The 111,752-nt window shown below is 52.7% G+C and carries 78 protein-coding genes and 1 pseudogene; 18 read left to right on the top strand and 61 right to left on the bottom strand.

Annotated features, from left to right (window positions below; genetic code table 11):
- The first annotated feature begins 5 nt into the window (after window positions 1-5).
- On the top strand, window positions 6-95 hold the full coding sequence (locus tag ACYVHB_RS27660; protein ID WP_461055134.1) for a fasciclin domain-containing protein: 90 nt from the start codon (window positions 6-8) through the stop codon (window positions 93-95).
- A 329-nt stretch (window positions 96-424) separates the two neighbouring features.
- Here ACYVHB_RS27660 and ACYVHB_RS27655 read toward each other — a convergent pair whose 3' ends face one another.
- Window positions 425-1,012, bottom strand: a complete 588-nt coding sequence (locus ACYVHB_RS27655; protein WP_461055131.1) for a DUF4082 domain-containing protein — start codon at window positions 1,010-1,012, stop codon at window positions 425-427.
- Window positions 1,013-1,439: 427 nt separating this feature from the next.
- On the opposite strand from ACYVHB_RS27655, the gene ACYVHB_RS27650 reads away from it, so the two are divergent.
- Complete coding sequence (locus ACYVHB_RS27650) at window positions 1,440-1,667, top strand: DUF1801 domain-containing protein (protein ID WP_461055130.1); 228 nt, start codon at window positions 1,440-1,442, stop codon at window positions 1,665-1,667.
- Window positions 1,668-1,815: 148 nt separating this feature from the next.
- On the opposite strand, the gene ACYVHB_RS27645 is transcribed toward ACYVHB_RS27650, so the two are convergent.
- From ACYVHB_RS27645 to ACYVHB_RS27610, 8 genes are all read right to left on the bottom strand, one after another.
- The gene (locus tag ACYVHB_RS27645) at window positions 1,816-3,183 is read right to left on the bottom strand and encodes an IS110 family RNA-guided transposase (RefSeq protein ID WP_461055129.1); all 1,368 of its coding nucleotides are present in this window, start codon (window positions 3,181-3,183) and stop codon (window positions 1,816-1,818) included.
- Window positions 3,184-3,943: 760 nt separating this feature from the next.
- A complete protein-coding gene (locus ACYVHB_RS27640) occupies window positions 3,944-7,522 on the bottom strand; it encodes a VCBS repeat-containing protein (RefSeq protein ID WP_461055128.1) in 3,579 nt (1,192 codons plus the stop codon).
- An 87-nt stretch (window positions 7,523-7,609) separates the two neighbouring features.
- Complete coding sequence (locus ACYVHB_RS27635; RefSeq protein WP_461055127.1) at window positions 7,610-9,157, bottom strand: RagB/SusD family nutrient uptake outer membrane protein; 1,548 nt, start codon at window positions 9,155-9,157, stop codon at window positions 7,610-7,612.
- A 20-nt stretch (window positions 9,158-9,177) separates the two neighbouring features.
- The gene (locus tag ACYVHB_RS27630; RefSeq protein ID WP_461055126.1) at window positions 9,178-12,327 is read right to left on the bottom strand and encodes a SusC/RagA family TonB-linked outer membrane protein; all 3,150 of its coding nucleotides are present in this window, start codon (window positions 12,325-12,327) and stop codon (window positions 9,178-9,180) included.
- Window positions 12,328-12,609: 282 nt separating this feature from the next.
- Window positions 12,610-14,925, bottom strand: a complete 2,316-nt coding sequence (locus ACYVHB_RS27625; protein ID WP_461055125.1) for an alpha-L-rhamnosidase-related protein — start codon at window positions 14,923-14,925, stop codon at window positions 12,610-12,612.
- Window positions 14,922-15,767, bottom strand: coding sequence for an amidohydrolase family protein (locus ACYVHB_RS27620; protein ID WP_461055124.1), 846 nt, complete (start codon window positions 15,765-15,767; stop codon window positions 14,922-14,924). Before ACYVHB_RS27620 ends, ACYVHB_RS27625 begins: the two co-directional genes overlap by 4 nt.
- Window positions 15,754-17,475 (bottom strand): dihydroxy-acid dehydratase, encoded by a 1,722-nt coding sequence (ilvD, locus tag ACYVHB_RS27615; RefSeq protein ID WP_461055123.1) that lies wholly within the window; start codon window positions 17,473-17,475, stop codon window positions 15,754-15,756. The genes ACYVHB_RS27620 and ilvD overlap by 14 nt, the downstream gene beginning before the upstream one ends.
- 22 nt (window positions 17,476-17,497) lie before the next feature.
- Entirely contained in the window at window positions 17,498-18,562 is a 1,065-nt protein-coding gene (locus ACYVHB_RS27610) for a Gfo/Idh/MocA family protein (protein WP_461055122.1), read from the bottom strand.
- A gap of 123 nt (window positions 18,563-18,685) precedes the next feature.
- On the opposite strand from ACYVHB_RS27610, the gene ACYVHB_RS27605 reads away from it, so the two are divergent.
- Entirely contained in the window at window positions 18,686-19,555 is an 870-nt protein-coding gene (locus ACYVHB_RS27605; protein ID WP_461055121.1) for an AraC family transcriptional regulator, read from the top strand.
- 498 nt (window positions 19,556-20,053) lie between these two features.
- Here the strand turns inward: ACYVHB_RS27605 and ACYVHB_RS27600 are convergent, their stop codons facing one another.
- From ACYVHB_RS27600 to ACYVHB_RS27525, 16 genes and pseudogenes are all read right to left on the bottom strand, one after another.
- Complete coding sequence (locus ACYVHB_RS27600; protein WP_461055120.1) at window positions 20,054-22,630, bottom strand: glycoside hydrolase; 2,577 nt, start codon at window positions 22,628-22,630, stop codon at window positions 20,054-20,056.
- 87 nt (window positions 22,631-22,717) lie between these two features.
- Entirely contained in the window at window positions 22,718-23,662 is a 945-nt protein-coding gene (locus ACYVHB_RS27595; protein ID WP_461055119.1) for an SIS domain-containing protein, read from the bottom strand.
- Between the two features lie 66 nt (window positions 23,663-23,728).
- Window positions 23,729-24,649 (bottom strand): DMT family transporter, encoded by a 921-nt coding sequence (locus tag ACYVHB_RS27590; protein ID WP_461055118.1) that lies wholly within the window; start codon window positions 24,647-24,649, stop codon window positions 23,729-23,731.
- A gap of 101 nt (window positions 24,650-24,750) precedes the next feature.
- Complete coding sequence (locus ACYVHB_RS27585; RefSeq protein ID WP_461055117.1) at window positions 24,751-25,683, bottom strand: ROK family protein; 933 nt, start codon at window positions 25,681-25,683, stop codon at window positions 24,751-24,753.
- A 179-nt stretch (window positions 25,684-25,862) separates the two neighbouring features.
- Window positions 25,863-26,480, bottom strand: a complete 618-nt coding sequence (locus ACYVHB_RS27580; RefSeq protein WP_461055116.1) for a phosphotriesterase family protein — start codon at window positions 26,478-26,480, stop codon at window positions 25,863-25,865.
- A gap of 31 nt (window positions 26,481-26,511) precedes the next feature.
- Window positions 26,512-26,688: pseudogene (locus ACYVHB_RS27575) on the bottom strand (phosphotriesterase family protein); the annotation flags it as partial.
- 548 nt (window positions 26,689-27,236) lie between these two features.
- On the bottom strand, window positions 27,237-28,043 hold the full coding sequence (locus tag ACYVHB_RS27570) for a sugar phosphate isomerase/epimerase family protein (RefSeq protein ID WP_461055133.1): 807 nt from the start codon (window positions 28,041-28,043) through the stop codon (window positions 27,237-27,239).
- 128 nt (window positions 28,044-28,171) lie between these two features.
- The gene (locus ACYVHB_RS27565; protein ID WP_461055115.1) at window positions 28,172-29,509 is read right to left on the bottom strand and encodes a Gfo/Idh/MocA family protein; all 1,338 of its coding nucleotides are present in this window, start codon (window positions 29,507-29,509) and stop codon (window positions 28,172-28,174) included.
- Window positions 29,510-29,621: 112 nt separating this feature from the next.
- Window positions 29,622-29,999 (bottom strand): hypothetical protein, encoded by a 378-nt coding sequence (locus ACYVHB_RS27560; protein WP_461055114.1) that lies wholly within the window; start codon window positions 29,997-29,999, stop codon window positions 29,622-29,624.
- 127 nt (window positions 30,000-30,126) lie between these two features.
- Window positions 30,127-31,179, bottom strand: a complete 1,053-nt coding sequence (locus tag ACYVHB_RS27555; protein ID WP_461055113.1) for a phosphotriesterase family protein — start codon at window positions 31,177-31,179, stop codon at window positions 30,127-30,129.
- Window positions 31,180-31,313: 134 nt separating this feature from the next.
- On the bottom strand, window positions 31,314-32,768 hold the full coding sequence (locus tag ACYVHB_RS27550) for a RagB/SusD family nutrient uptake outer membrane protein (RefSeq protein ID WP_461055112.1): 1,455 nt from the start codon (window positions 32,766-32,768) through the stop codon (window positions 31,314-31,316).
- A 23-nt stretch (window positions 32,769-32,791) separates the two neighbouring features.
- A complete protein-coding gene (locus ACYVHB_RS27545; protein ID WP_461055111.1) occupies window positions 32,792-36,010 on the bottom strand; it encodes a SusC/RagA family TonB-linked outer membrane protein in 3,219 nt (1,072 codons plus the stop codon).
- Between the two features lie 248 nt (window positions 36,011-36,258).
- On the bottom strand, window positions 36,259-38,514 hold the full coding sequence (locus ACYVHB_RS27540) for an alpha-galactosidase (RefSeq protein ID WP_461055110.1): 2,256 nt from the start codon (window positions 38,512-38,514) through the stop codon (window positions 36,259-36,261).
- A gap of 140 nt (window positions 38,515-38,654) precedes the next feature.
- Entirely contained in the window at window positions 38,655-39,653 is a 999-nt protein-coding gene (locus tag ACYVHB_RS27535) for an aldose epimerase family protein (RefSeq protein WP_461055109.1), read from the bottom strand.
- Between the two features lie 39 nt (window positions 39,654-39,692).
- The gene (locus ACYVHB_RS27530; RefSeq protein ID WP_461055108.1) at window positions 39,693-43,061 is read right to left on the bottom strand and encodes a DUF5107 domain-containing protein; all 3,369 of its coding nucleotides are present in this window, start codon (window positions 43,059-43,061) and stop codon (window positions 39,693-39,695) included.
- An 18-nt stretch (window positions 43,062-43,079) separates the two neighbouring features.
- Window positions 43,080-44,456, bottom strand: a complete 1,377-nt coding sequence (locus tag ACYVHB_RS27525) for a sugar porter family MFS transporter (RefSeq protein WP_461055107.1) — start codon at window positions 44,454-44,456, stop codon at window positions 43,080-43,082.
- Between the two features lie 113 nt (window positions 44,457-44,569).
- Here ACYVHB_RS27525 and ACYVHB_RS27520 point away from each other — a divergent pair, with 113 nt between their 5' ends.
- The gene (locus tag ACYVHB_RS27520) at window positions 44,570-45,445 is read left to right on the top strand and encodes a helix-turn-helix domain-containing protein (RefSeq protein ID WP_461055106.1); all 876 of its coding nucleotides are present in this window, start codon (window positions 44,570-44,572) and stop codon (window positions 45,443-45,445) included.
- A gap of 126 nt (window positions 45,446-45,571) precedes the next feature.
- Here ACYVHB_RS27520 and ACYVHB_RS27515 read toward each other — a convergent pair whose 3' ends face one another.
- The 6 genes from ACYVHB_RS27515 to rbsK form a co-directional block, all read right to left on the bottom strand.
- Window positions 45,572-48,205, bottom strand: coding sequence for a glycoside hydrolase family 127 protein (locus tag ACYVHB_RS27515; RefSeq protein ID WP_461055105.1), 2,634 nt, complete (start codon window positions 48,203-48,205; stop codon window positions 45,572-45,574).
- A gap of 44 nt (window positions 48,206-48,249) precedes the next feature.
- Window positions 48,250-49,806, bottom strand: a complete 1,557-nt coding sequence (locus tag ACYVHB_RS27510; protein ID WP_461055104.1) for an ADP-ribosylglycohydrolase family protein — start codon at window positions 49,804-49,806, stop codon at window positions 48,250-48,252.
- Window positions 49,807-49,827: 21 nt separating this feature from the next.
- Window positions 49,828-51,408, bottom strand: a complete 1,581-nt coding sequence (locus ACYVHB_RS27505; RefSeq protein WP_461055103.1) for a RagB/SusD family nutrient uptake outer membrane protein — start codon at window positions 51,406-51,408, stop codon at window positions 49,828-49,830.
- 30 nt (window positions 51,409-51,438) lie between these two features.
- Window positions 51,439-54,531: a SusC/RagA family TonB-linked outer membrane protein gene (locus ACYVHB_RS27500; RefSeq protein WP_461055102.1), complete on the bottom strand. Its 3,093-nt coding sequence runs from the start codon at window positions 54,529-54,531 to the stop codon at window positions 51,439-51,441.
- Window positions 54,532-54,692: 161 nt separating this feature from the next.
- Window positions 54,693-55,688, bottom strand: coding sequence for a GRP family sugar transporter (locus ACYVHB_RS27495; RefSeq protein WP_461055101.1), 996 nt, complete (start codon window positions 55,686-55,688; stop codon window positions 54,693-54,695).
- 27 nt (window positions 55,689-55,715) lie between these two features.
- Window positions 55,716-56,666: a ribokinase gene (gene rbsK, locus ACYVHB_RS27490; protein WP_461055100.1), complete on the bottom strand. Its 951-nt coding sequence runs from the start codon at window positions 56,664-56,666 to the stop codon at window positions 55,716-55,718.
- A gap of 171 nt (window positions 56,667-56,837) precedes the next feature.
- On the opposite strand from rbsK, the gene ACYVHB_RS27485 reads away from it, so the two are divergent.
- A complete protein-coding gene (locus ACYVHB_RS27485; RefSeq protein WP_461055099.1) occupies window positions 56,838-58,295 on the top strand; it encodes a hypothetical protein in 1,458 nt (485 codons plus the stop codon).
- A gap of 238 nt (window positions 58,296-58,533) precedes the next feature.
- Here ACYVHB_RS27485 and ACYVHB_RS27480 read toward each other — a convergent pair whose 3' ends face one another.
- The 7 genes from ACYVHB_RS27480 to ACYVHB_RS27450 all read right to left on the bottom strand — a co-directional run bounded on the left by ACYVHB_RS27480 (window position 58,534) and on the right by ACYVHB_RS27450 (window position 74,171).
- Entirely contained in the window at window positions 58,534-60,366 is a 1,833-nt protein-coding gene (locus tag ACYVHB_RS27480; RefSeq protein ID WP_461055098.1) for an endo-1,4-beta-xylanase, read from the bottom strand.
- A gap of 34 nt (window positions 60,367-60,400) precedes the next feature.
- Complete coding sequence (locus ACYVHB_RS27475) at window positions 60,401-63,052, bottom strand: glycosyl hydrolase family 95 catalytic domain-containing protein (protein ID WP_461055097.1); 2,652 nt, start codon at window positions 63,050-63,052, stop codon at window positions 60,401-60,403.
- 161 nt (window positions 63,053-63,213) lie between these two features.
- Window positions 63,214-66,903 (bottom strand): cellulose binding domain-containing protein, encoded by a 3,690-nt coding sequence (locus ACYVHB_RS27470; RefSeq protein ID WP_461055096.1) that lies wholly within the window; start codon window positions 66,901-66,903, stop codon window positions 63,214-63,216.
- A gap of 259 nt (window positions 66,904-67,162) precedes the next feature.
- A complete protein-coding gene (locus ACYVHB_RS27465; protein WP_461055095.1) occupies window positions 67,163-68,635 on the bottom strand; it encodes a RagB/SusD family nutrient uptake outer membrane protein in 1,473 nt (490 codons plus the stop codon).
- A gap of 68 nt (window positions 68,636-68,703) precedes the next feature.
- On the bottom strand, window positions 68,704-72,099 hold the full coding sequence (locus ACYVHB_RS27460; RefSeq protein WP_461055094.1) for a SusC/RagA family TonB-linked outer membrane protein: 3,396 nt from the start codon (window positions 72,097-72,099) through the stop codon (window positions 68,704-68,706).
- Window positions 72,100-72,309: 210 nt separating this feature from the next.
- Window positions 72,310-73,440, bottom strand: a complete 1,131-nt coding sequence (locus ACYVHB_RS27455; RefSeq protein ID WP_461055093.1) for a FecR family protein — start codon at window positions 73,438-73,440, stop codon at window positions 72,310-72,312.
- A gap of 122 nt (window positions 73,441-73,562) precedes the next feature.
- Window positions 73,563-74,171 (bottom strand): RNA polymerase sigma factor, encoded by a 609-nt coding sequence (locus ACYVHB_RS27450; protein WP_461055092.1) that lies wholly within the window; start codon window positions 74,169-74,171, stop codon window positions 73,563-73,565.
- Window positions 74,172-74,797: 626 nt separating this feature from the next.
- Between ACYVHB_RS27450 and parS the strand changes: the two genes are divergently transcribed.
- Together parS and ACYVHB_RS27440 are read left to right on the top strand one after the other, a co-directional pair.
- Window positions 74,798-75,208 (top strand): type II RES/Xre toxin-antitoxin system antitoxin, encoded by a 411-nt coding sequence (gene parS / locus ACYVHB_RS27445; protein ID WP_461055091.1) that lies wholly within the window; start codon window positions 74,798-74,800, stop codon window positions 75,206-75,208.
- Between the two features lie 16 nt (window positions 75,209-75,224).
- A complete protein-coding gene (locus ACYVHB_RS27440; RefSeq protein ID WP_461055090.1) occupies window positions 75,225-75,635 on the top strand; it encodes an RES family NAD+ phosphorylase in 411 nt (136 codons plus the stop codon).
- Window positions 75,636-76,178: 543 nt separating this feature from the next.
- Here ACYVHB_RS27440 and ACYVHB_RS27435 read toward each other — a convergent pair.
- Entirely contained in the window at window positions 76,179-76,652 is a 474-nt protein-coding gene (locus tag ACYVHB_RS27435; protein WP_461055089.1) for a Fur family transcriptional regulator, read from the bottom strand.
- Window positions 76,653-76,845: 193 nt separating this feature from the next.
- Here ACYVHB_RS27435 and ACYVHB_RS27430 point away from each other — a divergent pair, with 193 nt between their 5' ends.
- Window positions 76,846-77,343: a hypothetical protein gene (locus ACYVHB_RS27430; protein ID WP_461055088.1), complete on the top strand. Its 498-nt coding sequence runs from the start codon at window positions 76,846-76,848 to the stop codon at window positions 77,341-77,343.
- Between the two features lie 87 nt (window positions 77,344-77,430).
- On the opposite strand, the gene ACYVHB_RS27425 is transcribed toward ACYVHB_RS27430, so the two are convergent.
- Genes ACYVHB_RS27425 through ACYVHB_RS27415 form a run of 3 tightly spaced genes read right to left on the bottom strand, consistent with a single transcriptional unit; the run spans window position 77,431 to window position 82,666 of the window.
- Window positions 77,431-78,867, bottom strand: coding sequence for a DUF3526 domain-containing protein (locus ACYVHB_RS27425; protein ID WP_461055087.1), 1,437 nt, complete (start codon window positions 78,865-78,867; stop codon window positions 77,431-77,433).
- Window positions 78,864-80,279 (bottom strand): ABC transporter permease, encoded by a 1,416-nt coding sequence (locus ACYVHB_RS27420; protein WP_461055086.1) that lies wholly within the window; start codon window positions 80,277-80,279, stop codon window positions 78,864-78,866. Before ACYVHB_RS27420 ends, ACYVHB_RS27425 begins: the two co-directional genes overlap by 4 nt.
- Window positions 80,280-80,308: 29 nt before the next feature.
- Window positions 80,309-82,666 carry a TonB-dependent siderophore receptor gene (locus tag ACYVHB_RS27415; protein ID WP_461055085.1) on the bottom strand — a complete coding sequence of 786 codons (2,358 nt, stop codon included), beginning with the start codon at window positions 82,664-82,666 and terminating at the stop codon, window positions 80,309-80,311.
- A gap of 139 nt (window positions 82,667-82,805) precedes the next feature.
- Here ACYVHB_RS27415 and ACYVHB_RS27410 point away from each other — a divergent pair, with 139 nt between their 5' ends.
- From ACYVHB_RS27410 to ACYVHB_RS27395, 4 genes are all read left to right on the top strand, one after another.
- Complete coding sequence (locus ACYVHB_RS27410) at window positions 82,806-83,438, top strand: porin family protein (protein WP_461055084.1); 633 nt, start codon at window positions 82,806-82,808, stop codon at window positions 83,436-83,438.
- A gap of 430 nt (window positions 83,439-83,868) precedes the next feature.
- A complete protein-coding gene (gene trxA, locus ACYVHB_RS27405; RefSeq protein ID WP_461055083.1) occupies window positions 83,869-84,198 on the top strand; it encodes a thioredoxin in 330 nt (109 codons plus the stop codon).
- A gap of 24 nt (window positions 84,199-84,222) precedes the next feature.
- The gene (locus tag ACYVHB_RS27400) at window positions 84,223-84,795 is read left to right on the top strand and encodes a TetR/AcrR family transcriptional regulator (RefSeq protein ID WP_461055082.1); all 573 of its coding nucleotides are present in this window, start codon (window positions 84,223-84,225) and stop codon (window positions 84,793-84,795) included.
- A 98-nt stretch (window positions 84,796-84,893) separates the two neighbouring features.
- Complete coding sequence (locus tag ACYVHB_RS27395) at window positions 84,894-85,799, top strand: NAD(P)/FAD-dependent oxidoreductase (RefSeq protein ID WP_461055081.1); 906 nt, start codon at window positions 84,894-84,896, stop codon at window positions 85,797-85,799.
- 132 nt (window positions 85,800-85,931) lie between these two features.
- Here the strand turns inward: ACYVHB_RS27395 and ACYVHB_RS27390 are convergent, their stop codons facing one another.
- From ACYVHB_RS27390 to ACYVHB_RS27330, 13 genes are all read right to left on the bottom strand, one after another.
- The gene (locus ACYVHB_RS27390) at window positions 85,932-88,280 is read right to left on the bottom strand and encodes a carbohydrate binding family 9 domain-containing protein (RefSeq protein WP_461055080.1); all 2,349 of its coding nucleotides are present in this window, start codon (window positions 88,278-88,280) and stop codon (window positions 85,932-85,934) included.
- Window positions 88,196-89,140 (bottom strand): alpha/beta hydrolase, encoded by a 945-nt coding sequence (locus tag ACYVHB_RS27385; RefSeq protein WP_461055079.1) that lies wholly within the window; start codon window positions 89,138-89,140, stop codon window positions 88,196-88,198. Before ACYVHB_RS27385 ends, ACYVHB_RS27390 begins: the two co-directional genes overlap by 85 nt.
- Window positions 89,140-90,549, bottom strand: a complete 1,410-nt coding sequence (locus ACYVHB_RS27380) for a DUF3526 domain-containing protein (RefSeq protein ID WP_461055078.1) — start codon at window positions 90,547-90,549, stop codon at window positions 89,140-89,142. Before ACYVHB_RS27380 ends, ACYVHB_RS27385 begins: the two co-directional genes overlap by 1 nt.
- Window positions 90,550-90,556: 7 nt before the next feature.
- Window positions 90,557-91,999, bottom strand: a complete 1,443-nt coding sequence (locus ACYVHB_RS27375; protein WP_461055077.1) for a DUF3526 domain-containing protein — start codon at window positions 91,997-91,999, stop codon at window positions 90,557-90,559.
- Between the two features lie 3 nt (window positions 92,000-92,002).
- Entirely contained in the window at window positions 92,003-92,713 is a 711-nt protein-coding gene (locus tag ACYVHB_RS27370; protein WP_461055076.1) for an ABC transporter ATP-binding protein, read from the bottom strand.
- 74 nt (window positions 92,714-92,787) lie between these two features.
- Complete coding sequence (locus ACYVHB_RS27365; RefSeq protein WP_461055075.1) at window positions 92,788-94,227, bottom strand: DUF3526 domain-containing protein; 1,440 nt, start codon at window positions 94,225-94,227, stop codon at window positions 92,788-92,790.
- A gap of 4 nt (window positions 94,228-94,231) precedes the next feature.
- Window positions 94,232-95,656 carry a DUF3526 domain-containing protein gene (locus ACYVHB_RS27360; protein ID WP_461055074.1) on the bottom strand — a complete coding sequence of 475 codons (1,425 nt, stop codon included), beginning with the start codon at window positions 95,654-95,656 and terminating at the stop codon, window positions 94,232-94,234.
- A gap of 5 nt (window positions 95,657-95,661) precedes the next feature.
- Window positions 95,662-96,840: a DUF4374 domain-containing protein gene (locus tag ACYVHB_RS27355; RefSeq protein WP_461055073.1), complete on the bottom strand. Its 1,179-nt coding sequence runs from the start codon at window positions 96,838-96,840 to the stop codon at window positions 95,662-95,664.
- A gap of 34 nt (window positions 96,841-96,874) precedes the next feature.
- The gene (locus ACYVHB_RS27350; protein WP_461055072.1) at window positions 96,875-99,259 is read right to left on the bottom strand and encodes a TonB-dependent receptor; all 2,385 of its coding nucleotides are present in this window, start codon (window positions 99,257-99,259) and stop codon (window positions 96,875-96,877) included.
- 105 nt (window positions 99,260-99,364) lie between these two features.
- A complete protein-coding gene (locus tag ACYVHB_RS27345) occupies window positions 99,365-99,868 on the bottom strand; it encodes a hypothetical protein (RefSeq protein ID WP_461055071.1) in 504 nt (167 codons plus the stop codon).
- 183 nt (window positions 99,869-100,051) lie between these two features.
- Window positions 100,052-100,993 carry an NAD(P)/FAD-dependent oxidoreductase gene (locus tag ACYVHB_RS27340; RefSeq protein ID WP_461055070.1) on the bottom strand — a complete coding sequence of 314 codons (942 nt, stop codon included), beginning with the start codon at window positions 100,991-100,993 and terminating at the stop codon, window positions 100,052-100,054.
- Window positions 100,994-101,016: 23 nt separating this feature from the next.
- Window positions 101,017-102,240, bottom strand: a complete 1,224-nt coding sequence (locus ACYVHB_RS27335) for a GTP-binding protein (protein WP_461055069.1) — start codon at window positions 102,238-102,240, stop codon at window positions 101,017-101,019.
- A gap of 11 nt (window positions 102,241-102,251) precedes the next feature.
- Window positions 102,252-102,629 (bottom strand): MerC domain-containing protein, encoded by a 378-nt coding sequence (locus ACYVHB_RS27330; RefSeq protein WP_461055068.1) that lies wholly within the window; start codon window positions 102,627-102,629, stop codon window positions 102,252-102,254.
- A gap of 173 nt (window positions 102,630-102,802) precedes the next feature.
- On the opposite strand from ACYVHB_RS27330, the gene ACYVHB_RS27325 reads away from it, so the two are divergent.
- Window positions 102,803-103,372: a hypothetical protein gene (locus ACYVHB_RS27325; RefSeq protein ID WP_461055067.1), complete on the top strand. Its 570-nt coding sequence runs from the start codon at window positions 102,803-102,805 to the stop codon at window positions 103,370-103,372.
- Window positions 103,373-103,920: 548 nt separating this feature from the next.
- Here ACYVHB_RS27325 and ACYVHB_RS27320 read toward each other — a convergent pair.
- Genes ACYVHB_RS27320 through ACYVHB_RS27310 form a run of 3 tightly spaced genes read right to left on the bottom strand, consistent with a single transcriptional unit; the run spans window position 103,921 to window position 106,029 of the window.
- A complete protein-coding gene (locus ACYVHB_RS27320) occupies window positions 103,921-104,049 on the bottom strand; it encodes a hypothetical protein (protein WP_461055066.1) in 129 nt (42 codons plus the stop codon).
- Between the two features lie 22 nt (window positions 104,050-104,071).
- Window positions 104,072-104,881: an alpha/beta fold hydrolase gene (locus ACYVHB_RS27315; RefSeq protein WP_461055065.1), complete on the bottom strand. Its 810-nt coding sequence runs from the start codon at window positions 104,879-104,881 to the stop codon at window positions 104,072-104,074.
- 14 nt (window positions 104,882-104,895) lie between these two features.
- Window positions 104,896-106,029 carry an epoxide hydrolase family protein gene (locus ACYVHB_RS27310; protein ID WP_461055132.1) on the bottom strand — a complete coding sequence of 378 codons (1,134 nt, stop codon included), beginning with the start codon at window positions 106,027-106,029 and terminating at the stop codon, window positions 104,896-104,898.
- A 236-nt stretch (window positions 106,030-106,265) separates the two neighbouring features.
- On the opposite strand from ACYVHB_RS27310, the gene ACYVHB_RS27305 reads away from it, so the two are divergent.
- On the top strand, window positions 106,266-106,577 hold the full coding sequence (locus ACYVHB_RS27305) for a hypothetical protein (RefSeq protein ID WP_461055064.1): 312 nt from the start codon (window positions 106,266-106,268) through the stop codon (window positions 106,575-106,577).
- Window positions 106,578-106,854: 277 nt separating this feature from the next.
- Here the strand turns inward: ACYVHB_RS27305 and ACYVHB_RS27300 are convergent, their stop codons facing one another.
- The 3 genes from ACYVHB_RS27300 to ACYVHB_RS27290 are packed head-to-tail and all read right to left on the bottom strand — an operon-like array spanning window position 106,855 to window position 108,880.
- The gene (locus ACYVHB_RS27300) at window positions 106,855-107,643 is read right to left on the bottom strand and encodes a ferritin-like domain-containing protein (protein WP_461055063.1); all 789 of its coding nucleotides are present in this window, start codon (window positions 107,641-107,643) and stop codon (window positions 106,855-106,857) included.
- A gap of 24 nt (window positions 107,644-107,667) precedes the next feature.
- Window positions 107,668-108,381: a ferritin-like domain-containing protein gene (locus tag ACYVHB_RS27295; RefSeq protein WP_461055062.1), complete on the bottom strand. Its 714-nt coding sequence runs from the start codon at window positions 108,379-108,381 to the stop codon at window positions 107,668-107,670.
- 55 nt (window positions 108,382-108,436) lie between these two features.
- A complete protein-coding gene (locus tag ACYVHB_RS27290; protein WP_461055061.1) occupies window positions 108,437-108,880 on the bottom strand; it encodes a Rieske (2Fe-2S) protein in 444 nt (147 codons plus the stop codon).
- Between the two features lie 167 nt (window positions 108,881-109,047).
- Here ACYVHB_RS27290 and ACYVHB_RS27285 point away from each other — a divergent pair, with 167 nt between their 5' ends.
- Genes ACYVHB_RS27285 through ACYVHB_RS27270 form a run of 4 tightly spaced genes read left to right on the top strand, consistent with a single transcriptional unit; the run spans window position 109,048 to window position 111,501 of the window.
- Entirely contained in the window at window positions 109,048-109,458 is a 411-nt protein-coding gene (locus ACYVHB_RS27285) for a hypothetical protein (RefSeq protein WP_461055060.1), read from the top strand.
- Between the two features lie 24 nt (window positions 109,459-109,482).
- Window positions 109,483-109,731, top strand: a complete 249-nt coding sequence (locus tag ACYVHB_RS27280) for a hypothetical protein (protein ID WP_461055059.1) — start codon at window positions 109,483-109,485, stop codon at window positions 109,729-109,731.
- On the top strand, window positions 109,728-110,579 hold the full coding sequence (locus tag ACYVHB_RS27275; protein ID WP_461055058.1) for an alpha/beta fold hydrolase: 852 nt from the start codon (window positions 109,728-109,730) through the stop codon (window positions 110,577-110,579). The genes ACYVHB_RS27280 and ACYVHB_RS27275 overlap by 4 nt, the downstream gene beginning before the upstream one ends.
- 34 nt (window positions 110,580-110,613) lie before the next feature.
- On the top strand, window positions 110,614-111,501 hold the full coding sequence (locus tag ACYVHB_RS27270) for an arginase family protein (protein ID WP_461055057.1): 888 nt from the start codon (window positions 110,614-110,616) through the stop codon (window positions 111,499-111,501).
- The last annotated feature ends 251 nt before the right edge of the window (window positions 111,502-111,752 follow it).

Below are 111,752 nucleotides of genomic sequence, written 5' to 3'. Positions count from 1 at the left end.
AAGTGATGGTCAACGGTGCCGAAGTGATTATTGCCGATGTGGATACTGACAATGGTGTTGTTCACGCCATCAACGCGGTACTGATGCCCGCTTAATTAGCCGGACGCATAAAAACAAGAAGGCTCAACTCTAGAGGGTTGAGCCTTCTTGTTTTTATGCTTTTTAGTAGATGGACAAAGAATTATTGGGTGCGTTTAAAAAAGGTTCCTTTTTGTAAACTACTGATAATCAACAATAATGGACGAATAATTTCCTTAGCGTAATTCTTCGTCCATTTACTAAAAGAAGCCCTCAACCAGCGCGACCAATAGCCCGAAAATAACCTTGGTCTGCATAGCAAAAAGACCGATAACCGGGTTTTGCGGCTGTCGGTCTTTGTTAAGTTAACACAAAAGGTAGGCAAAACTTTCCGATCGGCAGTGGCTCAGTCGGGGATAAATGTAAATTCGGGGAAGCCGGAAATTGAGCTGAACTGGCTCAGGGAGGAGGTTGGAAAGGCAACCATGCTGCCACTGCCGGAGCGGCTGGCATGCATCGTGATGGTGCCTTTTGTGGCGGGCAAAACATCGCCCCCGCTGGCTTTAAAAGCTTGGGTGAACGACCCCTGGCTACGCTGGCCCGATCGGTTGTTGATGCTGATTAAGTATTTCTTGTTGATCGTCAGCGGCACTACGTCTGTGTCGGTGAGCGTTAGTTGGTCAGGTACCTCTTGCTCCACCGTTTTTTGTCGTAATACCTGTCCGCTATCAAAGTCCCAGACCGTGACTACATAAATACCCGCGTCCGGCAGTTTGCTACCCACCTGGGTGAGTTTACCGGCGACGGAACTGCTAAATACCACACCCGACTCCCGGAAACCAGTACTCCGAATCCCCACTACAGTTAACGCCTGCGACTGCTCGCTCAGGAGGGTAGTTATCGGGTTCTCGGCCGGTTTGGCAGCTTCGTTCTTATCACAACTCGTCAGGCTTGCCGCAAGCAGCAGCAGTCCACACACCCTTAATTTTTTCATGGTGACATAAGTTTGTTAGTTTGCTAATCGGAACCAACGCAAACTGCCGGAACGGGCGCAGCGCGGTTTTGGTATCAAACTTAAAAGCCTGCCTGTGTCCAGCCCCACCTCGCTGAAGAAAAAGCAGAATTATTGATCCACCGGCTTACAACCCATTGCTAAATTCGTTAGACGCACCCCCCGAAATTTAAGGTGCGTTTAAAAAAGGTACCGCAACGGCGGACCGCAAAATCCACAGTCACGCTCCGGCCCGTCCAGGGAGCCCGTACCGGCCGTTGCGGTCACGACTCCAAAAATCGTGTCTGGCGAAACGGATCTGGCTGTTGCACAACTTTAAGTGAGTGAGTAAATTGGGAATGCGAATTCAAGTAGCCAACACTCATTCAAGAGCTACTGCCTGATCAAAAACTAAACGACAACCCAATAAATGCCTTTTGACCTCAATGTGACCAAATTTTTGGATGATTTGAATCATCCTTTACGGCCGGAAATCGAAGCCCTGCGGCTGGCTATCCTGCAGGTCAACGGTTCGTTACTAGAAACCATCCAATGGAATGCTCCCAATTATTCAGTAGGTACCGAAGACCGGATAACGATGCGAATCCATCCATCTAACCAAGTCCAACTCATTTTCCATCGCGGGGCCGCCGGTTAAAGAGCAGCCCAAAACCAAAGTATTAGAAGAAGATTCAGGGCTCCTGGATTGGAAGGCTAATGATCGAGCCATTACCACCTTTACAGACCTGGCTGCAATTGAAGCTAGTCAGCCGGCCTTAGTCAAGATTATTCTATACAACTAGTAGCTATCCCACTGACAAAGAGGCTTTTGCAAACAATCGGATCAACTCGTCCTGGCTTAAATCTAGGGCTGCTAAACGCCGTTGCACCTGGCGTAAGCCCGCTTCCCTTGTCTTTTGAACGGTGGCTTTAACTTGTGCCTTCTTATACGGTTCTTCTTTAGTCAGCATGTGCCAGATAATCATCGCCAGCTTGCGAGCCGTAGCCGTGATAGCTGCCACTCGCCCTTTCTTGTAGGCAATACGTTTGAAAAAGGGACTCAACTCATGATTGACTTGATTGCCAATTGAGTTGGCCGCCTGTCGTAAAGCGATCGCGATGGAGGATTTGCCCGTGGGCGTACGATGACTGATGATGCGCCCACCACTGATTTTATTGTTGGGTACCAGCCGTAGCCAACTGGCAAAGCTTTTAGCCGAGCCAAACTTATGAATATCCTTACCCAGGGTCGTCAACAGGCAAAGCACCGTACTGTGACTCACACCCGATATGGCAAACAGGTCCGTTTTAAAATAGTGATAGGCCAGTCCCGAGATGGCAAAGGATGGCGCATTCTTGCTGCTTTTCTTCTTACCTGTTTCGGGAGTTTTTGGGGGAGGTTGGAGGACCAAATCGGCCGGAATACTCCGTCGTAGCGCCTGTTCGATCACTTGATCGCAGTCAAGTAGAGCCTGCTGGTATTGGCGGTAAAAGTTCAGGTTCGCTTTTAGCTCGAAGAGGTATTCTTGCCGCCAATTCCCGTGGAGCGATTGAGCAATCTCCTCTTTAGATCGTTTAACTCGGATGTCTACTAAGGAGGCCAACTCATGGGGGTCGCGCTGACCGCCTAAAATGGCTTCGATGATGGCCAGGCCCGACTTACTGGTGATATCGCGGATGGCCACATCCAACCGCAGGTTCATCAACCGGAGTGCTTTCTGCATTTTATGGGTGTAAGTAGCTAACTGCTCAACCAGATGCTGGCGATGATAATAGTATGTGCGTAACTCCTGCAATGTATCACTCAACAAAAAACTGCCTGATAACAAGCCCAATGAGTGCAACTTCTGAATCCACAGACAATCAATAATGTCTGTTTTGCGGCCTTGCACATTTTTAGTCTGGCTGCCGCCGACCAGGAGTACAGCGAAGCCTGCTCTCTGTAAGGCATTGAAAAGCGTCTGCCAATAGGTGCCCGTGCTCTCCATGGCCACCGAAGTAATGTCATGCTTTCGCAGATAATCGATGAGCAATTGATGATCCTGAGTGTAGACGCCAAAGGAGCGTACGTTTTCTTTGTGTTGGTCGACGGCTACCCAATGCTCGCGAGAGCCAATATCAATGCCAGCAGCATGTGGATTGACAACGGGCAGGACTGCGGTTTGCTTTTCCATCTTGAAGACTGATTACAGGTAGGCAAAGACTTCAGGGAATGCAGAGGGGTCTAAGATTTTTCTATACGGGATTCTCGTGGGGAGATCACCAGTGAATTCAACAATTGCCTCGGAGAGGCATTCTACATTCCAGCCCAGATTTCAGGAAGGACTTACGAGTACCAGTTATATTGATGAGCTTATGGCTGAAGTTCTGACAAGATAGGAAAATAGCCCAAGCTGCCCGTTTCAAGTTGTCACGAGTATTCAATGGTGCTTGCACAATCGGATGATTTCAGGACGGGTCACGTTGGAAATCGTCCATGAAAACGTCCGATTCACGCCGGGGCCAGCCAGCATGTTAATGAGGAGTGAAACAGGCTTTTCATTCCCTGGCTTCGGCCCGCATCGGCCGGTATAGCCGCTGGCCGTTTAGCGGAGCGGGACCGATCCGGTTCCAACTAACCGTACCGAAATAATTACTTAATCGAAAAGCCGCGTCTGTTGAATCTGGACGCAGCTTTTACTCGCTGGCAGGTATACTGCCGTAATCGTCCCATTTTTGCATTATTCTCTGGAATCGTCAAGCGGGTAGGCGTTGGTTCGTCTACAAACAAAATCAATAGAAATGCCCTGCCCGACTTCATCACGTTTAGTTCAACGGACTGACCCGGATGCGACAGTTGAGCTATAGTTTCACCAAGTGTGCCTTACGAATGCCTCCTTTTCACTGGCTCGCGTTTAGGGGATCAGGACATACTCGCTCAAGTATATATTGTTCTTACTTTAGCAGTCGGCTGTTTCCTTTACCGTCGATCAAGACAATTAATTGGGCGTTGACCGGTATCTTAATGACTCGTGCCGACTGAGATAAGTAGCCCGAACCATAATAAAATTCATGGTAGCTACTTGTGCCATTCGTGTAATTAATTTTGGCCCTGACGTCGAGTGGACGGGCGTGAATGAGCCGGTAACTCGACCTGCGTTCGCCGGTCGGCTTTAATACAATCAGACTATCCGAGTTTACGGGAGCCAGTAGTAGGGTCTGCCCGGAAACAGAAGGCAGAATAGCCAGCCCTTTCGTGTCGCCTTTCAGAAAAAGGCCGCTTCTTTGAGGATTTACAGGGCTGAAGTGTCCCCGACCGTCGCCCAGTAGCAATAGTGCCAGGGATGCATCCTGCCAGCCGTAGACGACCTCATACGAATAAGAATTGCCCGTGATGACCAAATCAGTCTGGCCATCGTAGTTGAAATCTCCGGTTTGTATACCGCACACGGACGAAAACTGGGCTTCAATGGGTAAAGGACGGATGCTGAACTTGCCAGCTCCCTGGTTTTCAATGATACACGACTCGAAACGGTCAGCCGTTTGATGATTTGCCTTCGCCAGTAACGCCGGGTCGATCAGTTGAGCTAATTTGGCCTGGCTATAACTCGTATAGTCAGCAAATTTCTTCTTTAAAGAGGGAATTTTTTTAAACAGATCGTCGCGGCCACTGAAGGCAAATTGTTCGCGCTTAAAGTCAGCATTGCGAATGAAATGAGATAAAATTGGATCGTTATTCCCATTCCTATCAAAGTCATCCGTGTATAATTCGATAGGTTCCGAAGGCGTGGGCTTGTAGTCGATATTGGCCCCCATATTACCCACCACGTAATCCACATCACCATCGTTGTCAATATCGGCGGGTTGAATGCTGTTCCACCAACCCCGCGTATTTTTGAGAGTTGTCTGGTTCGTCACATTAACTAGTTTACCCCGTTGATTCTGATAAAAGGTGACCGGCATCCACTCACCTACTACAACCAGATCGGGCCATCCGTCGCTGTTGAAGTCGGTCCAAACGGCCGAAGTAACTATACCAACCTGCGAAAGTCCGGGGGCCCTTGTTTGTGTGGCATCGCGGAAAATACCTCCCTGATTCTGCAACAGGTGGCTGGCAGACGGTGTAGGGTATGAATCAGGTTGGCAGGTTCCGCCAACGAAGAGATCAATATCCCCATCGCGGTCATAGTCTGCACCCACCACGCAACTGCCATTATCGTGTTCCGGGGGTAATGCATTGAGCATCCGGGTAAACGTCCCGGTACCATCGTTGGCGTACAATCTGTCCTGTAGCAGCGCGTCCCCGGCCTTGAATTCGCCGCCCCCGCTCACGACATACAGGTCATTATCACCATCACCATCTGCGTCGAAAAGCAGACTGGCTATGTCTTCACTCGCAGCCTCGGCGTAATTAATTTTTTTTTGGGCAAACGTGCCATTGGCACGTTGCAGAAAGAGCGTTCTGGGCTGGCCCGCTGATCCGCCGACGTAAAAATCAAAACCGGGTTTATTGTCTACCTCACCAACGGCAATACCCGGTCCGGCTTTGTCATATTGCTTAATCAACAGTGGGTTATTGGAAAACCCATTGTGTTGGTTTTCTACGTGTTGGTAGTATATCGCTGTCTCATCATTCACTTGGCGGAAGAAGGGTACTGGTTGCTCAATGGGCTTGTTGGCCTCTTGACTGTCGGCATAACGGAGTGTCAGTTGCTGATTAGCCCGTACGTTTCGTAGTGTCTGACCGCGACCGTCGGGCCAGGTAACGGTCAGTGAATCGACCATCGCCTGGTTGCCCAATCCGAAGTGCAGGGGTGTGCCCATACTGGATAAATACCCCTTTACGGGACTTTGGTAGGCATACTGATGCAGCTTTTGGGCGTAAATAAAGATTTTGGCTCCTATTCCGTTCACATTCGCCGTACTACCCTCAATCTTGATGTTTAAGTAGTGATGATGATTTGGGGTACTTTTACTGGATAGATTCTCGAACAGGTAAGCGTCCTCATTGATGTTGTTAACGACCAAATCCAGGTCGCCATCGTTGTCCAGATCGGCATAGGCGGCCCCATTAGAGTATGAATCTATGGCTACTCCTCCCGTCCCGGTTATATCGTCGAAAGTGAGATTACCCCTGTTCCTGTATAGATAATTAGAAAGTTTGACCCCTTTCAGTTTACGGGTTATGTCCTCGCGTTGCTCTTGCTTTTCTTCATTTGAGCCGAACATGGTGGTAGCGGCCTGGTAATTGGCAAAATCGAGGTCGGTAATATTCTTAGCGAAACCATTTGTTACATACACGTCGCGCAAGCCGTCGTTGTCGAAGTCAGCCACAAGTGGTGCCCAACTCCAGTCGGTAGCGTGCAAACCGGCTAACTGACTCACATCCGAAAAATACGTGGTGCCGCCCGCATCGGCCCCCCGGTTCAGATTGAGCGTATTTCGCATGAACTGAGGAACGTACCCGGCAGCCTTTTCGAGCAGGAACCGATCATAATTCATGCCGGCAATGGTTGTCTTCCGGCGTTCGTTGGTAGCGGGCAGCATATCAACCACCATCACGTCGGGCAGCAAATCGTTATTGATATCGGCAATATCGACGCCCATACCGTTATAGCTCTGGTGTTTTTGGCTCCGGGCTGACGACTCCAGGAAGACCGGGCCAGCGGAATGACTGTTTCGCTGGTTGATATAAACATGGTCGTTGGGCATGAAATCATTGGCCGCGTAAATATCCGGCCAACCGTCGTTGTTGAGATCATCGACGGCCAGCCCCAGCCCATACCCCTCCTCGTAAATGCCGGATTCGGCGGATACATCCACGTAGAAAGGGTGGCCCAGCGAGTCGGTGCCGGTGTTGCGGTATAGCCGGTCGTTGGTAAGTCCCCGCGTCAGGGCGTAGTCCTTGGGGTAAACAAACGTCTTTTCGACCCCGTTGACGCTGTTCGTGAGCAGATACATATCCAGGTCTCCATCCCGGTCGTAGTCTAAGAAAGCCGACTGAACGCTGAATGGTGTATTGGCCAGTCCGTACGCAGCCGCCGATTCTTTGAACCGGGGGATGCCCAAACGGCCCACACCCTGATTGATAAAAAGCAGGTTGCCGAACTTATTAGCCTGACCGGGTCCTGCCACGTTAAGGTATAAATCGAGCCAGCCATCATTGTTAATGTCAACGACTGAAATACCCATAATCCAGGCGTGGGTAGTCAAACCGGCAGTCGCCGTAATATCGTCAAAGTGTAGCTTACCCTGATTTAGAAACAAGCCGGACGACACCATATTACCGCCCATAAACACGTCGGGCAGGCTGTCGTTGTTGAAATCGCCGATGGCAACGCCACCCCCATTGTAGCAATAGTAGTAATTGAGTACGTTAACAGAATCGTTCTCGGTAATCGTATTGGAAAACGTCAGACCAGTTTGGTTAGCAGAAAGTCGCTTAAATAAAGGTTGCTCCCGTGTGCGGTCGCACGAGAGCAACAGTAAAGTGAAAAGAAGAAAGTGAACGATTAAATAACAGGACGTCTTCATACAACGACTAACAACTACCGTGTCTACGGCCTGAACAGGAACGGGCAATCAGTGAGTTATCCACCGATTACCCGTTGAAAGTTAACCTCAATAACCCGGATTCTGCTTTAGTTTCGGGTTGCTTCCTATATCATTTTGGGGGATTGGCAGGTACTCGTGCTTCCCTTTCTGGAAAACCCCCTTGCTGTTGGAGCGGTACTCGGGGTGCTGGGCAAAGACATCCGCAGTGATACCCCACCGGTTAAGGTCGAAAATCCGGGTTCCTTCCAGAGCCAGTTCAAGCACCCGCTCGGAGCGAACGGCGGTTCTGAAGTCATCTTTGGTCAAACCGGTTTTAATATCGGGCATGGTAGCCCGCGCCCGTACCCGGTTGATGGACTGATAGGCGGCAGTGGTGGGGCCGTTGGCTTCATTTTCTGCTTCGGCATACATCAGCAACACATCGGCAAAGCGAATGATCCGCAGATTATTAGTCGAATACCCTTCGGCTCCCGGCACCGATGAGTTGATCCGCTCAAAGTTCAGATACTTCCGCGCCCAGACTTTGGTGAGTTCACTGCCCGAAAAGCTTTTCGTGAAATCGTCCTGATACACTTTGGCACCGGGGTAGTTCCAGACGATGGTGGCGTAGGCGCGGGGGTCGGTAAGACCCGTTCGGGTTTTTTCGGATAGAAACAGATCGAGCACCCACTGATTTATGCTTACCGTACCCTGAGGAGTGTAGCCCTTAGGGGCAATGTCCTGCTCCCAGCCCTGCCCCCGTAGCGGGTTAGGCGTTCCACTCGGGCCCCAGTTGCCGTTGCTCGAACTCTGGTACTGCAACTCAAAGAGCGATTCCTTATTGTTATTGGAAGCAGCCAGAAAATTATCCTGATAATTGGCCGTCAGGTCGTAAGTAGCTAAGTCAATCAATTTTTTAAACTCAGCCGCTGCCGGTCCCCATTCTTTTGTGTATAGGTACGCTTTGCCGAGTAACGCGGTAGCGGCTCCCGAAGTAGCCCGACCCAGGTCTTTGGCCTTCGCAGGCAGTTTACTCTGCGCTTGCTTCAGGTCCGACTTAATGCTGGCCCACACATCGGTCTGAGTAGCCTGAGTTACGAAAAGCTCGTCTACCGTATTAACCGGCTTCGTAACCAAGGGAATATTACCCCACATATTCAGCAGATAGAAATGGGCCAACGCCCGCAGGAAATAAGCTTCGCCAACAATTTGAGCCTTCCGAGTTTCGTCCATTTGGATGGTTGGCACCCGGTCGATTACTTGGTTGGCCCGCGACACAATGGCGTTCAGTTCGCCCCAGCCCTCACTAACCCGCCCATCGGTCGATGTCACGGTCAGTGTTCCGGGGTCCTGCACCCCGGAGGATGGGTATGGATTGACTTCATCGCCCCGTTGCGTGGTGAGAATTGCCCCCATCATCCGGCCAAAGCCCATGATCGTTGTCAACGGTCCATATACCGCAACTAAGCCCTTTTCGGCGTCGTCGGCCGAGCGCCAGAATGAGTCCTGGCTTAACTGATTGGGATTTTTAATATCCAGCGCATCTTTGCTGCAGTGCGTCATCAGCAGGCAGGCCGACAGCAGCGACGCGGATAAAATCGCTTTACGTCCGAAATGTTTAAGTAGCGTTTCCATATTGTCGTATCAATTGTCGATTAAAAAGTTAGGTCAAGACCAACAAAAATGCTGCGGGCCTGTGGGTAGGTCTCCACGTCTACCCCACTGCCAAATAACCCCTGGGCCTGGGTGGTGCTGGCATTGCGGCCTACTTCGGGGTCGTAGCCCGTGTAGTTGGTGAACGTGAGCAAGTTTTGACCCGACACGGATACCCGTGCACTACCAATTTTGATTCGGTTCATCAGGGATGCAGGCAACGTATAGCCAATCTGGAGGCTTTTAACCCGGAAGTACGAGCCGTTTTCGACGTAGAAAGATGACGCTCGCTTGTTGTTGGCCGGGTCGGTGAGGGTTGCTCTCGGAACGTCGGTGTCGGTGTTTTGCGGGGTCCATGCGGTTGACGCATCCAGTAGCCTGTTGCCATTTGGTGCCAGCAGGTACATGTACTTTTTGGCGTTCCAGATTTTGTTGCCCTGCACCCCCTGCACGAATAGGTTCAGATCAAAGCTCCTGTAGCTGGCGTTGAGTATTGTACCGTACTCGAATTTCGGTATAGGGCTACCCAGGAATGTCTGATCGTTATTGTCGAGCTTACCATCACCGTTCACGTCGCGGTATTTGAAATCACCCGGCACGGCGCTGGTACGTCCGTCTTTGGCAATTTGATCTTGTGACTGGTATATTCCATCCACCACATAGCCATAGAAACTACCTACCGGCTGCCCAACATCAGTGCGGGTAGCGGTTAATGTTTCGATGGTAAACCCGCCCCCCGAAATTGGACTAACCCCTTCGCCGAGCGCCAGTACCTTGTTACGAATGGCACTAAAATTGGCCGTGATGCTGTACCTCAATCCGTTTGCACCGGGCGCATGGTTGTACGTCCCCGATAGTTCAACCCCTTTGTTTTCTATCGTGGCAGCATTTTTCACAATTGAGCTACCAACGCCACCGTAGATTGGAATGGGCAGATCGGTCAGAATACCCTCAGAGCGCTTATTGAAATAATCGAAGGTAAACGCGAGTTTGCCGTTGAGGAGCGATACATCCGCTCCGATGTCCGATGTAGTGGTGGTTTCCCAGACCACGTTTGGATTGGCGAAATTTGTCAAGGCCGTTCCCGGCTGAACCCCGCCCGGAAAATAATAGCTGGCGTTGATATTCAGCACACTGGAGGTGACATAGTTACCGATGTTTTGCGAACCTAACTTACCATAGCTACCCCTGATTTTCAGGTCGCTTACAAGGCTATTTTTTGGGAAGAACGGCTCATCACTCAAGCGCCAGCCTACCGAATACGACGGGAAAGTACCCCGACGATTTTCTTTGATAAATCGTGATGATTCGTCCTGCCGGATGGTTGCCCCAAGTAGATAGCGCCCTTTATAATTGTAGTTTACCCGGCCCAGCAGCGACCGGAGGGCGAATTGCTGGAGATTGCCGAACGAGTTAACTTTAACGTTGCTGGCATCCACAACCCGCAAGTCATTAGACGGAAAATCAGCAACCTGCGCGCCAATGCTTCGGCCCGTTCCGAGCTGCTGCGTGTAACCAGCCAGCAAATCAACGCTATGATCGCCAAACGATTTAGTGTAGTTCAGCGTGTTCTCAATCAGCGTTCCTATGTTCCGGCTCACGCTCTCGGTTAGGTCAGCAGCTTGATTAAAGGCACCATCGGTGTTACTGAAAAAGAAAGTTGGTGTGTAGTTGTAGGAACTGAAGACGGAGTAGTCCAGCCCTACGTTGAGCTTGTACCTGAGTCCATCAATAATCTCGTACTCGCCACTCAAACTGCCCAGCACCTGATCAGTGGTGAACTGATTGTCGTTCAGTTGAGCCAGACCATACCAGTTTACACCCCGTCTGACATCCGTTAGTTGAGGGTTTATACCCGCAAATCCTCCATCATTCTTGTCGTCATAAATTGGCAGGGTCGGTATTTCGCCGTTCTCACGGCCAAAATAGGTGTTGGGATTATTGACCCCCCGAGACAGAGCCAGCGACTCGGTCAGCTTAAAACGGCCCTTTGTGAACGAAGAATTAGCCCGCAGGTTATACCGCTTGAAGTCTGAATCCACAACAATACCTTTTTGATCAAAATACTGACCGGAAATGAAATACTTTGTTGTTTGATTCCCCCCGGAAAGGCTCAAGTTGTAATCCATCACCGGCGCGGCCCGCAGCGACAGGTTTTGCCAGTCGGTATCTACCGCCGGATTGAAGCCGGTTGTATTGGCCACCGACCGGGGTGTGCCGTCGTTATCGTTGGCCTGGTTGCGGTAGTCGGCGTACTGACGGGCGTTCAGAAACTTCAGCTTATTGGCTGCGCTTTGTGTACCCAACTTGGCACTAAAGTTAATGCGGGTGGCTCCCGACGTCCCGCTTTTCGTTGTCACCAGCACAACACCGTTAGCAGCCCGGTTACCATAAATAGCGGCTGCCGAAGCATCTTTTAACACTTCGATACTTTCGATGTCGCTGGGATTGAGCGATGACATGGAGCCAGTAATATTACCGTCGATTACGTACAGCGGCTGGTCGTTACCGAACGTGCCTGAGCCACGAATGACGATGTTGACCCCAGCCCCCGGCGAACCTCCGGCATTCTCGACCCGAACACCGGCCACTTTCCCCTGAATAAGAGCCGATGAGTTACCAACCGTAATGTTATTGATGTCCTGCGTTTTGATGGAGCCGATGGCGCCCGTTACATTGGCCCGCTTCTGCGTACCGTACCCCACTACGACAACTTCTGACAACGATTTGGTATCAGTAGCCAGGGACACGTCAATGGTTGTTTGCCTGTTAACAGCCACCTCTTTGGATACGTACCCGATGTAAGAAAACACGAGCGTCTCATTCCCCTCCGGCACAGTCAGTGCGTACCGCCCGTCGCTATCGGTTACCGTACCTTTTCCCGTCGCCTTCACCAGCACGTTAACACCCGGCAACCCCTCGCCGGTTTCGGACGATACGCGACCTTTTACCGAAACGGACTGGGTTGGATGTACGTTACCGGCTAACTGGTTTACCGACGGGTGACTGGCACTCCAGTTGCTTGCCAGGTGAAGTGGGGTGGAGTGGGGTCGATAAACAATGGAATGCCAACTCTGCGCGGCCACTTGTCGGGCACACAAGACGGCTAAGAGTATGGTCCCTGCTGTCTGGAAGTAAAGTTTTCGGTTCATGTTGTGAGCGGTTTAAGTGGTTAGTAAGGGCCTCATCGACGGCATACAGTGTGGAGACAGCCCGGTTTATTCAGTACGATCATCACGGGATTTTTATAGAAATATTCATACAAAAAAACGGACTATTCTTATGAAAAATTTTACGTAGTTTCACCTATACTAATACTCAATTCACACAAATCTTCACTTTATTGGTTTTATGTGGGGGAACTACGCGCAGTGCCTCCTCAGACCACGGTCTTGAGTGAAGTGAAAATTATACTGGTAGAAATGATATTGGAACTACTTGGCAAATCGGCCCATCAAAACGTGTTTGCCTGGCCCAAGGGTAACCATTTCTCTAACAGAATCTGGTCCTTCGTTCGGCAGTGTTTGTCCGTTGAGGGTGCGCGAAATAAACGGTGGGCTGTCAGCGGGTAAGGTCGCCATTACCCGTGTGTTCGGTGGCACCTGCATGGTGAGCGTAATGGCTCCGGGCGTTTTGGCAATACGCACGTGGAGCAGGCCTTGCGGAGTGGGAACCGTCGTTTGAAGCGCCTGAAGATCCGTCAGTGTTGGTCGAATAAGGTACGTATTGGCCTGCTCCCGGCTGGGCGATACACCCGCAACATACTCTGATAGCAGCACTAAGGGACCACCCGACCAGCCGTGATTGTTGCCGGTGTTCCCGTGTGCCTCACTGAGTTCATATTTCCACAGTTCCCAAAGGGTCGAAAAGCTCGATTCGGTCATGGGCCGGAACCGACGACGCATCCGCTCTATGGCCTGTTGCGGGCGACCTATCTTAAACAGGCTTTCCAGCACGAACTTTTCCATCCAGGGGCTGGCGTGTTCTGCCCGTTTAAACACCTGAGACAGGGCTTCCCACTTGGTTGAGTCGGCAACGCTGGTCAGTATCATCAGCGCGTTGGCCCGGTCGTCGGTTTGGCCTTTGTGATCTTTGTGGTGGTATGCCCTGCCGTTCCAACAGTCGGGGCTGTTGAGAAACGTGGTGATCGCGGCTATTTGCTGAGCATACTGTGTGGCTTCGTCATTGTGATGTAACAGATTCGCCATCTCCCGTGCGGTTTGCAGCGTTTTCAGATACCAGCCGTGCTGAATAAGCACCAAATCCTGATTTTCGCCCCAATCGCCCCAATCCCAGCCCCCTTTCCGGTAAAGGAGTTGGCCGGTCGGCTGGAGTTCCCAGACGGCCAGATACCGGCGCAGGGCGGGATACACCTGCCGGATTGTGGCTGTGTCGTGGGTGTAGCGAAAAAAACGGCTTAGTTCGCTCAGGGGCATCAGCGAGTGCGCCGGTAGCTCGTCCTTCCAGTTATCCTCTGGCACGGGGTTGTAGATTACGCCATCTGGTCGCTGCCAGTTGGCCAAATCTAAATACAGTTTCCGGCTCAGGGCAAACCCATTCGTGTCGAGGGCATAAAACGACTGTCCCATTTCCATCGCGGCATCACCTGACCACTGCGCCCGCTCCCGGTCGGGGCAGTCCATGTAATTATCGCGCATGTTCACGTACAGGGTACGCTGCGATTTTTTCCAGAGTCGGGTCAGTAACGAATCGTTACAGGTGAATGACCCGGCAAAGGTGGCGTTGTAGCCCGTCTCGCGGAATTGAACCGAGATCACGGCAACGTCTTTGGGCAAGACGTAACGTACCTCATGGCCCGATAGCCACCCATAGGATTCGTAAGTCTGCAGCCCCGCCTTCGTGATGTACTCCGAACCCGTCGTGTAGAGGGAGTCGGTTGGTCCGCCCGCCCCCATGTAGTAGGTATCCGAACCCATGAAAATTCGCCGACCTGCTGCGGCTTTAACCGTCAGTACGGGCGAAAACTGACAATTGTATGGTAGTTTGCCCACTAATGTATCGGTAGTACCGGCACCACCATGCCGTTCAACTGCCACGTAGTTCCGTAGGCCGTAGTCTTTAAAAAACGGAATGGGCCGTTTAATCAGCGCATTCCAGGGGGCCGCTGGGACGGTCCCGGCACTGACAGCAGCAGGCCAAGATGGATCATCATAAGCGGCTGTAAACCAATACAAGTTGGCTTTATTTGACATTGAGAATTCATTTCTGGCATCGTAATAAATATGGGGTTCCGAAAGACGGAAATTTGGCTTGGGCAGCTTCGAGGGGGCATAGGCCGGATGCACCCGCGCTTTCCAACCCGCATTAGATGTCAGTCCGATGGCTGGGCAATCGGCGTACAGGCCGCATCGCCCACTGTTTTTGTGCGAAAATCCCTTACCACCCCAGAACCATACCAACACCGCTACGGTGTTCTGACCCTGTTTCAGGAAAGGTGCAATGTCTAATTCATCGTAGTACGTGTCGCGGGGGGTGGGGCCGCGTTTTAGTCCTCCCTCGTAAACGGCAAGCTTGCCATTGATCCAAAGCCAGTACTTGGTATCGACCGCCAGACGCATCGGTGCTCTGGTCGGTACGGACGTAACCGTAATCGTCTTTCGGAAGCAGTGCCAGGTGTTGGGCGTCGTCAACGTGTCGGCAGATGTACTGATCCAGGAACCGGTAAAGGGTTGTGCCGAGCCAGGTATAGAAAAGGCGATCAACAGCCAGAAAAGAAAGGATTTAGTCATGATGGGAGTCGATATACCCGCACAGCGTTGTGGTAGAATAACTGGTTGAGGTCACTGGTCGTACAGTCCTTAAGCAACTCCTGTAGCGTGTCAAGCCAGTGCGCCAGCCGACCGGCGAGCAACACCACCGGCCAATCACTGCCGTACAGCAGCCGGGCAAACCCAAATGAGTCAATGGCGTGGTAGAGATAGGGTTTTAGGTTGTCAGGCTTCCAGCTTGTCCAGTCCGCTTCGGTCAGCAGCCCCGACACTTTAGCCACCACATTGGGAAACTTGGCCAGCGTAGTCATATCTCGCCTGAAAGGCTCAAATTCACCGCTTTTTATGGCGGGCTTCCCTAAATGATCGAGCACGAAAAGCGTATCGGGGCATTGATCAATTAGCCGGATCGTTTCTTCCATTTGAAACGGTTTGATACTTAGATCGAGACTTAGTCCATAGGCGGGCAACCGCCGGACAGTAGCCAGAAAATCGGGTGTCAGGCAAAGCCCCGGCTCTGTTTCGGTCATTCGGCGAACGCCTTTCAGCAAGGGATTCGACTGCATTCGTTCCAGGTCAGCCGTCAGCGATGCCACTCCCTGTTCCAGCGGCAAATACCCTACTATCCCCTGGATACGGGTATCCTCACTAGCCAGTTCTTCAGCAAAACTGATCTCCTCCCAGTTTTGTCGGGGCAGGCATTCGGCCTGCACAAAAATCAGCTTATCAATCTCATAACCGCTGACAGCGAGTGTATAATCAGACAGGTGAACGCTCCGGTTGATTGGGAGTACGGTTGCCAGCCACGGGTACAATAGCCGGTCAACATCCCACAGGTGCAGGTGAGCGTCAATGATTTTCATAAAATATGGGTGTTGGCGCATGAAACCATTGAGCCTCATCGGTAACGCAACCCTGCGCGGCCGGCGATACCGTGTAACTGTATTTGAGCAATACGCCCCATTCGTAGCGCGGCAGCGGTGGTTCCCAGGCCAGCCGCCGAAGGGCCAGTTCGTCGTCGGTAAGCAACGCGTCAATCCGGTTGACCCGGCTGTCGACCCGAATCAGGTCGCCATCGCGCAGCAGGGCAATTGGCCCACCGACGAAGGCTTCGGGCGTTATATGGCCGATGACAAAGCCGTGGGTACCGCCCGAAAACCGACCATCGGTAATAACCGCGACCGCTTTCCCCAAACCCGCGCCCATCAGCGCTGAAGTCACTTTGAGCATTTCGGGCATTCCTGGCCCACCCCGTGGTCCCTCGTACCGAATCACGACTACATCATTGGGCTGAATTTTGTGGTCCTGTACGGCCTGTACCGCATCCACTTCGCTATTGAACACGCGGGCCGTGCCTTCAAAGTATTCGCCTTCCTTACCCGTTATTTTCGCCACCGACCCACCCGGCGCAAGGTTACCGTACAGGATTTGCAGGTGTCCGGTGGCTTTTAGGGGCTTATTGAAGGGCATCATCATAGACAGTGTATCGTTGAGCGGGGGCACTGCCGATAGGTTTTGCATCAGCGTCTGGCCCGTCACCGTCAAACAGTCTCCGTGCAGATACCCTGCTTCTAACACTTGTTTCATGATGGCTGGTATGCCGCCAATGGCGTGAACATCTTCCATAAGGTAGCGACCGCTGGGCTTCAGATCGGCTAGCAGGGGCGTCTTATCGCTGATGCGCTGAAAATCATTCAGCGTCAGGTCAAGTTTGGCCGCCCGGGCGATGGCCAGCAGGTGCAGTACCGCGTTCGTGGAGCCGCCCAGGATCACGGTCATCGTAATGGCATTTTCGAGCGATTGACGGGTCAGAATATCCGACGGCCGAAGGTCTTCTTTGAGCAGATACCGGATGTAACGCCCTACGCGGTAACACTCCTGTTTTTTCTCGTTACTCAGGGCGGGATTCGAGGAGCTATAGGGTAGACTCATCCCCAACGCTTCGGCTACTGTCGACATGGTATTCGCCGTGTACATCCCCCCGCACGAGCCCGCCCCCGGACAGGCTGCCTTGACGATATCCGATAGTTCTTCCTCCGTAATGGTGTCGGCTAACCGCGCTCCGTAGGCCTCCAGTGTGGATAGGATATTGACTTTTTTGCCCTGATAGGCTCCTGAATACATACTGCCCCCATACACCATCAGGCTGGGACGGTTCAACCGGCACATGGCCATCAGGCCACCGGGCATATTCTTGTCGCAGCCCATAACGGGCACTATTGCATCGTACCACTGCCCATTGGCTATCGTTTCGATAGAGTCGGCAATCAGATCCCGGCTGGGCAGCGAATAGCGCATGCCGGTGGTTCCCATTGTCATGGCATCACTGACGCCAATGGTGTTGAAAATAAGCCCGTTCAGGCCTTCTGCTACCAGACCCTGTTTGACGTACGTGGCCAGTTGGTTCAGGTGACTATTACAGGGGTTTCCCTCCCAACCGGCACTGGCTACGCCGACGAACGGTTTTTTTAAGTCGTCATCGGTGAGTCCGGCCCCGTGCAGCATTGCCCTGGACGAGGGTTGGCTGGGGTCTTCGGTGAGGGTGCGGCTGTAGCGGTTGAGTAGTTCCATCACTCAGTAAAATCGGTTTTAGTTAAAGTGGAATACCTCCTCGTTCACTGGACTCATAAGCGGCCTCAACCAACCGCATAGTCTGGTACGCGCTGTCGATGGAGTTAATCAGCGTTGCCTGTGAGCCTTCAGCGTACCCCATCAGATTGGCCATCGAGCCAATGAACGCGTCGGGATACCAGGTTTTATCCAGCGTGAACGACTGCCATTCGCCTGACCGCTCACCGTGAAGCAGATTGACCTCGAATGTATCAGTTGCGCCGGTGGGAAAGTCGATATTTTTCCCCATCGTATGGCGAATTGCCCCATCGGTACCCTCCCATTTAATGAAAGCATCCTGGTATTTAGGACCAAACTCATGACCGTGATTCGTCGTGATAAATGCCTGAATCAACTCGCCATAATCCAGAATAATGGTTGATCGGGTAGAAGCCAACTGCATCATCTTGGGATGTTTGACGGTTTTGGCATACACACTGACCGGATTACCCAGAAAGTACCGCATCAGGTCCATGTAATGAATACTGTGATAGAGCATCTCCATCCGGGGGATACCGAACAAAAACTCCCACAGGTGCCACGGGTGCCAGATGTTCATGCGAATTTCGATGTGGTGCAACTGGCCGATTTCCCCCGCGTCGATCAGCCGTTTGGCGGCCAGTATGGCTGGAATAAATCGCTTCTGGAAATTCATGGCGGCCGTGAACCCTTTTCGGCGGCATAAATCGGCTAAGAAACGGGCCTCTTCAAGCGTTGTACCCAGTGGTTTCTGAATCAGCACGGTAGCACCGTCGGGCAGAATAGGTAATACATCCGGGAGAGCCTTTGCCGGGACTGCTACATCAAAAACGCCGTTAGCAGGCGCATTACGAACCAGATCATCCAGCGAGTGGGCCACTCGTTCGATAGTAAATACGGTAGACAACGCTTCTGCTTTCTGCGTAACCGGATCATAAATACCAACGACGGGCCACCCGGCTTTTTGGTAGGCGGGCAGGTGAGCGTCGCGAACAATGGCCCCCGCACCAATCAGAATGATCGGGCGTTTTTTTTCCGGCAGTGCAATCGAAGTATCAGGTTTAAGCACGAGTGACTTAATTCAGGGTGCAATTAACTGGACTTAATCGAGCTATTTTTTCACTCAATACGCAAAAAATGGTACTAAATTCACCTATCTTCGTTTCAATCAGCCCACTTAGTGCGACTACCTATGAAACCTGCTCTGTTACTGGTGCCATTTCAACCGGCCAAGTCATTTAGCATTCAGCAGTTTTGTGTACCCTACTTTTATACCCACTGGCATTATCACCACGAAATCGAACTAACCTTAATCTGCGAAGGAACCGGTACCCGGCTGGTGGGCGATAGTATCGAAAATTTTACCCCCGGCGACTTAGTCCTGATGGGGGCCAACCTGCCCCATATGTGGCGCAGTGACGTTGCTTACCATCAGAACACAGATGGCTTAGTGGCCAAATCCATCGTTATTCATTTTCGGGAAGACTTCTGGGGTACGCCGTTTCTAACCTTGACCGAGATGAAGCCTATCCGTGATCTATTGGAACGCGCTAAACGGGGTCTTAAAATAACCGGCCACACCCAGCAGCTCGTCAGTCAGAAGATGGGCGAATTCGTCACTACCGAGGGGATTCATCGGGTAATAAAACTACTCGATATTCTAAGTCTCGTAGAGGAGTCAAGTGATGTAGTGATGCTATCCAGCGCTGGGTTTTCGCATTCTTACACCCAGATTGATGCCCAGCGTATGACTAAGATCTACGAATACATACTCAATCGATACAATCAGGAAATCACGCTGGAAGAAATTGCCGCCGTGGTTTACATCAGCCCAAAATCGTTCTGTCGCTACTTTAAGAGTAAAACACACAAGACGTTCACGCAGTTTGTCTCCGAAGTTCGGGTGGGACAAGCTTGCAAACTGCTCATCGATGATAAAATAAGCATTGGGCAGATTTGCTATGAAGTTGGCTTTATGAACCTATCCAATTTCAACCGGCAGTTTAAGGCTATAACAGGCCTTACCCCGGCTCACTATCGGAAAGCGTATATGGTAGGGTGAAGCTTCAAGCCGTCACTCCTTATTATATCCTGATAAATAGTAGTGATTATCGGCTTACAGTAATGCTCCGTTTCCCCCAAGCAAAAATAGTTCGATAAACTCTCGTCAGGCTTCTAATACAGGTTATGTCGCGTTTTCTTTACACAACTTACCTGTTTTTATCCTTACAGGCCCCTCCTATTCAACCGGCCGTTTTCGTCCAATAAAAAGGTAATCAATGTTATTTATTGGCCTCAGTAAACGGCTATCGATTAATGATTTGCCTCAAGATTAATCGTCAATGAAATCGTTCAGGAAACTCTCCGAATAATTTCAGCTAAGACAGCGTGTTACTAAACCGTCGCTGCTGTCATGAGTTAACTGCTCCTGCATTTTCGCATTGGAAGGGCGGCTAGTCCGGTGTAAGAAGGGTGGGTTGCCAAGTTCAGTTGCAAGGTGACCAGTGCTCGTATGCCTTCTACAAACTTAAAGGCATACGAATAACTCGAGGAACGCGGCTCAATGGGAATTTCCATTTAAAAACAGCCTGAACGTATGCAACCGATTATGGCCCAAAACCGTATTAAGTTTGCCTTTTTCAAGGGGCAGTGTTTGGTCGTCTGTTTCAATATGCGTTGTGCTGAACCCTTTTTCGAGGGGACTGGCAGCTGAAATCGTGACTGGCTTATTTTCATTCGCCACATTCCAGACACGCATCACAACGCCTTTATCAATCCCCTCTTCGGCTGGTTTTAACGCCCAGATCACGGCATCCGGGTCAGAAAACGATAAGAGAGAAAACTGCTTTTCATCATAGCCCGAACCTCCATACACTGCCTGCGCGATTAACGGATTTTGGTGTTCTAACGAAAACCGCATGGCTTCGTTCGATTTAAAGTGGCCAGTGTGTGGTTTTAAGGCAAAGAAATGCTCGAAATAAGAATCCCCATCCTGATTAATCATACCCAAGGCATGATCGATCTGGCCAGCCGCCAGTACATTTAGTTGAGGCGTATTGTCATCTAACATCGTATTGGTACTCTTACCTACTTTCATAAAATACGCATCCCGGTTAGAGAGGATAATGCCGTTGCCAGCATCCGACATGTCCGCAAAATGATTCATTGCTAACCAGTCAAACCGACTCGCGGTGTCTGCATAATGACCGCCGTTCGTGCTAGACTTGACGTGCAGAATGGCCCCTGCTTCTTCATGCCAGGTATCCGGTTTAGTGAGGTTTAGCGAAAAGGAGTAGGTAACCGCTTTGGCATCCAGATTTTGAGTAATGTAATTTTCTAGTTCAATCCGGTCGCTATTGCTAAAGAGGGACAATTTAGTTGTGTGTTTAATCGGTTTATAAGATGATGCCACGAGCGTAGCCGATACCGACCCCTTATTTTCTATCCTAATTTTTTCACCCTGATTGCCTAAACCAGAACCTAAATCATTGACATACAAATTATCAATAGCCTTAATGCATTCTCGATTGCTCGACTTATCGATTATACTCGTGATAACACCCTGCGCGGTGAACTTCAATTTATAAAATCTATTCTCAATTGTACTATCCGATACGACAAGATTCGTTGGGAAAACAGTTGGGTTTGTGGTTTTCTGTATCTCAAACACTTTATAGCCTAAAGAAGGAATATTGGGCGCTAAAATTCGGAGATAGGGTTTATCTTTTTTCTTAATCAATTGAAATAGAACTTCTTTATTCTCTGTTTTATCAATAACCCGGATTGATGTTAAGCCACTGTAGGGATAATCGCTGTAATCGGTTCGGGGCCAATTCAAGGGATTGAACACATAAAATGACTCCGTAGCGCTTTGGGGTTTTTGAATTAACTGGCCCAGTCGTTTCAGCGACCGGTTGTACAGCGTATCCACATAACTGATAAAGGTAATCGCGGTTTTCTTTTGCCAGTCTGCCCGTTGTTTGCGGGTAATATGTGGCCCATCGGCCGTCCAGTCGTGTTCAAAATACATCCCGCAGGCCAGCCAGGCTTTTTCTTTTTGGGTGGCTAAATCAGTCGCAAATGTTTTATCCTTCAAGGCGACCAACGTGTAGACCGCTTCGGCCGTTCGTAGCTTTTCGACGGCCCGCTTTACCGATGCCGATACCTCGGCCAGTGAGGCAAAACTATTGCCCCATTCGGTGCTGCCATACGAGATGGTTTCAGTCGGTAACGAAGTACCATACTGTTTTTCAAAATCTTTAAAGAAGTCCAGTTCATTGGATACGATGACCTGGTAAGCTGAATCTGACTTCTCCCTGGCTATTTTGGGGAAATTACTGGTGAGGGTTTTCAGGTCGTCCCCCCCTTTGCCAAAAGCCCCAGCGATTGCGTACGGGTAAATAGGATCATTCATCAGCGCTTTGCAGTCCGTGACCGCATTGGCCTGGTGCGAGGCTTCCAGGTACGTACCCAGATTATAGCGATACTCTTTCCGATTAGTGATCATGGATGGATTGACCGAGTACCACTTCATCAATACTTGTTGATCGTCTAGGCCTTTGTACCAGTACATTTGATGTTTGTGCCGGTCGAGGCCCGTTACTTTAGTCGCGCAGGCACATACCCCTTTCCAGGAATACTTAGCACCCGCACCGGCCCACAAGGACGACAAACCCAGGGGCAACACCTGATCTTCCATATTCAGGACTAACGACAAGTCCAGGCCGTATTTTCGGTTCAATGAACCGGCGTAATACATATCCCGCAGGGTAGCTTCGGCGGGTGCTGCTCCTAATAAAACAATCATTGAATTGAGAGGCACGGTAATCTTTCCATCTTTAATCTGTTTTATGAGTTTGTCAAACTGGGCTGCCGGACGGGTTTCCCGGTAGTTATACACCCAATAAGAGCCATCGCAATTCCATTTGCTTTGCAGGTTATACGGCAGATGAGCCGTCGAATCATTGAGCTTAATATAATAATCCAACATCTCAGAAAAAGCCTTTTTATAAGTTTCTTCATCGCCTGTCCACATAAAATCGGTATGGTCGTCGTTCGCCAGGTATATCTTTTTCGGCTGTGCCTGAAGCGATAGCGTTAAGGATATTAAAGACAGAATGAGAATAACTGTTTTCATGTCAGGTTGAAATGAGTAGGCTTTTCGTTCATGAATACAACGACTCAGCCTTTATTAAGAATTAAATAAGTAAACTATTCCTGCGTATTAGGCCGCTTGAATTACTTCCGTGATTTTCCCACCAACCACAAACGTATCGCTGATACCTAACTTTACAGACAGGTAGTACGCTATGAAATTGAATGGGATGATCGTATGGAGAATCGAGAAGTTCTCCTCAAATGGTCCGGCGATCCGGTCAGGAGCCTCAACCGTGAACACATGCGCTCCTGCCTTGGCAATCATCTTTGACAACCGAAGGGTCCGTTCATAGGCTTCACCTTTCGCCAGAATTTGAATGACAATGCTGTTTTTGGCGGTTTCTTTAGGGCCATGATCGTACTGAGCCATGGGCAACCCATGAAATGCCAGCTTCGTACTTTCGCTCAAAATAAGGGCCGCTTCGTACGCTGTAGCGATGTTAGGACCGCTCCCCGTAACGTACATACTGTGAATATTATGCTGATTCAGCACCGAGAATATGTCGTTGGCCAGTTGTTCACCAAGTTTTCTGTAGTGATCAAACTTGTCGGCAATCAGCGCAACCGACGCTTCGGGCGAGAAACCAAAGCCTTTAAACAACGCCACCAACGTATTGACGTAGGTTTTTGAGGATGAATAGTGCTCTTCGCCAGCCAGGATGGGCAGTACATGAGCCACGTTTGAAGCGGTACATAATTCGCTATCGGTGTAATTGGATACGGCTATGTAGTGCTCAAACAAGTTCCGGCACCAGAGTACTTCACTACTCCGTCCTGACTGGGATAATAGTACTGCCAACGAATCTTTTTTACCCTTCGATAAATAATAAACGTATTCCGAAGCCAATTCAGGGAAGATAGGCAGGCCCATATACTTAAACGCCAAGGGGGCAAAGTACGACGATCCCATACCCAGGTAAGGAACATGCAAGGGTAATGATTCGATTGAACTGGCGAGTACGTCATTGGCTCGCGCAGGAATTTCCAGTATTTCCTTCAGGACTGAGTTCATGGATGGTTGGCTCTTGAGACAAACCTATAAGGGTTTGAAACCGCCATCGCGGTTCGGCTTATAGGTTTAAATAATGACAGTTTTCGATTCTGGTTTGGGCTTTTCATACGAAAGCGTCAACGCCCCAATACTGGCCAGCAAAATGCCCAGCGATTCGATAACGGATAGACTTTCGTTGAGAAAAATAATTGCCAGCACAATCGTGAAAACGGGTTGCAAGGCACCCGCAATAGTGGTTACTTTGGAGGCTTTTCCTTCGGCACTGTAGGCCGCAAAACTGGCTAGTACGCCTAAGCCATTGAGCATGCCCGCCAACAAACCGAGTACCACTGTTTTCGTAGACATCACAAAGTCAGCCCAGCCAAACATCACAAACAGGAGGGCGATCAGTACCGAAGAGACGATAAAACTCACATACGATCCTTCGGCTGAAATATAGTTAGTTGTCTCTTTTTGAGCGGCGCTAAATACCCCCCAGAAAAACAACGCTACCAGCGAATACAATAGCCACTGTCGCAGGCCGATAGTCTGAAAAAAAGCGGTGGGGTTGTCAAACAACAGGGATTCACCCGAAAGCATTACGACGGCCGGGATGGCCAGCAGTATACCAATCGCGTTTATCCAGCTGAGTTTTTCCTTGAAAACCAGCAGGGCAATACCGATGGTCACTAGGGGATATAAATTCGTCACCGGAATCACGATAGCGGCTAGCCCACCCGTCGTAAAGGCCTGATAGACGGCTACATTGCCTATTACGGCCAGCACACCCGCCACCAAACCCCATAAGATACCTCTGCGATTGGGGATTACCGTTCGGACTTTTTTGATTACCAACGGCAGCGTTAATAACATCCCTGCGCTAAAAAGGAGGTGATTTGTAAATGGGCTAACATCATCCGAAATTAGTTTAGCTACTACGCCCCAGGTCCCCCAGAAAAAACCGGCTGCTACTGAGTACAAAATCCAAGCTTCAGGTCTATTCCTCATTAGGTGTCTTTTAGCTGTGTATTGACGTCGAAGGAGCGTTTGGGTTGATTGATATTGTCACAGAAAAACGCTGTGGTTTCGGTATCGCCGTCTTAACCTATTCATTTGAATAGAGCAGCACTACCTACTATCCCCGCTTGTTCATCCAGTTGAGAAATTACTATTGTAGTTTTGTAGGCTTTAAATGGGCGGAGTAAGTTGGGGGTGTAAAGCTTACCCGTTTCATTTTTGCCAAAACCGGCCCGTAATCCTTTGGCAATGCCTCCTCCCAACACAATCCTGTCGGGAGCGTATAGATTGACGTAATTGTCGATACCGGTTTTCAAGTAGCCAATATATTCCTCCACGATGGCGTCGGCATCAGGGTTGCCAGCCTGTTTCTGGTTGAAAATAGACTCCGCCGTTATCGGCGTATTCGGGTACTTTTGCTGCCAATTAAAACGGGTTGCGATTCGCCCGATCCCTTCCCCAGATACGAGTGATTCCAGGCAGCCCGTTTTCCCGCAATAGCAAACCGTATCGCTGGTTATGATGGTCAGATGGCCACCCATATGGGCAAAGGGCAAAGCGCCATCGAGCTTACCGTTGATGGTGAAACCAATACCTAAACCGGTGCCAAGCGTCAAAACCAGCACGCGGCTAAAGCCCTTTCCCTGCCCGTAAATGGCTTCGCCAAGCGCTACTGCATGGGCATCGTTATCGAGCAAACAAGGCAAATCGTGTTGTTGCTGGATGATACTACGTAGTGGATAGTCTTCCATAAATTTCAGAAAGCCGTAGGTCGAATCCACCATTCCATCGGCAAAGACAAAGCCCGGCACGCCAATGCCAACGCCCAATAAACGGTTCCGTTCCAACGCCGCTTTATCCTTGAGCTGACGGATCGCTTCACCAACGTGTTGTAGAAATCGGTCACCGTCTTTGGTTTCGGTTGGCGTAATGAGCATAGCGTCCACCTGCCCGGTTTCCAGATTTACCAGACCGATTTTGGTTCGTGTTCCCCCAATGTCGATACCGATTGCGAGCGTTTTCATGGCGAGGATTAGTTTGCCAATTGTATTCGATACGTATTAATAGAATCAGGGGAAACTCAACCTGCAATTACTTGCTCAATGGTTAAAAATTGTTTTCAGTAAGGGCGTAAACGCAACGCAGTTTTTTAACCCCTACCGAATTCTCTAATGAAGCCAGTGCAGAGCGGAAATACCTGACTTTATGACCACGTAAAAAGCCGTTGGGGGTTGCCAATCAAGAACTTATCGATTGTTTCTTTTGATATTCCTTTCTCTTTCATCCAGGGAACAACCTTGCGTATCGGGTAAGAATAAGTACGGTCATTGCCATCCTCGTTGGTATCGCCCCATAATATTTTTATGTTTCCGTTCTCAAATGTCCAGGTCAGGTCGATGGGTGCCACCATCCGGTCGTCATATCCTCGCTTGGTTAACTCCTGAATGATAAGGCCCAAATCCGTTGGTTTCGTATGATTCCAGTTGCCGAAATTATTAAAGCTGAGACTGCTTCCCTTGTCAACCACGCCCTGTAAATAATCTATTTGCTGTTCTACACTCCTACCACTCCACCCAAACGTGGCTTCCAATTGCGAGAAATAACAGTGTTTCAGGTCGGCCCCAGCTTCATCCAGTATTTGCTGCTGTTCGGCACAGCCGCTCACCGCATGGGTACAGATGGTCAGGTTGTATCGTTTTTGAACACGGGCAGCAGCAATCAACAAATTCTTCTCCGCCGGTGTAATGGGTAATCGCTTGGTTGCTACCTTGATGACACCCGGACGGACGAACGAGCGTCCCCTGAAGCCCTTCCTCAACATCTTTCCTCATCCGATTTTCAAAATCAGCAACCGTCATGGATTGCTGTTCCTCTTTCAACACATAGAATCCAGTACAGCAGACCACCTTTATGCCGGTGGCCAACGAAACCTCCCGTATCCCAGCTACATCGTCGGTCGGTCCTACATCAACAATCGTTCGGAGGCCCAGTGCTTTTGCTTTGTTCAACTCATTGACGGCGAAAACCATACTTTTATCCCGTTGTGCCGGATCTTTCGGCAGCACAAAATGTTAATGAACGCTCGTAATACCCATCTAATCCGGAAGAATCTCTCCCGTTGCGGTAGGAATTTTTCTGGGGAGCACCATACCCCCGAAATTCATCCGTTTATCCTGACCCACGAAGGCCATAGGAGCGGGTAATAGTAGTGCCAATGAGCCAGCACTGACGGATTTCATAAAAGTTCTACGAGTCAGATAGTTTACCCCGCTGTATACTTGCGAAATAGGGATTAGCATTTTTTGTATTGTTTTATGGTTCGTGGTCTAAAAAATTCCTACTTGGCCAGACATACCGCTGCCAGGTTGGGCCATTTCTCAACCTGCTGCCGGGCTACAGCAAAACATACCTTTCTAGTTGGAAAATCACCTGTTGGGTGGTTGGGCATCTGGAGATAGGCGGGAGTATTTGGGAGATGACTGAAAATGAATACGGTGGTGTCTACAACCGGCTCAGTATAGTAAAAGACGTTACGGGCCTCTATATTGCTGCCTAAACACAACTCTGACACCAGCCGTCAGTTTGACAAACTTCTCAGGTAAACGATAGTCTGTGGTACCTGCGTAGCATAGCTATGACTTTCGTCCTCGATGTAGTAATGTTCGATACCTGATTTTTTAGCGGCTCTCAAAATGGCTGGTAGGTTCAGTTGACCCGTTCCTAATGCCACGTCATTCTCCACCGGTGTGCCGCCCGACAAGTTACCCGTCACGCCCTTCCGCAGGTCTTTGAGGTGCATGAGTTTGTATCGTTTGGGATATTTCTCAAGCAACGCAACCGGGTCTGCTCCCGGAAAAAACGCCCACAGAATATCTATCTCGAAACTCACAAACTGCGGGTCGGTGTTTTTCACAATGTAGTCATATAGCGTACCGTTCTCGTATTTCTCGAATTCATAACCGTGGTTGTGGTAGCAGAACGTAAGGCCAAAATCGTCTCTCAGCTTCTTACCCATCTGATTAAAATCAGCCACCGTTTTCTTGGCCATATCGAGTGTAAACGACCCTACGTGTGGTACCCAGGCCACGCGAACAAATTGCGCGCCGAGGGCTTTGGCGTTTTGCCCGACTTCGGCTGTTTTGTTGAGCGCATCGCCGTAGCTCACCCCAAGTGATGAGCATTTCATGCCCCGTTCATCGAGAAGTTTACGGATATCACCGGCTGTTTTGCCGAACAGATTCGAGAACTCCATGTCGGTCACCCCCAACGCTTTGATGGTGTCGAGCGTGGCCACCATATTTTTTTGAAAACTGTCCCGGTACGTGTACGATACCATGCCGGGCGATTTAAATTGAGCCTGAGCCGGACCGGAACTCAGTAAAATGACAAAAAATAAGGCAGCATTTTTCACGATAGGCAGTTGTTTTCAGTAATTTACAAAAGTCATAAGTCGAGCCGGGGGTAACTCTTAAGTACTGACCCGGCTTATGGCGTTGATTGACTTTACGAAATTTACACCCGAACGTTCCAGCCTTTATCGTATTCCCGGCCCCAGAGCTGCATTGCTTCCCTGTCGTTCTGAATGTGGCCGTTTTGTGGATCACAGGTTAGCGCACGACCCACCCGATACGAAATGTTGCCCAACTGTGCAATCAGCGTCGACTTGTGGCCGTTCTGGATTTCGCCCGTTAGTTTAGCATCGCCCCGAATTGTACTGACAAAGTTCTGTAGGTGGGTGGCATCTAATTTTTCGAGCGGGCTGACCGTATTCGTGGCATCATAAGGCGTGTCATCTTTCACCTCTTTTACCAGCTTGTCTTTCTGATCGTAAATACTGTAGCTATTCGCGCCGAGGTAGACAACTGTTCCTTTGTCACCGTAGAAAATTACCCCCCGACCACTGCCTTCCGAGTTAAAGCCATTGCAACTCCGGCCCTCCCAGGTCATAGCCGTATTGTTGCCGAAGTTAGCTGTAATGGTTTGGGTATCGGGCGTTTCCCAGTCATCCTGAAAGGCAAACCGCCCGCCTGCCGACACCACTTTGGTTGGGTAATCAACGCTTAGGCCCCAGCGCATCACATCAATTTCGTGGGTGCCGTTATTGAGTGCTTCGCCGGTGCCCCAATTCCAGAACCAGTGCCAGTTATAAGGCACAACATTATCTTTGTAAGCCCGGTGTGGGGCTGGTCCCTGCCAGAGGTCGTAGTTAAGGGTAGCTGGCACTGCCGTTGCGTTGCCCTTGCCAATGGGTTTCCGCCAGTTGGTGTACCAGCCTCGCGCAAAATAAACCCGGCCAATGGCCCCCGCCCGCAACTCTCCAACCAGAGCGTTGACGTTGCTGAACGAGCGTCGCTGACTGCCCATTTGCACCAGCCGTTTGTACTTGGCAGCAGCCTCAACGGCCATTTCGCCCTCATGGGGGTTGTGGCTACACGGTTTCTCGACGTAAACGTGCTTGCCGGCTTGGCAGCCCATGATGGTGGCGGGGGCATGCCAGTGATCGGGGGCAGCAATGGCCAGGGCATCAAAGTCCTTCTTCTCCAGCAGTTTGCGGATGTCGGTGATGCCCTGAGGCCGTTTGCCGGTCAGCTTCTCGACCTCAGTTAGAGTTTTGTTCAGTACATTCTCATCCACGTCGCAGATGTAGCCCACCTCGACGTTGGGTAATTTAGCGAAGGTTTTGGCCAGAAAAGCCCCCCGGTTGTTGGTACCCATGATGCCCAGTACGACTTTATCGTTGGGCGAACCGGTAAAGAATCCCCCTGCCGACAAGGATGGGGAAAGCAGCAGGCTGGTGCCCGCGACGGAAGCCGAGCGGAGAAAGTTTCGGCGATTGGTTAAATCTGTCATGTTATTTATGGTTAAAATAGCTTTTGATTATGGTCTGTCAGGTTGATATAAAGGTCATCGAGTACAAAGTGTGTAGGTTGCAAAAATTATGAACTAAAGGTATCGGGCATTATCAACTGAACGTAACCGGAAAGACATGAAACTCAGCTAAAACAATCATTGAATTGAGCGGCACGGTAATCTTACCGTCTTTAATCTGCTTGATGAGTTTATTAAACTGCGCAGTCGGGCGGGTTTCCCGGTAGTTATACACCCAATAGGAACCATCGCAATTCCATTTGCTTTGCAGATTATACGGCAGAAGAGCCGTCGAATCATTGAGCTTAATATAATAATCCAACATCTCAGAAAAAGCCTTATTATAGGTTTCTTCATCGCCTGTCCACATATAATCCGTGTGGTCGTCGTTAGCCAGGTATATCTTTTTCGGCTGTGCCTGAAGAGCGAAGACGAAGGTTACTAAAGAGAGGGTCAGAATATCTGGTTTCATGGTAAATATGAAAGTGAAGCGATGCGTGAGACTCGGTATCATTTAGCGATTGAAGAAGTAGTCTTCTGCATCTTCTTGGCCATCCTATGAAAAAGCTGGGCCTCTGGTCAGTTATGCCAAATCATACCTACGAAAAGTACGTCTGAGGATTAACCATAAAAAATACGTCAATCTCTTTGGCTGAGAATCCCGCTTTCAACAGGTTAGGCACGGCATCCGTCAGGGCATACGCATAGGTTTTGCTTTTCGTTTGAGGATGCTTTTCCTCCACATTGGTTAGGATGACACCCTTCTGCCAAAACCACAAACTATCCATGGAGGTCATTACTTTGGCGGCATAGCCTTTATCGCACAAGTTTCTAATCAGGTACACCAGTTCTTCCCACGGCGTATCAAAATCATAGCCGAAGTTATTAAACAACAAGCGGCCTCCTTCGCTCGCAATCTGAACCAGATTTTCGCTCATTTGCTCCAGAGATCGCCCTTCCCAACCAAATTTTGCTTCCACGTGCGAAAAAAACAGTTTGTCGGGAGTAGCGCCGTACTTCACTAAATGGTCAAATTGGCGCCGTACGCCCGCAACGGCGTGGGTGCCGATGGGCGTACCCAGTTCCTTATTCACCTCAGCAGCCACCTTAAAAACCATCTTTTCCCAGTCGTTCATGACCGCCCGCCGGGCGGCCACTTTGATGAGGCCCGGTTTTATACCAGTCCCGCCAATTCCCTCGGTTAACTCCTTGATTACGTGTTTTTTAAACTGCTTTTCATTCATATCCAGCAGCCACCTGGGCATGACATGTTCCTGGTAAGCACCAGTGGCTAAAATGATATTTACCGATACCCGTTCCTTAATGGCCTGGTGCAGCGTGATGTCGCGAATGGGAGATAGGTCAATAATGGTGTTTACCCCCACTCGCTGGGCATCATTGATTAATTTTACGGCATACTCAACAGTTTCGGCCCGCTTATCCTGGGGAGTATCCCCCCAAAAAATATGCTCGTGCATGAGCGTAAAGCCAAGGTCTTTTACGGCTACATTGCCCTGCAAAGTGGACACCTTTTTCAGACGGTGTGCGCCTGTTTGGGCACCGGCAGGAAGCGGGTTAGCCGAGGGTAAAAGCGGAAGGGCCACAGGCAATAACCCGGCTTTCGCCAGGAAACTTCTCCTTGATAGCTCCATTTGGTTTTTATGGTTGATGCGTAGAAGGCCCGGACTACCGTTAATGTGTTTGTTCGTCAGACCCGGACCATCTCAAACATGCGGGTGAATGTGTGACTGATGGCAACGGGTAAACTACGGCCCGATTGTTGCGATTAGTAGCCTGGGTTCTGTTTGATCTTTGTCGGGTTCACGTCGATTTGGTTTTGAGGAACGGGAAAGAGCGTCTGATGGCTTTTAATCTGAAGCACTGTACCGCCCGATGTGATGTTGTTTTTGGTAAAATACTGATTTAGCGTGGTTGACACCGTGCCAGTACGAACCAAGTCCCACCACCGGTGCCCTTCAAAGCATAGCTCTACCCGACGTTCCTGAGCCAGGGCGTCGCGCATGATTGCCTGCGTCAAATTAGTTTTAGCGTTTAGCCCAGCCCTGGCCCGAACCAGATTCAATTGGGTTGCTGCGCCCGATACGTTGTTTTGCTCATTCTGGGCTTCGGCATACATCAGCAAAACATCCGAATAGCGCAGGACCGGCCAGTCATTGTCGGCATCGCCAGCAGCAGCCCCTGGATCGGCGTATTTACGGGTATAAAGCCGGGTTGTTCCATTCGTATAGGTATAGGTCGCAATCGAGATGTCTAACCGTTTGTCGCCTTTCTCAAAGCTGTTGAGCAGGTCGATGGTAGGCACCAGTACGCCAGTGGCTCCATTGGCAATGGCTGAGCCTGAGCTTTCGGGAGCGAACAGGGTATTGAAAGGCGAGCCTTCGCCATTGGTGCGTTTGTACGCCACCGCAAAAATGATTTCCTTATTGTTCGCATTGTTGGTGGCAAACACATCGGCGTAATTGGGCAGGAGGGCATACGCATTTGTATCAATCACTTTTTTAAGTGCTTTCTCGGCTTCGGCGTAGTTCTTTAAAGTCAGATATACCGTTCCTAACAGCGCATTGGCCGCTCCGCTGGTTGCCCGGCCCAGATCGGCAGGGCCATAGGTAGCGGGCAGGGCAGTAGCGGCTTCGGCCAGGTCTCTAATAATCTGGTCATACACTTTAGCCGCCGGGTCGCGACCGTACTCAAAGGATTCTGCCGACGATAGTTCTTTCAGGGTTAAAGGCACATCGCCAAAGGTTCTGACCAAGGTAAAGTAAAAAAGTGCACGAAGAAATTTCGCTTCACCGATGATCCGGGTTCGAGTAGCCTCACTCACGGTAGCGCCGGCGATTCGGCTCAGAACAGCATTGGATCGATAAATACCTGCGTAGGCATCACTCCAGCGGGCATTCAATACATCAGAAGCTCCGGTGCCTCCCGTTGTAATGGTCAGGTTATCAAAGTCGCAATAGCCGGTGATGCAGGCCCCTGATACGGTTGAGGCATCATCAGAGGTAATGTCGGCAAAGATGTGTTCCCGGCCAAAGAGACCATTTCGCTGTAGTACCGAGTACGTACCGTTCATGGCATTGACCATGTCGGCTTCCGTTTTGTAAAAGTTGCTCGTGTAAGCAGACGTAACCGGAGCCAGGGTAATGTATTGGTCGCCACATCCACTCGCAAGCAGCAGCAGGGAGGAGACCGAGGCCAGTTTTAGTATATTGGTAGCAATCATGTTCGTAAGGATTAGGGTCGTAATTAAAAGCCGATGTTAATGCCAAAGGTGTAGGTTCTGGCCAGTGGGTACGTGCCGTAGTCGATACCGGCCACCGATGGCGATTCTCCGTTTTCCAGATTGGATACTTCCGGGTTGTAATTGATGTAGCTGGTCAGGGTAAAGAGATTTTGCCCAGACAAGTAGATCCGACAACTGCTCATCCGGGCTTTGCTCAGTAGACTGGCCGGTACGTTATAGCCAAGCGTCAGATTGCGTAAGCGCATGTACGACGCATCATACACCCAGGTCGAGTTAAGCTGTGTGTTTCCACCCGTATTCTGGGCGTTGGTATATACGCGCTGTACCGTTCCGTTACCCGGTTCGCCAGGCGATTTCCAGCGGTCATTCGTGAAGGAATAGGCGTTGTAAATGGCCGTGTTGACGCCAATAAAGCGGTGCAGCAACGACAACGCCTTGTTCCCCTGCGAACCCTGAAAAATGAAGTCCAGATCAAAATTGCTGTATGACAATTTACCATTGAACCCAAAAATGAAATTAGCCTGATTGGTCCCCAGCGAAACCCGGTCGTTGGCCGTAATTTTGCCGTCGCCATCCACGTCTTTAAATTTAAGGTCGCCCGCTACGCTTCCTCCCGATGCCCACTGTGGGCCTGCATTAGCCTCATCGGTCGTTTTGAATACGCCCACCGCCTGATAGCCAAAGAACTGCCCAAAGGGCTGACTCACTTCGGTTTTAACACTTCCGGAGGGAATCGTGACATAAACCGGGGCATTGGTTTCGCCGATGCGTAGCACTTTATTCCGGTTGGCGGTCAGGTTACCACCCAGACTCAATTTTACGGGGCCGTTCAGGATGCGGGCATTGAGATTCAACTCGATACCCTTGTTGCTGATGTCACCAATGTTGCCGAGGTAGGAACTGAAACCACTCACACCGGGAACGGGGCGGGCATAGAGCAGATTTTCGGTGGTGCGGGAATACCAGTCCAGATTGAGTTGAATCCGCTCCGCCCACAGCCCCAGATCCAGGCCAATATCCGTTTGTCGGTTCGTTTCCCAACTCAGCGAATTGTTCTCTAAGTTGGCCGGAGCCAGTCCATTGGTCAGCGTTCCGGTGCCGGTTCCAAACACGTAATTATCGCGGCTGATTAAGCCCAGCGAGGCATAGTTGCCAATGTTGAAGTTCCCCGTTACACCATAGCTACTCCGGATTTTTACGGTACTCAGAACCCGATTATTCCGTAGAAACGGTTCTTCAGAAAGGAGCCAGGCGGCCGACACCGACGGGAAAAGTGCCCATTTGTTGTCGGCGGCAAATCGGGAGGAACCATCCCGACGGAGGGCCGCCGTCAGCAGGTATTTATCCTTGTAGCCGTAGTTGACCCGCGCCAGGTACGACAACAGCGACCATTGTTGCTTGTCGCCGGTGCCGTTCACAACCGAAGCGGCCGTCACGTATTGAACCTGATCGTTGGAATAGGAGCCCACCTGCCCCGTGGTTCGGGTAAACTCCTCCGTATATTTCTGGGCAGTGTACCCCGCCAGTGCCGAAATCCGGTGATTACTGCCCAGTGTTTTGGTATAGGTCAGGATGTTTTCCCAAACGTAATTAATGCCCCGTCGGTCCTCGTGCCGACTGTCGATATTGGCCAGGTTTCCTGTTGGATAGGCTGGACTTAATGCAGGCGAACCGCTAAGCGAAATGGTTGAAGGACGATAATAGTTCAACCATTGCGTACGCCAGTCGTAGTTCAGGCTGGTGCGAAAACTAAGCGCGTCAGAAATTTTAAAGTCCAGGAAATTGCCGCCCAGCAAACGGGCCGACTCCGAGATGTTTTTGTAATTGGGATTCTCAAAATACTGAATCGGCGAGGTAAAGTCAACTGGAAGTCCGTTGGCAATCAGATCGGGATAGCCCACGATTTGTCCGTAATACCCATCCGCATTTTTGGGTGCAATCCAGGGCGGGAGCGACAGAGCGGTTGTTACTATGGCCCCCGTGTTCCAGTGCCCATCGGTAGGCACCAGTTTCTCTTTCGCGTAGCTCGGCGACAGGCTCATACCCACTTTAATACGGCTCGATAGCGAAGCCTCTACATTGGCCCGCAAGCTATACCGGTCGAAACTGGTCGTTTTAACAACCCCCGCCTGTTGGAAGTAGTTGCCGGAAATGTAGTAGGTTACTTTGTCTGTTCCGCCCTGCGCCGACACCTGGTAGTTATTAACCGGAGCCGACTGAAATATCTCCCGCTGCCAATCGGTATCGGGCAAACTGCCGGGGTTGTCCAGAATGGCGGGGTAGTTGAACCGTTGGTTATTGCCATTGCCCGCTATGGATCGGCTACCATTAGGCGTTGCTGGATTCCCACCCGCCCGCAGCCATTCCTGGTTCGTGGTTTCTTTGACATACGCAATGTTTTCGTCCCGGTTCAGCAGGTCAACGTATTTCGACACCTGCTGAATACCCGTGTAGTAATTCAGCGTAATTTTTGCCGCGCCCGATTTCCCTTTCTTGGTCGTCACGATAATGACCCCGTTGCCACCACGCGAGCCGTAGATGGCGGCTGATGCGGCATCTTTTAGGATGTCCATCGACTCAATGTCAGCGGGATTAATCAGATTAAAATCATCCGCACTGTTGAGCGGCAGACCATCGACTACAATGAGGGGTGTATTGCTGGCATTGAAGGAGCCATTGCCCCGAATCCGGACAACGGGGTTGGCACCGGGCCTGCCGTTTCCCTGGGTTATCTGAACACCGGCTACCAGGCCCGCAATGGCGGTCAGGCCATTGTTGGCTACGACATTCTTGATTTCGGTGGCTCCTACCGACGCAACTGCTCCCGTCAGGTCTTTTTTTCGTTGGGTGCCATACCCGACCACAACGACCTCGTTCAGCGACTTTTGGTCCGTTTTCAGGCTGATTGTTAAATTACTACGGTTGCCTACTGCGACCTCCTGTGGTTCGTAGCCCACGAATGAAAATACCAGTATGCTGTTTCCTGCCGGGATACTGATCTGAAAGTTGCCATTCTGATCCGTATTCGTACCCTTGGATGTGCCTTTTACAATGATGCTCACCCCCGGCAACACCTGCCCGCCATCGTCGGTGACGGTTCCGTTAATTACCTGGTCCGCTGGAGCCAGGCTACCCGCCGGATGAATCGGTTTGGGAACGCCAGCGTGGGTAAGACTGGCAAATACCATCGCCACACAAAACGGGCGGATTGTAAAGCGCATAACTTTCCAAATTTGGGCGCGTACTGGGTTTATCATAGTTTTATTGGTTTTTGTTGGGAATTGACAAAGACTCCTCTGCCGAGGAAAGCTGGTTTCGGGCCAATCGACAGAGATAATTCGGAGCCGACGGTGCTGGACACACTGTCGGTTCTTTGTTTACACAATTGACATTCGTTAGTAGACCATAGGCAATAAGGTAGTTAGATAGGCGGGTAACCGTTGGAGGAATGTACAGTCATCAGTATAGGCTACTGTTTAGTCAATTCGATAATCTCCTGACTATAAGGCTGAAGCTGAAGCGATAGCTGTCCGTTGATGAGATTCTGCCCCGAAAACGTACCCAGTTCCCGGCCCGAAAAGCGTAGCCGAACGGCATACCGTTTATCAGGAAGTACCCAGGGGATGTTGACCACCCGTTGCGGTTGGCCGCCACGACCTCGCAACACGACGACGGCCCCCGAACCATCTTCATTCAACTTACCCCACCAATGCCAGTCCGTATCGGTCGGTGCCGGTACCCCACTGAACTGGAAGTGACTGTATATGGCGTATTTCCGTTGTAACTCGTCCAGTAAATCAAAGCACTGTCGATACACCCGGATGTTCTCTGGGGTGAGTGAGGCCAGATCACCCGCATAAACGCTCGGTACGCCCATCAGCCAGCTACAAACCTGACGGCGCTGCACCTCCGCCGAGAGACTCCCCCGGTGATTAACCGTAGCAGCTGCGTAATATTCGATGCCATACAGCGGCAAACCCCGGTAGGCATAAACGCGGGTTCGGGCGTTGAAGCAGCCTTCTAACAGTTTCGCCCGTAGGCTGTCCGGATTGTCCGGCCACGCCGGTGTAAAGCGTTTTTTTCGGGGACCACTGCCCGAATAATCGTTGGGCGGAATGTGGTACGCCAAACTGTGCTTGAGAGCGGCCAGATCGCACGGTGTACCGGGTGTGCCCCAATAAATCTCATGGGTCAGCTCCTGAACGATTTCCGGGGATGCTTGCCGAACCTGATCCAACGCGTCGAACAGCCCGCGAAGGCCCCGAAGTAGTGATTCTTTGTGCGTCCGGCTGTCGTGGTTGTAGGCGATGTCGCCAAACTGAATGTTGGTCAGGTCCTGTTTAAAGTAGGTAACGCCGTACCGGTCCCGAAGGTCCAGCAGGTCACTAGCGTAAAAACTACGCCACGAGCTGGCAAAACTCATTGCTAACCCGTCGCCCCGCCTGACTCTGGGCAAACTATACCCATCCGGTATTACCTCAAAATCGCGGGAAATCGCCGGATTTCGATAGGAGGTGACCCAGAAACCAAGCGTCAGCTTCTCCGCCCGAATGGCGTTGCAGGTAGCTAGAAAATCGGGGAATTTAACGGGGTCCGGGCGCGTGGTGGGCGTTGCTCCGTTGCTGGGGTCCTCGCTCAATCCCCATCCTGCATCCAGCAGCATTCCCTTAAAACCGATCCGACTGGCTATTTTTGCCATTCGACGCATGCTGGTGTCGGCAATGAGCGCTCCGAAATTAGACCAGCTACACCACAGCGGTGTGTGCGTCAGCGAGGTTGCGGGTAACACCCCGACAATACGCCGGAGAAAACCCTGAAACGAACGTTCTACGGTACGGTCTAAGGGCGTTGACAGGCCGGAAGGAGTTTTCACGACGGGTCCCGCATACCCATACAGGAAGACCGGCTCCGAAACGAACGTTTCCTGCGGGCCGATGACCCACTCGAAATACGCTGGGGCATAGCCCGTACGGCCCGTTGAATCTAATCGGCGCAGGGCAGAAGGCACCTCGCTACCGACAATGACCCCCGCCGTTTTTTGGGCGTTACCAAAACTACGCGTACTGGTTGAAGCTCCAAATTCGGAGGGGGTCAGGTCAGTCAGCGACCGGTATTCCTGACGGATCTGGCTGTTATCGAGTAGGAGATCGTCAATTTTCAGCCAGTGTGATCCCGAATTGCTGATTTCAACCCACTTGCGGATGGCCGGGTGTCCTTCATAAATTTCGTAGTACTGCGTGATCGTTAACCCAGACTGCCGGGTGGCCTGTAGGGTCCGCGTCCGCAATGTAAGCCGCGTTACACCGGTGTGGGGCTGACTGATGGTATAGCCAAGGTGGTCGAACGGACTGCTCCAGGAGTCCGCCCGCAGCTGCTCTGGATGCACCCAGCGAATGGCTTGCCGAACAAAATCACTTTTACCATCAATCTGCAGCGCATCGGACCAGGTTTTTTCGGTTGCCAGTTGGGTAATTTCCGTTTTGGCCGTATCGCGAATTCCTTCGGGTTTGACATTAGGTTCGGCCAGATGCACACTGAGCGATAACTCGGTCGATTGACTGTCCAGCAGACTAATTCCGTTCAGGGACAGCTTGTCGGTCCGCAGCGTAGCCCCGTTTATCGATAAGGTGCGCTGAAGTATTCCCGCACGAATAGTGATTTGATTGTCCCGAACCGTAATCTGATAAAGGGCGGCTGGTGTTTGGGCCAAAGCGGATAAACCCATCCATAAAAAAAGCAGGGAAAGCCAGCACATCGTTGTCGACCTGACAGCAAAGGCTACCAGGGAAGAACAAAAAGCTGTGGCAATAAACCGGCGCATCATTTCAGGAATTCGTTTAAGTAGTTGATTTGGAACCAGGAAAATCACACGACATCAAACTGATACACGGTTGTTTGCCGGTAGACTTCTTCCGGCTCCAGTAAAGCGGACGGAAAATTGGGGTGATTTGGTGCATCCGGATAATGCTGCGGTTCCAGGCAAACCCCGGCGAAAGGCCCGAAAGGCGCAGCCAAAAACTGGCCGCTGTACACCTGTAGGCCTGGGGCCGTTGTGTACACCGTTAGCCGCCGACCACTGTCGGGGTCATACAGGGTAGCGGCCTGGCAAAGACAGGCATTCGTATCCAAGCAATAATGTAAGGTCGGGTTCGATTCTACAACAGGCCCTAACTCCCTCCCCTTTCGTAGGTCAAAAAGGCTTCCATCAACCGGCACAGGTTCCAGGGGCAAGTGCCGCTCGTTCAACGGCGTATAGGTTGAAGCCGCCATAGTTAGGATATGCTGCCGCACATCCTGTTTGCCACCCGACAAATTAAAATAACTGTGATTGGTCAGGCTGACCACCGTTGGCCGGTCGGTTCGGGCAACATAGGCTACGATTAATTCATTTTGCTCCGTCAGACTATAGTGGATGGTTACGGATAGGTTTCCCGGATACCCTTCTTCCCCGTGCGGACTGGTATAGGCCAGGCAACGTTCCGGCTGATGAGTATTGACCGTTTCGACAGCGCTCCACGTCTTTTTATTGAATCCGGCAAATCCACCGTGCAGGTGATTCGTCAGCTTCTCTTCGTTGATGGTTAGCTGAAGCAGGTCATCGCCAAGGAGCAAAAGCCCCCGATCAATTCGGTTGGCGTACCGGCCAACAGTGCAGCCGATGTAATACGGGTCGTCCTGGTAGGAAGCCAGATCGAGATAGCTCAGGACAACATTCTCCCGGTTTCCCTGCCGATCCGGCACCCAGATTCCAGTAATGGTTGCCCCAAAATTCGTCAGTGAAATCCGCGTTCCTGCCTGATTTTGCAGCGTATACGATTGCACTTCCCCGACCGTTGCTGGCATTATTTCAATTGAGCTGGCCATTCTCTTCCGATTAGTGAAGCACTATTGAACCCCATCTTTTCACGCGTTGATTGGTATGCCGCCCACCCGGGTAGCCAACAGCCGTTGCAACAGCACTTCGTGCACGGTAGCCCCCTGGTGGCTTTTTTCCATTTCCAGCACGGTCCCCAACTGGTCTTTCGCTTCGGCATAGTGCTCCAGACCTAAGTAACCTAAACCCTGTAAATAGTGACAATGAATGCGGTTGCGCTTGGTCAGGTCATCATCGAAGATGAGCAGGTCGGGTAGGGATACGGCGAAGAAATCCAGTTTCACCTCGTCGGTCAGGTGTTTTTCGCCGTAGGTTACCAACGTCCGAAAGCGGAGTTTGGCGTCCGCTTCCCGGCCCAGTTTGCGTAGGGCCAGCCCCTGATAAAACAGGGTTTCGGGCCGCTGATCATTGTAAAAGATGGCCGGTGCCGGCTGGGCACTTCCGGCCGACGCTTTTTCCCAGTAAAAGCGGGCTTGTTCGCTATCACCCAACCCTTCAAGTGCCGCGCCCAGCCAAAAATGAATGTCATTCTCCTGCGCACCAAACAACTTGCCTTCGCCCAGGTTAAGCGGGTAAATCTCCGCTGACTGTAACAAAGTAACGGCCTCCTGGAATTGGTCTTCGGTTAGTGCCTGTTTCGCCCGTTCCACCAGTGCCTGACTGTATTGCCCCGAAACTTTGCCTTCACCGCCTTCCCAGGGATGGAACGTGCGGGTGGCCAGTAAACGGGCGGCTTTCTCGTAGCTACCGATCAGATTATGCAGCGTCACCCACTCGATATACAAGTCATCTCGCTCCCCGATCAATTGCGGATAGGGCGAGAGGGAATCCAGCCGTTCCGCTACCGGTCGGTTCAGGCGTTTATAAAGCTGGTCGAGTTCGTACAGCACCCGGGCATCGGAAGGGTCGAGCCTGAAAGCGGTTTCGTACGCGTTCACGGCCCTGTCGGCTAAACCACGCCGGTTATAGTAGGCCAGTCCGAGGTTGCGATGCACCGTCGGAAATCCCCCAAAAATAGCCCGCGACGTTTCCCAGGCATCGATGGCGTCGGCGTATTGCCGCTTATCGTACCACAGGTTGCCTAGGTAATACCAAGCTTTGTAATCGTCCGGCAACTGGGTGATGACCCACTTGAGCACCGCGATGTCGGCCAGTCTATTCGGAAAAACGCGGTCTGGCGAGCAGCTGAAGCCCCGCTGCGCCCAGTGGTAAGCGGTTTTGGTGTCCCCGGCCTGCGCCGTGAAATAAGCGAGGTAATAAAACAGGAGCGGATGCGAAGCCGTTTGGGTCAGACGACTTAGCAGCGACGTAGCCTCCTCAAACAACCCCGCCTGCCCATAGTCGATGGAAATTTCTACGTAGGTATGAACGTTATCGCGCATCTCCCGACGGAGCTGGTCCAGATACGCTGCGGCTCGTTGCTCGTCGCCTTTTTCCTCCAGAAGTAGATACCGTTCATTAGCCGCCCCAAAATCCAGCGGGTCAATGGCCAGCGTTTCACGGACGAGCGTATCGGCCTGGGTGAGTCGGTTCAACTGGCGTAGCAGGGCGGTTTTAAGGTGACGGGCCTGCCAGCCGTGGTAGTTTCGGATCATGGATTGATCCGCGTGTTCCAGTGCAATCGTGTACTCACCCTTTCGGGCCGCTAAGCGAGCCAGTTGCAGATACGCCTTATCCTGCCAGGCTACGTTCCAGCAGGCTTTGTAGAAAAACGTATAGGCCTCCTCTACTTGGTTCTGATAAACTAGTGAAAGACCCAAATTATAGAGTGGTTCACCGTCGTAGGGATTAGGGTTATGCCGGGTCAGCGTTTCCACCGCCTTACGGAAATACGGCTCGGCTTGGGCAAATTGCCCCCGGCGCAGGTACCACAACCCCAGCGCGTTATTGTTCCGGCTATCCGAAGGGTCCCGGCTCAGGGCTTCCTCGTAGTACGGAACGGGCGAATACGTCGCGTGACGGTACTGTTCCAGGTGGAGTCCGGCCAGATAAAGGCTCTCGGTAGTCAACAGAGCCGATGGTTCTCCAAGGGGTAGGGCCGGGGCGGGGATAGCTTCCCCCTGCCGGGATACGGGGGTGTAACTCACCAACAAGCGCCCCGTGCTGTCGGCTACGGTTACCGTTAGCTGTTCGGGTAGGATACCACCGGGTAGGGCCAGTTGCTTTGCGTATGTTTTGACGGGAGAAAGATCAATTGTGTCGTCGAGCAGCACGGCTTTGCCCGCTACTAAGCGAATCGAAACAGCGTTCTGTACAGCCGTTACGTACACCTTTACGGTTATTGTGGCGGCTTCTATTTCCAGGTTGACTAAGGCATCGATGGTGGCATTTTTTACGTACCCGACGTTTTTGTAAGGTATAAAATACTGCCGGAAGGTGCGGGTTTCGTTCGGCATAATCCAGCCAAAATCGGGCTGGTTATCAGTAAAAACGCCCGTCATCAATTCAAAATACGGCCCGTCGTCGTCGGTTAGCTGGCGGTCCCAGGCCTGCCCGAATTCGCCGTGGCCCCAGGTCCACTGCTTTTTACCCGGCGAAACGTGGTGATTCGCTACGTGCAGAATGCCCGCCTGTTTGCCGTGGTTATAGCCGCCCACAAAGTCGAAGGCGGAGTTAATGGCCATGTAGGAGGTCGGCACCGGGACGTTTTTGTACCAGGAGATATCGGTGCCCGGCGCGTAGTTAACCTTATAATAGGTTCCTGTTGCGATAGGAAAGGATGAGACGTCGCGCTTACCATGGTCGAATACCGCGTGTACGTCGGGCGGGAAAACGGACTGGTAAAATTCATCGACCGACACAGCGGGGTTGGCCCACCAAAGAAAAGTTTGTGGTAAGGGCGTCCGGTTATACAACTGACCGGTAATTTCAAGATAAGCCTTATCCGGGAACAGGGTAAACCCGGCCATGCCCTTCGTCTGGAACATCCGTTCGATTTCACTCACCCACACGGTTTGGCTCCCATCGGGATTCGCTTCGATGCGATAATCGACCGCATCGAAGGTGCTGGGGCGGTGATGCTGGGGCCAGTTAAACTCGATACCGCCCGAAATCCAAGGACCGGCAAGTCCCACCAGCGCGGGCTTGATGACCCGGTTGTAATAGACAAAGTGGTAATCGTTGGTTTTGTCTAAGGCCATCTGAACCCGGCCACCCAACTCCGGCAGGATCATGATTTTCAGGCACTGATTCTCCAGGAACAACGCCCGGTACACTTTATCGCTCTTTTCGTCGAAGACCTTGTCCACCACCGGATGCGGATAGACGACTCCGCTGCTGCCCTGATACACCCGCTTTTCCAGGAACATCGGGTTCTTGTCCGGCTCCCCGGTTCGGTAGGTTGGGATGGTAATCGTTTCTTCCCAGGCGCGTACGGCAGATGCAGAAAACTCGTTCATGTTGTCTAATAGATTTGGCTAAAGACCCGCGAATACGCCCTCTAATTCTTCCAGTGTCCTGCCTTTTGTTTCCCGAACGTTCCGGCGCACAAACCCGAAGCCAAGTAGACAAATGCCGGCGTACAGCCAGAAGGGACCGTAGGTGCCGAGGTATTGGGCCAGGATCGGGAAGGTAAATACAAGAATAAAGTAGGCTCCCCAGAGCGCAATCGTAGCAACTGAGATAGCCGTACCCCGGATTGAATTCGGAAAAATTTCGGCGATCAGCACCCAGGTAACGGGAGCCAGCGAGGTCGCATATACCGCAATCGCCAGCAGGACCGTACTGGAAATCCAGACCGCAGCCGCGTGGTTTTGGAGGAGCAGGGCCAGGACCACGTATAAAATGGCCAGCCCCAGCGAACCGATCAGCATCAGCGGCCGACGGCCCAGGCGATCAACCAGCCGCATCGCCAACAGCGTGAATACTACGTTGACGATTCCAATTGATACGGTTTCCAGCAACTGCCGGTCTAAACTGGCCCCAACGGACTCGAAAATGGTAGAGGTGTAATTGAATACGACATTGATGCCGCACAGTTGCTGGAATATGGCCAGGCCAATGCCCACCATGACGGCGGGCCGGACGCTCCGCTCGAAAACAGCGCCGAAGGCTGGCCACTCAAACACGGGCCGCCCGTTGGTGGGCTGGATAATGGTCCAAACCGATTGTTGAATCTCGTGCAGTGTCTGCTGCCCGTACGCTGGGTTGCCGATCTTGCTCAATATGAGCTGAGCCTTCTCCAAACGACCCACTTGTACTAACCAGCGTGGACTTTCGGGCAACCACAAAACGCCGATAAAAAACAAAATAGCCGGGGCAACGCCTAACCCGAACATCCACCGCCAGGCCTCCGGGCCGTTATCCGAGAGTTGATAGTTGACCAGATTAGTCACAAGCACTCCAATGACGATGGTGAGTTGATTAATGGCGACATTCCGACCCCGAACCGCAGCCGGCGATACCTCCGCGATATACATTGGGCTCAACATCGAAGCCATCCCAACCCCGATACCCGCCCCGAAACGCATCAGGACAAAATTGGTTAGTGAGCCTGCCAGCGCCATTCCCAGCGACGATGAGGCAAAGAGCAGGGCGGCCAGCAATAACCCCGGTCGCCGGCCGTAGCGGTCCGATAGCATACCAGCGATCAGGCAGCCTACAATGCAGCCTAAAGCCAGCGAGCCGGTCAGAAATCCTTCCCACCAGGCACTCAGCCCGAATTCGGTGCGCAGAAACGGCAGTGCCCCGGAGATGACGGCAAAATCAAAGCCGAACAAGTAACCGCCCAGCGCCGAAACGAAGGAGATGCCGAGGATATACCCATTGTTAACGGAAGCACCGGGAGCTGTCATTCGTAATTATTACCAGAATTTATTGCAAACTTCCGCTAGTTCTGGATAATTTAAAATGATGCTTTTGCCGAATAAACTGGATAATTTTACGGTTTACCTGAATAAGAGGATTCATGAAGAAAAAAGAAGGGTTCGACGGGCAGCGATCCCATATTTTGCCCTCCGATGTTGTTAAAGCAGTAAGTGTGCATCCGCTTTGCCAGGGATTGTACATCACTGATATTGGCTACTATCCCAAAGCTCGTTTTCACCATCGGGAGCGACGAAAAGGCAGTCAAGAGTGTATTCTCATATATTGTATTCAAGGGCAGGGCTGGTATCAACTGGATCAAGAAAAGCACGAAATCGCTGCAAATCAGGTCGTTATTCTGCCCGCCCGGGTTTCTCATCAGTACGGGGCTAATCCAGGTGATCCCTGGAGTATTTATTGGCTGCACTTCTCAGGCCAACAGGCCGATTCGTTCCGGCAGTTTCTGCACGGGAAGAATCAGACTTTACCTATTACCATTGTACCTAATGACGAACGGTTACGCCTGTTCGACGACATCTTCGCCCACCTGACGATGTCGTTCAACCCGGATAATCTTATTTTTGCGGTCAGTTGCCTTGCTCATTTTCTGGCCACCTTCCGGGAGTCTGTCTACAAGCAGGCCGTGCAGGAGGATACGGGTGATGCGGTGAGTACGTCCATCGATTTTATGAAGCATCATCTTCATCAGCCTTTAACGCTGGCTCAATTGGCCGATCAGGCGGGGCTTTCCATATCACATTATTCGGCTTTATTTCGGCGCAAGACGCAAAGTTCGCCGATGAATTTTTTCAATTTTTTACGGATGCAACAGGCGTGTCGTTTATTGGAAAACACTACGATGCGCATTAAGGAAATTGCGGCCCAGCTTGGATTCAATGACCCCTACCATTTCTCCCGGACGTTTCATCAATTTGTAAGGCACTCGCCCCGGCAATATCGTAGTATAGAAAAGGGGTGATTTTTAGCGTACGCTAAAAATCACCTAATTAAAATAAATCAGTTTGAAGTGAGATGAATAATATAGAGTAAAGACAAACGTGCAAGATCCAATTATCATTATTAGATGCACCCCATTCGGCCTTACTTACTGATCGCCTTTCTTTAACCAGACTGCCAGATCAGCCCCAGTCTGCCCGGCTTCGGCAAACGGTACCAGCATTAGATCAACGGGTTTACCAGCCACCATACCACGTGCACTATATACCTGTGAACCAACCCAGCCTTTCGGCAACAACGCTTTTGGTAAAGTCGTTAAGGTTGCGGAATTGATACTTACGTTTTCGAAGTCGTTGATCTGCGGATTCAAAGCATGATCCAGCGCCAGCACCTGAGGACCATTTTTGAGAGCCACAAAACCCGGATAGCTTTTGCCGCCATCGAGTAGTTGAGTATTCAAATCGAAAGAAACCTGAATAATCGATTTTTTATCCCAGACCTGTAAAAGGGTCAGGTATTGGCCTGGCGTTCCGGCAAACGATTTTCCATTAATAACGGCTTTAAAATTCCGACTCCATTCCGGTACGTGCAAGTTGATGGCAAAAGCGGTTCTCCGGTCAGGAGTCAGTGTAATGGTGGCTTGGCCTTCCTGGGGAAACGCAGAGTCGATCCGCAACTTAATACCAACCTCTTTTCCCTCGTTCGTGCGAATGTTGCTCTGCACCCCGCCCGCCGAATAGCTATTGACCGACAACCCATTATCGGAATTTTTTGTGAACATCAATTCGGGGATAATGGCGAATCCCCGCGGTATACTAGCTAAACAACAATGCGCGTCGATCGTACAGCGATAGGGCTTTTTGCCTTGCAGGGCAGTGTAGTAACTCACACAGCCCGTTTGCGGATTTTCAGCGGCAAACAGGTGGTTATAAATAGATTTTTCGAACTCGTCAACGTACTTTGCTTCACCCGTTAGCGCGTGCAGGGCCTGGCTCAACTGAAGCCAGGTTGTAGTGACGCAACCTTCGCCCATATGTACCTCATTGGTAGCAGGCAGATCAAAATCCTCCCGAAAGTACTCCCCGTGACTGGCCGTTCCCGTAATGTAGAGCTTGTGGGCGGCAATATCTTCCCAGGCCGTCTCGGCAGCTTTGAGCAAGGCAGCGTCGCCGGTTAACTGGTAGAGTTTAACAATGCCGACTAAATTCGACATCATTTCGTAGGCTTTCGCGTTGGCGGTTTTATCGACTTTGCCCAGGGTCGTCAGCGTAGAAATGAGTTTGGGGCCGTTTTCCGTCGTTTCATACGCATCAACAATATAGTTGCAAAAATCGAGGTACTTTGTATCACCCGTAAACCGGTAAAGCTCCGTCATGGGCTCCAGCACACTGCCCGAGGCCATGCCGACGTGTCCACCCGATTTCATGATGGCAAGCTTTCCCGGGGATTTGCCAAAGGTCCGGCAGAGCAAATCACCGATATTTTTAGAAGTTTCCAGTGCCGGTTTGTAGCCCGTTGCGGCATAATAGCTCAGTAAGCCCAGCAGGTCGTATTTATGCGCCCAGACGTCCCAGGCGGTCCAATACTTCTCGGGGAGATACGTCCCCAAGTAACCGTCTTCGAGTTGCGTAGCAATCAACACATCGACGATACGATCCATCTGAGTTTTTAGCTGCGGATTTTTGGAATATCGCCAGACGCGGCTGGCCGCATGCAGGTATTTCCCCGGATATTCACCCACCCAGGTTTGCTTGCCCGGCCGGTTGTAAAACCCTTCCAGAATGCCGTTTTCGTCGATATTGAGTAAACGTTGGGTAAGATTGGCCTTCAAACGCTCTTCCAGAAACCCACTAAACCGAACAGTCTCCGGGGCAAATGCCAGCGCCTTGTCGGGAATTTTTTGGGCAACCACCGGCTCCCTCCGCTGTTCGTTCGTTCGGTCGGCGGCCGAATAGGCCAAAAGGGTGTTGTAGTTCAGGGAGTCCGTAACCGCTTGACTTCGAAACCGGTAGTCGGCTTTGTAGGAACCTGCCCCATTGACGGTTACCGAATACGGAATCGATTGTTGGCTCGGTTGCCCGAGAACAATGGTGTGCGATTGCTGAAAAATGACGGTTTTACTTAATGAATTATAAACTTTTATGTCGAGTACCCCCGTCAGATTGACAACGGGCAAGATTGATTTTAGGGTCACCGATTTCGTAAGAACAGTCGGTGAAGACGCCCGTATGAAGGAAGGCCGGTCGGCCGTTTCGAGCGATACAACCGTCGAAAGTTTCACGGGGCCGCCGATGCTGTATGGCCCATTGGTAAGGCCACCGTTGCCAGATTGGTCTTCCACCCGAACAGCGATCACGTTTGGTTGATCCCACTGGATAAGCTCGAAGGGAATGACATAATTCCGGTTTACAGACTGTCCCACGGTATGCCCGATCTCCGTTCCGTTTACAAAAGTCCGGTCGTTGTCGTTGATTCTGCCCAGTCTAATGAGAACGCCTTTTAAATACGAATTGCTGATTTTCAGCAATGATGGCAATACGACGTTGGTGCGGTACCAGGCTACGCCGTCATAGTCAGCCAGCCCCTGACTTTCCCAGTTACTGCCCACCTTAATGGCTTTCCAGGACTGATCGTCAAAACTGGTTTCGGCATAGCAGGCATTATCACCCGTTTGCATTTTCCAGCCCGTCGATACGTCGACAGGCTGGGCTAGCGGTTGGCTATAAGCGGCAAAAGCGGGAAACAGGTAGATAAGAAAGGCAGCAATGCAGTATGGTTTCATAAATAAGGGTTGAAACAATGAGGGGGCATCTGTTCCTTTCTCCGCTACGTATTCGCCCTAATCGGTTTATTATCGTACGTGATCAGATTCGTCATGCGGATGGTGTACTCCGGATTGGGGTTAAGCACTTTGACCCGTATCGTGTGTTTACCTTTCGCTAACTGGTATTTCCAGAACAATTCATGACGGCGCAGGGTGAAGCTGATGGGTAATTTGGCCGTTTCAACCCGTTTGCCGTCCACAAACAGTTCAGCAATGAAAACAAAGTCCGTATTTGACCGTTCCCGCGTAGCAGTCGGCGTGGCCGTAGTGGCCTGACCCATTAGTACGAAGCCGACACCGTCAAAATCTAAGGTGTACTCATCAGTCAGCTCTTTCTGAACAGCCTTTTTCCCCGTTGGGAAATGACCCATAAATGCCTGCTCCAACCGCACCGCTTTCGGGGTCTGAACAGCAATGCTGACGTTATCACCCGACACTTGCCCGCCATTCCGTTGCACGACCTGCAAGGCATGTTTGAGACCCAGTTGGTAAACATCGTTCAGCGACATCGTGGTGTATTTGAAATCAATATCCTCGGCTTCCTCCAGGCCCATTGTCCAGTGCGCGGGTATTTTATCGTACCCCACCATCGTACCCAAAATACCACCCGCCGACGAGGGGTTGCAATCTGAATCCTGACCGCAGCGCGTACTGATTTCCATCGTTTTGGTAAAATCGCCCCCCCCGTATAGTAGTCCAATCACGATGTATGCCGCATTGACTTTCGCATCGATGTTGAAGGGAACGTGTACGCCGTCAGGACAGCCCACTTCGTCGGCCCATTTACGCTGGGTTTCGAACCAGGTTTGTTTCCAGTCGTTCGGATACTTCGCGTGCCACTTGATCACATCCGCAATGCATTGATAGAAAGTGCTTTGGGCGGGAATCGTTTTCAATGCTTCTTTTACCACGTAGTTAACGTCGGTCGAAACGAACGCCAGCGAATACAGGGCACCCACATACACCCCGCCGTACCAGCCATCGCCGTAGTTCATGATGTGGCCGATGCCGTCACCGATTTGGGCCGCCGTGTTGGGCATACCCGGTGCCATCAAGCCCGAGAAGTCAGCTTCAATCTGGAAATCAATGTCGTCGGCATGGGGATTGTTGAGCCAGTGGCCCGATTCGGGCGCTTTCATGCCGTTTAGAATGTTATACCGACCGGCCTGATTGGCGTGCCAGAGCATGTATTCAGCATTAGCGTACGCTTTGGCATGTGCTTCCGTGGCTGCATCGAGTCCTTCTTTTTCAAACACATCGACAAACGTCAGGTCCATATACAAATCATCGTACAAACCAGGATTATTGATCATCGTATGTTTGATGTAGCCATCGTACCACGGTATAGTCTGATAATCGTTGATCATCGTACCGTTGAACTTGAACTCCGTTGGGCCACCAAACGTGCAGCCAATCACCTGACCCGCCCAGCCACCTTTGATTTTATTCTGCAACGCCGCCTTTGACATCGTGACGGCTTTGAGCGCAGGTGCTGGTTTTGGCCGTTGAAATGCCGCTAAAGCGAACAGGCCAAGGGATAATAGAATTACTTTTTTCATGGAGTAAAACCTGGTTAGAAGTTACCAGTTTGGATTCTGCGTTAAGGTAGGGGTAAGTTCAATTTCCCGTTGCGGAATAGGCCACAGATAGTCCCGGTTTTTGTTGAATACCTTCACAAAAGCCGGTAATGAAATGGTTTTCAATTCGCCGGTCTGATCAGCATACGTCATTCCCAACAGTACGCCGGGAACCACCGTTTCCGCAATCCGCCAGCGCCGGATGTCGAAATACCGCAAGCCCTCAAACGCCAGTTCTACCTGACGTTCTTCACGGATTATCGTCCGAAGTTCGGCCTGTGAGCCCAGTTTGTTGATTGCGGGCATCATCACATCCGGCCGACTCCGTACTTTATTGATCGCATCCAGCACACTCTGATCGATGTCCCCCGCTTCAATTTTAGCTTCGGCATAGATCAGTAACACCTCCGCGTAGCGCATCAAAATCAGGTTGATACCACTGTTATTAGGCTGTTGCAAGTCATCTTTGTTGAGGTATTTCCGGGTATTAAAACCGGTTCCGGTCGAGTTTTCAGAATTACCGATGGCGTCGCCCGTACCGCTTCCCGGTCTGGAATCAAACTTTTTGCCGTTCGGCAATTCCGACCCCAGAACATATATAGAATGTCGCAACCGGGGATCGCGGTTGGCATACGGATCTTTCGGGTTAAAGCCGCTGGTTGGGTCGGTGATATCTTTTCCATTGGTCATTTTGTAGGCATCTACGGCTTGTTTGGTAGGCACAAAACTATTGACTTGAGGAAATACACTGTTCGGCGTCGTCAGACTAAAAATGTTGTTGGCCTGAATATCTTTGACGTGCTGCTTGTCGAAAATTACCTCCGCGTTGTTCTCTGCGGCATAAGTGAACAAGTTTTCGTAGGAAGGATACAGGCTGTATACGTTTAAATCCATGACCTGCTTAGCCGCAGCAGCCGCTTCTTTATACCGACCGGCATACAGCATCGCCCGGGCGTTCAGGGCTAAAGCCGCCCCTTTGGTGATCCGGCCTTTTTCGGATTGCGCAGTGGGCAGTAATGCCGCAGCTTCCGCAAATTCCTTGTTGATAAAATCCCAGACCTGCGTTACCGGGGTTCGGGTCAGCAGCCGGCTTTCTTCCACACTCAGGGGGGCTGTAATGAGCGGCACATCGCCGTACAGCGTAGCCAGTTTAATGTAAAAATAAGCCCGGAGCGTTCGTACTTCGCCCGTCAACCGGTTGATCAGCTCTTTGTTTGTGGTTGTTATTTTGTCAACATTTGCCAGCAACGCGTTGGCGGCCTGAATTCCTTTGTAGGCATCGTTCCATTCGTTTAGGATTTTGGCGTAAGTGGCGTCATAAGCCCCTTTCTCAATTACGGATTCTTCGCGCCACATGAGCGTTACGTGACCGATGTCCGACATGGCATCCCAGTTGGTATAGTTAGCGGCACTTTCCAGATACGTATAGACCGCATTGGTGGCCAGAATGGCGTCTTTCTCCGTTCTCCAATAAATTTCGGAGGAGACCCGGTCATTCGGAATCGTTTCCAATAAGTCTTCGTTGCAGCCAGAAAAAATACCGGACGCGATAAATAGGAAGAAAAGAGTTTTTATCGTTTTCATCGGATTCTGCGGTTGGAGTGAACAGAAAAATTAAAGCTGGATATTGACGCCCAGGGTGGATAAAGCTGTTTGCGGGTATCGTTCCGTGCGACCACCCGGCACGGTTTCGGGGTCCACGTTCCATTCGTTCAGAGCCGAAAAAGTCAACAGATTGGTGGTCGCGATATACACGCTCGCCCGTCCAATGCCTACTTTCCGAGTGAGCGCAGCAGGAATCTGATACATCAACTGAATATTTTTCAGGCGCAGATACGCGCCATTCATCAGGTCCCGGTCGGCCATCACAAAATTGCGAAGATCGTATTTAAGCGGCCTCGGAAAGCGGGCGCTGGGGTTTTCCGGAGTCCAGTAATTATCGGTAATCACTTTGTGGGTAAAGCCGCCCCAGATTCCCATTTCAATCAGGGCTCCGCCAATCCGGGCTTTCTGTTCGGCAACACCCTGGAAAAGCATATTCAGCGAGAAACCTTTGTACGTAAAATTCAGACTCGAACCAAAGGTATAAACCGGGAAGCTTTGCCCCAGATACGTCATGTCGGCGGGGCTGATTTTACCGTCGTTGTTCAAATCCAGAAATTTCACATCCCCCGGCATGACGCCGGTTCGCATGGTGGGGTAGTTCTTGATTTCTTCGGCAGTCTGAAACAAACCAGCGGTTTTGTAACCCCAAAAGGAGTTGATCGGATAGCCTTCCGCCGTAATGTAGCGCGTTTCGTTGCCGCCCGTGATGTAGGGGCCGGTTCCCGCCAGATTGACAACATTGTTGTGATTAATATTAAAGTTCAAGCTGGCATCGATGCCGAATTCCCCAAACTTGTTACGCGCTCCGACGGCGAACTCCCAGCCTCTATTGTCGACCCGACCGGCATTTTGGGGAGCAGGCAGCAAACCGAGTGTACCCGGTACCGGCAGCGTCAGCAGGATATCATCGGTTTTTTTGTTGTAATAATCGACACTCAATGAAAGCCGGTTGTTAAAAAACTGGGCATCAAGTCCAATGTTGGATTGGGTTGTTGTTTCCCACGTCAGATTCTGATTGGCAATCCGGGTTTGCTGAAACGTTTGGGCCGGCAAGCCATTGAATGAATAGACGCCCGAACTTAACGTCGCCAAACCACTGTAAAGATCGACGGCCTGATTACCGGTTTTCCCCCAAGAGCCTCTTAGTTTCAGCTCACCGACGTATTGGCCTAAATCACCCCAGAACTGCTCTTCTGAAATACGCCAGCCCGCCGATACGGATGGGAAAAAGCTGTAGCGGTTTTTGGACAAAAACCGCGAGGAACCGTCGTAGCGACCGTTGGCTTCAAACAGGTATTTATCCTTATAAGTGTAGTTGACCCGCCCGAAATACGAACGCAGTCCCCAGGTATATTCAACGCCCCCGTTGTTTTTAGTGGCGTCGTTCGTGCCTGATCCAATCGACTGAAGGTCATTGCTGTAGAAACCCTGGCGAAAGCCACTTAAGGACCGGCCTTTGTTTTCAATCTGCGAATAGCCGGCCAGCACGTTAAAGGTGTGACTGCCCAGGCTGGTGTTATAGTTGAGGAGGTTATTGATGGTAACTTCACGAACGTCATTTCTGGATTCGGTCAGGCTGTTGAGCGGCACGTTTTTCCGGATAACCGTAGGGTTGTAATAATCCCGTACTTCATAGCTGTTGGCATAATTCTTTCCGGTAATCAGGTTGATGCGGGCACCCAGTTGGGTCGTGAACGTCAAGCCTTTCAGTATTTGCCATTCACCCTTGAAATTCCCGAAAAGATATTCATCCAGCGTCCGTGCCGTGCCGGCCACTTCCGCCGACAACAATGGGTTATAGCCGTCGGAACTGATGCCATAGGTACCGTCCGGATAGCGCGGCACCGTCCATTGCGACGTTTGGAGCATCTTATTGAAGACGTCATTTTCATTGATGGGCGAAAGCAGGTTGTTCGAGCGGTAATTGATATCGGTTCCGAATTTCAGTTTAGGCGAAAGTTTATAATCCGTGTTCAACCGGATTTCGCCAATCTTTGATCCGGAATTGGCGATAATTCCCTGCTGATCCTGATACCGTACACTCAGCAAGGCCCGGATGGTTTCGTTTCCTCCGCTGACGGATAAGGAATGGTTAATCTGAGGTGCAGTACGCAACACTTCATCGTACCAGACATTGGGCAAGGGATACTTCAGCCGGTCGGTGGCATTGACGTATTCCTGAATATAGGCGTTGGTGAATAAGCCCGGTCCGCCGGTCGAGTTGGTCCAGGCAACCTGTTGCAGCCGCAGATAATCTTCCAGTCCCATGTGTACAGGATTGTTGTTAGACTTTTGCAGCGCATAATAACCGTTGTAGGAGATAGCTATTTTCCCGCTTACCGCTCGTTTAGTGGTGAGCAATATAACACCATTGGCTGCCCGTGAACCATAAATAGCAGTCGAAGACGCATCTTTTAAGACCGACACAGACTCAATATCCAATGGATTGATGTCGCTTAGCCGCTGTTCAATACCGTCAACAATCACCAGTGGTTCATTGGCTCCCAGCGTCGTGATTCCCCGGATACGCATCACCATGTTGGCTTTGCCAGGACCGGCGCCCTGATCCAATACCGTTAAACCCGGTATTTGGCCCTGCAATGCCTGCTGCACATTGGAAGTCGTTCGCTTGATAAGTTCAGGACCTTTTATAGCCGATACGGCCCCGGTCAATGATTCTTTTTTAATCGTCGAATAGCCTACCACGACGACTTCACTGAGGGCTTTTTCATCGGGAGCCAGTTGAACATCGACTGCTATACGATTGCCAACAACTACTTCCTGCGATAAATAGCCGACAAAGGAAAAAACCAGTGTCGCACTTCCATCGGAGATGTCCAGGCGGTATGCACCGTCTACATCGGTGGTTGTTCCGCGAGTTGAGCCTTTCACTAAGACACTGACGCCAGGAATAGCTTCTCCTTTATCGCCCGTCACCCGACCGCTCACCTGAATCTGGTTGAGCGGTTTAGCAACCAGCCCGGCTGTTGGTGAAGTAAGGAATGGCCCGGATGCCCAGGCCGGTGTCAGGCACAGCAGTTGACTAAAAAGCCCGATTCCCAAAAGGAAATGAAAGGCTTTGACTGGTTGAGATGGGTTCATTTGATGGAAGATTAGAGGGTTTACGCGTTTTTTGAGGTTGTTAGGACGTACGAACTACTCCGCCAGTTGGCGGCTCTTTTTTCAGAGAAACCGGAGAATCATACGTCGTTATTTAGCCGGTTTTGTCTGCGGCTCAGACGGGATAGTTTTGCTTTTAATGGCTAACGCGCGATAATCAGCAGACTTAAGCCAATGACGTAGCAGACCAGCATGACATTCAGAATTCGGTACGTACTCTTGGAGGCATGGCGAAACTCCCGCCAAACGTAAATGCCCCAGATAGCGGCCACCACGGTGGCTCCCTGCCCCAATCCATACGAAATGGCCGGACCCGCCTGATCGGAGGCAATGATGCTGAACGACAGACCGATACACCAGATGATACCCCCCAATACCCCCATCAGGTGGTTGCGTAGTCCACCCCGGAAATAATCGGCATAGCCAACCGGTTGACCCACGAAGGGCCGCAGCATCAACAGGGTATTGAAAATTAGATTACTGGCTAAAACTCCGATTGAAAAAAAGACGACGGCGGTATACGGACTGAGCTTGCCGGATTCAGGTGTGTTGAAATCCGGAAACATCGACTGCGCCACGTATTTATAGAACAATCCCATCAGACAACCGCTGACAATTGCCAGCGTTAGCCCTTTGGTCGATACGCCCGTTGTCTTATCCGAGCTTTTTCGGTACGCATTGGCATTCAGAATAATAGCCAAAACAATCAGCCCAACACCCCCGAACAGAATCGTCGCATTACCCACGGGCGCGTCCAGGTAATTGACAATGACCCCAATGACCAGCGCCAGCCCGACGCCTACCGGAAAGGCCACCGCCATGCCAGCAATGGAGATAGCCGCTCCCAGCAGAATATTGGAGGCATTGAACACAATTCCACCGAGGATAGCCAGGAAAAGGTTGCTTTGATCAGCCTGGGCAACGTCTACCAAAAAGGACCGGCCACCGGTTCCGTTGCTGCCCAACGTGAAAGCCGAAAGGATCGCCAGCCCGAAAATACCCAGGACATAATCCCAGTAAAACAGCTCGAAACGCCAGTGGCCTGCGGCCAGTTTCTGCGTATTTGCCCATGATCCCCAACAGAGCATGGTAATGACGCAGAACACTACGGCTAAGGTGTACGTTGGAATAATAAACATAGCGTTTAGGAGTTATGGGTCAGGCAATCAGGAATTGGCAGGATAAGGAGTATGATTGATCAGGGGCAGGCTGTTTACTTCCCGGCGGTGCGGCAACGAAGCCTGAGCGCCCATCCGGGTAACGCAAATGGAAGCGGCTTTGCAGGCAAACGCGACCGCTTGTTCAAGCGGCTGATCTTCGGCCAACGCCACGGCTAGGGCACCGTTAAAACAATCGCCGGCCGCTGTCGTATCCACGGCCGTAACGGGCGGGGCCGGAATTAAAGCCGAAACCGTATCGGTATGCAAATAAGCTCCCTTGGCTCCTAAAGTAATGATGACATTGCGAACCCCTTTTGCCCGAAGGTACTGGGCGGCTTTTTTAGCAGTTGATAAATCCATCACCCGAATTCCGGTCAGCAGCTCGGCTTCGGTTTCGTTGGGCGTAATCAGGTGTAAACAGTCGAATAAATCGGTCGGGAGTTGCTGGGCCGGAGCCGGATTCAGAATCACGCGTAAGCCCTTTTGGAAACTGCGCCGAATTACATAGTTGACGGTGGGTAGGGGTATTTCCAATTGAAGAAGCACGATAGATGACGAACTGAGATCGTCCAGAATCAACTCCACATCCTCAGGTTTCAACCGGCTATTGGAACCGGGTGCAACTGTAATGCAATTCTCCCCTTTGGCATCAACATTAATGAGGGCCACGCCCGACGGGAATTCACTGTCTGTGGTAATGTATTTAGGATTTATTTTTTCCCGCTGGAACTGCTGAATGGCCTGTTTGCCAAAAACATCGTTTCCCACTTTGGCCGCCAGAACCACCTGGCCGCCCAACCTGGCCGCAGCAACAGCCTGGTTCGCTCCTTTCCCGCCAGGATTCATCAAAAATTTTCCACCCATAACCGTCTCGCCCGGAGCAGGTAGTTTTTCGGCTTTTACAACCATATCGGTATTCGAGCTACCAACAACGCAAATTTGTGTAGAGGAGAGCATTTGAGTTGGCTTTATATAAGAAGGACAAAAATATCTGCAATAAATTATACTTTTATTCCACATTAACTTTATTTTAACTAATGCTATTGGCTATCATTAGTGGTTTATAATGGTTAAATTAGCTGTTTTGACGCTTTTACCTTTTAAAGATTATATATTTTAGCTTTTCCTATGCTTCCCATTTCTGTTTTGCATCCGCTGGTTCAATCCTTGACGAAATCCGAGAAGCGGTATTTCCGATTGACAACTACTTTACAACAGGGAGACAAAGCCTATCTGCGTTTATTCGACTGCTTGGAACATCATGAATTGTTTACTGAGAATTTGAAGCAGGAGTTGAACACCCTGTTTCCGGCAACAACGCTGGAACCAGCCCGGAAACACCTGTATCAGGTTTTGATGAGAAGTCTGCGGCAGTTTGAGTCCGATAAATCCGTTGAAGAAAGGCTGATGAATCTGATTCAGGATAGCTTGATTTTATTCAACCGGGGCCTGATCGACGTTAGTTTTGAACAGCTTGAAAAAGCAAAAACTCTCTCCCTAAAGCATGAAAAATTCTTGTTCTACATCATGGCTGCTCGTCAAGAACTTCAGTTTGTTATCCGTCAGCAGTTTGGGGGCTGGGATGAGTTCAAATTGATCGAAAAACAGGAAAGAATTCGGGAGTTGCTGGAGCACGAAATCACGGTATTGCAACATGCATCACTGTATGAAGTGTTGCTGTTGCGATATTGGAAAACGGGAGGAGTTCGCAGTTTGCAGGAAAGTGTTCGCCTGAATGATCTGCTGTTGGAAGAGCATCAAGTCATCAATAGCCAGCGCTTAGAGTCATTTGAGTCGAAGCAACTTCACTTGCATTTTCAGTCGACTTATTTTCTGATGACGGATGACCCGGAGGGTAGTTTGCGGGTTTTGCATGAATTGGATGATTTGTTCCAGCGTCACGTTCAGCTTTGGGCGGATCGTCCTGTCTACTACATTCACTTGTTAAATGACATCTTACAGACCCTTCGCGGAACGGAGCAATACGACAAAATGGACTATTTCTTAGAGCGGTTACGAAACGTGTCCATGCCTTCGGAGAGTTTGCTGTTAAGCGTTACCTACCAGATCTTAGAACACCGGCTTCACATTGCGGTAAATCAGGGTAACCACCACGCTGCTTTACAAATCTATAACGAACATCGCGACGTGTTAAAGCGGGGAATGCCCCGTTTACCCATTCAAATTCAGGTACAATTAAACTTGACAATAGCCCGTATTCATTATTGCCAGGGTGACTACGCAGGGGCGCTGGTTGTTATCAATCAAATATTAAACCGGCCAACTCGTTCACTCAGCCACATTTTGTATATCAGTTGCCGGTTGATGAACCTGATGATTCACGTTGCGCTAGACAACCGAGATTATTTGTACTATGAAATCAGATCAATTGAACGAAAATTGAAAAATGAGAAAAAATGGTACCGTGTAGAAGAATTTGTGTTGAGACTGTTGAAGCAATGGCTTAAAAATAAGCCATTAAAATCGTTTAGAAACCAGTCGATTCTGCTTTTGGAAGATCCTTACGAACGTCAACTGATTTTGGAGTCAGGACTTGAAGATTGGTTTGTGGCATTCGTCAGCTAGTAATTTGTACCATCATCTGCAATAACTAATGTTTTCCCAGCGCTGTATGAGGCCTTTACAGAAAGTACATGAAGCCCTCGATCATTATGCCTGTCGAAGAACGCCTTTATCCATGATTCACGTTAAATAGTAGTCAAAAAAAAAGCGTGTTCATTGGGTGAAGTTTATAGAAGTAATCAACCGGCACAGGGACATTGTCGTTACCCGTTTCATCGTTGCATTGGCATAATCATTGAGATTACTGCGTCACTTTCACTGCGAGCGTCTGCCCCTGACTGGAGAGACTCGTCTGTCGGAAAATTTCGGTACCACCTTGCTTCACCACTACCTCGTAGTCGCCGTTGAACCCCCGAATCGTGTACCGTCCATCGGCATCCGTCCGTCCGTTAGCCTCAGTATGCCAGGTTTTATGAATCAGGTCAGAATAGACCTTCCCGTGCGCCCGCAAGGTCCAGTTTTTGTCCCACAGAGCCGCAGCCGGTATCCAGTGCTGCCCCGCCCAGAACCCCCACTGAATCAGGCCGGTCGTGGCGGGATGGCTGTAAAGAGCGGTCATGAAGTCGTGCAGATACCGGGCTTTGAAGTCGTCATCATCGCTGGTAATATCGAATTCGGTAATCTGAATGGGCATCCCCAGTTCGGAAAAGCGGTCGAGCCGGGACAGCACGTAGTCGATGCCGGGGGGCGTACCGCCAATATGGCCTTGCTCACCAATGGCGTCGATGGGTGCCCCGCTTTCTTTGATATATTTCGCGTTTTCATAGAATTTTTCGCTCGGTGAGCCGGGGCCTTCCCCTTGAAACATCGTGTAATCGTTCAAGAACAGTTTTACGCCGGGCGCACCGGCACGAGCCGCCCGAAACCAGTCGATCATGACGGGCCGACCGAGGAGTTCCAGAAAATCATCGTGCGCATACGGCTCGTTCACTACGTCCCACTCCACAAACTGCCCTTTCATAGCGGCTGTCTGCTCGCCAATCTGCCGTAAAATTGTGGCCCGTAAAGCAGCCGTATCGGACTTCAGAGCAGTCAGATGCGGAGAGTGCTGCCACGACGGCCACACCATCACATGACCCCGTACCGGAATGCCGTGCACCCGAAACCAGGCAACACCTTTTTGGGTCTGCGCCTGATTGAAGCGGGGCCAGTTCTTGGCCTTCATCTCGTTCTCCAGCACCACTTTGTTAAAATTTCGGAGTAGTACATCCCGGTATTTAGCTGAATTGGCATCGAGCGTATCCAGAACCCGTTGCGACGAAGTGGCCGTCCCCCAGGCAAAATCATGCTTTTTCAACCGGACGGCTACGTCGGCCCCCGCTACTGGTTTCCCATTCTGATCCATGACCTGTACCGTCAGGTTTCCTTTACGGTATTTTTCGATGCGGTCGGCAGCGGGTTTTCGCCAGGCAGCGTCGGGTGCGTCGCCCGGGTAGTGAATGACGGAGCGAGGCAACCCGGCAATGCTAACCGACTGCCCGTAATTCAGCAGGGTGAGATCCGCCAGTTCGAACGTCTGGGGTGAGTTGCTACAGCGCAGAATCAAGGACAGATCACCCGGCAGCACGGTGCGGCTGGCCGTAAACGGAATCTGGGTACGTGTCCACTCACCGCCAAACGACAGACCCCGCTCCAGGAGTGGCGGCCATTCGTATTTGCCATTCGGAAACCGATCCAGCCGGATTTCCAGAAATGATTCGCCGGTTTCGCGTCGGCTTTGCAGCGACCGGGTGTAAAACGAAAGCAATAATACATCTCCCTGCCGAACCGCACCGGCGGGGGTGCGGCCTTCCGACCGACTGGAGTCGATGGGCGTTTTCAGATTGAACCCGCCGTTTCCGGTCGTGATGTGATACGCCTTCTCAAACGGCTGGCCCTGCACCCCGACCAACTCGATGGTGGCCCCGGCAGGCAGGTTAGATTTACGTAACAGAGCATCTTTGGGTAATAACGAACGGCCTCCCACCGGCGGGGGTGCCGGTACCGCACCGGCGGACCGGCCGGTGCGGGCCTTCTGACCGGCCGGACGCTGGGCAACGGCATTTATCGCCAGGGCCGGGATTAATACCGCCACAGCCATTAATCTGATTAGCAACATAGTAGAATTACTATTTATAGACCACCTGCACCGTCAGGCCACTACTTTCCCGGCCGGTCTTATCGACAGCCGTAACCCTAAATATGCCGTGTTTAGCCGCTTTCATGGCTGTGGCTTTGTACTCGGCGGTTGTCGCTGTGCTGTTCGGTTGAATCAGGGTATAATCCGGTGAGTTGCCAGTGTGTGCATAGATGTTGTAGGCAACTGCATCGGGACTTTTATCCCAGTGAATAACGATTTTTTCATCCTGCTGCTCTTTGATAATCAGGTTCGACGGGTTGCTTACTTTTTTATAAACCGGAATAGCCGTGATGGTGAAGATATCCCCCGCTTTGGTGCCAAACTCGGTAAAATCCCGCTTTTTCGTTACGATAGCTACGGTATTGCCAGCCGTATTTTTTACGGTGGCCTGTTGAATATCTGGATACCGTAGTTTGCAAATACCGCCTGCATTGGATTTGATAGTAAACTTTTGGGCCTGGCCATCAGCCCATTGTGCAGATACCTCGAAATTTCCGCGTGCCAACAAACCCGAATAAAAACCGGTTTTCCATTGGGGCGGCAGGGCGGGCAACAGATCGATAAACCCTTCGTGGCTTTGCAGGAGCATTTCGGCCACACCCGCCGTTCCGCCAAAATTGCCGTCGATTTGAAACGGTGGATGGGTATCCCATAAATTGTCCAGCGTTCCTTTTTGCAGAAGAGTCCGGTACAACGCATAGGCTCGTTCTCCATCTTTAATTCGTGCCCAAAGATTCAGCTTGAACGCCATGCCCCAGCCCGTTGCTTTGTCGCCCCGTCCGTTCAAGCTTTTTTTGGCAGCATCCAGCCAGGCGGGGGTAGTCGAGTTGATGAGCGTACCCGGATACAGACCAACCAATTGCGACGCATGGCGATGCTGAGAATCGCCGATTTCACCGTAGTAATTTTCTTCCCGGTATTCTTTAATCTGACCCGACCAGCCAACCTGAACCGGGTCTAACTTCGGTAACTGAGCCTGAATCACGGACAAAAAAGGGTCGTTATCGCCCAATTGTTTAGCAGCTTTCAGTACGTCCTGATGGTTTTCGTAGATCATTTGCTGGTCAAACGCACTGCCCATTGTTTTGTAATGTTCCTTTACTTTCTGCCACCGCTGCTCAGGGGAATACGACGGATACGTGAGGAGTACGCCCGCCGTATCGACCACTACTTTGGCTAAGAATTTGGACATACCCAACAGGGCGGGATAAGTAATATCTTTCAGGATTTTTTTATCACCCGTAAACGCATAATAGTCCCAGAACAGTTTTGTGGTCATCGTGCCGGTGCCCGGCCCCGAATGAACTCCCGGCGTTGAAATGTTATAGGCACTTGCCCCCGTCCCGATGGTCCAGCCATTTTCGCCTTCACCCGCCAGCAGCTTACTGGGATTCGTCCTCCTGATGTAGTCCGTCGCGCCTTTGGTGGCGGCCCGTCGATAAGCCAGGTTATAATCGGCAAATGATTGAAACAGCTCGGTTAAATTGGTTGTAAAGACGGGCCAGTAATTCATCTGTATGTTGATGTTGTGCCAGTAGCCGCCCGTCCAGGGCGTGATGTCGTACTGGCTCCAGATGCCCTGAAGATTAGGCGGCAACGTACCGGGGCGGGACGAACAAATGAGCAGATAACGGCCATATTGAAAGTACAATTCTTCCAGATACGGATCAATTACTCCTGCTTTGTAGTTTTTTAACAGCGCGTCCGTTGTCAACGGCGACTCTTTTGCGCCAAAATCGACGGTAGCCCTTGAGAATAGCATCGTGTAATCTTTTTTGTGAGCCGCCAGCAGTTCAGCGTAGGTTTTAGCGGAGGCTTTTTTCATGATAGCCGTTACCTTAGGGTGGGGTGAGGTTGTATCGGCTAACTTTCTGGCGTTCGTATGTTCGTCAAAAATGGAACTGTCTAATTTATAATTCGTGCCCACCGCCACCAGGATAAGGGCCGCATCGGCTCCGGTAACCACAATTTTTCCGTTATCACCCTCCGCATCCGTGTAGGCTTTCAGAGTGCCGCCCGCCGGAATGACCTTAAATTGGCCTTCAAACAAAATATTGAGTTGTTCCAACTTTCCCGACAACGTGATGAGGTCGTTTTGAGCCGATACTTTGCCCATGCGGCCATTGTTTTTTGAGGACGAACCAAACGGTTTTTTATAGGGAATCTCAGGTCGCAGCGTAAACGAAAGTTTACCTTTTTTGCTGGCCGTTAATCGAATGACGAGGACTTTATCGGGAAAACTGGCGATGTATTCCCGCTCGTAAATAACCCCGTCCTGTTCGTATTTTACCGTCGACACGGCATCGTTGAGCCGTAAACGGCGGCTATACTTTCGGGGCGTTTTGTGGTTGAAATCCAGGTACAGTTCGGCAAAATTAGTCAAGCCTACGCCACCGTAGAGACTTTTTGCGGCCATACTGTTTTCGGTCAGTTGCACCCGTTCGGTTACCGTCCGGCCAAACAACGAGGCCCCCATATACCCGTTTCCGATGGGGAGTGACCAGTTTTCCCAAGCGGGGTCCAGCGGAGTGGCTTCAACCAATGTTTTGGCATTGAGCGAATCCAGATTCGTAATGGGCAGAACAGGGGCTGGTTTATCATACCACAGAATATAGTTTTTAGAGGAAAGTTTTTGCGCCACACAAACCTCTGTTCCTACACTGAAAACGATGAAAAAGAATAGAAGGAAACGTACTTTTTTCATTCCTGACTGAGTATTTTCCGGTTAAATTTCTGAAAAACGTTACGTAATCAAACAAGAATGGAACCGCACCAGTGCGGTTCCATTCTTGTTTGATTACATTATTTCAGCACTTTAATGGTTTGTTTCTCCCACTGGGTGCGTACCTGTACCAGAAAAATGCCCGTCTGCTGTTGCGCAATCGGCAGTCGGCAACGCTCCACAACGCCAGCCGTTACGACCTGATGGCGGGAAACAAGCCGACCCTGCACGTCGGTCAGCGATACCCAAAGGGATTGCCCTTCTACCCCACGCACCTCTACGTCGACAGACTCACTCCCCTCTGCAAGCGGATTGCCCAGCACCGTGGCCTGCATCGCCGAAGCGAACTCATCATTACCGATACGCGCACCGGCGAGAACCGGCGGCTCCTGCCCATAGATTAGCGATCCGTTCAGGTAGGCCGTAATTTTGGTGTTTTCCGATAGCACTCCCGCTGGTTTATACGAAAAATCATTGGCTTCGTTGAAAGTTGACCAGTCATTTTTGTTAATCCGCTGCTGGATGATGCCCGTTGAACTCAGCGGATTTAGCTGACTTAGCGCAGGCCCGAAACTCAGTTCCAGATACGTATCGGTTCCCGCCCGGTTCTCTTTGATAAATCGACTTCGGATGTTGTTGCCCAATTCGGCGTAGTCGAGGGTGTAAACCAAGGGTTTGTCGCCCTCCGAACTGAACCAGTAGCGAACCGTTAGCTGACTGTAGTCGACCGCTACGTTGCCTTCGTTGGCCAACTTCAAATGAGTACTGATCTGGTTGCTGTTCGGGTTACCATTTTTGTTTTCCGAGTACACCTTCAGGGTCGTCACCGCCGGAATTACCGCTGGCTCAACACCGCCCACCAGGGTGCCGTTGCGGTAAATGGTGATTCGGTCGTTTTGTGTGTAAGACCCGTTTGGCGTAAATGAATAGTCGTCTGATTCCGCGAAATTTGTCCAGTTCTGTTTGCCCACACCCGTCTGAATTTGTCCTGAATTACTGTTGCCTGCCAAGCTCCCCGCCGACGCATCGAACGAATATTCCACGTAGCCCAATGCGCCCTGACGCGGTTGGGCCAGCGGCACGTACTTCATCTTAACCTTGCTCGTACCCAGTTGTGCCCAATACACCGACAGGTTCGACAGGGGAGAAAAATTCTCCACCGTCAGCCAGTATCGGACGGTGAGTTCGCTGTATGGAATGGCGGTACTGCCGTCGTTATATATGTTCAGATAGGGTCTAATCGTGTTATTCGTCAACTGATTATTGTCGGCATCCCGATGGTAAACCCGCAGGCTGGCCGGAAGTGCCGTGACGCTGACGGTTACGCTGGTAACAGGACTTACACAAACGCCCACTTTGCAGGTCACCGAGTAGACGAATTCGCCAACAGCGGAGGTGGAAACGACTAAGGAAGTAGCTCCGTCCGTTCCGTTCCAGTTGACCGTACCCGAACAGTTGGAGACGGTCAGGGTTACGTTACCCGCTCCCTGGGTAACCGTTACGCTGCTGACGGCGGGTGCATCGGGCGTAACCAAAGTTCCCGATACCTCGACCGAAGCGGATGCGGTGCAACCGTCGGCGGAAGTGACGAGTACCGAATACGTACCTGCCTGAGAGACCGTAGCCGTGTTGCCATTGTCAAGCTGGGTAGCGCCGGTGCTAAAATTATAGGTAAAGTTTGAGCCCGACCCCGACGTAGCGGTCAGGGTAACGGTTGGGGTGAGGCAACTGATGGTGCCACTGCCAGACAAACCAACCGTAGGTGGCGCATTGACGGTCAGGTTGAAAGCGGTCGATGTGAGGCTGTTGAAACTGGTGACTACTACGTAATAACTACCCTGATCGCTGGCGGCTACGGCGCTGAGCGATAGCGTAGCGGTGGTCGCTGAGGTTATTCCCGTCAGGACGCTTCCGTCTTTATACCACTGATAGGTTTGTACCGGTCCATCGACGCTCACCGACACACTTACAGGAGTGCCCGCACAAACGACTGAGCTACTGGCGGGTTGCTGGGTGATAAGAGTAGGCGTTCCCTGAAATTCATACGCCCCAATATCGACTCCTGATCCCTGTGGGCGGTTTACGCCAAGAATGTCTTTAACCGCATACTGGCCCGGTGTCGAATTACCAGCATTGATGGCCGGGCTCGAGCTGGCGAGCTGGAAATTGCCATTGGCGGTATCCACAAACTGGGGGTCTACACCCGTCTGGTTCTGCCCCCCTGTGAAGGAAGTTGGGCCGGTGCTGCCAAAAACCAGGTTATTGTCCTGCAATAAATTGAGTGAATTGACAATGACGCCCGCCTGTTTATCCGGGCGACCGGAAAAGATGTTGTTAAATAGTCGGGCATTGTCGGAGTAGCGCATCGCGAATTCAGATGTAATTTCGGGACTGGCCGCATTCTGGTAACTGGTGTTGTTGATCAGAAAGGTGTTGTTGCTGTAGTTGATATTGATGCCCCGACCACCATTTTGGTAAGTGAGATTATTTTCCAGCAGAAATTTACCTGAGTACGCACCCAGTGGGTTGGCACCAAAGCGGTCGTTGTTGTTGTCGAGAATAATGCCATTGCCATCCGTAATACCCTGACATACACCGCTATTGTTCCACTTCACAAACAGGCGATTGCCATAGCAGCGGTTGTTGCGGATGATCATCCTGGGCGCGTCCGTATTATTGTCGTAGTTCCAGCTATTGAGGAAACTGATCCCACTGGCGCCAAAGATGGTGTACCAGGCATTGTTATAAACCGTATTGTTCTCAACCGTAATGTAGTCACTCTCGATAGCCGAAATGCCCGCTCCGGCGCAATCATGAACCACGTTATTCGCAATGACAATGTGGTGAGGGCGAAAATTACCACCCGTACGCCCACTGACGGAGATTCCGTTCCCATTGTATTTCGGTAAAGCCGTTCCCGGATTTTCACAACTGCCGGGCTGTGTGGTGGCTTCGGGCAAGGTAATATTGGCATTATTGCCTTCTATATCGAAACCCCGGATGGTGATGTAAGCCGACCCTGGAATCAAATTGAAGCCCTGATAGCCAGTAAACGATATTTTGGGCTTGTCATTCTGATAGTTGGTAAAGACAATTCCATGGGCAGCCGTTCCCGTTCGTCTGATGATGACGGCATCGCCCGTGCCGCTGTTTCTATAGGTCCCGGCCATCACAAAAACACTGTCGCCCGGTTGTACCAGATCCACGGCACTCTGGATGGTGGCAAAGGGCGTAGCGGGTGACAAACCATTGCTGCCCGCCGTAGCACCTTCTTTAACATAGTATTTCTTGTTGCTGTTGGTAGCGGGCGCATACACGTCTACCCGGTTGTAGCCCGACCCCCCCTGAACGGCAGTGGCCCCGGTAGAGCTGGTCACCTTAACGCTTAGTTCATTGTAGGAGATCTGCCCGTCCGGAATCGTCCAGGTGTAGGAAAAAGGAGCCGTCAGGTCTTCGCCCAGTTTGGTCGTCGTTTTTGGTCCCGTTGCGAACGTAGCCAGGAAAAACTCGACTTTGGCAATGGTTTCGCCCGGTGGCGCCGTTGCGTTAGCCTGAATAATAAGTGGTGTTCCTGTAATGAACGACGACCTGAATCCGGGAAAGGGCATACTCACCGAGAGCGATTGCGCCTGGGTGAGCGTCGATACGCTACTAAAAAGTGCAAAGGCGATCAGCAACGCTTTGTAAAGGCTGACGGATAACTGACTGTTTGTCAGGAAACTGATAGTAAGGCGCGGAGCGATAAGTTTACTACAGGGAGAAGTCTTCATTTTTTTGTGTTTTTGGGATAAGGAAAGATGGATTGTTGTGGCTCATGCCGGGAACGCTACGCCCGCAAGGCATAGGGGAACTGGAAGGAATTGATTGGTTCAGGAAGTTTCAGCGATTCGGAAAGGCAAGACGAGGGTGCTTCCCCAAATAAGTCAGGGAATAGAGTCAGTATGTTCTGCGGTTTTTCAGGTGTTCCGGCTCGCTTTCGTGGCCAGTATCCTCACGGGTTACGAAAGCAAGCCAGTTCTGAGCGAAGACTTAAAATCCGGTATTCTGTGTCAGGTTTGGATTTAGCCCCCGCTCTACGTCCGGAATGGGCAGATACCGGTGTTTCTCTTCAGCAAAGGTTTTGCCCGCTGCTTTCAAAATGGAGACAAACTTGCCGACCCGGATGATGTCGTGCCGACGCTGTCCTTCAAAACACAACTCCCAGTGGCGTTCGTCGAGAACGAGTTTTTCAAACGCTTCGGCATCAGCTTCCAAGGCAACCGGGGGGAGCTGTACGCGGGCCCGTACTTTATTGATGCCTTCGTATTTGAGCGGATCAGCCGCATTCACCCGGTTGGCGGCTTCAGACTGAAGCAGCAGGATGTCGGCATAGCGAAGAATGAAATAATTCACCCGGTCAACGGCTGCGGTACGGCCCGGATCTCTGAATTTTGCAACGAATGGGTCCCTGCCGGTAGCGCCATAATCGACCAGAACAGTGCCGTCCGGCCGGAGAAATTTGGTGTAGAAATTCCAGCCTTTCCGGATTTTATCGTCGTTGGGAAACGCATCGTAAAACGGCCGCTCCACCACGAAACTACCATACGACACCCCCGGTGAGGTTTGGGTGGGGGTAATGTACCCGATCAGGTCACTCACATTATTCGGGGAAAAGTCATACTGGATGGCGAAGAGGTGTTCTTTGCCCGTTTCCTTCGCCACATCAAACACCTCCGGATACGTTGGCATCAAATCGTATTCCTTCGAATTAATGAGTTGATTGAGTTTGGCCAGTGCTGTTTTGAAATCGTCGGGTGTGCCAAAAGGCAGATAGGCTCTGGTGAGAATGACTTTCGCCAGCAGGCCCGTTGCTGCCCCCGAACTGGCCCGCCCTTTATAGTTGTTGGGGATGGCGGCTTCTTTCTCCAGGTTCGCTTCGGCAAAGGTCAAATCGTCGATAATTTGTTTATACACATCCGCTTCCGGGCTGCGAGGAAGGTTTTTGTTGTCTTCGATGCTGGCCGTGGCTTTGGTTACCAGTGGTACTGCACCAAAGTAACGAACCAGTTCAAAGTACATCAACGCCCGAATGAACCGGGCTTCCCCAATCATCCGGTTGTGTTCAGCCTCCGTAAAGGTTGTATTGACTGGAACTACCGGAATCTTTTCGACGATGTTGTTGCACCGATTGACGGTTTGATACAGGATCGTGTACCAGTTGAAGATTTCGGAGTTGGCCGAATTGTAGGTCATATTCTCCAGATCAGGTCGTTCGCCGGTCCCGTACGCTTTGGCTTCGTCGCTGAACACATCATTCAGAATGTATACCCGGCGGCCATAAAAAGCATTATTTTGCTGGAGCTGCGAGTAGATGCCGTTGACGGCTACCTGGGCGTCTGATTTATTCTGGAAAAAATTAGACGAGGTTACAAAATCGAACGCCTTCTCATCCAGAAAGTCCTTACAACTTCCCAGGGTCAGAAAGAGCGGGAGAAAAAGCAGGAATTTAGTAGTACTTTTCATAAAAATAGAAACGGTTTATGCTTCGGTCAGGACCGATTTTTAGCTGAGTTCAGATAAGGGAAACCCGGTTACAGACCTAACTTCAGGCCCACAATCACCGATTTGATGGTTGGATATGAGCCGTAGTCAATGCCCATGGCGAGGCTGTTTTGCGCGGCAAATGTGCTGACCTCCGGGTCGTAGCCCGTGTAGCTGGTAAAGGTGAGCAGGTTGGTACCCGTTGTATACACCTTCAGATTCCGAAGACGCAACCGGCGCATGAAGCCCGATGCCGCGCTTACCTGATAAGCGAGTGTCAGGTTCTTAATCCGCAGGAACGACCCATCTTCCAGCAAATCGGACGAAACCTGCCGCCGAACCCCACCGCTACCCGCTCTGGGTACAGTATTGCTGGTGCCGGGGCCGTTCCAGCGTTCCAGCATCCGCAGGCTCTTGTTCGAATTATCCTGCGTTTCCAAATCGATTCGGTTGAGGTTCAGGAGGCTGTTGCCGTACACACCGTTGATAAACGCACTCACGCTGAATCCTTTGTAACTAACGGTGTTGGTCATGCCGTAGTTGAATTTGGGAAGCGCCTGCCCAATAATCGTCCGGTCATTCAGATCAATTTTACCGTCGCTGTTGACATCCTTGAAAATTGGGTCACCGGGCCGAAAACGGGTCTTTTCGTTGGCAGTCAGCGAACTGGCGGCTATTTCTTCGCGGGTTTGCCAGAGACCCAGGAACGTAAGACCGTAGAACGAGCCAATCGATTCGCCGGGAATCAGCACCCCGGACCCGCCGTTGCCGATACCTGCTACATTGACCGCGCCGACGTACCGGATTTTTTCGCCATTCAGATCCAGCACCTCGTTGCGCGTGAACGCGATGTTTGCGTTGGTCGTCCATTTTACCTCCCGCGTATCAATATTGACCGTGTTGAGGGCGAACTCGAAGCCCCGGTTTTCGATACTGCCCGCGTTGATGAGTACCGACGAAAAACCCGTAGCCCGCTGCGTTTCGATATTGAGCAACTGGTCGCTGGTTTTCTTCCAGTAATAGTCCATCACTAAGTTAACCCGGTTTTTCAGAACGGAAACATCCAGCCCTACATCGAACGAAGCCGTTTTTTCCCAGCGTAAATCAGGCTGGTCGAAGCGGGATTGCTGCGCCCCAATCTGGCGCGTCGCTCCATAGGTCGTGGTACGTGTGGAATAAGCTTCGGTCGAATTATAGTTTGGAATCTCCTGATTACCCGTGATCCCGTAGCTGGTCCTAACTTTTAAATCATCGAAAAGACCCAGATTTTTCACCCAAGGTTCTTCCGAAACCCGCCAGGCAAACGCACCCGAAGGAAAGTAGCCGTAACGATTATTGGCTCCGAACCGGCTCGATCCATCGCGCCGACCCGTCAGGGTGAAGAGGTATTTTGTGTTCAGCTTGAAATTGGCCCGGACAAAATACGACTGAATCTGGTTCTGCGATTGCGACGATGCGGTTTCCTGCCCCGTAGCAGCCGACAGGTTGTTGTCTTCAAAGGTGTTGGTGAAGAAGTTCCGACCAATGGCGGTGGTCCCGCGCTGATTGAACAACTGCCAGGATGCACCCGCCAACAGCGTCAGATCGGTGGTTTGGGTGAACGGCAAAAAATACGTCAGGTAGTTTTCGTTGATCCAGCTATACCGATTGGAGATAGCCCGGGTGGCCGTGCCGTTGTCTCTCGTACCTTCGTAGATATCGCTGGGAATGTAAGCTTCACGCGCACTGGTGAACAAATCCCCGCCCAGATTGACCCGAAACTTCAGGTTTTTAATCACTTCGTATTCGCCAAACCAGTTGGCATTGATGCGCGTGATGTATGTGTCGTCTTTTACTTTCTCGGCGTAGGCGACGGCGTTACCAATCAGATCAATTTCGCCGTTATCAGCCCCTACATTATACAGGTTGTACGTACCGTCGGGGTTGTAGACAGGTGTGGCGGGGTTAATCCGGAACGTGTTCAGCACAACGCCCCCCACAATTGACCCCGGCTGAACCGATTGGGTCCGATTCGTGTACGTCCGGGTACCTAGCAACGTCAGGCCGTATTTAAGTCGGGGGTTAACGGTTTTGTCGAAGTTCACCCGGAGGCTTCCCCGCTTAAAACCGCTATTGATAACGACCCCATTTTCATTGTAATAACTGCCGCTGATGAGGTAACGAGTTTTGTCGTCACCGCCACTCACCGACAGTTGATAATTGCTTAAACCCGACCGGCGATACAAGGCGTCCTGCCAGTCGGTAGTATTGGTTTTCAGGTACTCAAGCCGGTCGGGTTTGGCAAAGTAAATGACGGGTGTAGTGGCTTGCCGGTAAACACTGTCGTTGTAGAGAATCTCGTTGCGGTAAGTAGCATATTGAAAGGCGTCCATGAGGCCTATCTTTTTGCGGATTTCCTGGCCACCGGTATACATCTCGAAATCAATGCGGGGCGCACCGGCTTTACCGCGTTTGGTCGTCACAATCACCACACCATTGGCACCCCTGGCTCCATAAATAGCCGTGGCTGACGCATCTTTCAGGATTTCAACGTTGTCGATATCATTGGGATTGATGGAAGTCAGGTTATCGGCCCCGGCAAAGCCGTCGATCACAAACAGAGGTTCATTACCCGCGCCGATGGAGTTGGTTCCCCGGATACGGATGCTGGCCCCTGAGCCTGGCTCGGAGCTGTTCTGGGTTACCACAACCCCGGCGGCCCGGCCCTGTAGAATTTGTTCCGTAGTAGCAATAGGAACCGTTTCGATATCTTTACTGGTAATGGACGAAACAGACCCGGTCAAATCCGTCTTCTTCACCGTGCCGTATCCCACAACGACTACCTCATTCAAGGCTTTGATGTCATTTTTCAGGCTGACATTCACGACAGGCTGATTGCCTACCGTAACTTCCTGGCTCTCGTAACCGACGAAACTAAAGACCAGTATCGTATTTTTAGCGGGAACGCTGATCTGAAAACTCCCTTTTCGATCCGTAGTGATTCCTCGCGACGTGCCTTTCACCAGGATACTTACGCCGGGCAGGCCTTCGCCCAGCTCGTCGGTAACCGTACCCGAAACGGTAATGTCTGCCGCTTCAGGGGAGCTACCGGTCTGGGCTGAATTGGTGTCGGGCACAGCGTCGGCGGGAGCGCGGTTCAGAATTACTTCATCCGTATCGACCCGGTAATCAATTTTCAGGGGTTTTAGCAACTCGTCCAGCACCTCGCCCAGGGGTATGTTGCTAGCGTTGATCGTTACTTTTCGTTCGGCACGTATCAACGCCGAGCTGTACGTAAACCGTACATGGGTCAGCTTACTCAACCGGGTCAGGATTGTTTTAACCGACTGCTCCTTCACCTGCAGCGTTACCCGGCGGGTCAGCAGTTCCTGCGCGTGGGCGTTACGGGCCAGCGTAAGGCCTGAGCAAAGCAGGACGAGCAGCATCTGACAGACGGTGATTCTCATAATTCGGTACAGTAGCCTGTACGAATGTGGTAAAAATTGCATAGATTTACTTGTTTTTGTCTGGTTTAGAAAGGGCAAAAATTCCCTGCACCTCAGTGATGAGGTTGTTTAGCGATGAGCCGGGATAAGTATCAGGCCGGTAATGTTGAGACCATTGCCGGCTTTTTCATGCGTAATACAACCGTCGGATTAGAGCATAGGCAGCGGAGGTTAAGGGGTGCAACCGGTACTGGTGATAATAAGCTGACCATCCACCGTCTCGTAGGTAGCCCCGATGGCCCGGCAGATTCGGTCAAGACGCTGGTGAAGTCCTTCGTTGCTGGATAGCGTTGTGGTGATCGGGCACCGGCTCAGCGTTGCGGCATCGAAAATAATGTCCAGCCCATACTGACTTTCCAGGGTTGTCAACACCTCCGAAACCGGCCGGTCGTCGAAGACCAGTTCCTGATGCATAGGTGTAGAAGGGAGTGGCACTGGCTCCTCGATCAGGTCTTTGGCCAACTGCTCATTCCCCCGGGTGAAGGTAGCCCGCTGGTTTGGCGTCAGCAGAACACCGGCCACCTGTGCAGTAGCCTGCTGACGCTGGCGGTCAAAGTCCCGGCGTGAAAAGACGGATACCCGCCCCGTTCGCACCACCACGCTGACCATCTTGTCCTGCTCAAAAGCCCGCACCCGAAAACTGGTCCCCACAACTTTGGTAACCGTCTCGCCCGCATACACCAGAAAAGGGCGGGCCGGATTCTTGGTCACCTCAAAGAAGGCATCGCCACTCAGGCTGACCTCACGCCGGTCGGAAGCGAACCGCTCCGGATAGCTGAGTCGGCTATTGGGTTGTAATTGTACTGTACTGCCATCGTTCAGCTTGATCAGGATAGCCTTATTCGTATTGTTGGTCTGCTCCCGAAGTGATTCACCCCCGGTGGCTACCAATGCCGGAGCGGTTGCGGTTAGCCGACCTGGTTCCTGGTGGTTCATGAACCACCAGCCGGTGCCCAGGGCCAGCACGATGCAGGCGGCAGCGGCCCATCGGCCCCAGAATGGATTGAACCGTACCACCCGGCCCACCGGTGCTGGCTCATAGGCCTCCTGGTCGACTTTTTTCCGCAGTGCCTGCCAGATGGCGGCTAACTGATCTGGATCAGCCGCCGACTGCTCAGGAGTGGTTGCCTGATTGAGCTGACGCACCAGATGGATGGCCCGCACCACGGTTGCTGCATGCTGGGGTTGCTTTTGTAGCACGCTCACCCAGAACTGATCAGATTCCTGGTCGGGTTGGAGCACCCACTGCCGGAAAAAAGAATCAGCGGCTAAGTCTTCTACCGTATAGTCGTCGTAATTCATCCTCGCTATTGTCTCACTGACAAGAGGGAAGAACAACCGGTTTTAACTCAGTAAATTCTAAAAAAAGTTATTATTTTTTGCTTTGGATAAATCCGGCCACGAAACAGGAAGCTGCAATCTCCTTATCGATACAGGTTGATCAGTACCCAGGCAATCATCCAGATCGCTCCGTTGAGTAGCTGACGTAAGGCTAAAATAGCCCGGCTGATGTGATTCGTGACCGATTGCGGGTTGATCCCCATAATCTGCGCTACTTCCTCATTACTAAACTGGTGATAATAGGCCAGCGTAAGGGCTTCCTGTTGGCGGGGCGGCAGCGATTCAACAGCCCGGCGTAACCGAACCTGCTGTTGCTGCTGAGTATCCAGCTCGGTCAGTAATGTTTCCAGAGAGGGCGAACTCAGCCGGTCGTCAAGGTCGGTCAGGTCGCTGGCCTGACGCAATGGGTCGGAGGTTCGGGTCAGGTGACCGACCAGCCGATTACGCAATATGCGAAACAGGTAAAAACGAATGGCATTCGGGGTTGTCAGCGTAGCCCGTCGTTTCCAGATTTCCAGAAAGACATCTTGTACTGCGTCGGCTACCTGCTCGGTATCGGTGCTTAACCGGTTGCCGAACACCAAAAGCGGCCCAGCATGAAGGCGATACAACTGCTCAAAAGCCCGAACGTCACCCCCCCGAAAGGCATCCCAGAGAAGGGCGTCAGTAGCAAACGAGGTAGAATCAGGCATGTAGTAACAGAAATAGTACTTCTGTTGTACAATAATAGCACAAAATTATTAAGTTTTTGAACGATGATAAGACAGTGCATCTAATCCGGATGACCTTAAGAAAATCTGCCTTAAAGCGTAATCTACTAATTGTATCAGGCTGATATTAAATCACCTCCATAAGTTCGCGTCCCGGCGGGGAACCGCACGGTGGACTTGTACTGCCCATTGTTCGCTTTGTTGATGTAATGTACTACTCAATTTTCTTCAAGCGAAAATAGCTCAATAGCCCCTCGTCAGGCTTCTGGTATAGATTAAGTCGCGTTTTCTTTATATAACTTAACTGTTTATATCCGTATAAGCTCCGCTCCTATTCAATGGTGCCTGCACAATCGAGCAATTTCAGGACGGGTCACGGCCATTTCCGACCAATAAATGGGTAGCTGTTGGTATTTTATGAACTCGTTATTTAGCTATCAATGAATAGGTTATGTTAGTATCAGCTACCGCTGAAAACCGTTCGAGAAAACCTCCGGCTGCATTCGGGGAAAGGGATTAGTTCATCCTGAGAAAGTAGCTATATGTTGCAAAAATGAACGGCTCTTGGCATATTGCAGTTGTAGTGATGAAAAAAGGCACTGCTTGGTATGGCATACGCAACACTTCCTCCACAGACGGCGGTTTACACCCCCTACACCGTTATTGATAAATCCCGGCAAGGCATGCTTCGTTCAGAAGCGGATCAGGTAGCCCAGTTAGCCGGATTGACCGATATTGAACTGGCCCGCATTCTGAACATGTCGGTACGCAACCTACACCGACTCAAAGCCGACGATAAACTGGCCCGAGATGCTTCCGAGCGGCTGCTGTTACTAACCAATCTGTTGCAGCATGGACTGAATGTCTTCGATGAGGTTGCTCAGACGCTGGCCGAATGGCTTCGTTCACCCATTCGTGAACTCAATACCCAATCCCCCTTGTCTCTCTTAGACACAACAACCGGGTTTGGCCTAGTAGATGATGTGCTGGGGCGCATCGAACACGGTATTGTCGGATAGTTCTCCTGCGACCTTGATGTTAACCGTTTATCGAACCGTCAAAGCCAACTACATCCATGAGCCATTGGCTACCGAAGGAGCACGGTTATTTGGTGGCCGGTGGAACCCAAAGGGGTACCCCCTACTTTATACTACCTCCTCACCTGCTCTGGCCTTAGTCGAATCGTTAGTGCACCAACCCCGGGTCAAGTACGAAAAGTTGCCTAAACTATTTCTGTTTACCCTGGAGGTGCCTGATGACTCCTTAACCATTTGGTCGCCAGACGACCTGCCTGCTTACTGGAATGAAGAAAGCTACGAACGGACCCAGTGGATTTTACGGGATTGGCTGAATGAACCCACAACACTAGTAGCGGCAGTGCCCTCGGTGGTGGTGCCGATGTCCTACAACTATCTGCTTCATCCTGCTCATTCGGCTTTTAGCTAAATCCGGGTTCTCCACCAAGAGCCTTTTCCAATCGAACGTCGACTCTGGCAGCAGGACAATCCATAATTCATTCAATTAGTAAACCTGTACGTCGTTAAATGAAAGTGGATATACAATGTAACTTATATTGATTGATTTGTATAAACCAGTTCATTTGTGATCGTTCACAAAAAGGGCAGTTTTCAATATTAATTGAACGAGTCGTCATAAGCTGTCAAAACCGTTCATTTAAACGTCCGAATAAAGGCAGGGGCTGGCCAAGATGTGAATGGGGAGTGAAACCGGCTTTTTATTCCCTGGCTTCGGCCATCCGATTCCAACCGATTGTACCGAAATAATAAGTCTATTGAAATCCGCGCCAGCAGAAGCTGGACGTGGCTTTTTGACTCAGTTTAGTGTACCGACGAGATCACCTGATTTTCTGCGTGGTGTCAGATCAATCGGGTGATGGCTTCATTGAGAAAAGCGACACCCCTGACTCTGTAAAACCAGATAGGATAACGACTGATGTTGTCATTTTTTTTAATGTTCTTGAGTGGTCGATCAGTTATGAACCAGGGGGTTCTTATGGATAGCGTCCTGAGTGCGATGCCGACAGTCATTACAGGTGCCTTCACCTGTTAACCGTAAGGTATCGAGCCGAAACGGCCGAACCAGGGCTAAATAGGTTTCGGGTAATTTAGGTAGAGAAACGACCGTTTCGCACTGCGTGCACTTGAAATGTGGGTAGTCGTCCGCTATGGAAGCGGGTGCCGTGTCAACCGGGATCGTATCCGCCGGTACATTGAAATACGAACAGATCCCTTTAGTGTCAATGTGTTTCTGCACCAAACCTGCCTCCGTCAGCGTCAGCAAACAACGGTACAGGCTCACCCGGTCCAGTGCATGATTGAAGGCCCGTTCCAGATCGGCGTGCGTATAAGCCCGCTTCGATTCAGTCAATAGAGATAAAACACCGGTCCGAATAAGCGTGGGCCGAATGCCCCTGGTACGGAGTAGCTGCTCAATGTCGATCATAACGAGTGCTGATTGAAACAGGTTTTAGCAAAGATAAAGCTGTTTTTGCAACATAGTTGCACATTAATAATTTTTACCTAATTTTGACCGGGCTGTCACGCTACTGTAATCGTCTAAGAATGCAGGATTGGACGTTGGGTATCGTATCGGTGCCTGACCATCGTTTCAAAATACGAAATAAACAACGTTGACTATGAAATCAGCAATCACCCCTGTCGGTCTGTCCCTGTTGCTCGTCATTGCCTTACTGGCCTGTAGTTCGGGAAACAAAAATTCAGCCGCTCATCAGAAACTCGTTGCTGATCACGCCATTATCGAGGCTAACCACCAGAAGTTAGAGACCACCCACGACGATATGGAAGCTATGCATGAACGGATGAAGGCTTCCCACGATTCGATAAAGAATGATTCGCCCGCTCACAAAACGATGGAAGCCGAACACGAAATGATGATTGCTGCCCATCAGGCTATCATCGTTAAACACGAAGAAGTGATGAAGCAGCACGCTGATCTGGAAGCCAAACACGAGAAAGGCGACCTGTCGGACGAGCAGATGGTGAAAGACCACGCGATGATGGCTAGACAGGATGAGGAAATGATGGCCGAAGACGGACGGATGGCTACCGAGCACCAGAAAATGGAAGCCGACCATGAGCGGATGATCACCCAGGACAAAGCAAAGAAGCCATAAACGATTCTTGCAGAAGAATCTTCCTCTTTGAAGTAGGGGTGCTGGCGTTTGGCTGGCACCCCTACTTTTTTTAACTGCCATCCGACGTTAATCCAGCAATGACAGGTCGTTGCGTTTCAGGAGCCGCCAGCAAAGTCCGGTCAATAACACCATGAGTAGCACCAGCGTAACCAGGCGGTTATTAATAGGGATGTAATCGATTACCGGCCGGAACGTATAGTGGGGCAGGTGCTCAAAATCAACTTTGGTCAGGCTGTTCCGGTGCAGATAGATCCGGTTATCGAGGTAGTCCCGCCACCGGGCGAAGTGCTCATACATGCTCGTATCGTAAGCCAGCATCTGCTGCATATCACTGGCCGACGCCCGGTTACAGATACTTTGAGCCAGCACCGCCGGTGAACAATAATCGTAGCGGTCGGCGATGCGGATCCGGTTGGCGAGTTGCCGATGGTAAGCATCCTCGAACGGCTTTACTTCTTTATCCAGCAATAGGTGCATAGCCCGAACCCAGCGCGGATTATACCAACCCTCGGGGAACGTGTCGCGGGGAACATTGTTATAGGCCGGAAAAGCCCGGTAGAACTGAGTAGCTAAGGCCGGTTTGGGCGTTGCAAACACGCGGGCATTGGCTTTCTGTACCGCTGCGGTCAGTTCGGTTTTGGCATCGATGGGATACGCCACGGTCAACACCGCCGTGAGCGTCGCCGGAATTGCCACGCAGAACAGCAACCATACACTGACCAGCATCAGCGCATTGAACCCCGACGAGCGGTGCAACGCGGTCACGACGCCGGTGATGCCCGCCCAGCAGCCCACGTACAGCCACATCGTAACCAGCATATAACCCAGCCGATGATCGATGGGTGCCTGGGTAATACCGGCTGCCATCCCGATAATAACCGTACCGATCAGGCCGGTAATGAACCACCGAAACGCTAATTTGATCAAAACAAAGTCGACCGGTCGGACTGCCTGCACCGCCAGCATAGCCAGCGTGCCGCCTTCTTTCTCGCTGCTGAGCAGGTTATAACTGAGGAGAATGAAGTAGAGAGGAAACAGAAAAACCAGCACGAAACTCAGGTCCAGATGACCGGCAAGCTGTTTCTGGGGGTTGGTGATCTCCCCCGACAGGGTCTTGTTCTGGTAACCCGTGGCGTATTTGTTGTAGAAATACGTGCCGGTGGTGATGCTGACGGCGTATTTGTGCAGGTCCCGCTGCCCGAACGCCAATGCCGCCAGCCCGTCGGGCCGGTTGGCGTGGAGGGCATACAGAAAGTCGTCGTACTGCCAGGCCGCTACCGTATCCTTAGTGGCGAATTGTGCCCGAACCACCTGCATACTGCTGTCGATGTCGTGCTGAAGAAGATTGATCTTTTGTTGCTGCTGCGCCACTTCGGTCCGCCCATAAAAGGCCGCGTAGGCACTGATGATAACCAGCAGAGCCGTCAGTTGCCAGAACGCCCGGCTGCGGGTTAGCTGGTACCAATCGAAGCGGATCAGGGTGGTGGCTACCGGTAAGCTCATCGGAAGGGAATGGTTCGGGTCAGGTAAATCAGGCCGAAACAGATCAGCAGCCAACCCGTCAGGGCGAGACAGGCTACCCCTTGTTGGCGAATCGCCCAGCCCACCGGGGGTTCCGCGTAGGTGAACGGGCGAATGGCACGGTAAGCTTCCGGGCCGAATCTGGTTTTCCAGTCGCCACTTTTGGTGTGGGTGGCCATAAACTCGTTCATCGCGTTGACGAAATACAGCCGGTACTGTTCGGTTTCATCCTGGAAATGGGTAAACTGCGCGTAGTCGGTTCCGCACAGGGCCATACTGACGCCCTGCACCGCCTGAAACGGATTGACGAAGCCCGCCAGTTGGCCCAGGCGGTTTTGCTGAGCAAATACATAGCGCACGTCGCCGATGCGCTTGCGGTAAATTTGGGTGGTGTACTTCTCGCTTTCGACCATCGCCACGGCATCAAAGTTGATCGGCAGCGCAGCGGCTGAATCCACGCCGTATTGGCTCAAGAGTTGTTTCAGCAGTACGGCCCGGCGGGCATCGTGCGGGTCGTGGCCATCGAGTCCGTTTTCTTCGTCGTGTTTTACGAGTTTGGCGTAAGCGTACTGCGACGGGGTTTCAACCAGCGTACTGCCCAGGTTGCTGGTCACCTTAGGCACCACCACGCAGGCCAGCATCCACAGTCCCAGCAGTTTCATCAGCGAGGCCCGACTGGTCAGGCTGAACGCCGAACAGACGACACTCACCGTCACGAGAATACCGGCGTAAAGCACGTAGCTGAGCAGCAGCAGGCTGAATCGAAGGGCAATATCACCGGGTGCAGGGAGCGTTTGCCACACCAGCCCAAGCAGCAGGGCACCAAACACCGGCGCGAGCAGTCCCGAAATCAGCAGCCAGTAGCCCGCTATCTTGCCGATGACCACTTGTTGCAGCGACACGCCCTGACTCAGCAGCAGGGGCAGCGTCGTCATCTCTTTCTCGCGGCTGACTGAGTCAAAACACAGAAAGACAATCAGCAACGGCAGGATAAATTGCAACACAAACGCGGGGGTAAGTTCCCCAAACCGAATGATCGACGTCGCATCTTCGGCTTGACTAAACTTGAAATCATCCTGTTTGTGGGGTTCTAGAAAAACGGACGTGCCCGTGTAACTGTCTAAGCCGTTGTCGAACAGGCTCAGGGGTGTTTTCAACCGGAAGGCAAAGTTGCCGAAATGGGCGGCACTGTGCGGGTTTTTGGGCGGCTGATTCAGCCAGCCCTCCCGGCTCAGTTGCTGGGCAGCTATACGCTCGGCGTTGGTACGGGCGACCGTTTGCCCCGCCGTCACGAACCCAATGCCGACCAGCAGCAGCAGAACCAGGCCAACGAGCCGGTAGCGTCGGTCGCGCAGCAGGTCCCGGATTTCCTTGCGGGCAATTAGCTCGATCATGGTCGTTTGGGATAAACGGAAACGGGAATTCACCAGGCGTTATAACTCAGGCTAACCTGCACATTGCGGGGCGCACCGGGAAACGAGTAAGTAGTGCCGTAGGTGCCGATGGCGTAGCGTTTATCGGCGAGGTTGTTGACGTTCAGGGCCAGGCCGATGTTTTTGACCCGGTAAGTCAGCAGGGCGTCGAGCACACTATAGCCCGGAAAGGGAGTTCCGTACACCTGCTTATCGCTGTAGTGCCGGTAGCCGAATCCAACTTTCAGACCTTTCAGCACCCGCGTGAGCTGGTAGGTCGTCCATAAGCTGACCGCATCATGGGGCGTGTCGCCAAACTCCTGCCCGACTTCCTCAGGGTTGGTGCTGCGGCTGGTGTAGGTTTTGTTTTTGGCGTAGTTAGCCAGCACATTCCAGTTGGGTGTCAGGGCACCGGTCAGGGTGAGTTCCAGCCCCCGGCTGGTGACCTGCCCGGTCGTGATCTGGCGGATGCCGGCGGGGTCAGCCGGGTCGGGTTTCAGCACGTTCTGCTGCCGAATCTGATACAGGGCGATGGTGGGCACCAGCCGCTGCCCCATAAAATTCCCCTTAAACCCGACTTCCATCTGCTGCGCCCGGACCGGTGGAAACGGTCCCCCGGCCAGTCGCCCGTTGGAGCCTTGGGGTTGAAATCCTTCCGAATAACTGCCGTAGACCGATACATGCTGCGTGGGTTGATAAACGAGTCCAACTTTAGGTACCCAGGCGGTGGCACTGGATGTGTCGCGGGATGGGGAGCCGCCGAAGCGGCCGTAGTAGAGGTATCGGTAGTCGTCGTAGCGCAGGGCCAGCAACGCTTTTAGTTTAGGCGAGATCGTCAACTGATCCTGCACGTAGCCGCCCGCAGTGCGGGTGGGGCCGTAATTTTCCTCGTCCGACTGGTAATAATCGGGTGTTTTGCCCGCCGTCTGGAAGGGCGCGTAATTGGGCTTGTTCAGACTGATATAGTCCGAATAATAACTAAAGCCAGCCGGGTAATTGGACGCGTAGCGGTTTGCATCAAACCCGACGACCAGCTCATGGGTCAGCTGGCCAGTTTTTGCCCGGTAATTAACGTACGCATTCAGGGTCGAACCCCGCTCCCGGCCCCGGTACACCTGCAAGAACCGCGAGATGCTATCCACACGGGGCGAGTAACCACCGGGCTGGTAGATGCGGGCATCGAGGCTGCGCCGGGAGAAGTTGTACCAGACCGTAGCCGACAGGTTAGCGGTAAACCGGTGGGTCAGGCTCAGTTGTTCCTGAATGCTCCGGGATTTATAGGCCCCGTCGCTGCCCGCGTACCGAAATGTGGCGGGCACAGCAAACAGATTGTTTGACGGACCAACGATGGGTACGCCCGTGGATGGGCCGGTTTCGTTGGCCGACCGTAAAATGGTAGTTGAAGTCAGTTCGGTTTGGGGGCTGATGTGCCAGGTAAAAACCGGCGTCAACACGATGCTTCTGGTCTTAAGATCGTCGTAAAAGCTCCCGCCGTTTTCCAGTCCCACGTTGATCAGACCGAGCAGGGTTTGCGCCTTATTGAGCGAGCCGGTCACGTCGGCCTGCAACCGGGTCAGCCCGAAACTGCCAACCGTCAGATTGGCATCCGTATGAACGTCGCGCCGGGGCTTTTTGGTCACGATGTTGATGGTGCCTCCAATGGCTCCGTTCCCATATAGCACCGACGATGGCCCTTTCAGAATCTCTACCCGTTCAGCGTAGGGCAACTGGGGCGACTGATCCAGGCTGGCATACCCGTTACGCTGGCCATTGACCATAAAATTGGCCGCGCTGGTGGTGAAGCCCCGAATGTTGACGTAGTTGAAATCGCTCTGGTCGGTGACACCCGCCACGTTTTTGTACACATCGCTGAGCCGGTACATCTGCTGTTCCTGCAACACCTGACGGGGAACCACCTGAATCGCCTGGGGAATGTCCCGCAACGGAGTAGCGGTCCGGGTGCCTGATTCGACAATTGGCTCGACGTAGGGTTTTTCCCGTCCACCGGTCACGACGACCTCCTGCAAACTGCGCGTGGTTTCGTTGAGCTGCAACGTCAGAGCCGTGACCTTGCCGGGGGAAACGGCTATGTTCTGCCCCGAAGCCGAGTAGCCTACCCCGGTCGCCACGAGGGTGTAGGTACCAGCCGGAACCTGACGCAGGATGAATTCGCCCCGCCCATCGGTAATCGTCCCCAGCATGGTCCCCTGTAGGGTAACGTTGATACCACCCAGCCGAACACCCGTCGGCGATTGGATGCTACCCCGGATGCTGCCCGGAGTAGTTAGGGTTGGTTGGGCATGGCTGCTTGTCATGGAGCCTATACCCATGACAAGCAGGAGCAGTGCGGGTAAAAATTTTGAATTCATGGAGGAACGGGCTGATAGAGCAAGTTTAAGCACAAAGATAATCGCCCTCCTACTATTTGCAACTTAGTTGCATCTACTGAAATCCTATTTATATTTGCATCGATGTTGCAACAAGGTAACAACCCGAAAATTTAAATACATGAAGAAGACATACCTGTTCGCTTTCTTAATGACTGTTGTTGGCAACATGGCTCTTGCCCAGACGGTTACGTTTGGATTAAAGGCAGGCGTAAACGTGCCGAGCGTCTCGTCAGATTTCTCACCCGCTACCGATGGCAAAGAAGGGCTTGCCTTGTTTCACGGTGGTGCAATCGTTGACGTTGGTATCAGCAACCACTTTAGTATTCAGCCCCAGCTACTGTATAACGGTAAGGGCTTAAAGTTTCATGACCCAACTCATGGGCACACCGTAACGCTCAATTCAGTCGATTTGCCTGTTTACGCTGTTTACAAAATGGCGAAAGGGTTCTACGCGGGAGTAGGGCCAAATTTTGGCTTTAACGTAAGTGGTAAATCTATATCCACGATGCCAGGGGACGTACCACATCCCTATAAACTGGATGGGAGTGCCTACGACTTCAAGCGGTTTGATTTAGGTGTCAGTGCATTGGCTGGCTACCAGCATAAAAGCGGCTTGTTCGTCAGTGCTAACTACTTGAAGGGGCTTACGAACGTATTTAACAACCCTGGATATAACTGGTCGAACAATGTACTTGCCTTCTCAGCAGGGTATATGTTCAAATCCACTAAGCGAACGGGAGAAAACTACTGATTCACCACCAGCTACGCCCAGTATCTGTGGCCAAAACCAGGAAGAGGCAGACAAATAGACTTGTCTGGCTCCTCCTGTTAAAACTGGTTCATTTCGACCCATGGCGTGATTTCACCGCCCACTCACTATATCGCTCAAAGGCTCACGTACGTACAGAGTTATTTGCTCGAAAACAAGATCAGTCTGCAATCGGGCAGCTTTAATGAGTTGAAACGAGATTCTTTTCGGGACGGTGGCCTGGTTCATAAATAAACCATCGACGACCTCAGCTTTCTTAACCGCCAACTGGTCAATGATACTGGTTCTTTAGAGAAGTTTTTTACCCGCTACGACCATAGCCAAACTTTTTTTGCAGTGGCCAGGTTATCATGTCTCAAAAGTGAGACATGATAACCTGGCCACTTTACAGTTAAACACAACTTAAACTGAAATGGAACACAAAGCGATTGAACTCACGGACACTAATTTCACGGAGACTATTAACACTGATCAGCCCGTGCTGGTTGACTTTTGGGCAGAATGGTGCGGCCCGTGCCGATTGGTTAGCCCCGTTGTAGAACAACTGGCGGCTGAATACGAGGGAAAGGTGGTAGTGGGCAAAGTCGACGTGGACGCTAACCCCGGGCTGTCCATGAGGTTTGGCATCCGTAGCATTCCCACGCTGCTTATGCTCAGGAACGGTCAGATTATCGATCAGCAGGTAGGTGCGGTGCCCAAGCATCTACTGGCTCAAAAGCTTGACGCATTACTGGCGGCCTGAGCCCATTTTTTAGCCGATCAACCGATGCAGGATACGCAGCAGAGAATAATAGAGGCCGCTATTGCCGTGCTTAACGACGACTTATCCGCTTCGATGGATAAGATAGCGCTACAGGCAGGGGTTACCCGCCGGACTCTTCATCGGTATTTTGATAACCGGCAGGACCTTTACAAATCGTGTCTGCAAGAAATGTGGCGGAGTTGCCAACAGGCCACCAGTGCGGCATACGCCAGTTCGCCGGATGCCCAGCAACAACTCAAGCACCTGCTCTACGCCAGCATCGACTGCGGGAAGAAATACGCCTTTTTGCACAAGTTTAACTTGGTTCAGGCCCCCTCCCCGGTATCAGCCGGGGAGGTAGAACCCATTCAGCTCTTACAAGGCGTGGTGATGACGCTTCAACGGCAGGGGATGCTCAACCCGGAGTTAACCGTTCCGTGGATTCTGGCACTTTTCCTCGGCGTAGTGCAGGCGACTATTCAGGCCGAGACCACCGGGACAGTAGCTAAGCATTCAATCAAAGAGTTGGCCTGGCTTTCCTTTAGTCAGGGTATTGGACTGCGTACCTACTCGCTGATTGAGCCCTCGCAGGTTTAACAAGTTTTACTATGAAGCGTCTCGATTTTATAAAAGGTACCGGTGTGTTGACCGCGTCGGTCTGTTTGAATCCATTCCAACTTACTTTATTGGCCAAGATGAAAACCGTAGCAGTTGATGTCGTTATTGTCGGGGGAAGCTACGCTGGATTATCCGCAGCAATGGCACTGGGCCGGGCAATCCGAACTGTGTTAATTATCGATAGCGGTCGGCCCTGCAACTGGCAAACCCCACATTCCCACAATCTGATAACCCAGGATGGTGCTACCCCGGCGCACATCACGGCCCTTGCCAAAAAGCAAGTCCTCGCTTACCCGACCGTCTCGTTCCAAACCGATACTGTGACTGCGGTTACGGGAGCCAGCAATGCGTTCGAGGTGCAAACGGCTTCGGGCAAAACAATAGGGGCTAAAAAAATTCTCTTCGCGACCGGGTTAAAAGATAATTTACCCGCCATTGAGGGATTCGCGGCCTGTTGGGGTATTTCCGTAATTCACTGTCCTTATTGTCACGGCTACGAGTACCGGGATCAGCCTACGGGTATCCTCGTCAACGGTCCCATGGCCTTGGAGATGGGGACACTGATCCGGAACTGGACGAAGGAATTAACCATTTTTACGAACGGGACGCCTACCTTTAGTGCCGAGCAACAGCAGCAGTTACAATCTCAGTCTATCGCGGTAGTGACGAAGGACATCAGGCAAATTGTTCACAAGGAAGGGGTCATTGAGCACCTGGTCTTCGCCGACGGAACCCAACATCACTTACGAGCCTTATACGCCCGGTTACCGTTTGAGCAACATAGTCCCCTTCCCAAAGCGCTGCATTGTAACCTGACGGAAGCCGGACTGATTCAAACCGATGAGTTTTACCACACCAGCGTAGCCGGCGTTTACGCGGCTGGCGATAACCGTTCGTTAATTCGCTCGGTGGCGGGGGCCATCGCAGCGGGCAACGTAGCTGGTGCTTTGATGAATCGCGAACTCATTGCCGAGGGCGTATAGTGGGACAAGCTACCCCCTCTTTCTTACTGGTATCAAACGGATAGTCAGTAAGAATTGATTGGCCCGATAGTCCAGTACCCGTAGCTAAGACCGGGAAGAGCCAGACAAGTCTATTTGTCTGGCTCTTCCTGCTTAAAACTGCTTCAGATACGTCAGTTTGCCAATGACCTGCTCGGCCCGGTTGAGGTCGGGGCGCAGGCCGTTGTTTTGGAGTTGCTGCTGAGCGTTACTGTTGTAAACGATGTACAGAAACGACAGTGGCTGAAATTCCCACGCCAGCCGCACGTTCCACACATCGCGCTCGGCGACCGTGTTCTTCTGATAAAAGCCAATCAGTTGCAGGCGCGGGTTTACTGCCAGCCGGACGTTGGGCGTGATGAGTTCGGTCACCCTGTCTTGCCGGTCCGTTCCCAGCCCGACGGCGATGTTGCGGGTGTAGTCGAGCGCGAATGACGCCTGCGGCACGGGCGAATAGCGCACCGACGCGGTATGAGACCGCAACCGGCCGTTGTAGTACCCGCCCCATTCGTTGAACAATCTGTACGAAAACTTCTTCGATTGATCGGAAGTGAAGTTGATCTGGTAGCGGGTATAGTAGTAGCGTCCGGCGGCTACGTCGATGCCCAGCGGGGTAAAGCCTTCGTCGAGCCGCTGCCAGGTGGGCACTACATAAGCCGAGGCCACCCAACCCGTTACGCCGATCACATAAAGCGGAAAAATCCGTAGTTCGGCTTGCTGAAAGGCCCGGTCACTGGTACGGTGGAACAGGTTAAACGTCGCACCAGGGTCGGCCTGCCGAACGCCTTTGGGCTTCCAGCGCGGTCGAAGCATCCGGTAGCCCTCGAAGTAGGTATTGATCAGGTTGGGGGCGTAGATGAATCCAGCCCCCGGCGTGTATCGTTCGCTAATCAGGGTTTGATTGTAGAGTCCTACCCACTGATTGTCGGAAAAAGTAAATTGGCTAACCGCCGACACTCCGTTTTCAGCCCCTTTGCGCCCCGTTGAGCCGCTGAGCATGTAGCTCCACGAAAGTGCCTGACTGAGCCGAACGAATCCATCCACAGACGCTGTCAGGTTCGTACTTGGCCCATTCAGGACCGGACTGGAGGGTCCCGGACCGGAGGGTCCAGGTGCATCGTTAAAACGGGCCGTAAGCAGACCACCGATTCGGTTTTGCGGACCGTAGTTCCGGCTAAAACGGCCCACGGCGAAACTCGCGGCCGGGGTAAACCCCGTAGCCCGCTGCCGCACCAGCAACGCACCGACGTTCTGCTTCAGCGTCCGGCTGACCAGCCGCAACCCCGCATCGAGTGGAATGGGCGTACCGGCATCCGACAACCCAATCCGACGGCTGAAAAACGGCTGAATGGCTCCTTCCTGCCCAACACCGAACAGGCTGGCGTTTTCCAGAAAAAACTGGCGTCGTTCGGGGAAAAACACCGAAAAGCGAGTCAGGTTCTGCACCTGCCGGTCGGCATCGGCCTGGGCGAAGTCGGTATTGGCGGTCAGGTCGAGGACGGTCTGGGGGGTGATGGCCCACTTCGCTTCTCCGCCTAACGTAGCGCGGGGATTTTGGGTCAGCACGTCGCCATTGCGCAGGGCGCGGTTAAACTCGTACAGCACGTACGGCTGCACCCGGATGTTGGCCGTTGGTGGGGGCGGGGTCAGGCCCGTCAGCAGCCCCGCGTAGGTCATCCGGTAAACGGTGAATGCTCTGGGCACGGGCGACCAATAGGTTTGTTCGTTGATACGCCGACTGACGCGCACGAAGTTAACGCCCCAGTTCTGGACCGTGCTGTCGGGTCGGGGGTAGCGAAGCGTGGCCCAGGGCAGTTGCATCTCCGCTACCCACCCGGAGTCGGTGCGGGTCGTGCGGACTTTCCAGTAGCCATCCCAGTCGCGGTCGAACAGGGCATCGTCCGCGCAAAGCAGATCGCGTTGCGCCCCGAAAGGATTGGCTTGAAACGCCTGGGCGTTGCGCTGGTCGCGGAAGGGGTCGAAGCTGACACCCACCAGGTCATGGGCAAAGTAATCGAAGTCGCGCCGGAGGTCCGGTACGCGCAGTGCCTTTCGCCCGAGCGAATCGGGACAGAACGCGCCGATGTAAATGTTTTTCCGGTCGAACAGCACCCGGATACGGGTGTCGTTGGCGGGTGGTTTGCCCTGTTCGGGCTGAGCCTGGAAAAAGCCGGTCGTCATGGGAGCCAATTGCCAGTCGGCCTCATCGAGCCGCCCATCGATGGACAGCGGCTCCGTTGCCCGTACGGCCTGCACCTGTTTGTGCGGCTGTACGGGCTGGAAAATAGTGGCATCCTGCCCGTACAGCCTGAATGACAGCGCGGCAAAGACGATCAACAGGCGCACCGGACGCCGGAAACGCGTTGTATAATAGTCGTTCATCGGGGCGTAGTGCTGGTGGGTGATTTTAAAGTAAGGCGGGTAAGCAGCAACGGCATCGACACGGCTAAGGCATTTTCCCAATACGGCACCTCGTGTTTACCGTCGATTTCTACGTACGAGTAGCGAAAACTACCTTTACGCAGGGCTTCCACGAGCAGCCGGTTATCAGCGTAAAAATCATCGCCGATGCCGCAGTCCAGATGAATGTAGGGGGCTGTATCGGGTTTGAGCGTCGTCAGTAGCTGAAACAGACTATGCGCCTGAGCGCGGGCTGGCGTACTAAAGATTAACCCTTTGGGCGTGCGCTCGGTCTGGGTTGAAAAGCCGGGCGAGTCGGCCCGTCGGTCGCCATCGGGACTCCAGCGTTGGGGAGAATTCCAGTCTACGGTATCGCGTTTGAACTCACCCATAATCACCTCCGGTACCCGCACACAACCGCTACTCGATAGCACCACACTGAACAGATCGGGGTGTTTCAGGCCCAGCAGCAGGGCACCGTAGCCACCCATCGACAAGCCGCCGATGCCCCGGTGCCGGGCTGTAGGTAATGTTCGGTACGACGAGTCGATGAACGGCACCAAGTCCTGGGCGACGGCATCTTCCCAGCGGTGGGGCTTGCCATCGGTCTGCCCGTCCCAGTTGACGTAAAAGCTATTTCCGCCATCGGCCAGCACCACGATGGTTTGGTAGTCATCGGCGTATGGGGGCGAAAACCGGGCATAATCGAGCCAGGACGTGAAATTGCCCGTGTGTCCGTGCAGCAGGTAAAACACCGGGTAGCGTTTGGTGGGCTGAGTTTGGTACGAATTGGGCAGCAACACCGTCGCCTTCAGCCTCAGCCCTGTGGCGGGGGACCGGTAACTGACTACCGTCCTGACGGCAGCCTGCACGGGCAGGAGTCCGCTCACGATCAACAGGAGACCCAAATACATCGGTTTCATCAGGGCAGGGGCTGGCGGTTGAAACGGAATATGCCCAACCCGCCCAGTAGCCCCGCCCCCAGCAGCAGCCACCCGATACCCGCACCAATGCCGGGCGGGGCAATTGGCACGAAGGTGAACCGGGGCAGTTGGGCGTAATCAGCTTCGGTCATGGGTTGGCCCCGAAATTTGCGGGGGATGATAAAGGCTTTCCACCGCTCGTGGAACGCACTCACCTGAGTCAGATAATCCTGTCGGCTGGCCTCGTCGGTACCCGCCAGCCGGTTAAACAGTTCCTGCGCGTTGACGGCGGGCATCAGGCCCGTCAACGACTCCACCAGAGTGGCATACCGACGGCCCTGTTCATCGAGTTGTACCATCCGGGGCGTAAACTGCCGGTCGAGGACTTCGTTGCGGGCGTAGAAACTCATCATCAGGTACCGGTCGGCATTCATCGTGTCGCTGCCCGCCAGTTCGGGGTGATGCTGGTAATACTTCTGAACGTTTTCGGCTTTGGGCGGGCGTTTGGTAAACACCTCCCGAATCTGGCTTTGCAGCCCCTGGTAGTCGGGCGCGGGCTGGGTGAGGGCCAGCACCTGTTGGACTAAGGCGGGCGTCACTAGCACGAGCACCAGCCAGGCTCCCAGCAGGACCATCGCATTGACCGCCGACGATCCCTGAAAAGTGATGACCAGCCCTACCACCCCAAACCAGAACAGGGTGTAGGCCACACTCACGGCGAGCCATTGCGCCAGCAGCTCGGCATCGGTCGCCCCGGTCAGTAGTGTAGCCAGCCCAATCAGCAGGACTACCGCCCCCAAGACCAGCCCCAGCCGGAGGAGGAGTTTAGCCGCCAGCACCCGGCCCAGTCCCACGGGTTGAGACCGCAACAGGGGCAGCGTTCCCGCTTCAGTCTCGGCCGACAACAGGTTATAGGATAACGCGATGATGAAGAGGGGCAGCAAATAGATCAGCACAAAGGCGAGGTCGAAATTACCGATCAGCAGCTTTTGCGGATTGGCCAGTTCGGTGGGGTCGAGTTGCCGCAGCAGCGACCCGGCGGTCACGCCCTGATAGGTCGGAAACAGGTCCCGCTGCCCCAGCGAAAAAGCCGTGATCGGGCCGGGCGGGTGGATGGCGAAGCGGTAGCCCTCCATGTCGGCCCGGTAGGGATCGCGGGCCAGTTCCCATTTTTTGGCGTTTCCGGCCAGGGTCGTGTCGAGGGTCAGGGCGGACCGAAGGGTGCCAGCGCGAGCCTGTTCGTCGCGGCTGATGCTGGCCATCGTTTCGCGCTGCCGACGCACTTCGGTCTGGCCATAGAAAATAGCGTACAGACCTGCCCCGGCCAGTAGCCCCAGCAGCCAGCGCAGGGTCTGGCCCCGCGTTAGCAGCAGCCATTCGGTACGGATAAGTATGGAAAGTTCGTTCATGACGGGATCAGACGGCAGGTGTTGGGGCGGGGTTGGTCTGGCCCGGTTCCGGCAGTCGGTAGAGCAGTCCCAAACCGAGAACGGCCCACAGCAGCAGCGCAGCGATAGCCGGGGCGTAGTGACCCAGCACGCTGCCGACGGTAGCCGACTGGTAGTGAAAATCGGGGATTTGCTGCCAGAAATCAGCGGCCACTTTGTATTTCCGGTCGCCGGGTTTGGCGTGGTAGCGGAGGTAGTTGTTGAGGTATTCGACCATGCGGAACCGGTAGGCTTCGGCCTGTTGCTGAAAGGCCACTGCCTGCCGGTAGTCGCTGCCCGCCAGGCCCATCGACAGGTTGCGCACGGCCAGGTAAGGGCTAACCAAACCGGCAAAATCCGTGACCCGGTTCTGCCGTTGAAATACGGTCTGCAACGCGCCGAAGTGCCGGTTATATACCATGCTGGTATATTTCTCGCCTTCCTGTAGGGATAGTCCCTCGAAGCTGATGGGCAGTTGCGACAGGCTATCGACCCCGTACTGCGCCAGTACCTTCGTTTCCAGGGCCTTCACCCGCTCATCTTCAGGATTGTGGCCGTCGATCCCCTGCTTTTCGTCGTCGTGCAGGGCCTTCGTGAACGCAAAGCGGGTGGGGGCTTCGTAGAGCGTGGCACCGAGGTTGGCCGTGGCTTTTGGAATCAGGATAAAGGTCACGAGCCAGAACCCCAGCAAGACCGTCAGCGCGGTAGCCGACGAGCGGCTGCGGGCCGACACCCAGACTGAGACCAGTAAGAACCCGGCGTAGTACAACCCGAAAAACAGCAGCAGACAAGCCGCCCGGAGCAGGGTGTCGGTGGTGAGCTGCGCATCGGAACCCAGCCCCAGCAGCCCCCCCGTAAGCAGTACCGCCGGGAGCGCGATCAGGGCGATTACCTGCCCGTAGCCCCACGCTTTACCCAGGGCCAGTTGCCGCATCGACGCGCCCTGGCTCAGCAGTAATCCCAGCGTGTTGCTCTCCAGCTCTTTGGTGAAACTGTTGAAACACAAAAAGATAATGAGCAGCGGCAGCAGCAGTTGCAGCACCAGCGCGGCCGTCAGTTCGCCGAACCGGATCAGCGTTCCCGCCGATTGCGCCGTGCTGTAACGGGCCTCGTTCTGGCGGTGTCCTTCCAGATAGACCGTGGTCCCGACAAAACTATCGACCCCAAATTCCACAAAACTCAGGTCCGACTGGGGCCGGAACGCATAGGTGCCGTAGTGAGCCGCCGAGTGGGGATTGCGTGGACCCTGGCCGAGCCATTGCTGCCGGACATCGCGGGTGGCCGCTTCGCGCTGAGCCTTCAGTGACTGGTACCGGCTGAACCCAACGAAGCAGGCCGTGAGCAGAAGCCCCCAGACCAGCGCGGTCAGGAGCCGGAACCGGCGGTCGCGCACCACCGACCGGCGTTCATTGTGGGCAATGAGTGAAAGCATAACTCAGACAGTTTGCAGGTAAATAGCCTCTAACTCATTGGCCGTAATGTCGCCCGTGGGGATGGTTTCGATGAGTTTCCCGGCCCGCATGATGCCCACTCGGTGCCCGATTTCTTTGGCCCGGAAAATGTCGTGGGTGGCCATCAGGATCGCGGCCCCGCCCGCACTCAGGGTGCGCAGAATGTCCGAAAACTCATTAGCCGCTTTGGGGTCCAGCCCGCTCGTTGGCTCGTCGAGGAGCAGGGCTTTGGCCCGTTTGGCCAGGGCAATGGCAATGCCCACTTTCTGGCGCATCCCTTTGGAGTAATTACCCACCCGCTTTTTAACCGCGTCGGTTTGCAGACCGGCTAAATTCAGGCACTGCACCAGTTCATCGTCGTCGTAGCGAAACCCGGCCAGCGACGAGAAAAACCGCAGGTTCTCCAGGCCCGTCAGGTGGGGGTAGAGCATGACCGTTTCGGGCAGGTAGGCCAGAAATTTCTTGGTTTCCAGCGGGTGCTGCGCCACGTCCATTTCGTTGATGATGGCCTGCCCCGAAGTGGGTTGGAGAAACCCCAGAAACAGGTTAATCGTGGTGGTTTTACCGGCTCCGTTCTGCCCCAGCAGGCAAAAGATTTCGCTGGGTTCGACAGTCAGGTTGAGTTTGTCGAGGGCGGTCTGCGTCTCCGCGCCGGTCGATTTGTACTGCTTGGTCAGGTGAACGGCTTTCAGCATGGCTTATGGAGTGATTGGTCAAATTAAGAAAAATAATTTCTTTTTTGCAACATTGTTGCATTAAAAAAACCATCCTACTGTAGTTGCTTGGCCAGATTGATCCAGCCTAATCCGAACAGCAGCCCCGCCGATACCAGCAGTTGGAAGAGTCCCCATTCAATGTGATCGTCGGACGCGGGACCGGGCGGCTGATTCGTCGGGCGATCCGCATAATCCGCCAGGGTAATCGGCTGGTTTTTGAACAGTCGGGTGAAATAAAACTGGGTAATCTGCCCGTGGAAAGTGGACAACTGCCGCAGAAATGCCAGGTTCGTTGCCAGGTCCGTGCGGGCGCAGCGGTTCAGGAGTTCCTGCGCGTTCACTGCCGGATTAATCAACCCGAAACGATTCGCTGCCGCGTCGCGGTCGGCCATGCCCTGCCAGTAGGCTTCCACCAGGGGGCGGTGCTCGGCGTCGTTGAGTTGACTGAAAGCCGCGTAACCCTTGGCGGCTACGTTGGGTTCGTACAGGGTGTCGCCGGGTGCTACCAACCGGGGCTGGTTTTGCAGGTACCGCCGGATGACCGCCCGCACCTGCCGGGGGTCGTTTTCGTTGGCAATGCCCTCGCGACGGGCCAAAACCGCCAGCCCGGAACTGTCCACGGGCCGGGTCACGCTGAGGTACGCACTCAGCAGCGAGGGAATAACCAGCAGAAACAGCAGCCAGCCGCCCACGGCCACCAGCGCGTTCGCGGCCGACGACTGGTTGAACGATACGATCAGCCAAACCAGCCCGTACCAAAATGCACAATAAGCCACCACCGTCAGCAGCCAGTACAGCAGCCCACCGGCGTCCCGACTATAACTTACGCCCGACGCGATAAACCCAAGTACGGACAGCAAGAGGGCCAGACCCGTGACCAAACCGAACGCAAACAGCATCTTGTAGACCAAGACCCGGCGCACCGACGGGGCCTGAACCTGCAAGAGGGGCAGTACCCCGGCTTCTTGCTCGCCCGACAGCAGCGAAAAACTCAGGGCGATGACGAACAGCGGCAGCAGATAAATCAGCACGAACGACAGATCGAAGTTACCCACCAGCAGCTTTTGCGGGTTAGCCAGATCGGTCTGAAAAAGCCGGTAGTACAGATTCATGCCCGTCAGCCGGTAGATGCCCGGATTCAGATCGCGCTGCCCCACCGCCAGCGAAGCCAGCGCCGAGGGGTCGAGCCGGGCCAGATACGGGTGCTGCCACCAGGCGAAAGCCGGGTCGGTGGCTACCTCGTAGGCCTGTTTCGCTTCGGATGCGGTCGTGTCTCCCCCGATAGCCACCCGACTGATCGCAGCCCGATAACCCGTCCACTCCGTTTGCACCTGCTTTTCCGCCAGGGCCAGGGCCGTCCGTTGCTGGTCGATCTGCCGGTTTCCGTAGTAGATGGCGTACAGGCCGAATCCAAACAGAACCGTCAGCAACCCAACCTGCCACCGGTTTCGCCGAAAATGAAGCCACTCGTAGCGAAAAATTAGTGCTCCCATGCGACTAAAGCGGTAAACGGTTCACGCTGCGGTGGAGTAGCAGCGGCATCAGTAGCCCCCACAGCAACAGGGCCAGCCCTTCGATGGTGTATTGGGACAGCACCGACCCAATGCGGGGTGGTTGGTAGCGAAAGTCCGGCACCGAGGTCCACAGAGCCGGACCCGTCTGGTACTCATAAAACTCGCCGTATTTAGAGTGACGGGCTGCATCGGCGTTGAGGTGACGAATCAATCCGGCCCGGTACGCCGATGCCTGCTGCTGAAAGTGCAGGTTAGTGTACAGGTCCGTGCCCGACAGGGCCATACTCAGGTTGCGAACCGCGATGTAGGGGTCGATCAGACTTGCCCAGGTGGCCACCCGGTTCTGGGTCTCGAACTGCTCGACCAGCCGGTCGCGGTGCCGCGCGTGTACCCGATCCTGGTAGTCCTCGGCGGCCTGCGAAACGACCCACTCAAAGTTCATGGGCAGGTGCTGCACCGAGTCGGCGTGGTAGCGGGTCAGGTAGGTTTGCCGCAGGCGGGTGTTGCGGACAGCACTGGTCCCGTCGCCGGGCAGGCCCTGCTTTGTATCCTGACTAACGGCTTCCTGAAACGTCTGGGTGGTAGGCAGCGTCGTCAGCGTATCGCCGAGGGTTGCCGTTGTCTTGGGCAGGATAACGGTGAACGTAATCCAGACCAGCAGCAGCGTCAGCAGGGCCGACCGCGACGAGGTGGACCAAGCCGACACCCAGACGCAGAAGCAGACGAAACCGAAAACGTAAACCCCGTAAGTCAGGCCCATTAAACCGAGTCGTCGGCCCAGATCACCCGTCCAGGGCACCCCGGCATAGGCAACCGCAGCCCCGAACGACAGGCCCAGCGTGGGCAGCAGAACCATCAGCAGCAGCCCATAGTAAGCCCCCACCTTTCCCCAAGCCAGCATTTGGAGAGAGACGCCCTGACTGACGACTAACCGCAACGTCCCCCGTTCGCGCTCGTGGGTGAAGGCTCCGAAGCACAGAAAAATAATCAGCAGGGGCAGCAAAATCTGTAACACTAACGCCCCCGACAATTCGCCGAACCGGATCAACCCGCTGTGATCCTGGGCGGGCCGAAACATGAATTCGTGCTGATAGTGCGCTTCCAGATAGACCGACGTGCCGGTATACGCATCTACCCCGTAATCGAAAAAGCTGAGGGCTGTTTTGGGCTTGAAAACAAACGTGCCGAAGTGGGTGGCCATGTGCGGGTGCTTTTGGCCCTGTCCGAGCCATTCGGCCCGGCGTTCGGCCTGGGCATGCCCGATGCGGGTCTGCTGGCTGGCGTACTGCACGAAGCCGACCACCGTGGCCGTCAGCAGCAGCACAATCACGATCAGGGCGAGCAGCAGAAGCTGACGATTCCGGACGATTTCCTGCCCCTCTTTACGAATGATTCGGGATAAGATCATCGGCATCAGGGCAGTTTGGCCAGCCCAGTGCACATCCCCGTAACACTCGTTCTCTTACTGGCCACGCCGTTCGGCAAGGTGTACTGGTAGAGGGCATTCTCTTTGTCCCCGGCTACGCTGAAGACGATGGTTTGGTTGTCGAGTTGCTGCATCAGCGACGAACTGGAACCGTATACCAGCGGTAAACCAGCCAACGCACCCGCCGAGGTTTTGGCGGTCAGGTCGATTTTATAGAATTTGTAATTGGGTCCTTTGCTCTCGTAGGGGTCGCTGGGGTCCTCGATGCGGCAGGTGAACGCCCCGCCGTTACCGAAACTGTACAGTCCCTTGCAGTCTTTCCCGGTGACACTTTTTAAGTCCAGGAAATACGTCGGATCGAAGGTGGTGGCTCCGTTTTTAATGCGCAGCACACCACTGGGCACGTTGGAGGTGCCGTCGCCCTGCACGTAGATGTCGCCATTGGCTTCTTTGACGAAGCAACTCAGGCTCGATCCGGCGGAGAAGATACCCGCCGTGCGGCCATCGGCAATGAGCTTATCCACCTTGCCGGTTGGCAAATCGATTACGGCGACGTAGGCCGAATCGGTGAGCGGATCAAAGCTCCGGTTGAAGTAGTGGACGCCCCAGTACAGCTTGGTGTCGCGCTGCATGGCTCCCAGATAAAAGGTGCTGGCGGCACCCGCTTTGGTGAGTTTACTCAGGTCGATGTCCCCCGTTTTGGTAAAGGTTGTGGGGTTAAACTTGATCAGCGTGGCCAGTCCGCCCCCGACCGACGCATACGCTTCGGTTTCGCTAACGAACACTACGGTTGAGAACGTGTTCGCCCCCGGCACGATCAGCCGACCCGCTTCGACGGGCTTACCCGTTTGATCGAAGGTGTACTTGGTCAGGGTTGCCGGTGCGCCGAATTTACCCATGTACACTGCGTCCCGGTAGGCGTACATCGAGCCAAAACTGGCCAGTTCAATGGCTTTGCTGTTGTCCACCGTGGCCGCGTTTAGATTGGGCAGCCCCTGGAGGTAGGTAGTTTGGTTGGGATAGGCACCGGCTACGGTGGACAGCGCGTACTGCGCAGCCGGATTGGCGGGGCCAGCAGGATCGTTGTTGGTACAGCCACTGAGCCAGAGACTGCCGGTGGCCAGCGAGAGAAGCGTTATTCGGGAAAGAACGTAACGGAGTTGCATGAATAAGGGGATAAACGGTTGATAAATATAAAAATCAGGTTGGAAGACGACGTAGAAAGGTGCGGAGTTTGAGGTGAAACGAGCGGCCGGGACGTTGCACACTGAAGTTATCGTAGGCGGGCGTATTGGTCAGATTGTGTACTTCAGCACTGATGGATAGCCGGTTATCGGGCAGACTGACGCTCAGACCGGTGTTCTGCACGAACTGGTTGGGGATGATGGCTTTGGAAGACTTCAGGCCGTCGACCTCCCAGTAGAGGTAAAATTGCTGCACGTAACTGGCCTGCCACCAGCCCTGCCAGCGGCTTCCTGGAATGAGCCAGTTTTGCCGGGTAAACTGCACCTCGGCATTGCCGAACAAATACGGAATGTTGGGCAACCGGGCGTTAAAATACCGGTCGTCCACGGTACCCGACCGACCCGGCTCCGAGCGGTTGCGGATGTCCTGGTAGGTGGCGTTGACGGACAGGGTCAGGGCCGGATGCGGTACGTAACGCACGTCCGCTTCGAGGCCCCGCGTGCGGGCACTGAGCAGGTTCTGGTACTGCGCAAAAAACTGGGACGCCCGGAGGTAGACGATGTTCTCCGTTGCCCGGCTGAATCCGCTTATTTCCACCTGCCAGCGGGGGCGGCTGTAGCGCAGTTCGAGGTTAGCGTTCCGGCTGGTTTCGGCGGTCAGGGTCGGGTTGGGCCGTACTAATACGCCGTCGCCGAACAGCTCATACTCGTCGGGCAGGCGCGTGGCCCACTCGTAAGAACCTTTAATTATCCAGTTGGGATGCGGTTGCCAGCGCAGCAACTGATTGGCCCCCCCGCGCCGTTGCTGCTGCGCCGTTTCGCGGTAGCGGGTGTCGTCCACTACATAGCCCCGTGAGCGGTAGCTGAACAGTTTGACGGCTGTGCTGCTCGTCAATTTCTCACTAAGTAATTGGTGTTCGTAGGCCATTCCCACCGACAGTTTGTGCAGGTTGGTGGGGTTTTGCGCGTAGTCCTGCCCGAAATACTGCCCCGCGACCGGGTCGATGCCGCTGCGCACGAAGCGGGTCAGCAGGCCATTAGCTGACAGGTGGCCCCGCCGACCAACGGCGTAGCGCAGGCCCAACCGCCCGGCGACCGTGTGGGTAGTCAGCGTCAGCAGGCTGCCCGACGTGGCAATTTCCCCGCCGTACGAACGACGGGTGTAGACCCGGCCATCCCAGGTGTAGGCGTTCAGCGTGGTATCGGTAAAGTGGCCGCTGATCCGGGTGTAGCCCGCATAGGCCGTCACGGCCAAACCCGGCGTCAGAAAATCGTTTTTCTGGTACGTTGCCGTCGTGCCGACGGTGCCCTCAGCGTAGTGCGCCTGGCCGTAGGGCTGGCTCATCACCACGTTGTGCTGGAGTTCGCGGTCCACCCCGGCTCCGAACGCGGACAGGGTGAAGCGGTCGGTCCAGGGGCGGTTGGCCCAGCCTAGTTCGGCGCGGGTGAGGTAACTGCTGAACTGGTCGTGAAACCGCCGGACCGTCTGCGGCTCCGGGGTTCCCACCGCGTTGGGCACCTCGACGCGAACCCGGTAATTGTTGGCCGATTGACTGTAGTAGCCGTTTAACCCGGCAAAAAAACCTGTTTTGGGGTGTACATACCGCCCTGACAGTGCGGCCTTGTGCGTCCTGAACGAACTGACTTCGTAGGACGCATCCACGTAGTTAACTAAGTCTTTGCGGGTCACCACGTTGATGGCACCCCCCAGCGCATCGGCCCCCAGGTCAATCGGCGTAACGCCCCGGTACACGTCGATGCGCTCAAGCAGACCCACCGGCAACACGTTCAGCCCTAATCCACTCCCGTACAACGCCAGGGGAATACCATCGAGAAAGAATTTGACCTGCTTGCCACCGATGCCGTTGATGGACACCGTCGCGTTGCTGCCCAGCCCACCTTCCTGCCGAATGCGCACTCCCGGCACCCGGTTCAGCACGTCGTTGAAGGAAAACGACTGGGCGTAAAATTTACGGGCGTCGACCACGGCCACCGCCTGCGGACTGTTTCGCAGTAGCTCCCCGTCCGATTGCCCCAGCACGGATACCGTGTTCAGCTCCCGCATGGCGGGCGTCAGCCGGAGGGTCAACCGGTAGTCCTGACCCGGTTGTAGCGTGAGTTGCTCGGTAACCGATGCGTAGCCAACGTGGGAAACGACCAGCGTGTACGTCAATGGAGACAGTTGAGGCAGGCTGAACAGACCCTGTGCATCGGACACCGTGCCGTGTTTTGTAGTCAGCAGGTGAATGGTAGCTCCTGATACGGCTACCCCGTCCAAGCCACGAACCACCCCGGACAGGGTAGCCGCTCGTTGCCCCCGGACCTGAGTAAAACTACCGCCCACCAACAGAAGACACAGTAGCGGGAGTAATAAACTGGTTTGTGATCGTATTTGCAACATAGTTGCAAATATAGAATTTGTGCGCAGTAATATGCTTTATGGTTAGTAATTGTTTTCGGAGCGGCTACTTTATCAAAAGGGAAAGTCCCACCACCCACGTCGGTATCAGTTGCTGGTAGACTGGTTGTTGGTTTTGGTTGGTTTGGTTCCAGCCTGCGTCATTACCCCGTCCAGACGTGTCTGAATCTGGCGGATGCTATTGAGCATCTCGCGCTGCAAATCGCGCATCTGGTCAGCGGGCAGGTCCTTCAGCGTAGCATCCGCGCGATTGTGGGCATGGCCGCTGTGGTCCGGTCCGCCGGTGCGGTGCGCGTGGTTGTGGGGCATACCCGGCACTTCCACTACGTTTCCTTCCCACTCAGCAAAAGCCATTTTCAGGCTGTCGAGAGAAGCAACAATGGCCGATGTATTTGGACTACGCCGGGTAATGAATACGATTTTAAGGGAGTCGATCTGCTCAATTTTTGGCTCCACTACTTCCTGTATTTCTGTAGCCTGCTGATGGTACCGGGCGGCTTCGTCCAACAGCGGATCTTTTTTATCCGATGACGAGCAGGCCCCCAGGCAACCGGCCACAATCAGGATACAAATAGGCTGCATAGTTTGCATGGCTCCGTTAAATTACCCGGCCAAGTTAAACCATTCGCAACAACGTTGCAACTAAATCGAACAGGCGGGAGGGTAGTGCTGGCGCGTATCGAAAGTACCCAATAACCAGGGCGCACTTGAAGACTGCCGCAGGAAGGTCGGACCGCCGACGCGTCGGTTGTCCGACCTTCCTGCGGCACTGACTTAGATGTCGATAGATACCGGCTGGGTTCGCTGACGCAGATCATCCGTCACCAGTTCCCGGTTGATCCATACCCCCGCTTTGGTGCCGTTGGCCACCGCGATGGAAACCTGCCGGACCAGGGCTGTCGCATCCCCCGCTCCGAATACGCCCGGTACGCTGGTTTCGCCAAATTCCGTCGCGTCGATCAGGCCATTCTCCGTCAGTGAACAACCCAACTGTGTCGCGATGTCGGTGTGCTGCCGGAAGGGGACACGGGCGAAGATGGCGGTGGGCCGCATTCGGTTACCATTGGTCAGGAGCAGGGCCGTGAGCATTCCGGCCTTGTGTTCCAGGGTGGCAATGGGCGTTTCCACCACCGAAACGCCCAGTTGAGTCAGCATCTGTTGTTGCGGACCGGTCAGCGTCGAGGGACCGTTGGTATACAGGGTCAGCAGGTCGCTCCAGTGCTGTATGTGCAAAATCATTTCGTAGCCCACCTCGCCATTGGCCAGCACCCCCAGTGGCTGGCCGTGTACTTCGTAGCCGTGGCAGTAGGGGCAGTGCAGCACCGAGCGGCCCCAGCACTCGGCAAAGCCCGGCAGGTCGGGCATGATGTCGGCCACGCCGGTAGCCAGCAGGAGTTTACGGGCCTGAAACTGCACTCCGCCCCCGGTAGTGACACGGAATGCAGGCCCTGACTGAACCGCTCTCACGGCGGTATCGGTCCAGAACTGAACGGTCGGATAGTGGCTCACCTGCTCGTAAGCAATGGCCGACAACACTGCTGGGGTTTCGCCATCGCGGGTCAGAAACCCATGTGTGTGGGGCGTTTGCCGATTGGCCGGTTGCCCCGCGTCGATCACCAGCACCTGGCGCAGCGACCGGCCCAGCACCAGCGCGGCACTCAGCCCGGCGTAGCTGCCGCCCACAATTAGTACGTCGTATTGCCGCCTTACCATCATAATTGGTTTGCTTTATCGGCTATTTATTCCCAGACTGGAAAGGGGTCTTTAAAGGGTCCGTTGCTTTCCATGTGCTTCAGTTCGAGTTCCGTGCAAAGGCAATCCTGCAACTCCGCCGTGACTTGGGGCTGTTTGAGGTCCTGCCCGATAATGACCAATTCGTTTTGCCGGTCACCGAAGCGTCTGTGCCAGCGGGCTTCGATAGCTTCCCGGTTCTCCAGAAAGGCCCCGTGCCGGGTTCGTTTGGCGAAGGGCATCGAGGCCCACCAGACCCCGGCGGCTTCAGCCCGCAAACTCCCCCCGGCCTGACTGAAATTCAGCGCATCGTCGGGCCGGGAAGCCAGCCAGAACAGCCCCTTACTACGGATGATACCGGCCGGAAAATTCCCGCTCAGGTAGTCCCAGAAGCGCACCGGGTGAAACGGACGACGGTCGCGGAAGACGAACGAGGAGATGCCGTATTGGTCGGTCTCGGGGGTATGATTAATGCCGTCTTTGTGATTCTGTAGTTCCTGAATCCAGCCAGCCGATTGGGAGGCCTCCTCAAAATCGAACAGATGCGTGTTAAGAATCTGCGCCGGATCGACTTTCGAGAACTCCGACTCGATCAGGCGGGCTTTGGGATTGAGTTTACCGAGGATGGCTTTCAGTTCGCCCACCTCGTGGCGGCTGAGCAGATCGGTTTTGTTAAGAATAATGACGTTGGCAAACTCGATCTGCTCGGTCAGCAAATTCACGATGGTGCGGGTATCGGCGGAATCATTGTTGAGTTCGCGCTGATAGACGGTATCCACCGAACCAAAATCACGTCCGAAGTTGAAGGCATCCACTACCGTCACGAGCGTGTCCAAACGAGAGAATCGGGACAGGTCGATACCGGCGGCTTCGTCCACAAAAGAAAACGTCTGAGCCACCGGCAATGGCTCCGAAATACCCGACGACTCGATGAGTAAATAATCGAAGCGGTTTTCAAGAGCCAGTTTTTCGACTTCCAGCATCAAATCTTCGCGCAGGGTGCAGCAAATGCAGCCATTACTCATCTCGACTAATTTTTCTTCGGTGCGGGACAGCGTATTTTGGTCCTTGACGAGTTGGGCATCGACGTTTACCTCGCTCATGTCATTGACGATAACGGCTACTTTTAACCCGGCTTTATTGTGCAGAACGTGGTTGAGCAGGGTCGTTTTGCCCGCTCCCAGAAAGCCACTCAGAACCGTTACTGGCAGTTTCTTGATTTGTTTCAGCATGATCGGTTTCGTTAGTGAACGTGGTGGGTACGACAGTACCGGATATTGGCGATGTGCGTGACGACCAAGCCCAGCGAGGCCACGTAGGCGACGTACTCAAACCATTCGTGTACGTCTTCGAGCAGCACCCCAGCCGCGAAAAGAGCCAGAAAGCTCCACAGGGCAATGCCGATTATATAGGAGGTATGGCGGGAGACCGACCAGACCGCTACGATGTTGATACCCACAAAGAAGTAATCAAGACCCAGAAAGCCAACCCGGATAGCATCGTAATCAACCAGCGCGGAACTCATCAACACGATCGGTGTAATGAGGCAGTGAATAAGACAGAGGACCGAGCCCGTAATACCGATATAATCTGCTTTTTCTCTGATTAATGCGGTTTTCATAGACTCAACAGGTGAACCAGTTACGCTCCTCATAAATGCAACAATGTTGCAAATAGAATAAGATTTTACTTGATATCCAAACTGGATTTAGTATTTTTTGCAACATTGTTGCACATGAGGCCGTTTTGTACCTACGTTTGCCCGTCATCTTTCACCAAATCAATCTGAATCGTATGCGAGTAGTTAGAAGAAATCTGTGGATTATGTTGGCCGTACCGCTACTGGCCGGAGCCTGTAAAAACGACGAAGAAAACCCGGCACCGTCAGATCCGAACGAAGCTATCACGACGGCTACGCTGACGCTGACAAGCCAGACCACACCCGTACAAACGGTGACGGCTACCGTTGAGAATCTAAACACTAATGCCGATTTCAGCCGGGCGCTGCTGACCCTGCGGGCTAATACAACCTACGTCGGGGCGGTAACGCTGCTGGATAAAACTAAAACACCAGCACTGGACGTGTCGGCGGAGGTAAAGGACGAAGCCAATGAGCACTTGGTCGTTTATACATTCACCCCCGCCACCAGTTCGCCAGCGTCAATGACGGTAACGTCCACCGACCGAGATACTAACCCCGCGCCGGGACCGTACCCAATTGGCTTAGCTACCCAGATCCAAACCGGAGCCGCCGGGACTGGCAGATTGAAAGTAGTACTGAAACACCAGCCAAACGCTAAAAACGGTATGGCTTCACCCGGCACCACTGATTTGGATACCGATTTCAATATTACAATTCAATAAGTAGTGGCGCGGATGCGGTAGGCATACTATTTTATCTTATTGGCTGGTGATGAATACCATTCAGTTTTAAAGTAGTCAGTGTGTTAGTTGTTTGACCAACACACTGACTACTGTTATTCAGCAGTTTTTACTAAATAAAGTAGTGATTATTGGCGTGCAGTACTGCTCCGTTTCCTGTAGCTAAAAAATAGCTCAATAGCCCCTCGTCTGGCTTCTGGTATAAATTAAGTCGCGTTTTCTTTATATAACTTACCTGTTTATATCCGTACAGGCTCCCCTCCTATTCAATGGTGCCTGCACAATCGAGCGATTTCAGGACGGGTCACGGCCGTTTTCGGCCAATAAATGGGTAGCTAATGCTATTTAATGAACTCACTATTTTGCTATCAATGAATGGGTTGTACTAATATCAGCAACTGCTGGAAATCGTTCATTCAAACCTCCCATTGGGGCATCGACCACCACCTGCCCGCTCACCTTGTCTATCACGATAAAGCGCGACCCGTCCTGGGGTTTCCACTCGAAATTTTCGATAAACGGCTTGCCCCTCATTCCAGACTGAGCCTGATCTTCACCCAAACTTCCTGCCCGATACCAAGCGACTCTTCGTACGGTTGCCCAAAGAGTCGCTTGGTATTGGCGCATTCAATAAGGTTACCGAGGTTGAAGAATGCCATTTTATCGCACGCAGTTAATTGCTCATCTGGTAATTTCCGAAATCATTTGTTCGATAGCTTCGTTGAGCAGTGACGGCGATTCGAGCATCGGGTAATGGCTGGTGCCGGGCAAATGAATTACGTCATACCCTGCTTTGACATACTTACGCAACGGCTCCTCGTTAGTTGGCTGGTAATCAACATTAATCAGGTGCAGTTTAACGGGCAATTGCGGCAGCAATTCCTGTTCCCGCTCATAATAACCGAACAACTGTTTCGTGGTCGCCTGACCCATCGGAGAATACGCCTGCCGGTAAGCCGCGACAATTCGGTCGGTCAGCCAGATTGGGGTGTTGGGCGTTACTAACGACTGGCGGGCATATTGCTCGTTGGTGTCGGCGAAATCAGTTTCCAGTCCTTGCTCAATTAATCTGATTTGTTTCTGGTGTTCATCGGGCGGGGCTGTGGCGGCATTCTTGAAAAAGTCAATGACAATCAGACTACGTATGGGTTGCGGATAGGCTACGGTTGCTTCCAAAGCCACAGCACCGCCCATCGAGTGGCCAATCAGAACGACGCGGGTCAAGCTCAACTGCTTTATCAGGGCCACCACATCATCGCCATAGCCCTCGATGCTCCAGTCGGTCCGGTTTCGTCCTGACTGACCTTGCCCGGGCAGATCCAGCGTCACGACCTGGTAACTTGGACTGAAATAGCTGACCTGCTCTGCCCAATACGTCTGGTCAATATATGACCCATGAACAAATAGCAGTGTGACCGCCTCAGGATCGACTGGTATACTTCCCGAAACGTGGTAATCAATCGCTACAGCGTGGTGTTGAAATTGGCTCATTGGGGTGGTTTGTTTCAGCGCTTCTCCCGCAAAGGCCGAAAGAAATTCCGTAAGTCTTCGGCCAGTAATTCCGGTTCTTCCAGCGCGGCAAAGTGGCCTCCTCCGGGCATCTCGACCCAATGTTGAAGATCGTAAAGCCGCTCGGCAAATTCGCGGGGGGCCGGTACGATGTCTTTGGGGAAAATAGCCACGCCGGTCGGCACGTTGATTTTGCCTGGCTTTGGCGGGGCCTTCTGCGCTTCGTCGAAATAGAGCGTGAAGGAGGAGCGAACCGTTTCCGTAGCCCAATAGATCATGATGTTCGTCAGCAGTTCGTCTTTCGTGAAGCGGGTTTCTACGTTGCCCCCGCAATCGCTCCACGACTGAAATTTTTCCATCATCCAGGCTGCCAGTCCCGTTGGGGAGTCGTTCAGGCCGTAAGCGAGGGTTTGCGGTTTGGTGGCCTGAAGCATGGCGTAGGCTCCTTCCTGCATCTGCCACTGCTGACCCGTTTCGAGGTACTTTTTTTCGACTTCCGAGAGGTCGCCGGGCGGTATGGCGAACAGGTGCCAATAGGGTACGTCGAGGAGGTGAATACCCGTCAGCGAATCGGCGTGGGTCATCGCCAGGGCTTCGGTGATGCCACTGCCCACGTCGCCCCCGTGCGCGGCAAAGCGCGGATACCCCACTTGGGTCATCAGTTTGTGCAGCAAATTGGCCGTCCAGTCGTTGTATGCCCCTGTTTTTGAGAGCTTATCCGAAAAACCGTAACCCGGTAAACTCGGCACCACCACATCGAAGGCATCTTCGGCCCGACCCCCGTGCGCTGCCGGGTCGGTCAGGAGCGGAATGAGTTTGTAGAACCGATAAAATGAGTCGGGCCAGCCGTGACACAGCAGCAATGGCATCGGGTTGTCGCCCTTGCCACGCTCGTGGATAAAATGCAACCCAAACCCGTCCACGTCGGTACGGGAATGGGCAAACTGGTTCAGCATGGTCTCCTGCTTCCGCCAGTCGAAACCGTTCTGCCAGTAGGCGACCAGCTCCTTTAGGTATGCCCGGTTGGTGCCGAGTTCCCAATTGGCGTCGTCCACCTCGTCGGGCCAGCGGGTATTGGCTAACCGCGCCTGCGCGTCACCGAGCGTTTGCTGGGGATGTTGATCTGAAATGGTTTCATACGTTGAGTTGATTTAGGAGCAAAATTAACGTACTGCTCCATCGCCGGGTATGATAACGATCATGTATCGGGATGATCGTTATAATAGTTCGACCCGGAAATTCAGCCGTGATTTGCGGATGGTTGCGCGGCTTTTGTTGCTGGCCTTATTTACTCTACAGGCTCGCCGTACCAGTGAAATTTCGATTTATTGACTATTGATACGTACTACTTTAACTGTAAAAAAATATGATAATCGTAAAAGTAACCTACACACTGAAGCCCGATTTTGTGCTTAAAAACCAAGAGAACATAACTCTGTTTTTAAACGATTTTAAGAAAATCGATAGTACTGACTTTCGTTACATCGCTTACATTGGCGAAGATGGGAAAACGTTCACCCACATCTCGATGTATCAACATGAAGAAATACAAAAGCAACTTTTAGCGGTTGCCTCGTTCAAAGCATTTCAAAAAGAACGAAATGAGAGCGGTCTTGAGGCCGATGAAAAAATAGAAATGATAACATTGGCTGGAGCGTCCTACGACATATTCAATTGAAAAAGTAACAGTAGACTGTTGCTGCCTGATAGCTTTTTTCAGATTCAACTTATCCCTTCAACTGATTATGAGCCGTCTCAGCAAGCTGTTTTGTGGCATTACCCTCCTGACAGTTCCAACCAAGCCCTTTAGCCTGGATAACCAACTTGGTCAGGCTGAAGCAACGCGGTCCTTAACTGGCCGGTGGGCAACATAGGGCCGAGGTATAGTTAATTGAAATGACGGTAGTACCGAACTATTGCGTTGCTGACACTACCGCCTTTGGGGGTAAATCCGCCTACTTGAGGAAGGGTTTCGCGAGGGTTAGTACCTGCTGTTCCGTCATAATCTCGTCAAAAGCCTCCGAAACAGTGGCATCGCTGAAGGCAGCGGCAAACACGGCTTTCTCTAAACCACCCTGTGTGGTATTGTCTTCGCCGAGGTAGTTGGCGGCAGAAATACCCATGTGCAGGGTGTCTACCCCCCCGCCGATTTTACCGGTGATCCAGCCTTTCTGGCCGCGTATTCTCCGCACAAAGGAGGCATGGCGAGCTTCCACCGAGTGAATCTGGAGGGCCAATGTCAGGGTATCGGTGCCGAGCAGGTTACCGGCCTGGCCCTTGTAGGCCCGCACGCCCGTGTCTTCCAGCACCTGGGCTACGGATGCAAAGGTGGCATAGTTGGTGAACACGTCGTCGAAGATACCCTTAGCGGTGAAGTCGAACTGGGGTTTGGGCGTGGCGGCCGACCCCAGGGCATTCTTCAGGAAGGCCACGTGCTGGGATTCGTGCTTGCTGATCTGAGCGAAGCCAGTGCGATTTTCAGCGGGAATCAGCCCCGGTATGGCTAAAAAAGTCCGGTAAAATTCATCTTCCAGATACTCCAGAAACAGGGCGAGATTCAGCGCGTCGGAGACGGCGTTGTTGGTCTGGCCGTATGCTTTCCGGAACACGGAGCCGAGGGCCAGCGGTACAGCGGCTAACGCGGCTTTTCCAACCAGATTAAATGCGCTCCTTCGGGAATTCAGGCGTTCGTACACGTCGGGGTCCACTTGTTCGATGTCGCGGATAATGTTGAGTAAGTTCATCGTTTTGTTCGCGTTTGGATGAGGTTATCGGAGCAGGTTAGCCGCGCTGATTTTGACGGTGATGAAATCGGCGATCTTCGCCAGCGTCTGAAGGGGCGTTCTGGCCAGATCCAGGCCATTGGGCGACGACACCACGTCATCCCCGGCAAAGTCGGAGGAAAGCGGGTTGAGTAAATCGCGGATAGCGGAAGCATGGCGGGCCTCCACAGACACAATCTTGCCGGCCAGCACTAAGTAATTACGGTTCTGAATAAATTTACCCGCCCCGTTGTAAGCCGCTACGCCGTCGTCTTCAAAACGAGCAGCCTGCGTCAGTACACTGGTGCGGTCGTTGAAGTTGATCTTGCTAAAATCGAATGCCAGCGTCGGAATGGCTTTGTTGCCCAGGGCTTGCCGGAAGAAATCCCGGTGGATGATTTCATGGTCGCGCAGGTCGGTCAGAATGGCCGTTTCCTTAGCAGACATGCCGGAGTAGGGCGTAGTCATCACCCGGATGTAGTAAGCGGCTTCCAGTTGCTCCAGAACGTAGGCGTAATTCAGAATGCCGGTATCTCCGGTACCCAGATCCACTACGGTCCCCGGTAACACTTCCCGGTGATCTTCGCAGCCAGCCAGCAACAGGGCCGACGCGGTGACGGTGGCTCCGGCGAATTTTAGAAACGTTCCCCGTTTCATGGGTTGGTTGAGTCCCGGTGTCAACGGGTGGTTATGTTCGTCGATTATCCTGATTTTTATCATAACGTTTTGTGGTTTTAGTAAAAGCATAGAACTCATTGAGGGGGGTATTATTCAACTACGAAATCGTTAGCACAGTCCCGGCCTGGGTCACTTTATACACCGTTAGTCCCTTTTCACTGTGGTCGTTCAACCCCTTGCCCGTCAGATCAAACCGGGCGTCGTGGGCCGTGCAGTAGTACTCGTTGTTGCGCAATTCCACCTGTTTCTTTCCCTTGTGGCTACAGATCACCGTGGCGGCCATGTACCCCTGGGCTGTGTTGGCGACAACGATGTCATTGGTCACGATGTAGCCACCCGCCGTTTTCAGCGCGGCATGGGCCGCATTTGTCAGATCAATGGTGACAGGACTGGTCAGCGGAGCCGGTGTAACGTCGGCGTTGCTACAGGCCGTTAGCGACTGCCCGGCACAGTAAACGGCCAGCAGAGCAGCACCCTGAAAACCGGCCTGACGAAGAAACTGGTGACGACTCAGGGCGTCGGTTGCGGTTGTGTTTTTCATAAATCACGTTGTGTATCAGGGTAAATTCTCCCGCAAAAATGGCTAATCAGCCTGTTTCAGTCCATGACCAAGATCAGGCGTCGGACTGTTTGTAATCAGCTTTCAACTGGTAGATTGGGGGTAGCTTGCGCCCAGCTACGTTGCTTCATTTATCCCTGCAACTGATTATGAGCCGTCTCAGCAAGCTATTTTGTGGCATTACCCTCCTGACAGTTCCCACCATTCAGTACGGAGGCTATTTTCTGCTCACGCTGGTAGCGGGCTGGTCCACGGCATCGCTGACTGATTTTCAGCGGAGTATGTTCAGGTCTGGTCACGCCCATGCCGGAGTCCTGGTCATTCTGGCGTTGGTCGCCCAATTTCTCGCCGACCACGCCCGGTTACCGACCACGCTCAACCGGGCGGTTCGGATCGGCTTTCCGCTGGCGGCCGTTCTGGTCAGTGGCGGATTTTTCGGCGCGGCTGCCGGGTCGAACGTTACCCAGCCGACCCCGCTCATCGCCATTCTGTACGCGGGTATCGGAGTTTTGGCCCTATCAACGACAGTGCTGGGTATTGGCTTACTCAGAAGTCATTAAATCTCACAAAATCAATCACGAATCATGTCAGAAAAGAAACGGTTTAACCAGCTACGAATCAGTAGTCAACAGAATGGACAAGCGGCCGTAGGTCGGCTGGCGGTTGGTGCGTTAGCCGTCGGGGCCATGGCAATCGGGGCATTGGCCATTGGTGCATTAGCCATCGGGCAGTTGAGCATCGGACGGGGCCACATCCGTAAACTACACATCGGCGAACTGGAAGTAGACCGGCTGATTATCCGAAACACTGAACTCAACCCAAAACCAGTATGACCAACAATGACAATACACTCACTACCCGGCAGCCGAAAGCCACGAACCACGATGTTCGTGGCGCGGGTGAGAACGGGACAGGACGTTATTTTTTCGTGAACGGTCTCGGCCTGTATTATGAGATTCACGGTGAAAGCCACGGTACGGACAAACCATTGGTGCTGCTCGTTGGCGGCCTGACAACGATAGATATTACCTTCGGGGCCGTGCTGGCAACCCTGGCAAAATCCCGGCGAATAATCGCGGTTGAGCAACAGGGACACGGCCACACCGCCGACATTGATCGCCCGATGAGTTTCCCGCGGATGGCCGATGACACGGCGGCCCTGCTGCGGCACCTCCAGATTGACCAGGCCGACCTTTTCGGCCACAGCGATGGCGGTAATGTTGGCCTGGGGATAGCCATCCGGCATCCCGAACTGGTACGTAAACTGGTTGTCGCCGGGACTAATTACAATAACGATGGTCTCGCTGCCGGCATACTGGAGAGTTTCAAGTCTGTCGGTCCCGATGATGCCGATATGGGACACCTGAAGGCCGCTTACCTCAAGGTGGCGCCGAGACCAGAGGATTGGCCTACGATGGTCAGGAAAGTGATGCAGATGGCTTTGATTTTTCCCGGCTGGCAACCCAATTACCTGAAGGCGATCAGGGCGCACACCCTGATCATGATTGGCGATGCGGACGTTATCCGCCCGGAACATGCCGTCGAGATGTTCCATCTGATCCCTCAATCCCAGCTCGCTGTGCTGCCCGGCACAGACCACCGCCTGCCCAAAACACGACCCGACTGGCTGCTGCCGATGCTGGCGGATTTCTTGGATGCGCCTATGCCGTTGGCCGCGTAATTGACAATGATTACGGCTAATTTCAGATCGACGAATGAAACCAACGTACCAGCTTATTGAAGCACCTTCCATTCTGGGCCTGGTACCGTCGGGTGTCGAACTATTGCCGTATGCGTTGCAACGGAATGGTTTTTTGGCCAAAACGCCCCCGTCCCGGTTGGTGGCCATCAGCGTAACCGACTATTCACCCCGACGCGCATCCAGACACGACATCCTGAATGCTTCCCGGATCGCGGAATACGCGAGTCGCCTGGCCGACGTAATTCGGGACGTTCGGGCTGCCGGGCAATTTCCGGTCGTTCTGGGTGGTGACTGTAGCATCCTGCTGGGCTGTATGCTGGCCCTGCGGGAAGAAGGCACCTATGGGTTAGCGCACGTCGATGCACACGCCGATTTTTATCAACCAGAGGCCGAAGAGAAGGGTGAAGCGGCTTCGATGGATTTAGCGCTGGTGGTCGGCAGAGGGCCGGACGTACTGACGAATATTAGGGAACGACGACCGTATGTCCAGGAAAAGAATGTCGTTCAGCTTGGCCAGCGCGATGCTGAGGAAGCGAACGAAGCCGGTAGTCAGCGCCTTGAGGATTCAGCCATTAACTGCTTCGATCTGGCCACGATTCGCAGGCAGGGCGTAAATCGGGTGTTGGCGAACGCGGTGCAAATCCTGACGGCAAATGACGTAACGGGTTACTGGATTCACTTCGACGTCGACGTATTGGCGGATGAGGTGATGCCAGCGGTCGATTACCGGATTCCGGCTGGTTTGTCCTTCGCCGAAGTGGCCGAATTGCTGCGTGGCTTACTGCACACGGGTAAGGCCAGCGGGTTGTCGATCAGCATATTCAACCCAAAATTGGATGTTGATGGGCAGCTTACCCGACAACTCGTCGATTGTCTCCACCGGGCATTACTAACTGAGTAAACTCAACCGCACCGTCGAGTACGAGTAAGGCTTGAATTCTGCCCTTCGGTTATTCTCCGCTTCTGCCTGCTTGTCAAAACCGATAGATTGACGTAGCAGACTGTCGGTTTATCAGTTTCATAGAGGGACTTGGGTACGCATCTACGCCGATGCAGTTCGGTCGGCCTGATAATGAACTTCCACAACTCCTGCACTAAACGTTCTCGTGGTCAGCAGTTTAAGTTTATTCTTGTCCGTACCCTCTTTAAACA

Source organism: Spirosoma arcticum (assembly GCF_054779955.1).
Note: the sequence above shows the minus strand (reverse complement) of the source record. Positions and strands in the feature narration are given on the sequence as shown.

Bases quoted from the DNA above. Each gene is read 5' to 3' on its own strand.
- ACYVHB_RS27460 (WP_461055094.1), bottom strand. From the start codon at position 72,099: ATGAGAATCACCGTCTGTCAGATGCTGCTCGTCCTGCTTTGCTCAGGC.
- rbsK (WP_461055100.1), bottom strand. From the start codon at position 56,666: ATGCTCTCCTCTACACAAATTTGCGTTGTTGGTAGCTCGAATACCGAT.
- ACYVHB_RS27560 (WP_461055114.1), bottom strand. From the start codon at position 29,999: ATGAAACCAGATATTCTGACCCTCTCTTTAGTAACCTTCGTCTTCGCT.
- ACYVHB_RS27540 (WP_461055110.1), bottom strand. From the start codon at position 38,514: ATGGGTTTATCCGCTTTGGCCCAAACACCAGCCGCCCTTTATCAGATT.
- ACYVHB_RS27640 (WP_461055128.1), bottom strand. From the start codon at position 7,522: ATGAAGACGTCCTGTTATTTAATCGTTCACTTTCTTCTTTTCACTTTA.
- ACYVHB_RS27550 (WP_461055112.1), bottom strand. From the start codon at position 32,768: ATGATTGCTACCAATATACTAAAACTGGCCTCGGTCTCCTCCCTGCTG.
- ACYVHB_RS27285 (WP_461055060.1), top strand. From the start codon at position 109,048: ATGAGCCGTCTCAGCAAGCTATTTTGTGGCATTACCCTCCTGACAGTT.
- ilvD (WP_461055123.1), bottom strand. From the start codon at position 17,475: ATGGAACTACTCAACCGCTACAGCCGCACCCTCACCGAAGACCCCAGC.
- ACYVHB_RS27280 (WP_461055059.1), top strand. From the start codon at position 109,483: ATGTCAGAAAAGAAACGGTTTAACCAGCTACGAATCAGTAGTCAACAG.
- ACYVHB_RS27530 (WP_461055108.1), bottom strand. From the start codon at position 43,061: ATGAACGAGTTTTCTGCATCTGCCGTACGCGCCTGGGAAGAAACGATT.
- ACYVHB_RS27370 (WP_461055076.1), bottom strand. From the start codon at position 92,713: ATGCTGAAAGCCGTTCACCTGACCAAGCAGTACAAATCGACCGGCGCG.
- ACYVHB_RS27655 (WP_461055131.1), bottom strand. From the start codon at position 1,012: ATGAAAAAATTAAGGGTGTGTGGACTGCTGCTGCTTGCGGCAAGCCTG.
- ACYVHB_RS27425 (WP_461055087.1), bottom strand. From the start codon at position 78,867: ATGAGCTTACCGGTAGCCACCACCCTGATCCGCTTCGATTGGTACCAG.
- ACYVHB_RS27600 (WP_461055120.1), bottom strand. From the start codon at position 22,630: ATGAAAACAGTTATTCTCATTCTGTCTTTAATATCCTTAACGCTATCG.
- ACYVHB_RS27555 (WP_461055113.1), bottom strand. From the start codon at position 31,179: ATGGAGCTATCAAGGAGAAGTTTCCTGGCGAAAGCCGGGTTATTGCCT.
- parS (WP_461055091.1), top strand. From the start codon at position 74,798: ATGGCATACGCAACACTTCCTCCACAGACGGCGGTTTACACCCCCTAC.
- ACYVHB_RS27565 (WP_461055115.1), bottom strand. From the start codon at position 29,509: ATGACAGATTTAACCAATCGCCGAAACTTTCTCCGCTCGGCTTCCGTC.
- ACYVHB_RS27290 (WP_461055061.1), bottom strand. From the start codon at position 108,880: ATGAAAAACACAACCGCAACCGACGCCCTGAGTCGTCACCAGTTTCTT.
- ACYVHB_RS27590 (WP_461055118.1), bottom strand. From the start codon at position 24,649: ATGAGGAATAGACCTGAAGCTTGGATTTTGTACTCAGTAGCAGCCGGT.
- ACYVHB_RS27520 (WP_461055106.1), top strand. From the start codon at position 44,570: ATGAAGAAAAAAGAAGGGTTCGACGGGCAGCGATCCCATATTTTGCCC.
- ACYVHB_RS27270 (WP_461055057.1), top strand. From the start codon at position 110,614: ATGAAACCAACGTACCAGCTTATTGAAGCACCTTCCATTCTGGGCCTG.
- ACYVHB_RS27410 (WP_461055084.1), top strand. From the start codon at position 82,806: ATGAAGAAGACATACCTGTTCGCTTTCTTAATGACTGTTGTTGGCAAC.
- trxA (WP_461055083.1), top strand. From the start codon at position 83,869: ATGGAACACAAAGCGATTGAACTCACGGACACTAATTTCACGGAGACT.
- ACYVHB_RS27430 (WP_461055088.1), top strand. From the start codon at position 76,846: ATGAAATCAGCAATCACCCCTGTCGGTCTGTCCCTGTTGCTCGTCATT.
- ACYVHB_RS27630 (WP_461055126.1), bottom strand. From the start codon at position 12,327: ATGAACCGAAAACTTTACTTCCAGACAGCAGGGACCATACTCTTAGCC.
- ACYVHB_RS27660 (WP_461055134.1), top strand. From the start codon at position 6: ATGGTCAACGGTGCCGAAGTGATTATTGCCGATGTGGATACTGACAAT.
- ACYVHB_RS27470 (WP_461055096.1), bottom strand. From the start codon at position 66,903: ATGAAGACTTCTCCCTGTAGTAAACTTATCGCTCCGCGCCTTACTATC.
- ACYVHB_RS27625 (WP_461055125.1), bottom strand. From the start codon at position 14,925: ATGACTAAATCCTTTCTTTTCTGGCTGTTGATCGCCTTTTCTATACCT.
- ACYVHB_RS27395 (WP_461055081.1), top strand. From the start codon at position 84,894: ATGAAAACCGTAGCAGTTGATGTCGTTATTGTCGGGGGAAGCTACGCT.
- ACYVHB_RS27605 (WP_461055121.1), top strand. From the start codon at position 18,686: ATGAAACCTGCTCTGTTACTGGTGCCATTTCAACCGGCCAAGTCATTT.
- ACYVHB_RS27325 (WP_461055067.1), top strand. From the start codon at position 102,803: ATGCGAGTAGTTAGAAGAAATCTGTGGATTATGTTGGCCGTACCGCTA.
- ACYVHB_RS27580 (WP_461055116.1), bottom strand. From the start codon at position 26,480: ATGTTGAGGAAGGGCTTCAGGGGACGCTCGTTCGTCCGTCCGGGTGTC.
- ACYVHB_RS27495 (WP_461055101.1), bottom strand. From the start codon at position 55,688: ATGTTTATTATTCCAACGTACACCTTAGCCGTAGTGTTCTGCGTCATT.
- ACYVHB_RS27450 (WP_461055092.1), bottom strand. From the start codon at position 74,171: ATGCCTGATTCTACCTCGTTTGCTACTGACGCCCTTCTCTGGGATGCC.
- ACYVHB_RS27595 (WP_461055119.1), bottom strand. From the start codon at position 23,662: ATGAACTCAGTCCTGAAGGAAATACTGGAAATTCCTGCGCGAGCCAAT.
- ACYVHB_RS27300 (WP_461055063.1), bottom strand. From the start codon at position 107,643: ATGAACTTACTCAACATTATCCGCGACATCGAACAAGTGGACCCCGAC.
- ACYVHB_RS27455 (WP_461055093.1), bottom strand. From the start codon at position 73,440: ATGAATTACGACGACTATACGGTAGAAGACTTAGCCGCTGATTCTTTT.
- ACYVHB_RS27400 (WP_461055082.1), top strand. From the start codon at position 84,223: ATGCAGGATACGCAGCAGAGAATAATAGAGGCCGCTATTGCCGTGCTT.
- ACYVHB_RS27275 (WP_461055058.1), top strand. From the start codon at position 109,728: ATGACCAACAATGACAATACACTCACTACCCGGCAGCCGAAAGCCACG.
- ACYVHB_RS27355 (WP_461055073.1), bottom strand. From the start codon at position 96,840: ATGCAACTCCGTTACGTTCTTTCCCGAATAACGCTTCTCTCGCTGGCC.
- ACYVHB_RS27340 (WP_461055070.1), bottom strand. From the start codon at position 100,993: ATGATGGTAAGGCGGCAATACGACGTACTAATTGTGGGCGGCAGCTAC.
- ACYVHB_RS27525 (WP_461055107.1), bottom strand. From the start codon at position 44,456: ATGACAGCTCCCGGTGCTTCCGTTAACAATGGGTATATCCTCGGCATC.
- ACYVHB_RS27645 (WP_461055129.1), bottom strand. From the start codon at position 3,183: ATGGAAAAGCAAACCGCAGTCCTGCCCGTTGTCAATCCACATGCTGCT.
- ACYVHB_RS27505 (WP_461055103.1), bottom strand. From the start codon at position 51,408: ATGAAAACGATAAAAACTCTTTTCTTCCTATTTATCGCGTCCGGTATT.
- ACYVHB_RS27620 (WP_461055124.1), bottom strand. From the start codon at position 15,767: ATGAAAATCATTGACGCTCACCTGCACCTGTGGGATGTTGACCGGCTA.
- ACYVHB_RS27305 (WP_461055064.1), top strand. From the start codon at position 106,266: ATGATAATCGTAAAAGTAACCTACACACTGAAGCCCGATTTTGTGCTT.
- ACYVHB_RS27585 (WP_461055117.1), bottom strand. From the start codon at position 25,683: ATGAAAACGCTCGCAATCGGTATCGACATTGGGGGAACACGAACCAAA.
- ACYVHB_RS27435 (WP_461055089.1), bottom strand. From the start codon at position 76,652: ATGATCGACATTGAGCAGCTACTCCGTACCAGGGGCATTCGGCCCACG.
- ACYVHB_RS27335 (WP_461055069.1), bottom strand. From the start codon at position 102,240: ATGCTGAAACAAATCAAGAAACTGCCAGTAACGGTTCTGAGTGGCTTT.
- ACYVHB_RS27375 (WP_461055077.1), bottom strand. From the start codon at position 91,999: ATGCTTTCACTCATTGCCCACAATGAACGCCGGTCGGTGGTGCGCGAC.
- ACYVHB_RS27650 (WP_461055130.1), top strand. From the start codon at position 1,440: ATGCCTTTTGACCTCAATGTGACCAAATTTTTGGATGATTTGAATCAT.
- ACYVHB_RS27385 (WP_461055079.1), bottom strand. From the start codon at position 89,140: ATGAAACCGATGTATTTGGGTCTCCTGTTGATCGTGAGCGGACTCCTG.
- ACYVHB_RS27635 (WP_461055127.1), bottom strand. From the start codon at position 9,157: ATGGAAACGCTACTTAAACATTTCGGACGTAAAGCGATTTTATCCGCG.
- ACYVHB_RS27415 (WP_461055085.1), bottom strand. From the start codon at position 82,666: ATGAATTCAAAATTTTTACCCGCACTGCTCCTGCTTGTCATGGGTATA.
- ACYVHB_RS27315 (WP_461055065.1), bottom strand. From the start codon at position 104,881: ATGAGCCAATTTCAACACCACGCTGTAGCGATTGATTACCACGTTTCG.
- ACYVHB_RS27360 (WP_461055074.1), bottom strand. From the start codon at position 95,656: ATGATCTTATCCCGAATCATTCGTAAAGAGGGGCAGGAAATCGTCCGG.
- ACYVHB_RS27345 (WP_461055071.1), bottom strand. From the start codon at position 99,868: ATGCAAACTATGCAGCCTATTTGTATCCTGATTGTGGCCGGTTGCCTG.
- ACYVHB_RS27320 (WP_461055066.1), bottom strand. From the start codon at position 104,049: ATGGCATTCTTCAACCTCGGTAACCTTATTGAATGCGCCAATACCAAG.
- ACYVHB_RS27380 (WP_461055078.1), bottom strand. From the start codon at position 90,549: ATGAACGAACTTTCCATACTTATCCGTACCGAATGGCTGCTGCTAACG.
- ACYVHB_RS27440 (WP_461055090.1), top strand. From the start codon at position 75,225: ATGTTAACCGTTTATCGAACCGTCAAAGCCAACTACATCCATGAGCCA.
- ACYVHB_RS27545 (WP_461055111.1), bottom strand. From the start codon at position 36,010: ATGCGCTTTACAATCCGCCCGTTTTGTGTGGCGATGGTATTTGCCAGT.
- ACYVHB_RS27350 (WP_461055072.1), bottom strand. From the start codon at position 99,259: ATGTTGCAAATACGATCACAAACCAGTTTATTACTCCCGCTACTGTGT.
- ACYVHB_RS27510 (WP_461055104.1), bottom strand. From the start codon at position 49,806: ATGAAAAAAGTAATTCTATTATCCCTTGGCCTGTTCGCTTTAGCGGCA.
- ACYVHB_RS27420 (WP_461055086.1), bottom strand. From the start codon at position 80,279: ATGATCGAGCTAATTGCCCGCAAGGAAATCCGGGACCTGCTGCGCGAC.
- ACYVHB_RS27485 (WP_461055099.1), top strand. From the start codon at position 56,838: ATGCTTCCCATTTCTGTTTTGCATCCGCTGGTTCAATCCTTGACGAAA.
- ACYVHB_RS27365 (WP_461055075.1), bottom strand. From the start codon at position 94,227: ATGGGAGCACTAATTTTTCGCTACGAGTGGCTTCATTTTCGGCGAAAC.
- ACYVHB_RS27535 (WP_461055109.1), bottom strand. From the start codon at position 39,653: ATGGCCAGCTCAATTGAAATAATGCCAGCAACGGTCGGGGAAGTGCAA.
- ACYVHB_RS27500 (WP_461055102.1), bottom strand. From the start codon at position 54,531: ATGAACCCATCTCAACCAGTCAAAGCCTTTCATTTCCTTTTGGGAATC.
- ACYVHB_RS27465 (WP_461055095.1), bottom strand. From the start codon at position 68,635: ATGAAAAGTACTACTAAATTCCTGCTTTTTCTCCCGCTCTTTCTGACC.
- ACYVHB_RS27515 (WP_461055105.1), bottom strand. From the start codon at position 48,205: ATGAAACCATACTGCATTGCTGCCTTTCTTATCTACCTGTTTCCCGCT.
- ACYVHB_RS27330 (WP_461055068.1), bottom strand. From the start codon at position 102,629: ATGAAAACCGCATTAATCAGAGAAAAAGCAGATTATATCGGTATTACG.
- ACYVHB_RS27295 (WP_461055062.1), bottom strand. From the start codon at position 108,381: ATGATAAAAATCAGGATAATCGACGAACATAACCACCCGTTGACACCG.